Source organism: Kitasatospora sp. NPDC040550 (assembly GCF_055594965.1).
The window spans coordinates 1-110,442 of record NZ_JBVIWC010000003.1 but is presented as its reverse complement, the minus strand read 5'-3'; the positions used below and the strand labels follow the sequence as shown (position 1 = coordinate 110,442).

General features: G+C 73.9%; 105 protein-coding genes and 2 pseudogenes (1 of these 107 only partly in view). 45 read left to right on the top strand and 62 right to left on the bottom strand.

Features of this window, described 5'->3' with window-relative positions:
• Together ACZ58X_RS05760 and hemC are read left to right on the top strand one after the other, a co-directional pair.
• On the top strand, positions 1-549 hold the final stretch of the coding sequence (locus tag ACZ58X_RS05760) for a hypothetical protein (RefSeq protein WP_470332440.1). The gene continues 708 nt to the left of window position 1, outside the view; the window shows 549 of its 1,257 coding nt (coding positions 709-1,257); its start codon lies off the left edge, out of view; its stop codon occupies positions 547-549.
• Between the two features lie 25 nt (positions 550-574).
• Positions 575-1,510 (top strand): hydroxymethylbilane synthase, encoded by a 936-nt coding sequence (hemC, locus tag ACZ58X_RS05755; RefSeq protein ID WP_470332439.1) that lies wholly within the window; start codon positions 575-577, stop codon positions 1,508-1,510.
• A gap of 90 nt (positions 1,511-1,600) precedes the next feature.
• On the opposite strand, the gene ACZ58X_RS05750 is transcribed toward hemC, so the two are convergent.
• Positions 1,601-2,137: a hypothetical protein gene (locus ACZ58X_RS05750; protein WP_470332438.1), complete on the bottom strand. Its 537-nt coding sequence runs from the start codon at positions 2,135-2,137 to the stop codon at positions 1,601-1,603.
• A gap of 54 nt (positions 2,138-2,191) precedes the next feature.
• Positions 2,192-2,728, bottom strand: coding sequence for a winged helix-turn-helix domain-containing protein (locus ACZ58X_RS05745; RefSeq protein ID WP_470332437.1), 537 nt, complete (start codon positions 2,726-2,728; stop codon positions 2,192-2,194).
• A gap of 105 nt (positions 2,729-2,833) precedes the next feature.
• On the opposite strand from ACZ58X_RS05745, the gene def reads away from it, so the two are divergent.
• The 3 genes from def (at position 2,834) to ACZ58X_RS05730 (ending at position 4,668) form a co-directional block, all read left to right on the top strand.
• Positions 2,834-3,424 carry a peptide deformylase gene (gene def / locus ACZ58X_RS05740; protein WP_470332436.1) on the top strand — a complete coding sequence of 197 codons (591 nt, stop codon included), beginning with the start codon at positions 2,834-2,836 and terminating at the stop codon, positions 3,422-3,424.
• A gap of 9 nt (positions 3,425-3,433) precedes the next feature.
• The gene (locus tag ACZ58X_RS05735; protein WP_470332435.1) at positions 3,434-4,075 is read left to right on the top strand and encodes a class I SAM-dependent methyltransferase; all 642 of its coding nucleotides are present in this window, start codon (positions 3,434-3,436) and stop codon (positions 4,073-4,075) included.
• Positions 4,076-4,149: 74 nt separating this feature from the next.
• Entirely contained in the window at positions 4,150-4,668 is a 519-nt protein-coding gene (locus ACZ58X_RS05730; protein ID WP_470332434.1) for a hypothetical protein, read from the top strand.
• A 64-nt stretch (positions 4,669-4,732) separates the two neighbouring features.
• On the opposite strand, the gene ACZ58X_RS05725 is transcribed toward ACZ58X_RS05730, so the two are convergent.
• Positions 4,733-5,752 (bottom strand): hypothetical protein, encoded by a 1,020-nt coding sequence (locus tag ACZ58X_RS05725; RefSeq protein ID WP_470332433.1) that lies wholly within the window; start codon positions 5,750-5,752, stop codon positions 4,733-4,735.
• A 131-nt stretch (positions 5,753-5,883) separates the two neighbouring features.
• On the opposite strand from ACZ58X_RS05725, the gene ACZ58X_RS05720 reads away from it, so the two are divergent.
• Positions 5,884-6,474: a TetR/AcrR family transcriptional regulator gene (locus ACZ58X_RS05720; protein ID WP_470332432.1), complete on the top strand. Its 591-nt coding sequence runs from the start codon at positions 5,884-5,886 to the stop codon at positions 6,472-6,474.
• Here the strand turns inward: ACZ58X_RS05720 and ACZ58X_RS05715 are convergent.
• Entirely contained in the window at positions 6,471-7,070 is a 600-nt protein-coding gene (locus tag ACZ58X_RS05715) for a TetR/AcrR family transcriptional regulator (protein WP_470332431.1), read from the bottom strand. The genes ACZ58X_RS05720 and ACZ58X_RS05715 overlap by 4 nt on opposite strands.
• A 129-nt stretch (positions 7,071-7,199) precedes the next feature.
• Between ACZ58X_RS05715 and ACZ58X_RS05710 the strand changes: the two genes are divergently transcribed.
• Together ACZ58X_RS05710 and ACZ58X_RS05705 are read left to right on the top strand one after the other, a co-directional pair.
• Positions 7,200-7,943 carry an SDR family oxidoreductase gene (locus tag ACZ58X_RS05710; RefSeq protein ID WP_470332430.1) on the top strand — a complete coding sequence of 248 codons (744 nt, stop codon included), beginning with the start codon at positions 7,200-7,202 and terminating at the stop codon, positions 7,941-7,943.
• Positions 7,944-8,032: 89 nt separating this feature from the next.
• Complete coding sequence (locus ACZ58X_RS05705; RefSeq protein WP_470332429.1) at positions 8,033-8,458, top strand: hypothetical protein; 426 nt, start codon at positions 8,033-8,035, stop codon at positions 8,456-8,458.
• A gap of 28 nt (positions 8,459-8,486) precedes the next feature.
• On the opposite strand, the gene ACZ58X_RS05700 is transcribed toward ACZ58X_RS05705, so the two are convergent.
• Positions 8,487-9,890, bottom strand: a complete 1,404-nt coding sequence (locus tag ACZ58X_RS05700; protein ID WP_470332428.1) for an SDR family oxidoreductase — start codon at positions 9,888-9,890, stop codon at positions 8,487-8,489.
• Between the two features lie 249 nt (positions 9,891-10,139).
• Complete coding sequence (locus ACZ58X_RS05695) at positions 10,140-11,639, bottom strand: carbohydrate binding domain-containing protein (protein ID WP_470332427.1); 1,500 nt, start codon at positions 11,637-11,639, stop codon at positions 10,140-10,142.
• 408 nt (positions 11,640-12,047) lie between these two features.
• Between ACZ58X_RS05695 and ACZ58X_RS05690 the strand changes: the two genes are divergently transcribed.
• Positions 12,048-13,001: an aldo/keto reductase gene (locus tag ACZ58X_RS05690; RefSeq protein ID WP_470332426.1), complete on the top strand. Its 954-nt coding sequence runs from the start codon at positions 12,048-12,050 to the stop codon at positions 12,999-13,001.
• 32 nt (positions 13,002-13,033) lie between these two features.
• Here ACZ58X_RS05690 and ACZ58X_RS05685 read toward each other — a convergent pair whose 3' ends face one another.
• The 4 genes from ACZ58X_RS05685 to ACZ58X_RS05670 form a co-directional block, all read right to left on the bottom strand.
• Entirely contained in the window at positions 13,034-13,636 is a 603-nt protein-coding gene (locus tag ACZ58X_RS05685; protein ID WP_470332425.1) for a GNAT family N-acetyltransferase, read from the bottom strand.
• Positions 13,637-13,791: 155 nt separating this feature from the next.
• On the bottom strand, positions 13,792-14,466 hold the full coding sequence (locus ACZ58X_RS05680) for a nitroreductase family protein (protein ID WP_470332424.1): 675 nt from the start codon (positions 14,464-14,466) through the stop codon (positions 13,792-13,794).
• 82 nt (positions 14,467-14,548) lie between these two features.
• Positions 14,549-16,204 (bottom strand): ABC-F family ATP-binding cassette domain-containing protein, encoded by a 1,656-nt coding sequence (locus tag ACZ58X_RS05675; RefSeq protein WP_470332423.1) that lies wholly within the window; start codon positions 16,202-16,204, stop codon positions 14,549-14,551.
• Positions 16,205-16,317: 113 nt separating this feature from the next.
• Entirely contained in the window at positions 16,318-17,523 is a 1,206-nt protein-coding gene (locus ACZ58X_RS05670; protein ID WP_470332422.1) for a trypsin-like serine peptidase, read from the bottom strand.
• A 568-nt stretch (positions 17,524-18,091) separates the two neighbouring features.
• On the opposite strand from ACZ58X_RS05670, the gene ACZ58X_RS05665 reads away from it, so the two are divergent.
• Complete coding sequence (locus ACZ58X_RS05665; protein ID WP_470332421.1) at positions 18,092-19,699, top strand: ABC-F family ATP-binding cassette domain-containing protein; 1,608 nt, start codon at positions 18,092-18,094, stop codon at positions 19,697-19,699.
• Between the two features lie 3 nt (positions 19,700-19,702).
• Here ACZ58X_RS05665 and ACZ58X_RS05660 read toward each other — a convergent pair whose 3' ends face one another.
• The 8 genes from ACZ58X_RS05660 to ACZ58X_RS05625 form a co-directional block, all read right to left on the bottom strand.
• The gene (locus tag ACZ58X_RS05660) at positions 19,703-21,196 is read right to left on the bottom strand and encodes a S41 family peptidase (RefSeq protein WP_470332420.1); all 1,494 of its coding nucleotides are present in this window, start codon (positions 21,194-21,196) and stop codon (positions 19,703-19,705) included.
• Between the two features lie 319 nt (positions 21,197-21,515).
• Entirely contained in the window at positions 21,516-22,205 is a 690-nt protein-coding gene (locus ACZ58X_RS05655) for a response regulator (protein WP_470332419.1), read from the bottom strand.
• Positions 22,202-23,470, bottom strand: coding sequence for a sensor histidine kinase (locus tag ACZ58X_RS05650; RefSeq protein ID WP_470332418.1), 1,269 nt, complete (start codon positions 23,468-23,470; stop codon positions 22,202-22,204). The genes ACZ58X_RS05655 and ACZ58X_RS05650 overlap by 4 nt, the downstream gene beginning before the upstream one ends.
• The gene (locus ACZ58X_RS05645; protein WP_470332417.1) at positions 23,467-24,558 is read right to left on the bottom strand and encodes a hypothetical protein; all 1,092 of its coding nucleotides are present in this window, start codon (positions 24,556-24,558) and stop codon (positions 23,467-23,469) included. Before ACZ58X_RS05645 ends, ACZ58X_RS05650 begins: the two co-directional genes overlap by 4 nt.
• A gap of 88 nt (positions 24,559-24,646) precedes the next feature.
• Positions 24,647-25,186, bottom strand: coding sequence for a GNAT family N-acetyltransferase (locus ACZ58X_RS05640; protein ID WP_470332416.1), 540 nt, complete (start codon positions 25,184-25,186; stop codon positions 24,647-24,649).
• 74 nt (positions 25,187-25,260) lie between these two features.
• Complete coding sequence (locus ACZ58X_RS05635; RefSeq protein ID WP_470332415.1) at positions 25,261-26,100, bottom strand: hypothetical protein; 840 nt, start codon at positions 26,098-26,100, stop codon at positions 25,261-25,263.
• 211 nt (positions 26,101-26,311) lie between these two features.
• Positions 26,312-28,435, bottom strand: coding sequence for a WXG100 family type VII secretion target (locus tag ACZ58X_RS05630; RefSeq protein ID WP_470332414.1), 2,124 nt, complete (start codon positions 28,433-28,435; stop codon positions 26,312-26,314).
• 23 nt (positions 28,436-28,458) lie between these two features.
• Positions 28,459-28,929, bottom strand: a complete 471-nt coding sequence (locus ACZ58X_RS05625) for a hypothetical protein (protein ID WP_470332413.1) — start codon at positions 28,927-28,929, stop codon at positions 28,459-28,461.
• Positions 28,930-29,329: 400 nt separating this feature from the next.
• On the opposite strand from ACZ58X_RS05625, the gene ACZ58X_RS05620 reads away from it, so the two are divergent.
• The 4 genes from ACZ58X_RS05620 to ACZ58X_RS05605 are packed head-to-tail and all read left to right on the top strand — an operon-like array spanning position 29,330 to position 35,107.
• Complete coding sequence (locus ACZ58X_RS05620) at positions 29,330-30,472, top strand: CaiB/BaiF CoA transferase family protein (RefSeq protein ID WP_470332734.1); 1,143 nt, start codon at positions 29,330-29,332, stop codon at positions 30,470-30,472.
• Positions 30,473-30,474: 2 nt separating this feature from the next.
• The gene (locus ACZ58X_RS05615; RefSeq protein ID WP_470332412.1) at positions 30,475-31,617 is read left to right on the top strand and encodes an acyl-CoA dehydrogenase family protein; all 1,143 of its coding nucleotides are present in this window, start codon (positions 30,475-30,477) and stop codon (positions 31,615-31,617) included.
• A gap of 40 nt (positions 31,618-31,657) precedes the next feature.
• A complete protein-coding gene (locus ACZ58X_RS05610; protein WP_470332411.1) occupies positions 31,658-32,872 on the top strand; it encodes an acetyl-CoA C-acetyltransferase in 1,215 nt (404 codons plus the stop codon).
• 39 nt (positions 32,873-32,911) lie between these two features.
• Entirely contained in the window at positions 32,912-35,107 is a 2,196-nt protein-coding gene (locus ACZ58X_RS05605; RefSeq protein ID WP_470332410.1) for a 3-hydroxyacyl-CoA dehydrogenase NAD-binding domain-containing protein, read from the top strand.
• Positions 35,108-35,263: 156 nt separating this feature from the next.
• Here ACZ58X_RS05605 and ACZ58X_RS05600 read toward each other — a convergent pair whose 3' ends face one another.
• The 4 genes from ACZ58X_RS05600 to ACZ58X_RS05585 all read right to left on the bottom strand — a co-directional run bounded on the left by ACZ58X_RS05600 (position 35,264) and on the right by ACZ58X_RS05585 (position 39,851).
• Positions 35,264-36,070, bottom strand: a complete 807-nt coding sequence (locus tag ACZ58X_RS05600; RefSeq protein WP_470332409.1) for a MerR family transcriptional regulator — start codon at positions 36,068-36,070, stop codon at positions 35,264-35,266.
• A 252-nt stretch (positions 36,071-36,322) separates the two neighbouring features.
• Positions 36,323-37,369 (bottom strand): isopenicillin N synthase family dioxygenase, encoded by a 1,047-nt coding sequence (locus ACZ58X_RS05595; protein ID WP_470332408.1) that lies wholly within the window; start codon positions 37,367-37,369, stop codon positions 36,323-36,325.
• Between the two features lie 431 nt (positions 37,370-37,800).
• Positions 37,801-38,448 (bottom strand): response regulator, encoded by a 648-nt coding sequence (locus ACZ58X_RS05590; RefSeq protein ID WP_375891184.1) that lies wholly within the window; start codon positions 38,446-38,448, stop codon positions 37,801-37,803.
• Positions 38,400-39,851 carry a sensor histidine kinase gene (locus tag ACZ58X_RS05585; RefSeq protein WP_470332407.1) on the bottom strand — a complete coding sequence of 484 codons (1,452 nt, stop codon included), beginning with the start codon at positions 39,849-39,851 and terminating at the stop codon, positions 38,400-38,402. The genes ACZ58X_RS05590 and ACZ58X_RS05585 overlap by 49 nt, the downstream gene beginning before the upstream one ends.
• A 271-nt stretch (positions 39,852-40,122) precedes the next feature.
• Between ACZ58X_RS05585 and ACZ58X_RS05580 the strand changes: the two genes are divergently transcribed.
• Positions 40,123-40,848: an ABC transporter ATP-binding protein gene (locus ACZ58X_RS05580; protein ID WP_470332406.1), complete on the top strand. Its 726-nt coding sequence runs from the start codon at positions 40,123-40,125 to the stop codon at positions 40,846-40,848.
• Positions 40,845-43,235, top strand: coding sequence for an FtsX-like permease family protein (locus ACZ58X_RS05575; protein WP_470332405.1), 2,391 nt, complete (start codon positions 40,845-40,847; stop codon positions 43,233-43,235). The genes ACZ58X_RS05580 and ACZ58X_RS05575 overlap by 4 nt, the downstream gene beginning before the upstream one ends.
• On the opposite strand, the gene ACZ58X_RS05570 is transcribed toward ACZ58X_RS05575, so the two are convergent.
• Positions 43,213-44,094, bottom strand: coding sequence for a DUF2332 domain-containing protein (locus ACZ58X_RS05570; RefSeq protein WP_470332404.1), 882 nt, complete (start codon positions 44,092-44,094; stop codon positions 43,213-43,215). The genes ACZ58X_RS05575 and ACZ58X_RS05570 overlap by 23 nt on opposite strands.
• Positions 44,095-44,101: 7 nt before the next feature.
• The gene (locus ACZ58X_RS05565; RefSeq protein WP_470332733.1) at positions 44,102-45,019 is read right to left on the bottom strand and encodes a LysR family transcriptional regulator; all 918 of its coding nucleotides are present in this window, start codon (positions 45,017-45,019) and stop codon (positions 44,102-44,104) included.
• Positions 45,020-45,226: 207 nt separating this feature from the next.
• On the opposite strand from ACZ58X_RS05565, the gene ACZ58X_RS05560 reads away from it, so the two are divergent.
• Together ACZ58X_RS05560 and ACZ58X_RS05555 are read left to right on the top strand one after the other, a co-directional pair.
• Positions 45,227-46,270 carry a DMT family transporter gene (locus ACZ58X_RS05560; RefSeq protein ID WP_470332732.1) on the top strand — a complete coding sequence of 348 codons (1,044 nt, stop codon included), beginning with the start codon at positions 45,227-45,229 and terminating at the stop codon, positions 46,268-46,270.
• Positions 46,263-47,744 carry an MFS transporter gene (locus ACZ58X_RS05555; RefSeq protein WP_470332403.1) on the top strand — a complete coding sequence of 494 codons (1,482 nt, stop codon included), beginning with the start codon at positions 46,263-46,265 and terminating at the stop codon, positions 47,742-47,744. The genes ACZ58X_RS05560 and ACZ58X_RS05555 overlap by 8 nt, the downstream gene beginning before the upstream one ends.
• On the opposite strand, the gene ACZ58X_RS05550 is transcribed toward ACZ58X_RS05555, so the two are convergent.
• From ACZ58X_RS05550 to ACZ58X_RS05515, 8 genes are all read right to left on the bottom strand, one after another.
• Entirely contained in the window at positions 47,659-48,000 is a 342-nt protein-coding gene (locus ACZ58X_RS05550) for a hypothetical protein (RefSeq protein ID WP_470332402.1), read from the bottom strand. The two genes, ACZ58X_RS05555 and ACZ58X_RS05550, sit on opposite strands and share 86 nt — an antisense overlap.
• A gap of 93 nt (positions 48,001-48,093) precedes the next feature.
• Positions 48,094-49,245: an SUKH-4 family immunity protein gene (locus ACZ58X_RS05545; RefSeq protein ID WP_470332401.1), complete on the bottom strand. Its 1,152-nt coding sequence runs from the start codon at positions 49,243-49,245 to the stop codon at positions 48,094-48,096.
• Positions 49,246-49,375: 130 nt separating this feature from the next.
• Positions 49,376-50,233 carry a hypothetical protein gene (locus ACZ58X_RS05540; protein ID WP_470332400.1) on the bottom strand — a complete coding sequence of 286 codons (858 nt, stop codon included), beginning with the start codon at positions 50,231-50,233 and terminating at the stop codon, positions 49,376-49,378.
• A 143-nt stretch (positions 50,234-50,376) separates the two neighbouring features.
• Complete coding sequence (locus ACZ58X_RS05535) at positions 50,377-50,967, bottom strand: DinB family protein (RefSeq protein ID WP_470332399.1); 591 nt, start codon at positions 50,965-50,967, stop codon at positions 50,377-50,379.
• 54 nt (positions 50,968-51,021) lie between these two features.
• Positions 51,022-51,330, bottom strand: a complete 309-nt coding sequence (locus ACZ58X_RS05530; protein ID WP_470332398.1) for a DUF6191 domain-containing protein — start codon at positions 51,328-51,330, stop codon at positions 51,022-51,024.
• A gap of 83 nt (positions 51,331-51,413) precedes the next feature.
• Positions 51,414-51,986 carry a dihydrofolate reductase family protein gene (locus ACZ58X_RS05525; protein ID WP_470332397.1) on the bottom strand — a complete coding sequence of 191 codons (573 nt, stop codon included), beginning with the start codon at positions 51,984-51,986 and terminating at the stop codon, positions 51,414-51,416.
• 71 nt (positions 51,987-52,057) lie between these two features.
• A complete protein-coding gene (locus ACZ58X_RS05520) occupies positions 52,058-52,795 on the bottom strand; it encodes an SRPBCC family protein (protein WP_470332396.1) in 738 nt (245 codons plus the stop codon).
• The gene (locus ACZ58X_RS05515) at positions 52,792-53,427 is read right to left on the bottom strand and encodes an ArsR/SmtB family transcription factor (protein ID WP_470332395.1); all 636 of its coding nucleotides are present in this window, start codon (positions 53,425-53,427) and stop codon (positions 52,792-52,794) included. Before ACZ58X_RS05515 ends, ACZ58X_RS05520 begins: the two co-directional genes overlap by 4 nt.
• A gap of 168 nt (positions 53,428-53,595) precedes the next feature.
• Between ACZ58X_RS05515 and ACZ58X_RS05510 the strand changes: the two genes are divergently transcribed.
• Genes ACZ58X_RS05510 through ACZ58X_RS05500 form a run of 3 tightly spaced genes read left to right on the top strand, consistent with a single transcriptional unit; the run spans position 53,596 to position 59,539 of the window.
• Positions 53,596-54,426, top strand: a complete 831-nt coding sequence (locus tag ACZ58X_RS05510) for a hypothetical protein (protein WP_470332394.1) — start codon at positions 53,596-53,598, stop codon at positions 54,424-54,426.
• 1 nt (position 54,427) lies between these two features.
• Positions 54,428-56,194, top strand: a complete 1,767-nt coding sequence (locus tag ACZ58X_RS05505; RefSeq protein WP_470332393.1) for a DNA polymerase Y family protein — start codon at positions 54,428-54,430, stop codon at positions 56,192-56,194.
• Positions 56,195-56,254: 60 nt separating this feature from the next.
• The gene (locus ACZ58X_RS05500) at positions 56,255-59,539 is read left to right on the top strand and encodes an error-prone DNA polymerase (protein WP_470332392.1); all 3,285 of its coding nucleotides are present in this window, start codon (positions 56,255-56,257) and stop codon (positions 59,537-59,539) included.
• Between the two features lie 35 nt (positions 59,540-59,574).
• On the opposite strand, the gene ACZ58X_RS05495 is transcribed toward ACZ58X_RS05500, so the two are convergent.
• Positions 59,575-60,132 carry a Uma2 family endonuclease gene (locus ACZ58X_RS05495; protein WP_470332391.1) on the bottom strand — a complete coding sequence of 186 codons (558 nt, stop codon included), beginning with the start codon at positions 60,130-60,132 and terminating at the stop codon, positions 59,575-59,577.
• A 65-nt stretch (positions 60,133-60,197) separates the two neighbouring features.
• Entirely contained in the window at positions 60,198-61,028 is an 831-nt protein-coding gene (locus ACZ58X_RS05490) for a TIGR03084 family metal-binding protein (RefSeq protein ID WP_470332390.1), read from the bottom strand.
• Between the two features lie 160 nt (positions 61,029-61,188).
• Here ACZ58X_RS05490 and ACZ58X_RS05485 point away from each other — a divergent pair, with 160 nt between their 5' ends.
• Positions 61,189-62,001: a helix-turn-helix transcriptional regulator gene (locus ACZ58X_RS05485; protein ID WP_470332389.1), complete on the top strand. Its 813-nt coding sequence runs from the start codon at positions 61,189-61,191 to the stop codon at positions 61,999-62,001.
• Positions 62,002-62,061: 60 nt separating this feature from the next.
• Here ACZ58X_RS05485 and ACZ58X_RS05480 read toward each other — a convergent pair whose 3' ends face one another.
• The 3 genes from ACZ58X_RS05480 to ACZ58X_RS05470 are packed head-to-tail and all read right to left on the bottom strand — an operon-like array spanning position 62,062 to position 64,837.
• Positions 62,062-63,597 (bottom strand): AMP-binding protein, encoded by a 1,536-nt coding sequence (locus ACZ58X_RS05480; protein ID WP_470332388.1) that lies wholly within the window; start codon positions 63,595-63,597, stop codon positions 62,062-62,064.
• A gap of 51 nt (positions 63,598-63,648) precedes the next feature.
• Positions 63,649-64,014, bottom strand: coding sequence for a MerR family transcriptional regulator (locus tag ACZ58X_RS05475; RefSeq protein ID WP_470332387.1), 366 nt, complete (start codon positions 64,012-64,014; stop codon positions 63,649-63,651).
• Positions 64,015-64,066: 52 nt separating this feature from the next.
• Positions 64,067-64,837: an SDR family NAD(P)-dependent oxidoreductase gene (locus tag ACZ58X_RS05470; RefSeq protein WP_470332386.1), complete on the bottom strand. Its 771-nt coding sequence runs from the start codon at positions 64,835-64,837 to the stop codon at positions 64,067-64,069.
• Between the two features lie 116 nt (positions 64,838-64,953).
• Here ACZ58X_RS05470 and ACZ58X_RS05465 point away from each other — a divergent pair, with 116 nt between their 5' ends.
• From ACZ58X_RS05465 to ACZ58X_RS05455, 3 genes are all read left to right on the top strand, one after another.
• On the top strand, positions 64,954-65,535 hold the full coding sequence (locus ACZ58X_RS05465) for a GNAT family N-acetyltransferase (RefSeq protein ID WP_470332385.1): 582 nt from the start codon (positions 64,954-64,956) through the stop codon (positions 65,533-65,535).
• 4 nt (positions 65,536-65,539) lie between these two features.
• Entirely contained in the window at positions 65,540-65,926 is a 387-nt protein-coding gene (locus tag ACZ58X_RS05460) for a VOC family protein (RefSeq protein ID WP_470332384.1), read from the top strand.
• Between the two features lie 241 nt (positions 65,927-66,167).
• Positions 66,168-66,818, top strand: coding sequence for an NAD(P)-dependent oxidoreductase (locus tag ACZ58X_RS05455; protein ID WP_470332383.1), 651 nt, complete (start codon positions 66,168-66,170; stop codon positions 66,816-66,818).
• 18 nt (positions 66,819-66,836) lie between these two features.
• Here ACZ58X_RS05455 and ACZ58X_RS05450 read toward each other — a convergent pair whose 3' ends face one another.
• Positions 66,837-67,619: a dioxygenase family protein gene (locus ACZ58X_RS05450; protein WP_470332382.1), complete on the bottom strand. Its 783-nt coding sequence runs from the start codon at positions 67,617-67,619 to the stop codon at positions 66,837-66,839.
• A gap of 112 nt (positions 67,620-67,731) precedes the next feature.
• Here ACZ58X_RS05450 and ACZ58X_RS05445 point away from each other — a divergent pair, with 112 nt between their 5' ends.
• Positions 67,732-68,199 (top strand): MarR family winged helix-turn-helix transcriptional regulator, encoded by a 468-nt coding sequence (locus tag ACZ58X_RS05445; protein ID WP_470332731.1) that lies wholly within the window; start codon positions 67,732-67,734, stop codon positions 68,197-68,199.
• Here ACZ58X_RS05445 and ACZ58X_RS05440 read toward each other — a convergent pair.
• The 3 genes from ACZ58X_RS05440 to ACZ58X_RS05430 form a co-directional block, all read right to left on the bottom strand.
• Positions 68,196-69,440: an RNA polymerase sigma factor gene (locus ACZ58X_RS05440; protein WP_470332381.1), complete on the bottom strand. Its 1,245-nt coding sequence runs from the start codon at positions 69,438-69,440 to the stop codon at positions 68,196-68,198. The genes ACZ58X_RS05445 and ACZ58X_RS05440 overlap by 4 nt on opposite strands.
• 62 nt (positions 69,441-69,502) lie before the next feature.
• Positions 69,503-69,874 (bottom strand): YciI family protein, encoded by a 372-nt coding sequence (locus ACZ58X_RS05435; RefSeq protein WP_470332380.1) that lies wholly within the window; start codon positions 69,872-69,874, stop codon positions 69,503-69,505.
• Positions 69,875-70,011: 137 nt separating this feature from the next.
• On the bottom strand, positions 70,012-71,511 hold the full coding sequence (locus tag ACZ58X_RS05430) for a PucR family transcriptional regulator (protein WP_470332379.1): 1,500 nt from the start codon (positions 71,509-71,511) through the stop codon (positions 70,012-70,014).
• Positions 71,512-71,904: 393 nt separating this feature from the next.
• On the opposite strand from ACZ58X_RS05430, the gene ACZ58X_RS05425 reads away from it, so the two are divergent.
• The 3 genes from ACZ58X_RS05425 (at position 71,905) to ACZ58X_RS05415 (ending at position 74,346) form a co-directional block, all read left to right on the top strand.
• Entirely contained in the window at positions 71,905-72,390 is a 486-nt protein-coding gene (locus ACZ58X_RS05425) for a molybdopterin-dependent oxidoreductase (RefSeq protein WP_470332378.1), read from the top strand.
• 169 nt (positions 72,391-72,559) lie between these two features.
• Entirely contained in the window at positions 72,560-73,078 is a 519-nt protein-coding gene (locus ACZ58X_RS05420; protein ID WP_470332377.1) for a GNAT family N-acetyltransferase, read from the top strand.
• 230 nt (positions 73,079-73,308) lie between these two features.
• Complete coding sequence (locus ACZ58X_RS05415; RefSeq protein ID WP_470332376.1) at positions 73,309-74,346, top strand: sphingomyelin phosphodiesterase; 1,038 nt, start codon at positions 73,309-73,311, stop codon at positions 74,344-74,346.
• On the opposite strand, the gene ACZ58X_RS05410 is transcribed toward ACZ58X_RS05415, so the two are convergent.
• Complete coding sequence (locus tag ACZ58X_RS05410; protein ID WP_470332375.1) at positions 74,339-75,424, bottom strand: LacI family DNA-binding transcriptional regulator; 1,086 nt, start codon at positions 75,422-75,424, stop codon at positions 74,339-74,341. The genes ACZ58X_RS05415 and ACZ58X_RS05410 overlap by 8 nt on opposite strands.
• A 146-nt stretch (positions 75,425-75,570) precedes the next feature.
• Between ACZ58X_RS05410 and ACZ58X_RS05405 the strand changes: the two genes are divergently transcribed.
• A complete protein-coding gene (locus tag ACZ58X_RS05405; protein ID WP_470332374.1) occupies positions 75,571-76,524 on the top strand; it encodes a DUF4436 family protein in 954 nt (317 codons plus the stop codon).
• Between the two features lie 81 nt (positions 76,525-76,605).
• On the opposite strand, the gene ACZ58X_RS05400 is transcribed toward ACZ58X_RS05405, so the two are convergent.
• Entirely contained in the window at positions 76,606-77,478 is an 873-nt protein-coding gene (locus ACZ58X_RS05400; RefSeq protein ID WP_470332373.1) for a MurR/RpiR family transcriptional regulator, read from the bottom strand.
• Between the two features lie 74 nt (positions 77,479-77,552).
• Here ACZ58X_RS05400 and ACZ58X_RS05395 point away from each other — a divergent pair, with 74 nt between their 5' ends.
• The gene (locus ACZ58X_RS05395) at positions 77,553-78,410 is read left to right on the top strand and encodes an EamA family transporter (RefSeq protein WP_470332372.1); all 858 of its coding nucleotides are present in this window, start codon (positions 77,553-77,555) and stop codon (positions 78,408-78,410) included.
• Positions 78,411-78,474: 64 nt separating this feature from the next.
• Here the strand turns inward: ACZ58X_RS05395 and ACZ58X_RS05390 are convergent, their stop codons facing one another.
• The 5 genes from ACZ58X_RS05390 to ACZ58X_RS05370 all read right to left on the bottom strand — a co-directional run bounded on the left by ACZ58X_RS05390 (position 78,475) and on the right by ACZ58X_RS05370 (position 83,629).
• Positions 78,475-79,230 carry a GNAT family N-acetyltransferase gene (locus tag ACZ58X_RS05390; RefSeq protein WP_470332371.1) on the bottom strand — a complete coding sequence of 252 codons (756 nt, stop codon included), beginning with the start codon at positions 79,228-79,230 and terminating at the stop codon, positions 78,475-78,477.
• A 124-nt stretch (positions 79,231-79,354) separates the two neighbouring features.
• Positions 79,355-80,449 carry a WD40/YVTN/BNR-like repeat-containing protein gene (locus tag ACZ58X_RS05385; protein ID WP_470332370.1) on the bottom strand — a complete coding sequence of 365 codons (1,095 nt, stop codon included), beginning with the start codon at positions 80,447-80,449 and terminating at the stop codon, positions 79,355-79,357.
• 170 nt (positions 80,450-80,619) lie between these two features.
• Positions 80,620-82,065, bottom strand: a complete 1,446-nt coding sequence (locus ACZ58X_RS05380; RefSeq protein ID WP_470332369.1) for a dihydrolipoyl dehydrogenase family protein — start codon at positions 82,063-82,065, stop codon at positions 80,620-80,622.
• Positions 82,066-82,174: 109 nt separating this feature from the next.
• Entirely contained in the window at positions 82,175-82,909 is a 735-nt protein-coding gene (locus ACZ58X_RS05375; protein WP_470332368.1) for an alpha/beta fold hydrolase, read from the bottom strand.
• 276 nt (positions 82,910-83,185) lie between these two features.
• Positions 83,186-83,629: a thioredoxin family protein gene (locus ACZ58X_RS05370; RefSeq protein WP_470332367.1), complete on the bottom strand. Its 444-nt coding sequence runs from the start codon at positions 83,627-83,629 to the stop codon at positions 83,186-83,188.
• Between the two features lie 107 nt (positions 83,630-83,736).
• Here ACZ58X_RS05370 and ACZ58X_RS05365 point away from each other — a divergent pair, with 107 nt between their 5' ends.
• The 3 genes from ACZ58X_RS05365 to ACZ58X_RS05355 all read left to right on the top strand — a co-directional run bounded on the left by ACZ58X_RS05365 (position 83,737) and on the right by ACZ58X_RS05355 (position 85,713).
• Positions 83,737-84,324: a hypothetical protein gene (locus tag ACZ58X_RS05365; protein ID WP_470332366.1), complete on the top strand. Its 588-nt coding sequence runs from the start codon at positions 83,737-83,739 to the stop codon at positions 84,322-84,324.
• Between the two features lie 91 nt (positions 84,325-84,415).
• The gene (locus ACZ58X_RS05360; protein WP_470332365.1) at positions 84,416-84,976 is read left to right on the top strand and encodes a sigma-70 family RNA polymerase sigma factor; all 561 of its coding nucleotides are present in this window, start codon (positions 84,416-84,418) and stop codon (positions 84,974-84,976) included.
• Entirely contained in the window at positions 84,973-85,713 is a 741-nt protein-coding gene (locus ACZ58X_RS05355) for a zf-HC2 domain-containing protein (protein ID WP_470332364.1), read from the top strand. The genes ACZ58X_RS05360 and ACZ58X_RS05355 overlap by 4 nt, the downstream gene beginning before the upstream one ends.
• 112 nt (positions 85,714-85,825) lie before the next feature.
• Here the strand turns inward: ACZ58X_RS05355 and ACZ58X_RS05350 are convergent, their stop codons facing one another.
• The 3 genes from ACZ58X_RS05350 to ACZ58X_RS05340 all read right to left on the bottom strand — a co-directional run bounded on the left by ACZ58X_RS05350 (position 85,826) and on the right by ACZ58X_RS05340 (position 88,100).
• Positions 85,826-86,530, bottom strand: a complete 705-nt coding sequence (locus tag ACZ58X_RS05350; RefSeq protein WP_470332363.1) for a hypothetical protein — start codon at positions 86,528-86,530, stop codon at positions 85,826-85,828.
• Positions 86,531-86,670: 140 nt separating this feature from the next.
• Positions 86,671-87,261: a DUF1990 family protein gene (locus tag ACZ58X_RS05345; RefSeq protein WP_470332362.1), complete on the bottom strand. Its 591-nt coding sequence runs from the start codon at positions 87,259-87,261 to the stop codon at positions 86,671-86,673.
• Positions 87,258-88,100 carry a YndJ family protein gene (locus ACZ58X_RS05340; RefSeq protein ID WP_470332361.1) on the bottom strand — a complete coding sequence of 281 codons (843 nt, stop codon included), beginning with the start codon at positions 88,098-88,100 and terminating at the stop codon, positions 87,258-87,260. Before ACZ58X_RS05340 ends, ACZ58X_RS05345 begins: the two co-directional genes overlap by 4 nt.
• A gap of 157 nt (positions 88,101-88,257) precedes the next feature.
• Between ACZ58X_RS05340 and ACZ58X_RS05335 the strand changes: the two genes are divergently transcribed.
• Both ACZ58X_RS05335 and ACZ58X_RS05330 read left to right on the top strand, forming a co-directional pair.
• Complete coding sequence (locus tag ACZ58X_RS05335; protein ID WP_375891271.1) at positions 88,258-88,527, top strand: DUF1876 domain-containing protein; 270 nt, start codon at positions 88,258-88,260, stop codon at positions 88,525-88,527.
• Positions 88,524-88,733: a hypothetical protein gene (locus ACZ58X_RS05330; RefSeq protein WP_470332360.1), complete on the top strand. Its 210-nt coding sequence runs from the start codon at positions 88,524-88,526 to the stop codon at positions 88,731-88,733. The genes ACZ58X_RS05335 and ACZ58X_RS05330 overlap by 4 nt, the downstream gene beginning before the upstream one ends.
• A gap of 186 nt (positions 88,734-88,919) precedes the next feature.
• Here the strand turns inward: ACZ58X_RS05330 and ACZ58X_RS05325 are convergent, their stop codons facing one another.
• From ACZ58X_RS05325 to ACZ58X_RS05310, 4 genes are all read right to left on the bottom strand, one after another.
• A complete protein-coding gene (locus ACZ58X_RS05325) occupies positions 88,920-89,360 on the bottom strand; it encodes a PPOX class F420-dependent oxidoreductase (RefSeq protein ID WP_470332359.1) in 441 nt (146 codons plus the stop codon).
• Positions 89,361-89,389: 29 nt separating this feature from the next.
• A complete protein-coding gene (qcrB, locus tag ACZ58X_RS05320; protein WP_470332358.1) occupies positions 89,390-91,018 on the bottom strand; it encodes a cytochrome bc1 complex cytochrome b subunit in 1,629 nt (542 codons plus the stop codon).
• A 221-nt stretch (positions 91,019-91,239) separates the two neighbouring features.
• Positions 91,240-92,769 (bottom strand): MFS transporter, encoded by a 1,530-nt coding sequence (locus ACZ58X_RS05315; protein WP_470332357.1) that lies wholly within the window; start codon positions 92,767-92,769, stop codon positions 91,240-91,242.
• Positions 92,770-92,964: 195 nt separating this feature from the next.
• Positions 92,965-93,645 (bottom strand): TetR/AcrR family transcriptional regulator, encoded by a 681-nt coding sequence (locus ACZ58X_RS05310; RefSeq protein WP_470332356.1) that lies wholly within the window; start codon positions 93,643-93,645, stop codon positions 92,965-92,967.
• Positions 93,646-93,864: 219 nt separating this feature from the next.
• Here ACZ58X_RS05310 and ACZ58X_RS05305 point away from each other — a divergent pair, with 219 nt between their 5' ends.
• On the top strand, positions 93,865-94,299 hold the full coding sequence (locus tag ACZ58X_RS05305; protein WP_470332355.1) for a Uma2 family endonuclease: 435 nt from the start codon (positions 93,865-93,867) through the stop codon (positions 94,297-94,299).
• Between the two features lie 121 nt (positions 94,300-94,420).
• Complete coding sequence (locus ACZ58X_RS05300; protein WP_470332354.1) at positions 94,421-95,209, top strand: VOC family protein; 789 nt, start codon at positions 94,421-94,423, stop codon at positions 95,207-95,209.
• A gap of 6 nt (positions 95,210-95,215) precedes the next feature.
• Here the strand turns inward: ACZ58X_RS05300 and ACZ58X_RS05295 are convergent, their stop codons facing one another.
• Together ACZ58X_RS05295 and ACZ58X_RS05290 are read right to left on the bottom strand one after the other, a co-directional pair.
• Positions 95,216-95,794, bottom strand: a complete 579-nt coding sequence (locus ACZ58X_RS05295; RefSeq protein ID WP_470332353.1) for a hemerythrin domain-containing protein — start codon at positions 95,792-95,794, stop codon at positions 95,216-95,218.
• A gap of 124 nt (positions 95,795-95,918) precedes the next feature.
• The gene (locus ACZ58X_RS05290; RefSeq protein WP_470332352.1) at positions 95,919-96,515 is read right to left on the bottom strand and encodes a TIGR03086 family metal-binding protein; all 597 of its coding nucleotides are present in this window, start codon (positions 96,513-96,515) and stop codon (positions 95,919-95,921) included.
• A 188-nt stretch (positions 96,516-96,703) separates the two neighbouring features.
• Here ACZ58X_RS05290 and ACZ58X_RS05285 point away from each other — a divergent pair, with 188 nt between their 5' ends.
• A complete protein-coding gene (locus tag ACZ58X_RS05285) occupies positions 96,704-97,285 on the top strand; it encodes a DoxX family protein (protein WP_470332351.1) in 582 nt (193 codons plus the stop codon).
• Positions 97,286-97,404: 119 nt separating this feature from the next.
• Here the strand turns inward: ACZ58X_RS05285 and ACZ58X_RS05280 are convergent, their stop codons facing one another.
• Positions 97,405-98,286, bottom strand: coding sequence for a PP2C family protein-serine/threonine phosphatase (locus ACZ58X_RS05280; protein WP_470332350.1), 882 nt, complete (start codon positions 98,284-98,286; stop codon positions 97,405-97,407).
• Between the two features lie 147 nt (positions 98,287-98,433).
• Here ACZ58X_RS05280 and ACZ58X_RS05275 point away from each other — a divergent pair, with 147 nt between their 5' ends.
• From ACZ58X_RS05275 to ACZ58X_RS05260, 4 genes are all read left to right on the top strand, one after another.
• Positions 98,434-99,531 carry an LLM class flavin-dependent oxidoreductase gene (locus ACZ58X_RS05275; protein WP_470332349.1) on the top strand — a complete coding sequence of 366 codons (1,098 nt, stop codon included), beginning with the start codon at positions 98,434-98,436 and terminating at the stop codon, positions 99,529-99,531.
• Positions 99,528-100,157, top strand: coding sequence for an FMN reductase (locus ACZ58X_RS05270; protein ID WP_470332348.1), 630 nt, complete (start codon positions 99,528-99,530; stop codon positions 100,155-100,157). Before ACZ58X_RS05275 ends, ACZ58X_RS05270 begins: the two co-directional genes overlap by 4 nt.
• Before the next feature lie 257 nt (positions 100,158-100,414).
• Positions 100,415-101,422, top strand: coding sequence for a Dyp-type peroxidase (locus ACZ58X_RS05265; RefSeq protein WP_470332347.1), 1,008 nt, complete (start codon positions 100,415-100,417; stop codon positions 101,420-101,422).
• 62 nt (positions 101,423-101,484) lie between these two features.
• Entirely contained in the window at positions 101,485-102,282 is a 798-nt protein-coding gene (locus ACZ58X_RS05260) for a family 1 encapsulin nanocompartment shell protein (RefSeq protein WP_470332346.1), read from the top strand.
• Between the two features lie 422 nt (positions 102,283-102,704).
• Here ACZ58X_RS05260 and ACZ58X_RS05255 read toward each other — a convergent pair whose 3' ends face one another.
• Positions 102,705-105,530, bottom strand: coding sequence for an AfsR/SARP family transcriptional regulator (locus ACZ58X_RS05255; RefSeq protein ID WP_470332730.1), 2,826 nt, complete (start codon positions 105,528-105,530; stop codon positions 102,705-102,707).
• A gap of 45 nt (positions 105,531-105,575) precedes the next feature.
• A pseudogene (locus ACZ58X_RS05250) lies at positions 105,576-105,791 on the bottom strand (AfsR/SARP family transcriptional regulator); the annotation flags it as partial.
• 213 nt (positions 105,792-106,004) lie between these two features.
• Between ACZ58X_RS05250 and ACZ58X_RS05245 the strand changes: the two are divergent.
• The gene (locus ACZ58X_RS05245; RefSeq protein WP_470332345.1) at positions 106,005-108,170 is read left to right on the top strand and encodes a hypothetical protein; all 2,166 of its coding nucleotides are present in this window, start codon (positions 106,005-106,007) and stop codon (positions 108,168-108,170) included.
• Here the strand turns inward: ACZ58X_RS05245 and ACZ58X_RS05240 are convergent.
• Together ACZ58X_RS05240 and ACZ58X_RS05235 are read right to left on the bottom strand one after the other, a co-directional pair.
• The gene (locus tag ACZ58X_RS05240) at positions 108,127-108,693 is read right to left on the bottom strand and encodes a hypothetical protein (RefSeq protein ID WP_470332344.1); all 567 of its coding nucleotides are present in this window, start codon (positions 108,691-108,693) and stop codon (positions 108,127-108,129) included. The two genes, ACZ58X_RS05245 and ACZ58X_RS05240, sit on opposite strands and share 44 nt — an antisense overlap.
• A complete protein-coding gene (locus ACZ58X_RS05235; RefSeq protein WP_470332343.1) occupies positions 108,690-109,958 on the bottom strand; it encodes a hypothetical protein in 1,269 nt (422 codons plus the stop codon). The genes ACZ58X_RS05240 and ACZ58X_RS05235 overlap by 4 nt, the downstream gene beginning before the upstream one ends.
• A 371-nt stretch (positions 109,959-110,329) precedes the next feature.
• On the opposite strand from ACZ58X_RS05235, the pseudogene ACZ58X_RS05230 reads away from it, so the two are divergent.
• Positions 110,330-110,442: pseudogene (locus tag ACZ58X_RS05230) on the top strand (electron transfer flavoprotein subunit beta); the annotation flags it as partial.

The window sequence follows — 110,442 nt, the reverse complement described above, 5'->3', positions numbered from 1 at the left end:
ACGGGCGAGCGGCGCGTCCCGGTCCAGTACGCGCGGCGCATGATCGGGGCCCGGTCGGGCGGTGAGACCCGCTACCTGCCACTGGTGCTCAGCCACCGCGGCTTCGTCCCGGCGGTCACCGCGGCGCTGCTGCTGGCGCCCTTGCCGCTGCCCCGACTCCCGTACCTCGCACTGCTGTTCGTGCTCGCGGCGCTCGGTGCCGGGCTGGCCGTGCGAACCGACCGGTCGGCCCCGGCCGGCGCCGACGCGCTGCTGCGCACCGGGGGGTTCGTGCCCGGGATCCGGCCCGGCCGGCCGACCGTCGAGTTCCTGGCCCACCTGCGCCGACGGCTCGCCGTGGCCGAGGTGCTCGGCACCGGCCTGGTCGCCGTGCTGCCCACGCTCGCCCTGACCGCCGTCGACGCGGCCGACGGGTACGCGTTCGGCGGCGCGAGCCTGCTGGTGGCGGCGGGTGCCGCGGTCGGCGCCGTCGGGCCGGTGGTGCGGGACCTCCGAGGGACGGAGCTGCCGCGCCGTTACGCCGAGTACGTGAGGCAGTCCCAAGGGTGAGCGTCGGAGCGCCTATCATCGCGCCATGGCCACCGCTGAGCTGATCCGCATCGTGTCCCGCTCCTCGCCCATGGCACTCGCCCAGGTCGACCGGGTCCGCGCCGAACTCGCCGAACTGCACCCGGGGTTGCGCACCGAGGTGGTGCCGGTCACCACCTCCGGCGACCGCTGGACCGGGGACCTCGCCGCCCTCGGCGGCAAGGGCGCGTTCACCAAGGAGGTGGACGCCGCGCTGCTCGCCGGGGAGGCCGATGTCGCCGTGCACTGCCTGAAGGACGTGCCCGCCGACCGCCCGCTGCCCGCCGGCACCGTGTTCGCCGCCCACCTGCGCCGCGACGACATCCGTGACGCACTCGTCCACCCGGGCGGCCTGACCCTGGCCGAACTCCCGCCCGGCACCCGGATCGGCACCTCCTCCGTCCGCCGGATCGCCCAGCTCGCCGCCTCCCACCCGCACCTGGAGTGCGTGCCGATCCGCGGCAACGCCAACAGCCGGCTCGCCAAGCTGGCCGCCGGGGACGTCGACGCGCTGCTGCTCGCCGTCTCCGGACTGGAGCGGATCGGCGAGCGGGCCCGGATCACCGAGGTCCTCCCGGTCGAGGAGATGTGCCCGCCGATCGGCGCCGGGATCCTCGTGCTGCAGTGCCGCGAGGACGACTCCGCGACCATCGAGGCCGTCACCGGGCTCGGCCACCACGACACCTGGCGCGAGGCGGCGGCCGAGCGGATGTTCCTGCACGTGCTGCAGGGCCACTGCAACAGCCCGATCTCCGGCTTCGCCCGGGCCGAGGCGGACGGCCGGCTCTCGCTGCGCGGGCGGGTCTTCACCCCGGACGGCAAGCGGGTGCTGGACGCCCACGAGTGGGCCGGCGCGCTCACCCCGGAGGACCTCGGTACCTCCGTCGCCCTGGCGCTCAAGCGGCAGGGGGCGCACGAGCTGATCTCCTCGATCCCGCACTGAGGCCCGTGGAGGCCCGTGGAGGCCGGCAGTTCTTCGGAGTCGGGCGACCAACCCGGTCGAGGCCGCGCCCTCGGCCCCGATCCCGGCCGCTCAGCCCGTCGCCGCCCGGGCCCGGGCCACCCGCCGGACCACCGGTCCCAGCGCCAGCCTCACCGCTGCCCCCAGGACGACCCCCTGCACCCCGTCCCAGACGTCCTGCACGTCGCAGGCCCGCCCGATCGACGGCACCGCGTACTGCACCGCCGACACCGCGAACGGCAGCACCGCCGCGCCCAGCAGCGCCACCACCGCCCGCCGCCTCGTCCCGGCCAGGGCGGCGGCGAAGCCGACCGGGGCGTAGGTCGCCAGCTTGAGCTCGATGTGCCGCACGTGCAGCAGCTCGTACGGCGAACGCGGCCGCACCCCCTGGACGGTGCAGTGCCGCACGGCGTCCGCGGACAGCCGGAACGCCTCCGGCAGCAGCGTCGCCACGACGACTCCGCCGAGCCCGAGCAGCAGCAGGAAGCCCACCACCCAATGGGCCCGCAGCAACCGCCCCACCGGCTGGTTCAGCAGCGCCGCCGGCACCAGCGAGAGCAGCAGCCCGGGCCAGAACATCGGCATTCCGCCGAGCACCGCACTGATCACGCCTCAAACGGACGCACCGAACGTCCGTCCGGTTCTGCTGTCGGCCGGGCGGGCTCAGCGCCCTTCCAGCAGCGGGAACAGCCGGGTGACGGCGGCGACCGGGCGGGCCCCGGCGGGGCGGGCGGCCGGGTCGGCCTCGCGGTCGCGGTAGCGGGCGAGGATCCCGCGCACCTCGGCGCCGACGGCGGCCAGTTCGGCCGGGGTGAGGTGGACGACGGTGCTGAACGCCTCGTCCTGCCGCCACTCGGCGGGCGCCTCGGAGCGCCGGGCCAGCCAGCGCCGGTGGCTCTCGTCCTCCAGGCCGCGGGCGAGTTCGCCGAACTCCTGCTCGCTCGGTTCCGGGTCCTGCTCCGGCCGGACCGCCCGGGGGAGGCGCCAGGGGCGGGCCCGGCCGTCGAGGGCGGGGGCCTCCTCGATCAGCCCGTGGCGGGCGAGCTGCCGCAGGTGGAAGGAGCAGAGTCCGGAGCTCTGGCCCAGGTGTGCGGCGGCCTCGGTGGAGGTGAGGGTGCCGTGTTCGGTGAGGAGTGCCAACAGGGCGGTGCGCACCGCGTGTTCGGGGAGGGTCCCGGATCTGACGACGTCTTCGGTCACTTTGCAAAGTCTGCTACTTTGCAAAGCTGACAGCAAGTCCGACCGCACGTCCGACCGCACGTCCGGCATCACGTCCGACGGCAAGTCCATCGAAGGGGAGCACCCGTGTCCGAGCTGCGCGAGCATCCGACCGTCCTGCGGATCACCGAGGTGGGGGAGGAGATCCTCCGCCGCACCTGCCGCACGGCGACCGAGCAGGACTTCGGCAGCGAGCGACTGGCCCGGCTGGTCGAGGACATGTTCGCCACCATGTACGTCGCCGACGGCTGCGGCCTCGCCGCCAACCAGGTGGACGTGGACCTCAGGCTGTTCGTCTACGACTGCACCGACGAGGACGGCGTGCGGCACGTCGGCCACGTGCTCAATCCGGTGGTCGAGGCGCAGGAGCCCGGCCGCCGCCTGATCGAGGACGTCGAGGGCTGCCTGTCCGTGCCCGGTGCCAACACCCAACTCGCCCGCCCCGCCCACGCGGTGGTGCACGGCGTCGACCGGCACGGCGAGCCCGTGGTGATCGAGGGCACCGGATACTTCGCCCGCTGCCTCCAGCACGAGACCGACCACCTGAACGGCGGCCTCTACCTCGACCGGCTCTCCGCCCGCGACCGCAAGCGGATGATGAAGCAGACCGCCGACCGCCGCGAGAAGGTCTTCGCCGAGCGCGCCGCCCGGGCCGCGAAGGCCTCGGACACGCCCTAGTGTGGCGCGGTGACCGAGCCCGCACACCTCACCGCCGTCCGCGAGTCCTACGACACCGTGGCCGCCGACTACCTCCGCCGCGTCGTCCCGCCCGAGGGCATGGACCCGCTCTCGCGCGCGATGCTCGCCGCCTTCGCGGAGCTGGTCCGGGAGGCGGGCGGCGCCGAGGTCGCCGACCTCGGCTGCGGGCCGGGGCGGGTGACGGCGTACCTGGACGGGCTGGGGCTGCGCGCCCACGGCGTCGACGTCTCGGGCGGGATGATCGCCCTCGCCCGCCGCGCGTACCCCCGGCTGCGCTTCGCCGTCGGCTCGATGGCCGCCCTGGACGCCGCCGACGGCAGTCTCGGCGGCATCCTCGCCTGGTACTCCGTCCACCACACCCCGGAGGCCGAACTGCCCGCGCTGTTCGCGGAGTTCCACCGGGTGCTCGCCCCCGGCGGGCACCTGTTGCTGGGCGGGCACACCGGCGACGAGGAGTCCCGGCCGAGCTCGGCGTACGGGCACCCGGTGTCCTGGTCCTCCCACCTCGTCCCGGCCGGACGCCTGGTGGCGCTGCTGGCCGGGGCCGGGTTCACCGTCACCACCCGGCTGGAACAGACCCGGCCGGAGCGCCCGGACCGGGGGTACGTCAGCCTGCTGGCGCACACCTAGATCGCTCTGCCGGGGGAGGGGGTCGGGCCGCGAGGTCGAGGTGGGGCAGGGGTGGCGGCGGCGAGGGTGGACGCATGTGGAAGAACATCCCCGTCGGTGACACCGAACGCCCCGTCCCCCGTTGGGCCCTGCGCTCGGCCAAGGCCCTGCCGTTCGTCCTGCTGCCGCACTGCCTGTGGCGGCTTCCGTTCGCCTTCGACTACGTGATGGGCACGGTCGACCCGAACCGCCCGCCCTGGGTCTGGTGGGCCACGCCGTACGTGTTCGCCCTGAGCCTGACCACCGAGGGGCTGGCGCTGCTCACCCTGGGCCTGGTCAGCGGCTGGGGCGAGGTGTTCCCGCGCTGGGTGCCGTTCCTGCGGGGGCGCCGGGTGCCGCCGCTCGGGCCGCTGGTCGCGACGGTGCTGGGCGGGCTGGTGCTGTTCGGGCTCTTCGGCCTCCAGCCGCTCGCCTGGGCCGGCGTACTGGACGAGGTCGGGTTCGACAACGGCTGGTGGGAGGCGCTGTACCGGGTCTGCGTCACCCCGGCCGCGCTGTGGGGGCCGATCACCATCGCCCTCGGCGTCGCGTACTTCCGCCGCCGCACCGCCTGAGCGCCCGCGCCCGGTTGGGGCGGGACGTCGGACCGGCCGACCTCCCGCGCCGACCGGGTGTGCGTCAGTGCGTCCGGTAGTACTCGCCGACCGTGGTGAAGGCCTCCTTCGGGTCCCAGGGCAGGCCGGGGAAGGCGCTGCCCGGGCGGTCCTCGTAGACCTTGACGATGCCGTAGCTGGCCAGGTCGAGGTCCTCGCGCGGGTCGCCGTCCGGGCGGTGGACGAAGTCGTACAGCGCGAAGGTGAACACGAAGGCGGCGTCGATGCCGCCCTCGTCGAAGGCCGTCAGCAGCTCGCGGACGTAGGCGGCCTGGGCGGGTTCGTCCCGCTCGTACACGCCGTCGAGGCGCACCGGGCCGGCGGCGTCCGATTCGACGATCTCCAGGCCGAGCGCGCCCCGGTCGCCGGCGCCGCGGTAGGTGGCGGAGCCGAACTCGGTGACGGCGACCGGCTTGCCCTGGGTCGTGAGGTCCCGGACGCCGTCGGCGAAGCGGTCGGCGATCTCGGCGGAGCGGTACAGGTCGAGGGAGATCCGGTCGAAGGGCGTCCAGTCGACCCGCTCCAGCGGGACGGCGGCGTAGGTGAGGGGTCCGGCGAAGTGGGCGCGGACGGTGGCCACCGCCTCGCCGAGGAAGGCGTTGACCTTGGCGCTGACCGTGCCGAGGTGCTTGCGCACCTCCTCCGGCCGGGCGAGCAGCGCGACCCGCTCGTCCGTGGTGTCGCCCGGCAGGAAGCCGGGGTTCATCAGGCTCAGTTCGGCGCCGGCCACGAACACCACCTCGGCCCCGCCGCGCCGCAGCCGCTCCGCGCGCCCGGCGCAGTCGGCGAACAGCCGCAGTATTTCCTCGGTGCTCAGCTCCAGCGGGTACGGGGAGAACCAGACCTCCAGTCCGAGGCCGGCGGCCAACCCGGCGGCGAGCTCGATCCGGTCCGGATCGCCGCCCATGATCCGGACGGCGGTGCAGTGCAGTTCGTCGCGGATGATCCGGAGCTCGCGTTCGACGCTCTCCGAGTCGAACAGCTTTCGGGAGTACGACCCGTTCCTGACGAATCCGGTGTCGTAGCTGATTCCCTTGGCACGCATGCTCCCCTGCCTTCATGGAGGATCGGAAACGTACGAAACTTACGGTACGGCGAGTACCGTAGTTGCCGTCGGGGCAGGAGGGCAAGTAAGCATGGGGGCGGTACGGGCGACAGCGAGGGCGGAGCGGGAGCATGGCCGGGCAGACGCGGCGGCGCGGGGCGGCGCTGGAGGAGGCGATCCTGGCGGCCGCGGTCGCGGAGCTCGACGGGGCCGGGTACGCCGGGCTGACCATGGACAAGGTCGCCGCCCGCGCGGGCACCAACAAGAACGCCATCTACCGGCGCTGGCCGAACCGCCTGGCCCTCGGCATCGCCGCCTACAAGCAGCTCGCCAAGGCCGCCCCGCTCCCCGACACCGGTGAACTGCGCGGTGACGCACTGGAGTTGCTGCGCCAGGCGAACCGGCACTGGAGTTCCCCGCTCGGCGGCGTGCTGCGCGAACTGCTGGCCGCCGCGGGCGGCGCGAGCGAGTTCCTGGCGCAGCTGCAGGACCAGTCCGGCGACGCCGCGGCCGCCCCCTGGCTCACCGTGCTCGGCCGGGCCGTCGCCCGCGGCGAGGCGGAGCCCGAGGTGCTGCACCCACGGGTGGCGACGGTCGCGGTGGTGCTGCTGCGCAACGAGTTCGTGGTGCGGGGGGTGCCGAGCGCGCCCGACGACGTGCTGGTGGAGATCGTCGACGAGGTGTACCTGCCGCTGGTGCGGCGCCGGGGTGTGCCTGGTTAGTCGTTGCCGCTGACCAGGGTGTCGGCGAGCCGCTCGGCGACGGCCGGGTCCAGCGGGCCGTGGCCGAGCAGGAAGCGGTACCAGAACACCCCGTAGACCTGGTCCACGATCAGGTCGAGGTCGGCGTGGTCGGCCAGTTCGCCGCGCTCGCGCCCCCGGGCGAGCAGGTCGTGCAGCGCGTCGCGCCGGGTGGCGGTGAAGGTCTGCATGAGTTCGGCCAGGTGCGGGTCGCGGGCGGCCTCGCGGACCAGGGTGCGCAGCGCGGAGGCCGTGGTGCTCTGTCGGGCGGCGTCGAAGGTGGTCGTCAGGAAGGCCCGCAGGTCGGTGCGGAGTGCGCCGGTGTCGGGGTGGTCGGTGACGTCCTGGTCGGCGCGGTCGGTCAGGGCGTCCAACAGGACGGCGCCTTTGGAGGGCCACCAGCGGTAGACGGTCTGCTTGCCGACGCCGGCCGCGCGGGCGATGGCGTCGATGGTGACGGGCGTGCCGTCGGATTCCGCGAGCAGGTGCAGCGCCGCGTCCAGGATCGCCCGGTGGGCCGCCTCGTTGCGGCGGCGGCCGGTGTGCGGCCGGGTGGCCTGGGGGTCGGTCTCGCTCATGGCGGTGTCCCTCTCTTCCTGTCCCCGTGCTTCCTTTCCCCGCTTGACAAGACTAGCAGTCTCGGCAAACATTGTTACCGGAACCGCTGGTCTCGACAAGTTCCCGATCAAGCCGGAAGGGCCAGAACCATGAGCACTGCATCGAACCTCTTCGCCGGACAGCGCGTCGTCGTCATGGGCGGCAGCTCGGGCATCGGCGAGGCGACCGCGACCGCCTTCGCGGCCGACGGCGCCGAGGTCGTGATCACCGGCCGCGACCGCGCCAAGCTGGACGCCGCCGTCGCCCGGATCGGCGGCAAGACCGAGGGCGCGCAACTGGACGCGACCGACCCGGCCGCCCTCGCGGCCTTCTTCACCGGCGCCGGCACCGTCGACCACCTGGTCGTCGCGGTCAGCGGCGCGGCCGGCAGCGGCCCCTTCGCCCAGCTCGACCTCGCCGACCTCGCCCACGGCTTCGACGCCAAGTTCTGGCCGCAGGTGCGCGTCCTCCAGGCCGCGCTGCCGCACCTGCGCGAGGACGGCTCGGTCACCCTGATCACCGCCGCCTCGGCCCGCGCCGCCATCCCCGGCACCGCCGGACTGGCCGCCATCAACGGCGCCCTGGAGGCGATGGTCCCGCCGCTGGCCGTCGAACTCGCCCCGCTGCGGGTCAACGCCGTCTCGCCCGGCGTCATCGACACCCCGTGGTGGGACCGCGTCCCCGTCGAGCAGCGCACCGCGCTGTTCGACGGCCTGGCCGCCACCACCCCGGTCGGCCGGGTCGGGCGCCCCGAGGACGTCGCCCGGGCGATCCAGATGTTCGCCGCCAACACCTTCGTCACCGGCGTGGTGCTCGACTGCACCGGCGGGGCCAACCTGCCGACCGGCCGCTGAGCACTGGTCGCTGATCACCGAATGACGCGACGGCCCGCCCGGGGCACCCCGGGCGGGCCGTCCTCGCAGGTCGGGCCTAGGGTTCGAGCATGAACGTACCCGCACTGATCCCGATCCGGCGCGAGCCGGACCGGCGCACGGACACCATCGGCCGCTGGCAGGGCGGCCAGTTCTTCGCCTCGGCCGTGTGGGCCGACGGCCGGCCGTACGCGGTGCTGCACCGCTTCGACCGGGCCGGCCGGCACCTGGAGTCGAGCATCCGGGCCGTCGGCACGGCCGCGGAGGCGCGTCGGCTGCTGGAGGAGTGGCTGGACGCCCTGCCCGAGCGCGTGTACGGGGACATCGCGATCGCGCAGTTCTCCGTGGAGGTCGACGGCGTGCTCTTCGGCCTCCTCCTCGACGACGAGGAAGCCGACGAGGACGACGAGGACGGCGAGGAGGAAGGGCCCTGGGTCGAGCTCCACCCCGACGGCCTCGGCTTCCACGCGCCGTGGCACGGCTGCTACGACACCTGAGCCGTCACCACGTCACCACCTCGCCACGTCACCACTCCGCGACCCGGTAGTCCTTGAGGAACACCCCCGACACCGGGTGCCCGGCCTCGCCGCGCACGATCGGGTCGTACACCCGGGCCGCGCCGTCCACGATGTCCAGCGGGGTGCGGAAGCCCCGGGCGGCGATCCGGGTCTTCTTGGGCGCCGGGTTCTCGTCGGTGATCCAGCCGGTGTCGACGGCGCACATGTGCACGCCCTGCGGGGCGAGTTCGGCCGCGCTGGTGCGGGTGAGCATGTTGAGCGCGGCCTTGGCCATGTTGGTGTGCGGGTGGCGCGCGGTCTTGTTGCGGACGGCGAACCGGCCCTCCACCGCCGTGACGTTGACGATGTACCGGGCGGGGTGCGGGGAGGCGAGCAGCAGCGGCAGGAGCCGGTCGCAGAGCAGGGCCGGGGCCAGGGCGTTGACCAGCTGGGTCTCCAGCAGCTCCGCCGGGTCGAGCGAACCGAGCGTGGCGGACCAGGAGTTGGCGGGCGCCAGGTCGGGCAGCAGCCCGGCCTCGTCGGTGAAGTCCAGCAACGCGCCCGTGCCCGAGGGCAGTCGAGCGGCGTCGGCGAACGGCCGGAACCCGGGCGCGTGGGTGACGGCCCGGCGGTCGGCGCCCGGCAGGGCCGCGGACTCGCCGGCCGCCAGCAGGGCGTAGGACTCCGCCGGGCGGCGCAGCGTCTGCGCGGCATTGTTGACCAGGATGTCCAGCGGCCGTCCGTCGGCGCGCAACTGCTCCGTCAGGCCGAGGACTTGGCGCGGGTCCCGGAGATCGATGCCGACCACGGTCAGCCGCTCCCACCACTGCGCGCTGCCCTCGGCGGCCCGGAAGCGGCGGACGGTGTCCTGCGGGAAGCGGCTGGTGACGATCAGCTCGGCGCCGTCCCGCAGCAGCATCAGCGCGAGCTGGAAGCCGATCTTCACCCGTCCGCCGGTGAGCAGCGCCCGCCGGCCGCGCAGGTCGGTGGAGAGGCCGCGGCGGGCGGTGTTGTCGGCCGCGCAGTCGGGGCAGAGCATGTGGTAGAAGCCGTCGACCTGTTGGTACGGCTGCTTGCAGACGTAGCACCGGCGCGGGACGAGCAGTTCGCCCACCGGTCCTGCCGGGGCCGGGGCGAGCGGCGCGTCCTCGCGGCGCTGCCGGGCGCCGGTCGCGGTGGCGGCGAGCAGAGCGGCGTCGGCCTGCCGGACGACCTCCTTGGCCTCCTGGCGGCGGCGCTTGCGGCTCTCCATCACGAAGGAGCTGAGCTGGCGCTCGGCGACCAGTCGGGTGCGGTCGTGGGAGGGGAGGCCGCGCAGCCGACCCAGGGTGACGCTGAACGCGCTGAGTTCCTCGGGGGTGAGGCCCGCCGCACACGCGGCTTCGCTGGTCGTGGTGGTGATCAGCTGTTGGTGGTCGTCCCGGACCGTCATGCCCGCCCCCTCGATTCGTACAGGTGGGAGGGACAGTAGTGGACGATCCGGGACGATGAGATGCCAATTATTCCGGGGTATCAGCCGCAGCCGGAGGTGAGCGAGCCCACCCGCCGCCGGTCCGGCTCGTGCCTGCCGAAGTCGGGTGGGTCGTTCGGGCGGACGAGGCGACCGAGGCCGTCCGGGAGCGGGTTGACGGCGGGGTGCCGGCGGCCCCCTGGCCCGCCGGCACCCCGAAACGTCGTCGGGTCAGCCCGCGTACTTGCTGAAGATCTTCGCGAACTCGTACGGCTGCTGCGGGATGTTGGTGCACTTGGCCAGCGAGCCGCCGGTGCAGGCGTTGGCGTCCCGGGTGGCGTCCCAGAAGGCGAGCAGGCCGAGGTGGTTCTGCTGGGTGAAGGTCACCAACTGCTGGGCGGCGGCCTGGTTGTAGATCTGGTGGTCGTCGTTCTCGCCGATCATCGGGGTGACCCCGACCATGGCCCACAGCTGGGCGTCGGTCTTCGCCGGGTAGAGCGCCTTGAGCTGGCCGAAGGTCGCCTGCGCGGCCTGGACGGCGGCGTTGCCGTAGTCGCTGCCGGAGCGGTAGTAGTCCATCGCCATGATGTTGACCAGGTCCAGGTTGACCCCGGCGTCCCGGGCGGACTTGACGATGGCGACGCCCTCGCTGGTCAGGCCCTCGGGCAGGACGGGCAGGGTGAGCGAGACCTTGAGGCCGGGGTGGGCCTGCTGGAGCTTGGCGAGCGCGGCGGAGCGGCGGTCGTTGGAGGCGGTGTCGGCGATCGCCGCGCCCTCGATGTCGTAGTCGACGTAGCGCAGGTTGTAGGCGTTGACCACCGCGTCGTACTCGTTGAACAGCGAGTCCACCGAGGTGCAGGCGGCGGCGAGTTCGGTGCCGCTGGCGCCGCCGAAGGAGAGCTTGACGTCGCCGCCGGCCGCGCGGAGCGCGTCGACCTGGTCCTTGGCCCAACCGGTGCGCGGGTCGTAGGCGTTGAACCAGCTGGCCTTGCAGCCGACGCCGGTGACGAAGCCCATGGTGTAGCCCTTGACGCCGCCGGCCTTGGCCATGTCGGGCATGGACGGGGTGGGCCAGGCGCCCATGTCGATGTACGGGGCGACGGGGAGGGCGACGTTCGGCGGCGGGGTGGTCGGGCCGCCGGTGGGCGTGCTCGTGGGCGTCCCGGTCGGCGGGGTGGTCGGCCCGCCGCCGCCGGGGCCGGTGAGGGTGACGTCGTCGGCGAGGTAGGCGCCCTGCCCGTACCAGCCGTGCAGGTAGACGTTGACGCTGGTGGTGCTCGGTCCGGTGGTGAAACTGGCGGACAGCTGCTGCCAGTTGGTGCCGCCCGGGGTCCACACGGCGGGGTCGGTGACGCCGCTGCCGGTGGCGCCGAGGTAGACGTACTGGCCCTGCACCCAGGCGCTCAGGGTGTAGGTGGTGTTGGGCTGGACGCTCACGGTCTGGCCGCACTGCGCGGTGTCGCCGGCGCTGACCGCCCCCTTGAGGGCGTCGACTCCGCTGTGGGCACCGGAGTTGACGATGCTTCCGGTACCGGCGGAACAGCTCCACGGGGCGAGCGTGCCGCTCTCGAAGCCGCCGTTGGCGAGCAGGTTGGCGTCTGCGGCGCCGGCGTTCCCGGCGAGGGTGGCGAGGCCGCCGGCCGCGAGCACGGTGGCGGCGGTGAGGCTCAGCAGGGTGGTCCGGCCGGTGGTGCGGCGCCGGATGGGGGCGTGCTGGGGCGCGCTGGGCATGGGGGTGCCTCTCGGAGCGTGGGGCCGCCCGCGCCGCGAAGGGGGGAGACGCGGGGCGGGCGGCAGCATGGGGGCTGTTCCGGTGCGGGAGGAGCGCGGTGCTGAGGATCAAACTGGACTAGACCAGCTGTGCACGTCAAGCACTTCCGGGCGTTCGGGAGCCTTCCGGGAGCAGGTTTTAGGGAGGGTTTAAGGAGGCCGGCCGGTCAGCCGGTCAGCCGACGCGGCACGGCTCGCACTCCTTCACCGGGATGTCGTCGCTGAGCGCCCGCCTGGTCCGCCGCCCGGTCCGATGACCAGTCCGATGGCCGTACCGGGCCGGAGGCTTGACCTCGAGTGCACTCCAAGGGGGAAGCTGGCGGCGTTGATCCACTTCGGCTCAGCGGAACCACAGATCGGAGCACCGTCATGCGCAGCGCCTCGTTCGGCAGCGGCGGCCCGGAGGTCGGCGTGATCGGCCTCGGCTGCATGGGGATGACCCACGCCTACGACGTCCGGAGCCGGGACGACGAGAAGTCCGTCCGGGTCATCCACCAGGCGCTGGACCTCGGCGTCACCCTGATCGACACCGCTGACGTCTACGGCCCGTACAGCAACGAGGAGGTGGTCGGCGCCGCCCTGGCCGGCCCGCACCGCGAGCGCGCCTTCCTCGCCACCAAGGTGGGCATCGTCCCGGGCGGCGGCGGTCCGAACGTGCGCGACGGCCGGCCCGAGCACGTGCGCCGCTCGATCGACGACAGCCTGCGCCGGCTCGGCACCGACCACGTCGACCTCTACCAGCTGCACCGGGTCGACCCGGCCGTCCCGATCGAGGAGACCTGGGGCGCGCTCGCCGAGGCCGTCCGGGCCGGCAAGGCTCGTCGGATCGGGCTCTCCGAGGTCGGCGTCGAGGAGATCCGGCGCGCCCAGGCCGTGCACCCGGTGGCCTCCGTGCAGTCCGAACTGTCGCTGTGGACCAGGGACGTGCTGGCCGAGGTGCTGCCGTACACCGAGGAGCAGGGCATCGCCTTCCTCCCCTTCTCGCCGCTCGGCCGGGGCTTCCTGACCGGCAGCATCTCCTCCTTCGACGAGCTGCCCGAGGACGACCTCCGCCGCCGCCTGCCGCGCTTCCAGCAGGACGCGCTCAAGGCCAACCTGGCGCTGGTCGGCAGGGTCCGGGAGGTCGCCGAGCGGCTCGGCACCACCCCGGCGCGGGTCGCGCTCGCCTGGGTGCTGGCGCAGGGCCGGTACGTCCTCCCGATCCCGGGCACCAAGACGCCGCGCTACCTGGAGGACAACGTGGGCGCGGCCGAGGTCGAGCTCTCGGCGGCCGACCTGGCCGAGCTGGACGCGCTGCCTGCCCCGGAGGGCGGGCGCTACTGAGCGCCCCGGGTGCCGCTACCGCGCGCGGGGCGTCACCGCTCCATGACCCAGACCAGCTGCCGCCCGGTCTCGCCCGGGGCCCGGACGGCGGCCTCGGCGACCCGGTCCAGCCGGTAGCCGAGCTTGCGCGGGACGGCCGCGCTGGCGGCGTTCGCCCGGTCGCAGCGGATCTCCACCCGGACGATCCCGGGCAGCGCCAGCGCGGCCTCGGTCAGCGCCCCGGCCGCGGTGGTGGCGATGCCGCGGCCGACGTGCCGGGCCGCCACCCAGTAGCCGATCTCCAGGGCGCCCGGGCCGATCCGCGCGTGCAGCCCGAGGGCGGCGACCACCCGGCCGGGGGCCCCGTCCAGGTCGGCGAGGTACATGAAGTCCGTCCCGGCCTCCCAGGCGGCGGTGCCGGCCCTGGTCCGTTCGGCGGTCCGGGCCCGGGTGGGGACCTCGGCCGCCCAGTCCAGCCAGGGCCGCAGGTGCTCCAGGTTGGCCCGGACGGCCCGGTGCAGCGCCGGTGCGTGGGCGCTGCGGCGGCGGTGCAGGGAGAGGCCGCCGGGCAGCCGCAGCAGTTCGGGCGGCCGCCCGGTGGTCACCTCGGGTGCCACCCGGGCGGGCTCGCAGGACTGTGGCAGTGCGGGGCTCATGGCGGCGATTATGTCCTTGGCCCGGACCTGCCACATCCGGACGGGGGCGCATCCCGTCCCGCCGACCGGCGGGGGCGGGCGACGCGCTTCGCGGGGGCGCCCGCCGTGCGCTGCGGGGCGCGTCCCGCGGGCGCGGCGGCGCGCCGCCCGGCGCGTCAGAGCCGGATCATCACCTCGTCCAGCTCCTTGCGCCGCAGGTCCGGCACCCGCGCCCCCTCGGCCGGGTAGCCGACCGGGATCACGTACGCGGCCCGCTCCTCCGCTGGGCGCCCGCACACCTCGTTGAGGAACCGCATCGGGCTCGGCGTGTGGGTCAGCGTGGCCAGCCCGGCCTGGTGCAGCGAGGCCAGCAGCAGGCCGACCGCGATCCCCACCGACTCCTTGGTGTAGTACGGGCGCGGCGAGCTGGGGCCCTTGTGCACCTCGAAGACCACGATCACGGCCGGCGCGTCCTCCAGGAACGGCTTGTGCCAGTCGGTGCCGATCGGCGCCAGCGCGGCCAGCCACTCCTCGGACGCCCGGTGGCCGTAGAACTCGCGCTCCTCCGCCTCGGCCGCCTCGCGCAGCAGCCGCTTGCGCTCCGGGTCGGTGATCACCACGAAGCGCCAGGGCTGGACGTGGGCGCCGCTGGGCGCGGTGCTCGCGGTACGGACGGCCCACTCGACCACCCCGTCCGGGATCGGTTCGGTGGAGTAGTCGCGGACGGTCCGGCGCTGCGCCATCACGTCGTGGAAGGCCTTGCTGCGGGCCTCGGCCTGGTGGGCCGGCACCGTCATCGGGGTGAGCGGGACGGTCGGGTGGGGCGTCCCTGCCACTGCGCTGTCAACCATGGCCGACAGCACAGCACATGACGGCCGCTCCGGGAAGAGGTAGAGACCAATTCGCGGAGCGGCCGGCTGTGCCGCGAAGGACCTACAGCTCGTGCACCCGGCCGTCCCGGACCTCGATCCGACGGTTCACCGCCACCGTGTCCAGCATCCGCCGGTCGTGGGTGACCAGCAGCAGGGTGCCGGTGTACGAACCGAGCGCGGACTCCAGCTGCTCGATCGCGGGCAGGTCCAGGTGGTTGGTGGGCTCGTCCAGCACCAGCAGGTTGACCCCGCGGGCCTGCAGCAGCGCCAGCGCGGCCCGGGTGCGCTCGCCGGGGGAGAGGGTGCCCGCCGGGCGCAGCACGTGCACCGCCTTGAGGCCGAACTTGGCCAGCAGGGTGCGCACCTCCTCCTCGGTGAGCTCCGGCACGGCGGCCGCGAAGGCGTCCGCCAGCGGCTCCCCGCCCAGGCTGTGCTCGTTCTTGAAGATGTGCCCGCGCGCCTGGTCCACCTCGCCGACCACCACGCCGGAGCCCAGCACGGCACTGCCGGAGTCGAGTTCGAGCCGGCCGAGCAGGGCCGCCAGCAGGGTGGACTTGCCCGCGCCGTTGGCCCCGGTGATCGCGACCCGGTCGGCCCAGTCGATCTGCAGGTCCACCGGGCCGAAGGCGAAGTCGCCGCGCTTGGCGACGGCCGCCCGCAGGGTGGCCACCACCGAGCCGGAGCGCGGCGCGGTGGCGATCTCCATCCGCAGCTCCCACTCCTTGCGCGGCTCCTCGACCACGTCCAGCCGCTCGATCATCCGCTGGGTCTGCCGGGCCTTGGACGCCTGCTTCTCGGTGGACTCGGTGCGCTTCGCCTTGGCGTTCTTGTCGTTGTCGCCGCCCTTGCGGCGGGCGTTGCGGACGCCGTGCTCCATCCAGTTGCGCTGCATCTGCGCCCGGGCCTCCAGCGAGGACTTGGTGTCGGCGTAGTCCTCGTACTCCTCGCGGGCGTGCCGGCGGGCCACCGCCCGCTCCTCCAGGTACGCCTCGTAGCCGCCGCCGTACAGCTTGACCTGCTGCTGGTGCAGGTCCAGCTCCAGCACCTTGGTCACGGTGCGGGCCAGGAACTCGCGGTCGTGGCTGATCAGCACGGTGCCGACGCGCAGGCCCTTGACGAAGGCCTCCAGCCGCTCCAGGCCGTCCAGGTCGAGGTCGTTGGTCGGCTCGTCCAGCAGGAACACGTCGTAGCGGGAGAGCAGCAGCGAGGCCAGGCCCGCGCGGGCGGCCTGGCCGCCGGAGAGCGCCGTCATCGGCAGGTCGAGGGAGACCTTGAGGCCCAGCGAGTCGGCCACCTCCTCGGCCCGCTCGTCCAGGTCGGCGCCGCCGAGGTCCAGCCAGCGGTCCAGGCCGGCCGCGTACGCGTCGTCGGCGCCCGGGCGGCCCTCGACCAGGCCTTCGGTGGCCTCGTCCAGCTCGGCCTGGGCGGCCGCCACGCCGGTGCGCCGGGCGAGGAAGTCGCGCACCGACTCGCCCTCGCGCCGCTCCGGCTCCTGCGGCAGGTGGCCGATATGGGCGCTCGCCGGGCTGAGCCGCAGCGACCCACCCTCGGGGGTGTCCAGGCCGGCCAGCAGCCGCAGCAGGGTCGACTTGCCGGCGCCGTTCACGCCGACCAGGCCGATCACGTCGCCGGGGGCGACGACCAGGTCCAGGCCGGCGAAGAGGGTGCGTTCGCCGTGGCCGGCGGTGAGGTCCTTGACTACGAGTGTCGCGCTCATGATGGAGCCGATTGTAGGAGGACCGGGCCCCGAGCCGGAAAAGGCGGCGGGGCCGCGGCTGCCTTCCGGCAGTCGCGGCCCCGCACGGGACCAGGGCGGGTCTCAGCCCTCGGTCACTTGGCCTTCTTGGAGAAGTAGTCGAACATGTGCGCCGCGACGTCCTCCAGGTAGGGGCCCGCCTCGTAGGTGTTGGCGCCGTTGCCGACGGAGGTGTCGCTGACCAGGGCCGGCTTGCCGTCCTTGGTGGTGTACCACCCGCCGCCGCTGCTGCCGCCGGTCATGTTGCAGCCGATCATCAGCATCGCCGGGCGGCTCGGGTCACCGGGCTTCGCGGCCGGCTTGCCGCCGTCGCAGTGCTCCAGCTCGACACCGTCGAAGGGCTTGCCCTCCGGGAAGCCGTAGTTGGCGACGGAGGCGAGCTGGTCGCGCGGGGCGTTGAACCACAGCGGCACGGAGCCGCCGACGGTCTCCTCCAGCGACTTGCCGTTCGGGTCCGGGTTGGCGACCTTGATGATGCCGAAGTCGTACTGGCTCCACGGGCCGCCCTTCTCCGGGTCGGCCTCCTGGGTCCACTGCGGGGAGACCATGCCGGCGGTCGCGCCCCACTCGCCGTACGGCTCGGCGTCGTCCAGCTTGGACTTCTGCTTGTTGCCGTTGCTCAGCACGCCGTTGCTGTTGAAGGCCGGGGCGAAGGTGATGTCGGTGTAGTACTTGTTGCCCTTGCCGCCGTGCAGGCAGTGGCTCGCGGTCCACACCAGGTTGCTCTTGCCCGGGTTGGCCGGGTCGGAGACGACGGTGCCGGAGCAGACGTAGTCCTCGTTGCCGTCCTTGAAGAAGATCTTGCCGTTGACGTGCATGTTCTTCGGGAACGGGTGCGCCACGGGCTTGGCGGCGACGACCGAGGGCAGCTGGTCCGGGCCGGTCGGCGGCTGGGCGGCGGTGGGCTGGGCCGGGGCCGCGCCCGTCGGCTGGGCGGTCGGCTGACCGGTGGGCTGAGCCGGCGCCTGCGGCAGCGGCTTCGGCTTGGCGTTCAGCAGCTTCTGCAGGGTCCAGTAGCCCTTGACCGCCGGGGTGATCACGTTGGCCTGGGCCCACTTGTCCCAGTCCTCGAGCTTCCAGGTCTTCAGCTCCTCGACCGTCGGCAGCTTGATCGGAGCCGCACCCGGCTTCCCGGAGGCACTGGCCGCGACCGACGGCGCGGAGGTCTGGGCGCCGGCCGGGTCGCTGTTGTCCGGTCCGCAGCCGGTGGCGACCACCATGGTCAGCGCGGCGACGGTGGCGCCGAGGACGGCACGGCTCGGCCGGGATATCGGTGACATGAGTTCAAATCCCCCTGTTGACTACCGCCATACGGCCCGGTCCTCGGGTACGGCCGGCTGGGGCCGCAGGTATGGCAGGTGAGGAGTCTGCCATGCGGATAAGGAACTCCTTACACGCGCCCCCGGCCGGTACGAGGCTGTCACCGGATCGGCACCGGATCGGCACGGGGCCTTTGCCGTGGCCGAATTCGCCGTGCTGTCGCGGCGGTGTCGACCCGGCGCCGCGGTGCCGTCCCGACGTCGTCGCGGCTGCCGGAAAACCGGTTGCACGCGTCCGTCGGGGCTCCTAGCGTGGTTCGCGTCATCCGCCAGACAAGGAGAAGGCCGTTGCTCTACTGAGGTCCCGGGACACCGCCCCCGCCACGCAGGCTCTGCCGTCGCCGTTGCCGCTGTCGTTCTCGCGGCCGCAGCTGTAGCCCTTGCCGCGTGGTGTGCGAGTGTGCGACCTCAGTCACGGCCCCGTGGCGCGTCATCGCGCCGTCCTGTCCTCCGGCCGTCCCGGTTCCGCACCCGCGGTGTCTCCCCGTGTTGCTCGTCACCCCTTCAGCAACCACCCGGGAGGCCTTGCATGGCACAACCCACCACCGCCGTCCTCTGCACCGACCTCGCGTTCGAGTGGCCCGACGGCAAACCCGTCCTGGACGGCTTCCACCTCGCCGTCGGCCCCGGCCGCACCGGACTCATCGGCCTCAACGGGGCCGGCAAGTCCACCCTGCTGCGGCTGATCGCCGGCGAACTCACCCCCACCGGCGGTACCGTCCGGGTCGAGGGCGAACTCGGCCACCTGCCGCAGGGCCTCACCCTCGACACCGGCCTGCGGGTCGACGAGGCGCTCGGCATCCGGGCCGCCCGCGAGGCCCTGCACGCCATCGAGTCGGGCGACACCGACCAGCGGCACTTCGACGCCGTCGGCGACGACTGGGACGTCGAGGAGCGCGCCCGCGCCACCCTCGACAAGCTCGGCCTGCGCCGCCTCGGCCTCGACCGCACCACCGGCGAACTCTCCGGCGGCGAGGCGGTGTTGCTACGGCTGGCCGCCCTGCTGCTGCGCCGCCCCGACGTGCTGCTGCTGGACGAGCCCACCAACAACCTCGACCGGGCCGCCCGCGAGCGGCTCTACGAGACGGTGGCCGGCTGGCAGGGCGCCATGGTGATCGTCAGCCACGACCGCGAACTGCTCCGGCACGTCGACCAGATCGCCGACCTCCGGGACGGCGGGGTGACGTGGTACGGCGGCAACTACGACGACTACGAGCGCACCCTCACGGCCCAGCAGGAGACGGCCGAGCGGCTGCTGCGCAACGCCGAGGCCGACGTCCAGCGCCAGAAGCGGGACTTGGCGGAGGCCCGCACCAGGCTGGACCGCAGCGCCAGCTACGGCAAGAAGCGCTCGGTCACCCGCAACGACCCGCACATCTTCGCCGGGATGCTCAAACGCAAGGGCCAGGAGACGGCCGGCCGGCTCACCGGCATGCACGCCGAACGCCTGGAGGAGGCCAGGGCGCGGCTGACCGCCGCCGAGGAGGCGGTGCGCGACGACGCCGAGATCCGGATCGACCTGCCGCGCACCGAGGTGCCGGCCGGGCGCACCGTACTCACCCTGCAGAAGGTCCGGTTGCCCTTCGGCGCCACCGTCGACCTCGACCTGCGCGGCCCCGAGCGGATCGCCCTGGTCGGGCGCAACGGCTCCGGCAAGACCACGCTGCTGCGCACCATCGCGGGCGAACTCTCCCCGCTGGAGGGGCAGATCACCACCCCGGAGGGGCTGCGGCACCTGCCGCAGCGGCTCGACCTGCTGGACGACGCCCTCACCGTGGTGGAGAACGTCAAGCGGTTCGCCCCCGCCGCCGGGGACAACGCGATCCGGGCCCGGCTGGCCCGCTTCCTGTTCCGGGGCGCCCGGGCCGAGCAGCCGGTCGGCACGCTGTCCGGCGGCGAGCGCTTCCGGGCGACGCTGGCCGCCCTGCTGCTGGCCGACCCGCCGCCGCAGCTGCTGCTGCTCGACGAGCCGACCAACAACCTGGACCTCGCCAGCGTCCGCCAGCTCACCCAGGCGCTGGCCGCCTACCGGGGCGCGCTGATCGTGGTCAGCCACGACCTGCCCTTCCTGCGCGGCCTGGGCCTGACCAGGTGGCTGGAGCTGGACGGCGAACTGAGGGCGGTGGATCCGATGTAGCGGCTACTGCTGCGGCTGGAGCTGCCGCCGTGGGCCCTGGTCGCCCCGGGCGTCCTCGGCGAGCACCCGCCGGGCCGTGCTCAGGGCGGAGTCCTTGAGCGCGGCCAGCTCCTCGGGGCTGTACACCGGGGTCCGGAGGTCCGGCGCGATGCCCGGGCCGTCGAAGGTGCCGCCGTTGCGGGTGAGGTACTTCTCGTTCGGCAGGACGACCGCGAAGTCCGGTGAGAGCGGCTTGATCAGGACGTCCGAGAAGACGCCCTGGGTGTTCTCGCCGATCCGGGTCACGTGCGGGGAGCGGCCCATCAGCGCCTGGGCGAAGGTCTCCGCCGCGCTGGCCGAGATGGAGGAGGTGAGCAGGGCCACCGGACCGGTGAAGTGCTCGCTGTCCGAGGGCTCCACGGGGACGGGCACGGGCCGGGTGAACTTCGTCGGGTCGGCCGGGTCGTTCCGTGCCACCTTCCGGTAGGCCAGGTACGGGCGGTCGGTGAGCCGGGCGGCGATGTGCAGCCCGAGCGCGTCCGAGCCGCCGCCGTTCAGCCGGACGTCGAGCACCAGCCCGGTGAGCCCGTCCGGGTCGGCGAGCAGGGCGTCCAGCGCCTTGTCCAGCTCGGCGGCCTGGCTGAGGTAGTCTCCGTCGGTGTAGTCGTCGAAGCTGCCCACCCGCAGGTAGCCGACGCCGTCGGGAAGCCGGCCCACGCCGAGCTTCCCGCCGGCGAAGAGCCGCTCCGGGCCGGTGAGCTGGGCGGCGACGGCCTCCCCGGCCCGGGTGGTCAGCTCCTTGGTGCGCACCGTCGAGCCGGGCCGCCGGCCGCCGAACACCGGTGTCGGCTGCCCGTCGACGATCCGCGCCAGCCCGGTGTGGGCGTCGCCGAGCGGCCGCAGCATGTCGACGAACACCTCCTGCAACCGGTCGGCGGTCGTCGCGGGCGTGATCCGTCGCCGCTGCTCGTCCCGGACGGCCTGCCAGTCGATCCCCTTGGCCGCGAAGAAGGGGTAGTTCTCCGCGAAGTCCTCCCAGAACCGGTCGAAGACCGCGAGCGGGTCGTTCGGTGCCGGGGTGGTGCACAGCGCCGGCAGTGCGGGGATCCGGTACAGGTCCTTGGTGCCGACCCCGCCCTCCTCGCGGTCGACCAGCCGGTCGCGGCCCTTCGGGGTGAGGGTCACCGCGTTGGTGCCCGTGACGAAGCGGACGGTGCCGTCCGGTCCGGGCGGGCCGGCCTGCGCCGCGGTGATCCAGCCCGGCACGCAGCTGTGCGCGGTCACGTCGTAGGTGGTCAGCCGGCCCCCGTCGACGGCGACCACCGTGCCGTAGCCGTCCATCCGCCAGACGCCCGTCAGCGGACTCCCCGGCCGCCCCTCGGCGGCGGCCGCCGCCCCCGCCGCCGGCCCGATCGCCGTCGCGAGTGCCGCGAGTGCTGTGGCGAGCGCCGCCGTCGCCGTCGTCGCCCGGCCGACCGTCCCGTACTCCGTCTTCGGACCTCGCCGACTCTGCTTCATCTCCGGCCTCCGCCGAGTGCCCGGCCTCCCCCGCGGAACCCTTCCGCCACCGTGCCCACGACGCTACGGTCGCCCGCACCGCCCGGGCGTCATCCGACGCGCCGCGCCCGTCCCCTCCTCCGGGCGCACTCGCAGGCCCGGCTGGACCGTCTCGGGAGGGATGGACGGCAAACCCTTTTGACGGCGGGTGGGAAAGCCGTCGCGCACCCGCGTCCCCGGCTGTCCCGCGTCCCCGGCTGTCCCGCGTCCCCGGCTGTCGCCCGCCCCGGCCGAGCCCCTGCGGTTCCCCGCCCGGGCGGTTCCCCACCCGGGCGGTTCCTCAGCCCGGCAGGACGAAGCCCGACTCGTAGGCCGCGATCACGGCCTGGGTGCGGTCCCGGGCGCCCAGCTTGGCCAGCACACTGCCCACGTGGGTCTTCACCGTCTCCTGGCTCACCACCAACTGCCGGGCGATCTCGGCGTTGTTGAGCCCGGTGGCCATCAACCGCAGCACCTGGCCCTCCCGTTCGGTCAGCCGCCCGATCGGCCCCCGGTCCGCGGGGGCCTCCCGCCGGGCGTTCGCTCCGTGCCGCAGCGCGAGTTCGCGCACCGCCGCCGGGAACAGCAGCGAGTCCCCGCGCGCGACCAGCCGCACCGCCTGCACCATCTCCTCGGCCCGGGCCCGCTTCAACAGGAAGCCGGCCGCGCCCGCGCGCAGCGCGTCGTACACGTGGTCGTCGTGCTCGAAGGTGGTGACCACCAGGATCCGCGGCGGCTCGGCCATCCCGCCGACCAGCTGCTCGGTGGCCCGGATCCCGTCGATGTCGGGCATCCGGACGTCCATCAGCACCACGTCCGGTCGCAGTTCGCGCACCAGCGGCACGACCTCGGCGCCGTCGGCGGCCTCGCCGACCACGGAGAGGTCCGGTTCGGCGTCGATCACCACCCGCAGGCCCATCCGGACCAGGCGCTCGTCGTCCGCGATCACCACGCGGATGGGCCCGCCCCCCGCGCCGTTGCCGTCGTTCATCCCCCAGTCCCTCCCAGCGGCAGCCACACGGCCAACCGCCATGTCGTCCCGTCCTCGCTCGGCCCCACGGCGCTCCCGCCGCGCAGGGCCGTCGCCCGTTCCCCGATCCCGCGCAGCCCGCGCCCGCCGCCGGGGCGGCTGGGGCGGGCCGGGCCCAGCGGGTTGGTCAGTTCGATCTCCAGCCGGCCCGCGTCCAGCGCGACCCGCAGCCCCGCTGGGGCGGGCCCGGCGTGCCGGAGCACATTGGTCAGGCCCTCCTGGACGATCCGGTACGCCTCGCGGGAGACCTCGGCGGGCAGTACGCCCAGGCCGGGCGCCAGCTCGGCGTCCACCGTCACGCCGGTGCGGGCGAGTTGGCGCAGCAGGTCGTCCAGCCCGGCCAGCGTGGGCCCGGCCGGTCCGGCGCCGCCGTCCTCCTCCTCGCGCAACAGCCCCAGCACGGTGTCCAGTTCGGCGACGGCCCCGCGCGCGGTCTCCTCGATCGCGCGCAGCGCCTCCGCCGCGAAGTCCGGGTCGGTGCGCAGCACCCGGGCGGCCGCCGCCGCCTGGATGCCGACCGCGCTGAGCGCGTGCCCGACCGAGTCGTGCAGTTCCCTGGCCAGCCGGTTGCGCTGGGCGAGCACGGTGGCCCGCCGTTCGGCGGCGGCCAGCCGCTCCTCCGGGGTGGGGCCGAGCAGCCGGGGCGCCCAACGGGCCAGCAGCGCACCGCAGCCGGCGTTGCTGACGACGATCAGCAGCAGCACGGCCAGACCCAGCGCGGGGCCGGTGAGCATCCAGTCGGGGAAGCGGTCCGTCCAGTAGCCGGAGAGGTCCTCGGACCCGATCAGGCCGAACATCAGCACCACCGCGAAGGGCGTCCCGGCCAGCGTCATCCCGGCGACCACCCCGCCGGTGAACAGGTGCAGCACGAAGAACGCGGCGGTCCGCCACCGGGCGGCCCAGGACCGGGACGGCCCGGTGGCCAGTTCCTCCGGCCGGGCCACCGCGCACAGCGCCCGGGCGGCCGCGCCCTCCAGCCCCCGGACGGTCGGCACCAGCGCGGTGACCGCCGCCATCGGCAGCGAGGTGAACAACGACAGGATCTGCAACAGCAGTTGGCGGGCCTGCCCCTGGTTCGGGTTGAGCGCCCCGAGCCCCACCGTCGACAACAGGTAGTAGGGCATCAGCAGCGCGCCGCCCAGCACCAGGTGCACCCAGCGCAGTCGGGCCCGCCGCCCGAACAACACCCCGCCCGCCCGCCGGATCCGGCCGCCCCCCGTACTCACCCGGGCGACTTTACGTCAGCGCCGCCGGGGCCGTCAGCGCTGTCGTGGCCGTCAGTGCAACCGGGCCCGTCAGTACAGCCGGGCCCGTCAGTGCTGTCGGGCCCGGCCCCCCTCCTGGGCCCGGCCAACCTGCCGGCGGCGGCCCCCCGTTCGGTCAGGGCCACCGCGCCCGCCGCCAGCATCAGGGCCCCGGCCGTGAACTGCCCGGCCTCCACCAGGGCCAGGAACCCCGGCACGGCCCGCGGCAGGTCCGGCACCGTCGTCGAGGTCCCGAACGCCACCAGCAGGAAGCCGCCCCAGCCGAACAGCGAGCCCGCGCCGGTCCAGGCCACCAGCAGAGGCATCCGCAGCCGCCGTCGCGGCCCGAGCCGGAAGACCAGCACCAGCAGCGCCAGTGCCGCGGCGACGGCGGTCACGGCGGTGGCCGCGTCCATCGTCGCCATCGACCGGTCGTACTCCTCGGCCATCCGCAGCGGCAGCCCGACCGTCCCGCCCGCCGCCCAGTACGCCCGGGCCGTCGCGACCCCCAGCGCGACCAGCGCGGCCACCACGGCGAAGGCCCGCTGCACGTTGCGGGTGGGGGAGTCGGGCAGGTCGCCGATCCGGTCGTGGAGCAGGCCCGTCCAGCGTCGGCGGGCGTACAGCCCGAAGGCGGTGAACAGGGCGGCGCCCTGCACCCCGAAGCCCCCGTAGACCACGGCGTACACCCACCCCGCCAGGCCGTCGTCGGCCTGCTGCGCCGCCGTCCGGTGCTCCGCCCCGAACACCAGCGAGCCGAGCAGGTCCAGCGGAACGACCACCAGGATCGTCCCCAGCAGGCCGCTCGCCACCCACATCGGGAACGCCACCAGCGCGGCCGGGGCCCGCCGCCCCCACGGCCGGACGAAGGCGAGCGCGAGCAGCAGCGCGACCACGTCCATGCCGAAGGTGAGGAGGTTGAGCGTCCACAGGCTGTCCAACGCCTTCGCGTCGCGCGCGCCCACGTGGGCGCCGGCCAGCCACAACAGTTTCAGCGTCAGATAGGGCACCGTGGCGGCCATCGCGATCCCGGCCGCCGCCCCCCGCACCACGTCTTCCTTGCGCCTCATGCCCCCTACGCTGCCGCCGCCCCCCGGGCCCCGGCCTCGGCCCGGGGTGCGATCCCCCTCCCCCCGGCGGGGGATCCTCGCGTCCTCCCTACGCCATCCGGTGGATCAGCCGGTCCTCCTGGTCCACCCGCCCGTCCGGGTCCGGCACCAGCCCGAGCCGCCCGGCCAACCGGCGCGACGGCAGGTTGTCCGCCCTGATCAGCGCCGTCACCGGGATCCCGGGGAACCGCGGCAGCGCCTCCGCCATCGCCGCCCGGCACGCCTCCGCCGCGTACCCCTTGCCCCACGCCGACGGCCGGAACCGGTAGTACAGGTTGAACACCGGCTCCCCGTCCAGCGAGTGCAGGAACAGCCCGGCGACCCCGATCACCACCTCCGGCTCCTCCCGGGTCGCCACCATGCAGTACCCCACCCCGTCCCGCGGCCAGTCCGCCACGAACCCGGCCAACTGCTCCCGCGCCGCCGCGAGATCCCGCTGCGGCCCGTCCGGGTTGTACCGGTTGGTCTCCGGATCCCCGTGGATGGCGAACATCGCCTCCGCGTCCCCCTCCTGCGGCCGGCTCAACACCAGCCGCTCGGACACGGTGACGACCGTCCGGGCAGCGGCGGGCAGATCAGTGGTGGTCATGGCGGTTCCCCCTGTTGTTCGTAATGGTCCGACGGCACAATAGACCATTACGCCGACACCCGCCCGTCCATTTCCTACAGGATCGGCTCACACCCGATCGCCTTGCCCCCGGCGGCGAGGAACTGCTTCCAGGTCTCGTCGTCGTCGGGGATGAGCTTCTGGGCGCCGTCCCAGCTCAACCGGAAGACGGTGGGCTTGCCCTGGCAGGACGTCACCATCTCGTCCGACCCGACCCAGCGGGCCCGGCCGAGCCCCGGTTCGTCCTTCGGGGCGGCCGAGGTCAGGAGCCGCGGCTCGGTGCCGATGGTGAAGGAGACGGAGGGGCTGGGGTGCGCGTCGGTGTGGATGCGGCAGGCCCACAGGGGGTCGGTGGCGGTGGTCGCGGTTTCCCGGAGACCGCGATTCCCCGGCAGGTCGGGCAGGGTGAAGCCGGGCAGACCACAGATGGCGCTGCGGTTGAGGTCGCGCTCCGTTCCGGCCTCCGACAGGATGTGCGGCGCCGGCATCGGCGTCGATCCGCAGGTTCGCTGCCCCGCGATCCGGTTGGCCACCGTCACGGAGAGATCTGCGAGCTCTCGGGCCCCAGGTCCGTCGGCGTCACCCGAACTGACCGCGACCCGCAGCCCGTTGTCGCAGCCCTCGGGGAGCAGTGCCCACGCCCGGTGGTCGGCGGCCGCGCCGACCGCGCCTCCGTTGGCCGAAGCGGCGAACAACCGGGCTCCCGAGTCGTCCGCGAGGGCGGAGAGTCCGGTGTTCTCGCGCAGTTCCACCGTGACCGACCGGTCGTTCCCGAAGACTCCACGACTCACCGTTGCCACGCAGGACGCGGTACCGCTGCGCAGTTCCCCGTTGCCGTAGGTGTGCTCGCTGACCCTGCCCGATCCGAGTGCAGCGGTGAGCGCGTCGGCACTCACGGCGCCACCGCACACGCTGTCCGGCCCGAAGGCATTGCTCAGGTTGTTCGCGAGGAACGCTCCCGCACCGGCCACCACCGCTGTCACGGCGGCCACGGCCACGGCGGCCCGTACGCGCGGACGGCGGCTGCTGGACCCGCGTCGCTCGAGCGCCGCGTCGATACGCCCGGGGCTGCTGTCCGAAGGCTCGTGTCGTTGCTCCGTCACGCGATCACCCATTGCCGAACGCGGCCCTGTAGGCCTCGGTGATCGACGTGTAGTAGTGCATCTTCGCCGTGTCGGACAGTTGGACCAGTTGCGTGTCGCGGAGAGGGATGCCGGACTCGCCCGCCTTCGTTGTGAGCATGTCCGGCACCTGCATCTGTCCGGCGCTGTAGAGGCTGCTGATGTCGCCCTGGGCCTTGGAGTTGATGGCATCGGCCGTACTGTTCGCCCAGTTGCTGGTGGCGACGTCCACGTAGCGCTGGGCGATGTCGCCCACCGGCAGCCAAGCCGAACCGGGCAGCATGTTCGCGAACGTGCCGATGTAGTGGTACTTCATCTTGGCTTCCCAGTTGGCCTTGAACACGCCGTCGTCCCGATGGTTCGTGATGGTGTTCGCCTGGACCGCGTCGAGCGACCCGAGGGCCTTGCTGGCGTCGTTGACGAGCATCTCGAACTTAGGATCCGGGCGGCCGTTGACGTCCTTGAACGCCTCCGGGCCGTACTCGGCCATCCGTCGGGCCACCTCCTGGCTCTCGCTCAGGTGGATCAGCGCGTACGCCTCGGGGTCCTCGGCGGTTCCCCGGATCGCCCGGAGCAGTTGCTCGCGGGTGGTGTTCAGCCCGCCCGGTTCGGAGGGGCCGGCCATGTCACGGCTGAGGATGTCGTGGGTGTCGGCGACGTACTCGCTGATCAGCCCGGCCATCGGGCGGCGAAGCCCCGAGTAGTTCGGGGCCTGGTCGCCCGCCTTGTCCCCGCCCAGCGCCGAGAGCGCACCGTCCATGATCCGCGTCATCATCGCGTCGTGCGGTCGCACGGGCGGCAGGGTGCTGCCGGGTTCGCGGCCGGTCGCCGCGCCGTCCAGCATTTCGACGAACATCCGGTGGGATGTCTTGGGCAGCACGCCCGGGGGAAGCTTGCTCTCCTGGTCGTCGCTGAGCCAGCCGCGGTCCCTGAGCAGGTGGCTGAGGTTCTGGTTCTGGCTCGGGTCGAGGAAGGCCTGGGTCGTCGCCAGATCGCCCTTCATCATCCGCAGCAGCGGGGCCAGCGGGTCGCCCTTCTCGGGGTTGTTGAGCCAGTTCGGGCCCCACAGCTCCTCGCCCTTGACCTTGCTGGAGGCCTCGTAGTCGAGCAGGTTGGTGCCGACCCTGCGGACGAAGGCCGGATCGAAGTTCCCCTTCGCCTCCATGAGGGCGGTGAGTGCCGGATAGTTGTCGTTCCATCCCGCCGCCGAACCGCCCGGGCGGCGGGCGGCCGCGAAGAGTCCGGCTTCCCAGTCCTTGCCCATGCCGCCGTCGCGGGTGCCGTTGGCGAGGAGGACCGACAGGTTGCCGTACACGTCCTGGTAGCCCTTGGCGTTGTGGTTGCCGTGGGCGAGGTCACCGTAGGCCTTGCTGTACTCCAGGAAGGCTTCCGGGCCGGTCTTGCCACCGTAGTTGAGGCCGTTGAGCAGCGTGGTCGCGAAGTCCTTGTTCCCCGTGTTGGCGGCCAGCAGGGTCTGCAGTTCCTTGAGCTGGTCGTCGGTGAGGCTGCCGCCCTTGGACATCAGGTCGGTGGCGCGCTTGGCGTCGGTGACCGGGCCGGTGCGGCCGGGCGTGGGGTTGAAGACGGCGTTGCTGGTGCCGATGTCGCTCTGGAGGTGGAGTGTGGCCAGCTGATCGGCGGCGGTGGCCTTCTCGACGGCCTTGTTCAGCCGTTCCGACACGGCCTTGGCCTTGGCGTTCAGGTCTCGCGCCAGCTGTTCGCTGTCGGGGTCGTTCTTCGCCCCCTTCGGCAGACTCCAGCTGACCGTGCCGTCCGCCGAGACGCTCAGGTCCTGGGTCTGGGCGTCGTGGAGGGCCGTGTCGAGGTCGCGGCGGGCGGCGGTGAAGTCCTCGGCGGCGGTCTTCATGATCGCGGCGAGGGCGGTGGCGACGGCCGACCCCTTCTTGAAGTCGTCGTCGATGCCTTGCAGCGCCTTGGTGCCGCTGTCGGCGGCATCGCCCTTCCAGCCGGCCCGTTGCGCGGTGCTGGTGAGGTCCTTGGTGACCCGGCCGTCCAGGGCGGTGAGGGCCTTGGCGACCCCGGCCCACGCCTCGGCGGCGTCGGAGACCCCGGAGAAGTCGGCTTCGTGCAGTTCCTTGAAGGACACCATGTGTCCGTTCCCCCTTCTGACTTCTACCGGGCCGCGCGCAGGTCGGCGACGGTCGTGATCTCGTTGGAGTGGTAGTTCTGCCGGGTCTGGTCGAGGCCGGTTGCCGCGTTGTCGAGCTTGTCGTGCAGGGTCTTGCACTGCTGCAGCCAGCGCTCCGTGGCGCCGGTGAGGGCGCCGCCGAAGGAGAAGCCGCGGATCTTGGTCGACGCGGTGCTCGCGTACTCGGTGAGGCTGTGCGCGCCGGGCCCGGCCTTGCTGTTGGCGCCGTCGAGGTCGGTGGCGATCTGGCGGGCCATTCCGGCGGAGGCGGTGAGCTCGTACGGGGTGTCCAGCCGGCTGGTGGCCTTGCCGGGCGGGATGAAGGGGAGGGGCGGCACGGTGTTGCCGCCGTCGGCCGGCGCCGGCGGGGCGTACGGCGACTTCTTGGCCGTCGTGCTCGGCATCGGGTCCGTGGCCGGGGCGACCGGTCCGGTGGTGAAGTACGGGCTGCCCATGTCTGCGTGTTCCTCCCCTGGTCGGCGGGGGTTCGTGCACCCCCTTCGGCATGACGACCGTACAGGTCGGCTCCGTCAGTACACCGACGCACCCTCCGTGCCGCCGGTTGCACCGGGCGTGATCGGCTCCATCAAGGTTTCGTCAGGGGGGAATTGGCGGGGAAGCGGTGACACGGCCGCGGGGGCGAGGGCTTGTTACCGGCGGGTCGCTTCCCTATCATCGCGAGTGTTACAGCTTTACTGTCAAACCCCGGAGGGTCTGCGGCCAGTGCGTGACACGAGCAGTCCGGCGAGCGGTTCGGCGACCAGCCCGGCAACCGGTTCGGCCTCCGGTTCGGCCTCCGGTTCGGCATTCGGCCCGGTGGGCGGTCCGGCCGCCGCTGCGGGCCCGTTGGCGGGGGTGCGGGTGGTCGAGCTGGCCGGGATCGGGCCGGCGCCGTTCGCGGCCATGCTGTTGGGCGACCTCGGGGCGGACGTGGTGCGGGTGGACCGCCCGGAGCCCTCGCCGCTCGGGACGGACCCGGCGTACGACCTGACCAACCGGAACAAGCGGTCGGTGCTGGTGGACCTCAAGTCGCCGGAGGGGCCCGGCCTGGTGCTGGACCTGGTCGAGCGGGCCGACCTGCTGATCGAGGGCTACCGGCCGGGGGTGGCGGAGCGGCTCGGGGTCGGCCCCGAGGTGTGCCTGGCGCGCAACCCGGCCCTGGTGTACGGGCGGATGACCGGGTGGGGCCAGCAGGGGCCGCGGGCCGCCACCGCCGGGCACGACCTCGGGTACGCGGCGGTGGCCGGGGTGCTCGGGCTGGTCGCCGCGGAGGGCGGGGCCGACGCGCCGCCCGGGATCCCGGCGAACCTGCTCGGCGACTACGCGGGCGGCTCGCTCTACCTGGTGGTCGGCCTGCTCGCCGGGCTGCACCACGCCCGCGCCACCGGTGCCGGGCAGGTGGTGGACGCCGCGATCGTGGATGGCGCGGCGCACCTGGGCAGCATGCTCTGGGGCCTGCTCGCGGCCGGCCACTGGCAGGACCGCCGGGGCGTCAACCTGCTGGACGGCGGCGCCCCGTTCTACGCGGTCTACCGGGCCGCCGACGGCGGGCACCTCGCGGTGGGCGCCCTGGAGCCCCGGTTCTACGCGGAGTTCGCCCGCCTCCTGGAGCTCGGCCCGGACGCGCCCGGCCAGTACGACCTCGCCCGCTGGCACGAACTGCGGGCCCTGATCGCCGCCCGCTTCGCCACCCGGACCAGGGCCGCGTGGGAGGCCGTCTTCGCGGGCTCCGACGCCTGCGTGGAGCCGGTGTTGACGATGCGTCAGGCCGCCGCCGAGGAGCACCTGTCGGCGCGCGGCACGTACGTCGAGGCGGGTGGCGTCACCCAGCCCGCCCCCGCCCCGCGGTTCTCCGCCACCCCCGGGGCGCTGCGCCGCCCGCCGGCCCGGCCGGGCGCGGACACGGCGGAGGTGGCCCGGGACTGGGGCGTGCCGGCGCTCGACCCGCCGGACGGTGCCACCGAACCTCTCAACTCCGCGACCGAACAAGGGGAGTAGCGTTGCAGCGCGAGATCTTCACCGAGCAGCACGAGGACTTCCGGGCCACCGTGAAGGCCTTCCTCGCCAAGGAGGTGCTGCCGCACTACGACCGCTGGGAGAAGGCGGGCATCGTCGACCGCTCGGTCTGGTCGGCGGCGGGCCGGCAGGGCCTGCTGGGCATCGCGGTGCCCGAGGAGTTCGGCGGTGGCGGTTCGCCCGACTTCCGCTACGCCGCCGTGGTGGCCGAGGAGTTCGCCCGGGCCGGTGCGTCCGGGCTGGCGATCGGGTTGCACAACGACATCATCGGCCCGTACCTCACCTCGCTCGCCACCGAGGAGCAGAAGCGGCGCTGGCTGCCCGGCTTCTGCAGCGGTGAGCTGATCACCGCGATCGCGATGACCGAGCCCGGCACCGGTTCCGACCTCCAGGGCATCCGCACCCAGGCGGTGGACCGGGGCGACCACTTCGTGCTGAACGGCGCCAAGACCTTCATCTCCAACGGCATCCTGGCCGACCTGGTCGTCGTGGTCGCCCGGACCACGCCGGAGGGCGGTGCGCACGGGCTGAGCCTGCTGGTGGTCGAGCGCGGGACGCCCGGGTTCGAGCGCGGCCGCAACCTCGACAAGATCGGCCAGAAGGCCCAGGACACCGCGGAGTTGTTCTTCGAGGACGTCCGGGTGCCGAAGGAGAACCTGCTCGGCGAGCTCAACGGCGGCTTCGTCCACCTGATGCAGAACCTCGCCCAGGAGCGGCTCACCATCGCCGCCGCGGCGATCGCCGGTGCCGAGTACCTGGTCGAGATCACCACCGACTACGTCAAGCAGCGCGAGGCGTTCGGGCGGCCACTGGCCAAGCTCCAGCACGTGCGCTTCGAGATCGCCGAACTGGCCACCGAGTGCGCGATCACCCGGACCTTCGTCGACCGCTGCATCACCGAGCACAACCGCTACGCGCTCACCCCGGCGGACGCCTCGATGGCCAAGTGGTGGGCCACCGAACTGCAGAAGCGCACGGCCGATCGCTGCCTCCAACTCCACGGCGGCTACGGGTACATGAGCGAGTTCCCGGTCGCCCGGGCGTTCACCGACGGTCGCATCCAGACGATCTACGGCGGCACCACCGAGATCATGAAGGAGATCGTCGGCCGCTCCATCCTCGGCTGACCCCTCCGCCAACCCCCCTGCCCCGAAAGGCATCCCCATCGTGACCACCGAAGCGTACGTCTACGACGCGATCCGCACCCCGCGCGGCCGCGGCAAGGCCACCGGCTCGCTGCACGGCACCAAGCCGATCGACCTGGTCGTCGGCCTGATCCACGAGATCCGCCGCCGCTACCCCGAGTTGGACCCGGCGGCGATCGACGACATCGTGCTCGGCGTGGTCAGCCCGATCGGCGACCAGGGCTCCGACATCGCCCGGATCGCCGCCATCGCGGCCGGCCTGCCCGACACGGTGGCCGGCGTCCAGGAGAACCGCTTCTGTGCCTCGGGCCTGGAGGCCGTCAACCTGGCCGCCGCCAAGGTCCGTTCGGGCTGGGAGGACCTGATCCTGGCCGGCGGCGTGGAATCGATGTCCCGGGTCAAGATGGCCTCGGACGGTGGCGCCTGGTTCGCCGACCCGATGACCTCGTACGAGACCAACTTCGCCCCGCAGGGCATCGGCGCCGACCTCATCGCCACCATCGGGGGCTTCTCCCGCACCGACGTGGACGCGTTCGCCGCCGAGTCCCAGGCACGCGCCGCCAAGGCGCAGGCGGACGGCCTGTTCGACCGCTCGGTCGTCCCGGTGCGCGACCGCAACGGCCTGGTCGTGCTGGAGCGCGACGAGTTCATCCGCCCCGGCACCACCGTCGAGACCCTGGCCGGCCTCAAGCCCTCCTTCGCGGCGATCGGCGAGGCCGGCGGCTTCGACGCCGTGGCCCTGCAGAAGTACCACTGGGTGGAGGCCATCGACCACGTCCACCACGCGGGCAACTCCTCCGGCATCGTGGACGGCGCCGCCCTCGTCGCGATCGGCAACCGCGAGGTCGGCGAGCGGTACGGGCTGCGCCCGCGCGCCCGGATCGTCTCCGCGGCCGTGTCCGGCTCCGAGCCGACCATCATGCTGACCGGCCCCGCCCCGGCCACCCGCAAGGCCCTCGCCAAGGCCGGGCTCACCGCCGCCGACATCGACCTGGTCGAGATCAACGAGGCCTTCGCGGCGGTCGCCCTGCGCTTCATCGGCGAACTCGGCTTCCGGCCCGACCAGGTGAACGTCAACGGCGGCGCGATCGCGCTCGGCCACCCGCTCGGCGCGACCGGCGCGATGCTGCTCGGCACCGTCGTCGACGAGCTGGAGCGGCGCGACCTGCGCTACGGCCTGGTCACCCTGTGCGTGGGCGGCGGCATGGGCGTCGCCACCATCGTCGAGCGCGTCTGATCCCCCTCTCCCCCCGGTAGACCTGGAGACCTTGAACCCATGAGCGACACCACCACCATCCGCTGGGAGCAGGACCGGGACGGCGTGGTCACCCTCGTCCTCGACGACCCCACCCAGTCCGTCAACACCATGAACGAGGCCTTCACGGCCGACTTCGAGGCCACCGTCGAGCGGCTGGCCGGCCTCGGCGACGCGCTGCGCGGCGTGGTGGTCACCTCCGGCAAGAAGACCTTCTTCGCCGGGGGAGACCTGCGGATGCTGTCCGCCGCCCGCCCCGAGGACGCCGGGGCCGTCTTCGAGAAGTCCATGCGGATCAAGCGCTCGCTGCGCAAGCTGGAGACCCTCGGCAAGCCGGTCGTCGCCGCCGTCAACGGCAGCGCGCTCGGCGGCGGTCTGGAGATCGCCCTCGCCTGCCACCACCGGATCGCGCTGAACACCCCCGCCAGCCGGATCGGCCTGCCCGAGGTCACCCTCGGCCTGCTGCCGGGCGGTGGCGGTGTGGTCCGCACCGTGCGGCTGTTCGGCATCACCGACGCCCTGCTGAAATTCCTGCTGCAGGGCCGCCAGTACCGCCCGGCGCAGGCGCTGGAGCACGGACTGGTGCACGAACTGGTCGACACCCCCGAGGAGTTGACGGCCCGGGCGAAGGCCTGGATCGAGGCCAACCCGACCGCCGTCCAGCCCTGGGACGTCAAGGGCTACAAGATCCCCGGCGGCACCCCCGCCACCCCCGCCTTCGCCGCCAACCTGCCCGCCTTCCCGGCCAACCTGCGCAAGCAGCTCAACGGCGCGCCCTACCCGGCCCCGCGCAACGTGCTGGCCACCGCGGTGGAGAGCAGCCAGGTCGACGTCGACACCGCGATGGTGATCGAGGCCCGCTACTTCACCGAGCTGGCCTGCGGGCAGACCAGCAAGAACATGATCCAGGCGCTGTTCTTCGACATGCAGGCGGTCAACTCCGGCGCCGGACGACCCAAGGACGTCGAGAAGCGGCTGGTCCGCAAGGTCGCCGTGCTCGGCGCCGGGATGATGGGCGCCGGCATCGCCTACACCTGTGCCAAGGCCGGCATCGAGGTCGTGCTCAAGGACGTCAGCACCGAGGCCGCCGAGCGCGGAAAGGCCTACTCCGAGGGCCTGCTGAACAAGGCGATCGCTCGCGGCCGCTCCACCGAGGCGAAGCGCGACGAACTGCTGGCCCGGATCACCCCCACCGGCGACGCCGCCGACCTGGCCGGCTGCGACGCGGTGATCGAGGCCGTCTTCGAGAACACCGAGCTCAAGCACAAGGTGTTCCAGGAGATCGAGGGCGTGGTCGCCCCCGACGCGCTGCTCTGCTCCAACACCTCCACCCTGCCGATCGGCGTGCTCGCCGAAGGCGTCCGACGCACCGGCGACTTCATCGGCCTGCACTTCTTCTCGCCGGTCGACAAGATGCGCCTGGTCGAGATCATCCGGGGCCCGCAGACCGGCGACGAGGCGCTCGCCCGCGCCTTCGACCTCGTCCGGCAGATCGACCGGACCCCGATCGTCGTCAACGACTCCCGCGGCTTCTTCACCTCGCGAGTGATCGGCCAGTTCCTCAACGAGGGCGTCGCCATGGTCGGCGAGGGCATCCACCCGGCCTCCGTCGAGCAGGCCGCCGCCCAGGCCGGCTACCCCGCCAAGGTGCTCTCCCTGATGGACGAGCTCACCCTCACCCTGCCGCGCAAGATCCGCGACGAGTACCGGCGCGCGGTCGAGGCCGCCGGCGGCACCTGGACCCCGCACCCGGCGGACACGGTGGTGGACCGGATGGTCGACGAGTTCGGCCGCCCCGGGCGCAGCGGCGGCGCGGGCTTCTACGAGTACGGCGAGGACGGCCGGCGCGGCCGGCTCTGGCCGGGGCTGCTGGGGCACTTTGCCGGTGGCGCCGACGGCGCCGAACCGGCCGAGCCCTCGGAGGTCCCGTTCGAGGACCTCAAGGAGCGGATGCTGTTCAGCGAGGCGATCGACTCGGTGCGCTGCCTGGAGGAGGGCGTGCTCACCTCGGTCGCCGACGCCAACGTGGGCTCCATCCTGGGCATCGGCTTCCCGGCCTGGACGGGCGGCGTCTTCCAGTACATCAACGGCTACCCGGGCGGCCCGGCCGGCTTCGCGGCCCGCGCCCGCGAGCTCGCCGCCGCCTACGGCGAGCGGTTCGCGCCGCCGGCCCTGCTGGAGCGGATCGCGGCGGAGGGGCGGACCTTCACCGACTGACCGGAGCGCGCGGGCGGAGCGTGCTGGGCGGGCCGAGCGGGTGCGCGGAGCGTGCTGGGCGGGCCGAGCGGGTGCGCGGAGCGGGCGCGCCGAGCGGGTGGGCGGAGCGGGTGGGGTCGTGCGCGGGAGGGCGCGGCCCCGCCCGCCCGGCTCCTGCTAGTTGCCGGGTTCCGGGCCCGAGTCCGGGCCCGAGTCCGGGCCCGAGTCCGGGCCCGACTCCGCGCCCGACGCCTCGCCCAGCTCGTCGCCCAACTCCTCGCGCAGGAAGCGTTGGAACGCGGTGACCAGCGCCTGCGCCACCATCGGCTGGATGTGGTCGGTCAGCTCCTTCATCCGGGCCAGCTCCGCCGGATCCGGCTCGCTCTCCCGGTACGGCTTCCAGACCGTCTCCCGGAACAGCCGCTGCAGCTCCCGCGCGGTCGCCCGGCTGTGCTCCACCACCACCGCCCGGGCGGCCAGCAGCGTCTCCAGCGGGATCGGCACGTCCAGGATCCGTACGCCCAGCGGCAGCAGGCCCGGATCCGTCCGGAACACCTCCGGGTCGGCGGTGCGCTCCAGCGCCCCCATCGCGACCAGGCGTTCCACCTGCTCCTCCGACAACCCCCGACCGGCCCGCCGCTCCAACTGGGCCCGGCCCACCTCCTCGGCCGTCTCCGGCGTCCAGGACGCCACCAGCGCCCGGTGGATGGCCAGGCCCAGCGGGGTGCTGTCCTCCGGCAGCCGGGCCAGGTAGCGCTCGATCGCGGCCAGGGTCAGCCCCTGCCGCTGCAACTCCTCGATCAGCCCCAGCCGGTCCAGGTGCGCGGCCCCGTACAGCCCCACCCGCCGCGGACCCAGTTCCGGCGGCGGGAGCAGCCCCTTCGTCCCGTAGAACCGCACCGTCCGCACCGTCACCCCGGCCCGCGCCGCCAACTCGTCCACCGTCAGCCGCACCTCGCCCACCCCGGCGCCGTGCTCCCCCATCTGCTGCCTCCCGCGCTGGCACACTCCTGCTGTGACAGTTGCAGTGTGACAGTGCGGTGCGATCAGGTCCATCGGACGGGGTGGACGGCCCGGAGGCCGGTGAACCTGGGTCGGCGGCCCGGGGCCGGCGAACCTGGGCCGGTGGTCCGGGGATGGTGAGCACGAGGGACCGGAGACGGCGAACCGGCGCCCGCCCCGGTGTCGGGGCGGGCGCCGGTCGGGGCACCTGCGGGGCCTCTCGCGGGCGGCGGGTCAGGCGAGGGCGGCGTGGTGGCGGCGGGTGACCTCGGGGTGGGCCCGGGTGTAGCCCTTCCACTCGTTGAAGCCGAAGTCGGCGAAGAGGGGGTTGGCCGGGTCCTCGGTGGCGCCGGGGGCGTGGTGGGCGAGGGGGAAGTCGAGCGGCTCGACGTGGGCGTCGAGACGGGGGTTGTAGAAGAACGGGACGGAGTAGCGCTCGCGGGCTCCGGCCGGGCTGACCACGCGGTGGCTGGTCGCCTTGAGGTAGCCGTCGGTGGCCACCTCCAGCAGTTCGCCGAGGTTGACCACGAAGGCGCCGTCGAGCGGCGGGACGTCCAGGAAGGTGCCGTCCGGGCGCTCCACCTGGAGCCCGCCGACGGTGTCCTGGAGGAGCAGGGTGATGAACCCGTAGTCCTTGTGGGCACCGACGCCCTGGCCGGCGCCGTCCGGCGCGGTGCCCGGGTAGCGGACCAGCTTGAGCCGCAGGTGGGGGTGGCCCGCGAAGGCGTCGTCGTAGAAGTCGGGGCGGGCGCCGATCGAGGTGAGGAGCTCGTGCAGCAGGCGGCGGGCGACCGCGCCGAGGTGGTCGATCCAGCCGAGCGCGGCGGTGCGCAGCTCGGGGAGCGCGGCCGGCCACTGGTTGGGGCCCTCCAGCCACCAGTACGGGGGCTCGCCGCTGCCGGGGGTGTGCGGGGGCAGCTCGGCGCCGATGTCCAGCTGGTCGCGCCAGTCCTGGCTGCCGCCGGTGCGCTCGTCGCCGGTGCGGGTGTAGCCGCGGTAGTGGGGGGAGTTGAGGTTGCTCACGGAGAGCCGGTCGGCCTCGGGGAGGGCGAAGAAGGCGCGCATGGCTCCGGTGAGAGCGGCCGTCTCCTCCGGGGTGACGCCGTGGCCGACGAGCTGGAAGAAGCCGACGCCGGTGGCGGCGGCACGGAGCTCGTCGTGCAGGCGGCGGCGGTCCTCGGGGCTGCCGTCGGCGAGCGAGAGGTCGATCACCGGGAGGGCCTCGGGGTGCGCCTCCGGGGTGGAGCCGGTTCCGGATATGGGCGTGTGCTGCTGCGTCATGTGTGACATCCGCTGGTCTCGTCCCGGCTGGTCCCGGTGGTCGACCAGGGAAGGCCGGAGCCGCGCCTGGTGGGGCGGGTGCTCCGGTAGCCGGGAGGTGGTGGCGGCCGCGTCGGGGCTGCCGTGAGGGTGGGTGGCGCGAGGTTCAGCCGGAGCGTCGACAGGACATGGTCGTCACGCGGAGCAGGTCCACGTGGCGGCGGCGAACAAGGATGAGCACCTCACCAGGGTAGATGACCCGTTCGGAGGAGGGCGAGCCCCCTGGCGCGGAGGGGCACCCCTTACTTGTCCGCGTTCAATCAATCATGCCTGCTTTCCTTCCTTTCTGCCCACTCTCCCCGCCTCCCGCCCTCGTCCTTCTCCCGGTACTGTCCCGCCCTCGTTCTCCTGTCTTCCCGTTGTCGTCGAGGTCGTCGGGGTCGTCGGGGCCGTCAGGAGTTGTTGAGGTAGGCCAGGACGGCCAGGACCCGGCGGTTGTCGTCGTCGGAAGGCTGGAGGTCGAGGCGGACGAAGATCGACGCGGTGTGCTTGGCGACCGCCCGCTCAGTGATCACCAGCTGCTGGGCGATCGCCGCGTTCGAGCGGCCCTCGGCCATCAGCGCCAGCACCTGCCGCTCGCGCGGGGAGAGGGTGGAGACCGGGCCGGCCGAGGAGTTGTGGGTGAGCAGCCGGGTGATCACCTCCGGATCCATGGCCGTACCGCCCTGGGAGACCCGGCGGACGGCGTCGAGGAACTGGGCACCGTCCAGCACGCGGTCCTTGAGCAGGTAGCCGATCCCGCCGGAGCTGCCGGCCAGCAGCTCGCGGGCGTAGAGCTGTTCCACGAACTGTGAGAGCACCAGTACGGGGAGTCCCGGGTGGGCCTGCCGGGCGGCGAGTGCCGCGCGCAGCCCCTCGTCCGTGAAGCTCGGCGGCAGTCGCACGTCGACCACGGCGATGTCGGGTCGGTCGGCGGCGATCGCGGCGAGCAGCTGCTCGCCGTTCTCGACCGCCGCGGTGACCTTCATGCCGTTGGCCTCCAGCAACCGCGTCAGCCCGTCCCGGAGGAGGAAGAGGTCTTCGGCGATGACAACGCGCACGGGATCTCCAGGTTCACGATGGTCGGTCCGCCGGACGGACTGCTGATCGCGAGTACCCCGTCGAAGGCGGCCAGTCGGCGTTCGGTTCCGCTGAGGCCGGTGCCCCGGGACGGGTCCGCGCCTCCGCGCCCGTCGTCGGTGACCGATATCCGCAGCAGCCCGTCACTGTGCCCTATCTCGATCCACATGTGCGAGGCTCCAGCGTGTTTCACCGCGTTGGCCAGCAGTTCGCTCACCGCGAAGTAGGCGGCCGACTCCACCGGGGCCGGGGCCCGGCCGGGCAGGCCGCCGGTGAAGGTGACCGGAAGGGGCAGGTCCAGCGCGGTCGCCTCCACCGCGTCGGCCAGGCCGCGGTCGGCCAGCACCGGGGGGTGGATGCCCCGGACCAAGTCCCGTAGCTCGCTGAGCGCCTTCACCGAGGACGTCCGGGCCTCGGCGAGCAGCGGCCCGAGGGCGTCCGGGTCGTGCTTCACCTGCTCCGCGACGGTCAGCAGCATGCCCAGCGCCACCAGCCGGGCCTGCGCCCCGTCGTGGAGGTCCCGCTCGATCCGGCGCAGCTCGGCCGCCCCGGCGTCGATGGTGTCCGCCCTGGTGCGTGCCAGATGGCTGACCTGGCGGGCGAGTTCGGTCTGCCGGGAGGGCCCGAGCAGGGACCTGGCCGCCTTCTCGTGCACCCGCAGGACGGGCGGTGCCGCCCACAGGAGCGCGAACGGGGCCACCCAGAAACCCATGCCGTAGACGATCGTCAGTGGGAACAGCAGTCCGTTCCGGCCGAAGATCTCCATGGCGATCGGCGTCAGCACCACGATCGCGGCCGTGAACAGCACGGCGAATCCGGTGAGGAGAGCCCAGGCGAGGTCCCGCCAGGTCGCCGGGTCGGCCAGCCAGCCGCCGGCCGACAGCCGCTGCCAGGCGCTGTTCCCCTCGGCCGGGCGGCGGTACGGCACCGGGATCGGCCGCCCGCTCCACTGCTCGACGACCCGCCGGCTCTCGGTGGCGATCCAGCGTGCGCCGAACAGCCCGAGCACCAGCAGCGACGGCGCCACCCAGAGCGAGACGGACCGGCCGCCGGGCGCGGCGCCGCCGTACAGGTGGGTCGCCGTCACCGCGAGCGCGCCCGGGGCGAACAGCACGGCCCCCACCGCCCGGCCGGAGCCGCCGGTGGCCCAGCAGAGCGCCCAGAGGGCGACCGGCCCCATCGGCACCGTCAGGATCAGCGGCCCGCCCGGCCCGAAGTGCCCGGACTCGTCCGGGCCGAACAGCGCGGCACCCAGCACGATCGGCCCGGCCAGCAGCGAGATCAGCCCCGTCACGGCCATCGTCGCCACGTACCAGGCGCGCACGCCGTCCGCGCAGGCCCGGCCCAGCCGTCGAGCCACCCCGGTGATCGCTCCCGTCCTCATGTCGCCCCCTTCCGTCCCGGGCCCCTGCGGGGACCCGAAGCCTGTGGGCCGGAGCCCTCCGTGGGCGTCCGTCCCGATCTTCCGCGGAGTCAGTCTGCCCGCCGTGATCGTCCGGCGCTCTAGGCCTGAACACCCAGTTCGGGGTGTATCTGGATACACCCCGAGGAGGCCGCTCAGACGGCTGTCCGGTCCGGACCGCGGATTCGTAGCGTGATGTTCCGTCAGCCGGTACCGGGTCCCCCGGAGCCGGACCCCGAACCCTGGAGGGCCCGTGAACGCGCCGATCATCAGGATCCGCGGCGTCAGCAAGACGTACGACCGATCCGACGCCGCCCGTCCCGCCCTGGCCGGGCTCGACCTCGACGTGCGGGCCGGCGAGGCGGTGGCGGTGCTCGGCCGCTCGGGCAGCGGCAAGTCCACCCTGCTGAACCTGGTCGCCGGCCTCGACCGCCCGAGCGAGGGCGGCGTCGAGGTGGACGGCGTGGCCGTCCACGAACTCGGCGAGGCCGCGCTCGCCGAGTACCGGCGGACCAGGATCGGCATGGTGTTCCAGTTCTTCAACCTGCTGGACGACCTGAACGTCGAGGACAACGTGCTGCTCCCGGCCCAACTCGCCGGGATGCGGCGGGAGCAGGCCCGGGCCCGGGCAGGGGAGCTGCTGGAGCGGCTCGGGGTGGCCCGGCACGCGAAGGCCTTCCCCGGTCGGCTCTCCGGCGGCGAGCGCCAGCGCGTCGCGGTGGCCCGGGCGCTGATGAACCGTCCGCCGCTGCTGCTGGCCGACGAACCGACGGGGGCACTGGACACCGCCTCCGCCGCCGACGTGCGCGACCTGCTCCGCGGGCTCAACGCCGAGGGCCAGACGATCCTGCTGGTCACCCATGACACCGCGCTCGCCGAGGCCTGTGCCGACCGGACGATCGAGCTGCTCGACGGCCGCCTGGTCCGGGACACGGCGGCGGTGCCGGCCTCCGGCGGCCGGAGCGGGGTGGGCGCATGAACGCGATGGGCAAGGTGGTCCGCGCCGGGGTGGGCCGCAGGCGGGTGCAGACCCTGGTCATGGTGCTCACCACGATGATGTCCGTGACGGCGTGCGTCCTCGCCCTCGGGCTGGTGGTCGCCGCCCAGGGCCCGTACGAGCGCGCCTTCACCGACCAGCGCGGCGCGCACCTCAACGTGCTGTACGACGGGACGAAGGCGAGCCCCGCCCAGCTGGCCGCGGCCGCGCACGTGCCCGGGGTGACGGCCTCGGCCGGCCCCTACCCAGCGGTGACCCTCCAACCGCGGGCCGGTCAGGACACCAGGATCCCGCCGGCGGGCAGCCTGCTGCCGCCGATGACGCTGGTCGGCCGGGCCCAGGACGGCCCGATGGACGACCTGCGGATCACCATGGGCCGCTGGATCGCGGGCCCCGGCGAGGTGGTGTTCCTGAACGGGCACTCCCCGCTGGCGGTCGGGGACACCGCACAGTTCCCGGAGCTGCCGGGGCACCCGACGCTCAAGGTCGTCGGCCTGGCCGACTCGGTCTCCTGGAGCGCGGACGGCTGGGTCGCCCCCGAGCAGGTGGCCGGGCTGACGGCGCCGGGTACGACACCCGCCGCCCAGTACCTCTACCGTTTCGCCCACGCGGGCAGCGACGCCGAGGTGGACGCCGACCACGCGGCGATCGCCGCCGCGGTGCCGAGCGGTGCGCTCATCAAGGCCACCTCCTACCGGCCCGCCCGGGAGGAGGCCAACCGGACGGCCTCGACCTTCGTCCCCTTCGTCACGGCCTTCGGGGTGCTCGGCCTGGCCATGTCGGTGCTGATCATCGGTGTCGTGGTCAGCGGCGCGGTGAGCGCCGCCACCCGGCGGATCGGCATCCTCAAGTCCCTGGGCTTCACTCCGGCCCAGGTGGCGCGGGCCTACGTCGGCCAGGCGCTGATCCCCGCCGGGATCGGCACCGCGCTCGGCGTGCTGGGCGGCAACCTGCTGTCCGTGCCGGTGCTGGGACTGGCCCACAAGGCCCTGCGCGGCGGCCTGCTCGGCATCCCGCCCTGGGTGGACGCGGTGGTCGCGGTCGCGGCCCTGGGCGCGGTGGTCGGCACCGCACTGGTGCCGGCCCTGCGGGCCGGGCGGCTGCGCACCGTGGAGGCGCTCGCGGTCGGCCGGACGGCGCCGGGCGCCAAGCGGGCGGCCGCCGGCGGGGCGGCGGGCCGGGCCGGAATGACGGGCCTGCTGTCCGGGGTGCGGGACGCGATCGGCCGGCTGCCGGTGCCGAGGGCCCTCAGCCTCGGGCTGGCGTCCCCGCTGAACCGGCCGGGCCGCTCGGCGACCGTCGCCGCCGCGGTGGTGCTCGGCACGGCCGGGGTCACCCTCTGCGTCGGGCTGACGCTCTCCCTGAGCTCGATCCAGGACGGCCTGGCGGCCGATCGCGCCGGCAAGGTCCTGGTCCAGGTCCCGTTCGACGGCTCCGCGCCGGTCGACCACGTGGACGAGGCGGCCGTGGCGAAGGCGATCGAATCCCGCCCCGGGACACGGGCCTGGTACAGCAGCGTGCCCGCCTCGGCGACGGTCGCCGGGAGCACCGACCGGGCCGAACTCGTGGCCTTCACCGGCGACGCCTCCTGGAGCGGCTTCCAGATGGTCACGGGCCGCTGGTTCCACGGCGCCGGCGAGACGGTGGTCAGCGCCGCCTTCCTGCGGGCCAACCAGTTGAAGGTGGGGGACACCGTCACCCTCGCCGACCACGGGCGCACCACCCCGGCGAGGATCACCGGGGAGGTCATGACCACCCAGGACGTGGTGTTCCTGGACCGCGCCGCGCTGGAGCCGCTCGGCAGCGTGGTCCACGTCGAGGCGTTCTCCTTCCACATCGACCTCACCGCGGGCACCGACGCGGCGTCCTTCGCCGACGGCCTGGACGCGGTGGTGAAGCCGATGGGGCTGAGCGCCGACCCCGGAGAGGCGCACATCAACATCGTGGTGCTGGCGGTGAACACCCTGGCGGGCACGCTCACCCTGCTGCTCTCGGTTGTGGCGGGGCTCGGGGTGCTCAACACCGTGCTGCTGGACACCCGGGACCGGGTGCACGACCTGGGGGTGCTCAAGGCCCTCGGGATGTCACCCCGGCAGACCGTCGGCATGGTGCTCACCTCGGTCTGCGGCAGCGGCCTGCTGGCAGGCCTGATCGGGGTCCCGATCGGGGTCGGGGCGCACCACCTGGTGATGCCGGCGATGGCCCGCGCCGCCGGTATCGGGGTGCCGGACGCGGACCTCACGGTGTTCGCCCCGTCGGTGGTGGGGCCGCTGATATTCGGCGGGGTGGCGCTGGCGCTGCTCGGAGCCCTCCTGCCCGCGACCTGGGCCGCCCGCACCCGGACGGTCACGGCCCTACGGACGGAGTGACGACGGTGCGCCCCGGAGGGTGACGGGCCCGCTCCGGTAGGGGCCGTCCCCTCCGGGAGTGGGCCGTCCCCTCCGTGACGGTCGGCAGAACGGAGACCGCCTCGTTGGAGATCCAGTGGGCGGGCAGCTCGCGCATGGTCGCCGCGAACTCCTCCCGCGCCTCCGGCGACAAGTAGGCGAGCACCGCGCTGTGGAACACCACCGGCGTCGAACCCGCCGGGGCCTGCGCCACCAACTCCCTTACGGTGGCGTTCAGATCACCGCGCACCAGCAGCGGCGGTTCGGCCCGGGCGACCTGGACGGCGCCGCGCAGCCGCTCCAGCCGGTGGGTCTGTTCCGGCCGCACCAGGGACTCCAGCCAGCGCATGTCCTCCTCGGACCGGACGTCCAGCGGATCGAGGTCGACCCCGGTCCGCCACACCACCTCGGGCAGCCGCTCCCGCAGGGCGTCCAGTGGGGGCACCGGCCCGCTCACCGCGCAGTCCAGCGTCACCGGGCTGCCGGCCGCGCCGAATTCCGCAGCCGAACCGGCCGAACCGGCCGAACCGGCCGAACTGGCTGAACCGGCCGCGCCGTTGGCATCGACCGCACCACCGCTACCGGCAATACCGGTACCAGCCACGTACCGGTACCGATACCGATCGGGGTACAGGCAGAGCCCGGCCGAGGCGCCCACCTCGATCAGCGCCAGCGGCTGCGGTAGCGAGGCCAGCATTGGCAGCAGGGTGGCGCAGCGGCCAGCCTCGTTGGTCTGGGTCCGCCGCTCCAGCATCGCCGCCGAGACCTCGGCCCACCGCTCCACCGTCCAGGCGCGGAAGGCCGGCCAGCCCTCCGTCACCGGTCCGTCGAGGTGCCGCACCGCGCCGCTACACCCCCCGTACTGCCTGCGCCGCCGACGCCGGAGCTGCTGCCGACGCCGGAGCTGCCACCGATCGGAGTGCGGCCACCAGCGCCCCGAGTACCGGCTGCCCCCAGGCGCCCTCCCGTACGACGGCGTGCAGGGTCCGTACCGGCTCCGGGCCGCGCACCCGGCAGACCGTGACCCCCGGATGGCGCTGTGTCAGGCCCAGTTCCGGAAGCAGTGACACCCCCAGTCCCGCCGCGACGAAGCCCTGCGCGGTGACGTAGTCCGCGCCGTCCACCGCGAGCGTCGGGCGGAACCCGGCCGCGTCGCAGGCGTCCTCCACCAGGCTCCGACAGGGGCCGGGCGGCTCGGCGCCGACCCAGGGCTCGTCCGCCAGCTCGGACAGGTCCAGCACGCGCCGCCCGGCCAGCCGGTGCCCCCGGGGCAGCACGGCGCGGTACGGATCGTCCTGCAGGTGCACCAACCGCAGGCCGGTCGGGGCCTCCTCGGACCGGAACACCACCGCGAGGTCGGCCCGGCCGTCCCGTACCTCGATGAGCGGGTCGGTGGGGTCGGTCAGGCCCAGGTCGAGCCGCACGCCCGGGTACTCGCGGCGGAAGACGGCCAACGCGGGTGCCACCAGGGCGGAGCCGGCCGTGGTGAAGTACCGGACGGTCAGGCAGCCGGTGCGTCCGGCCCGCAGGTCGGCCAGTGCCGCACCCGCCTCGGCGACCTGCCGGTCGATGGCTGCCGCGTGTCCGGCGAGCAGCAGCCCGGCGGCGGTCGGCCGCACGCCCCGCCCGATCCGTTCCAGCAGTGCCGTCCCGGTCTCCCGTTCCAGCGTCGTCACCTGCTGGCTGACGGCGGACGGGGTGTAGCCGAGAGCGGCGGCGGCCGCGCTCACCGAGCCGTGGTCGACCACGGCTCGCAGCACCTGCATCCGGCGGACGTCGAGTGAGGCATTCATACAGCGCAGCTTAAAGGTGGTTCAGAACTTTTCGCTTGTGCTAAGTGATCACCGCGCGCGACCGTCATCGGGCACCCCGACACCCGGCCGACAGCCCACACCCGGCCGATACCCCACACCCGGCCGACACCCGGAACCCGACCGACACCACCACCGACAAGGAGCTGGACCGTGCTGCGGATGGCCGTCCTCGCACTGCTCTGGGGCTCAGGCTTCCTCTGGATCAGGCTCGCACTGCAACACGGGCTCACCCCGGTGCAGATCACCGTGCTGCGCGCCGCCCTCGGTGCCGCCGTCCTGCTGCTGCTCGCCCGCTCCGCAGGGCAACGCCTGCCACGCGGCGGCGCGCTCTGGCGGCGGCTCGCCGTGGCCGCGTTCTTCTGCAACGCCCTGCCGTTCCTGCTGACCGCCTACGGCGAACGCAGCGTCGGCTCCGGCCTGGCCGGGGTGCTGCACGCGACCACCCCGCTCTGGTCGCTGCTGATCGGCCTCGCCCTCGGGACCGAGCGCGCCCGGGGCCCACTGTGCCTCGCCGGTCTGCTGCTCGGCTTCGCCGGTGTGCTGCTGATCCTCGCCCCGTGGCGCGACGGCAGCGGCATCGGTGACGGCATCGGTGACGGAAGCGGCGGTGCCGGCGGAGGCCTCAGCATCCCCGGGGCGCTCACCCTGCTGGGCGCGGCGGCGAGTTACGCCATCGCCTTCGCCTACATGGCCCGAGCATTCGCCGGGACGGCCACCGCCCCGCTCGCCCTCTCCGCCGCCCAGCTCTCCGCCGCCGCCGGGCTGAGCACGATCGCCCTGCCCACGGTCGGCCCGCTGAACCCGCTCGCCGGCGCCGATCCGCTCGGCCTGGCCGCCGTCACCGTCCTCGGCATCGCCTGCACCGGGCTGACCTTCCACCTCAACTACCGCCTGATCGCCACCGAGGGCCCGACCGGCGCCGCCACCGTCGGCTACCTGCTGCCGGTCGTGTCCACCGTGCTGGGCGCCCTGGTCCTCGGCGAGCAGCTGACCGTGCGGGCGGTGGCCGGGATGGCCGTCGTCCTCGCCGGGGTGTTCCTCGTGAAGCGCCGGCCGAAGCCCGCCCTCGCCCCCGCCCTCGCCCTCGCCCCTGCCCCAGCCGCAGCCCCCGTACCGGCGGACCCCGCCCCCGTACCGACGAGCCCCGCTTCCGCCCCCGCCCCCGCCCCCGCCCCCGTCCTCCCGGACCTCGCACATGACTGAACGGACCATGCACCCCGACTCCCTCTGGCGGATCCCCGACTTCCGCACCCTTTTCACCGCCACCGCTCTCACCCAACTCGGCACCAACGTCGGCTACGTCGCCGTCCCCCTGGTCGCCGTCGAGGCCCTCGATGCGGGCCCCGGCCAGGCCGGTCTGCTCGCCACCCTGAGCACCCTGGCCTTCCTGCTCATCGGCCTGCCCGCCGGCGCCTGGGTCGACCGGATGCACCACCGTCGCGTCCTGATCGTGGCCGACCTGGTGAAGGCCGCGCTCTACGCCTCCGTCCCGCTGGCCTGGTGGCTCGGCGGGCTCACCCTCGGGCAGCTGTACGCGGTCGCGCTGCTCACCGGCGCTGCCACGGTCTTCTTCGACATCGGCTCGCAGAGCGTGCTGCCCGGGCTGGTCGGCCGGGAGCACCTGGTGGACGCGAACTCCGCCGTGGTCGGGTTGATGGCGGTCGGCAATGTCGCCGGGCGTGGCGCGGGCGGGATGCTGGTCCAACTGCTCACCGCGCCAGTGGCGATCGCGGTGACCGCGCTCAGCCACCTCGGCTCCGCCCTGCGGCTGACCGCGCTGCGCCGCACCCCCGCCGATGACGTCCCCACCGCCACCTACCCCGACGTCGCCACCCGCCCCGACACCGCCACTGACCCCGACGCCCCCACCCCCGGCCTCGGCGCGCAGATCGCCGAGGGCCTGAGGCACGTCCTCGGTAACCCGGAGTTGCGGGCCCTGGCCGCCACCGCCTCCCTCAACAACCTCGGCTCGCAACTGGTCAACACCCTGCTCCCGGTGCTGTTCGTACGTGAACTCGATCTCCCCGCCTGGGCGTTGGGCCTGTTCTGGGCGGTCGGCGGGGTCGGCATCCTGCTCGGTTCGCGCTGCGCCCGCCCGGTCTCCGCCCGGCTCGGCGACGGTCGCACCCTCGCCCTGGCGGGCCTGTGCCTGGCGCCCGCCGGACTGCTGGTGCCGGTGATCGGCGGCGGGCCGTGGCTGCTCCTGGCCGGGGCGGGCTGGCTGCTGGTCTCGCTCAAGACCGGCATGGACAACGTGCTCGGGGTGAGCCTGCGTCAGCGGATGACCTCGGACCACCTGCTCGGCCGGATGAACGCCACCTTCCGCTTCCTGCTCTTCGGTGCGCTCGCGATCGGCTCCGCGCTCTCCGGGCTGCTCGGTGAACTCCTCGGCCTGCGCACCACGCTCTGGCTCGGCGGGGCCGTCCTCGCGACGGCCTTCCTGCCGGTCTACCTGTCCCCGCTGCGCACCCGCCGCCGACCACCGTCCGCAGCACCGGTGAGCACGGCCACCAACACCCCCACCGATACGGTCCCGACCCGCACCGCCGTCACCAACACCCCCACCGATACGGTCCCCACCGGTTCGGCGCTTACCACCCCGGCCCGGTACCGTGCCGCGGCTGCCAGTCCAGCCCCGGGTCCGGACGCGGACGGACGGTGTACACCAGCGCGATGACCGACCAGACCACCACGGTCAGCAGCGCGTAGAACAGCAGCAGCGCCCAGAACGGCGTGGTGGACAGGCTCCGGTCCTCGAACCGGCACCAGGCGTCCGGCGGGAGCCAGGACGCGCCCGTCTCCAGCAGCCGGCCGCCGCCCGACACCAGGCCGCGTTCGCAGCGCTCCCCGTAGTCCAGCGACCGCACGTACAGCAGGGCGTACAGCGCGCCCGCCGAGGCGAGGGAGAGGACGGCGCCGATGCCGAGGAGCACCACCCGTCTTCGCCCGGCCGCCGTACGGATGTTCGTCACCGGGGCAGCGTACCGGCGCGGCGGCACCGGCCGAGGGAGGAGCGCCCCCGTCGTTCAGCCGAGCAGCCCGCCCAGGTGTCCGTCCTCCGCGAGCAGGCGCCAGGACCGCCCGGGCGAGGCGAAGGCCTCCGGATCGACGCCCTCGACCAGCCGGTCCACCACGGTGCTCAGCAGCGACTGCGGATCGAACACCGCCCAGATGTCCCGGCTCCGGCCGTGCTCCCAGCGCTCCCACTCGGCACGCAGCCGCTCGTACGTCCACAGGGCGTAGAGCAGGGCGGTCAGGTCGCGGTTGAGGTAGGCCTCGGGCTGCCCGTCGTCGTACCAGTCAGGCAGTTCGAGCCGTCCGGTGGCGCCGTCCAGGGCGATGGTGAGGTCGGACGGCCAGTCCCCGAGAGCGAGGTAGTCCCGCTGGTACGGGCGTTCCTCCTCGCCGTCGAAGTACTCGGGGTACGCCTCCGCCATGGTGACCAGCGGCTCCTCGCACACCCCGAACATCGCGCCGCCGAGCGGAAGTCCGACCTCGGTCAGCAGTCGGCGGGTCGGCTCGTGGGTGAGGGCGGCGGGCAGTGCCTCCGGCCGGAACCGGTGCACCCGGCCCGCTCCGCCGTCCTCGTCGGTCAGCGCCGCGAGCTCGGTGACCAGTTCGGTGCCGACCCGGTACGCGGGGCCGCCCGGGCCGCCGGGCAGCGCACCCCAGCCCAGGGCGCGGACCAGCAGGGCCGTGCCCCAGTGCGCGGGCGTGGCGTCGTGCCCGAACAGCCCGGGGTCGATCTCCCGCATCCGCCGCTCGGCGCCGGCCGTCACCTCGGCCACCACCGCGGGCCCGCGCCGGCCGTCCAGCGCCTCCGGGCGCCGGGCCGCCTCGCCCACGGCCTCCACCTCCCGCACCAGCGCGGCCAGCGCGGGCAGGTCGGAGGCCAGCTGGTCCCGCCGGGGGCCGCCGTTGCCGAGGAACACCTCGCCGGTGGCCCCGTCCAGCAGCACCAGGTCGCCGACGGGGGCGAAGGGGGTGCAGTAGTCCGTCTCCCCGAGGACGAAGAGCCGCTCGGCGCCGGCGGTCGGGAGGGCTTTCAGCGAGCCGCCGCCGAGCACCCGGAAGTCCAGGAACGCCCCGGTCGCCGGCAGCCCCTCCCGCACCAGGAACTCCCGGCTCCCCCCGTGCACCACGCCACCCGGCACCCCGGCCACCCGCACACACTCCACGTGCCCCCGCCCTTCCCCGTTCCGCCCCCTGTCCCACCCGACCCTAGCGGGCCGACCCGACAGCGCAGCCGCCCCTCCGGACCTGCCGGTCCGCACCTGCCCTTCCACGCCCGCCCCTCCGCACCAGTGCCTACGGGAGCACCACCTCGTCCACGTTCCACCGCTCCGGCAGGTCCGCGTCGCAGAAGACGCAGACGTGGTGCCCCTCCCGGACGATGCCGCACTGCCCGCACCCGGGGCAGCGCCGGAAGACCACGGCGTGCGTGAAGCCGCCCGGGTGCGGCAGCCCCAGCCGGTCGAGGGCGGCGGCCACGGCGGGCCAGGAGGCGAGGTCGGGACAGTAGCCGGTGGAGAGGTTGCTGACCGTCCCGACCTCCCAGCCCCCGCCGTCCGCGCGCCGGAACCCGATCTCCCCGGCGCCCAGCACCGGCTCCCCGCCCGCGCAGGCCACGTGCTCGCTGCGGCGCGGGGCGAGCCGCAGCGCGCCGCCCAGGTCGACGACGTAGGTGAAGGGCTCCGCCAACTCGGCCGCCGCCCGCCCATCCGCCCAGGCGACGAAGTCGCCCTCGGTGCGCACGGGCCTGTCGCCCGGACCGCCGGCGGCCCACGGCCGCAACTCCGCCGGCCGCAACTCCGGCGGCCCCACATAGCGGTACGCCCGCCCGAAGCCCTCCTCGACCTCCGCCGCAACACCCCGCCCGGCCAGTCGCACCCGCCACCACGCCATCTCGACGGCCGTCCCGTTCAGCCCGAACTCCCTTAGTTCGTCGAGCAGTTCGCGAGCCTCCAGGAGTGTGCCCCCGGCCTCGTCCCGCAACACCCGCAGGGCCGCCACCGGATCGCCGAGCGGCCCGGCGAGCCGCAGCCGGGCCGGACCGTGGGCGGCCAGCAGCGCCGCCCGGACGTCCGCCGGCATCGCCTCCGGGCCGGAGTGCTCGCACATGTACAGGTCGCAGGACGGGCAGTGCAGCTCGGAGTCCCACCACAACTCCCGCCCGCGGTGCAGGAACTGTCCGATGCTCCGGACGGCGGCGCCCCCGCACTGTCCGCACGGTACGGTCGCCCTGACCCCTCGGTCCGTGCCCGCCACCCCACGGATCTCCGGGAGGTGAGCCGGTTCCGCCCCCGGGCTCAAGCGAGTCCGCCGGCCCGTCGGGCCGCCTGCTCCACCCGGTCGTGGTGGGCCCGCCACCACGATGCGTCGCCGGGGGCCGTGTTGGCGCCGTCGGAGCGCTGGCCGGTGGCGCCGTCGATGAGTTCGCGGACCAGGTCGGCGTGGCCGGCGTGCCGGTGGGTCTCGGCGATCAGGTGGACGAGCACCCGGTGCAGGGTCTGCTGCGGGCGATCGCCGAACGGGAGCCGGCCGACGGCGTCCAGCGGCAGCGCCTCGATGGTGGCGTCCGAGTGCGCCCAGACCCGGCGGTAGCGCCCGAGGATCTCCTCGGTGCTCTCCTCGGCCCGGGCCCACAGGTCGCCGTTCGGCTCGTCGGTGCCGACGATCCACAGCGGGGTCGGTTCGGGGAAGGGGCGCCCGAAGGTCTCGCCGAGGTACAGGGCCTCGGCCCCGGTGACGTGCTTGACCAGCCCCAGCAGGTTGGTGCCGGTGGGCGTGAGCGGTCGCCGGAGGTCGTACTCGGAGAGGCCGTCCAGCTTCCACAACAGGGCGTCGCGGGCGTCCTGGACGTAGATCCGCAGGTCGTTCTTGTCGTCGTTGGCCGTCATGGGATTCAGTCTGTTGACCGCCGGGAAGCTGTCCACCGGTTTAAGCCCGGCCGGTCAGCCCCGCCGGATCACCGCGGTGCCCCGGTCCAGGTCCACTCCGGTGGGGTTGCGCGGTGCGCCGTTCTCGTCGTCGTCGCGCTGCATCAGTGAGGACTGCCGCTCCTTGAGCTCGTGCTGCTTGCCCGCCGAGAAGGTGGCGTGCAGCTGCTCGAAGCCGGTGGCGGAGATCTGGCCCTGCCGCGCCGGGGTCCGCCAGGGCAGCAGCCCGGCCCGTCCGGCGCGCAGCAGCAACTGGTCGACCAGGGCCAGCGCGGTGAGCAGGACCACCAGCCCGGGCAGGGTGACGAAGACGAGGAGTCCCATGGGGCGAGTATCCGTGTCCCCGGCGGTCCGCAACAGGCCCGGGCGCCGGGGCGAGGGGTGGGAACGCGGGGTGGGAACGCCGGTCAGCGCACGACGTCGAAGATCTGCTTCTGCAGGCCGTTGCCGTAGACCTGGTGCTCGACCAGCTCCAGCTTCTGGGCGTCCTTGTCCGTGGCGCTGAACAGGCGCTTGCCCGCGCCGAGCAGCAGCGGGTAGACGAGCAGGTGGTAGCGGTCGATCAGGCCGGCGTCCGAGAGGCTGTGGTTCAGGGCGGCGCTGCCGTGCAGGATGATCGGCCCGCCCTCGGTCTCCTTGAGGGCGGCGACCTGGTCGACCGAGCGCAGGATGGTGGTCTCGCCCCAGTTCGACACCAGGTCGTCCTCGGTGAGGGTGGTGGAGACGACGTACTTCGGCAGCGTCTTGTAGCGGGCGAACTCCGGCATGTCCGGCCAGACCGGGCTGAACGCCTGGTAGCTGACCCGGCCCAGCAGCATCGCGGTGGCCTCCTCCTGCTCCCGCCCCTTGATCTCGTAGGCCTCGGGGACGAACTCGACGTCCTTGAAGGTCCATCCGGAGTTCCGGTAGCCGGGTTCGCCGCCGGGGGCCTCGACGACGCCGTCGAGCGAGACGAAGGCGGTGCTGATCAGGGTGCGCATGGGTGGTTCCTCGGTTCTCGTGGCTGGGGTTCTCGTGGCTCTGCGGTTACGGGGCGGTGCGTGCGCGTCGGTCAGGCGAGGAGCCCGGCCAGCCACCGCTGCCAGGCGGCTTCGGCCCCGTCCGTCGCGGGCCCGAAGAGGTGGTGGAACATCAGCACCGTCCCCGCGCCGTGGTGGAAGGTGTAGAGCCCGTCGGCGGTGCGGAGTTCGAAGCGTTCGTCGTCCGCCCAGACCACCTCCCCGTCCAGTGCGGGCAGTCCGGCCGGTTCGGCGTGGGTGCGGGCACCCACGGTGACCGGGAGCGGCAGTGACAGTGCGTCGGCGAGGAGGCTGCGGACCTCCGGGTCGCGGCGCCCGCCGCCGGGCGCCGCGGCGAAGACCGGGGTGCCGGTGCGGCCGGGGAAGTGGGTGAGGTACTCGCGGAGCGTGTGCAGGTGGAACGGCCAGCCGCGGCGCAGCGCGTCGTACTCGTCCTGCCAGTCGTCGCCGAGCAGGCCGCTGTGGACGACGCGGAGCACGGTGCTGCCGCCGTCCCGGCCCTCGATCAGATACTCGAAGGCCATGAACCGGCCGTCCTCGGCGGTGGCCGTGCGGGTGGCCAGGTGCTTGCCGGGCTCGTGGGCGGTGACCACCGCCTCCGTGCGGTGGCCGCCGATCTCCATGCCGGCGGTTCCGCCCGCGCGCGGGTCGAGTTCGTTGCGGCCCATGAACCAGGAGTCGAGGCCCGGTCCGGTGGCGATGGCCTCCCAGACCTGTTCCGGGCTCGCCGGGAGGGTCGTCTCCAGTTCGATCTCGAAGGGGTGGGTCACGTCCGGTTCTCCTGGTCGTCTTCGGGCTGCGGTCGGTCGCCTTCGGGCTTGGGCGCCGAGGGGATCTGGTGGAGTCCGACGACCACCCGGTGGCTGCGGCCCCCGGGGGCGGACTCGTCGTGGTAGCGGCTGACCAGGGTGGCCACGGCCAGGGACAGTTCCTCGGCGAAGGCCGTCCGGTCGGCGGCTGAGGCGAACCGCACCTGGGCGTCGATGCCGAAGGTGGCGACCCGCCGCCCGGCCCGGGAGGCGCCGGTGAGCAGGGCCCCGACCTCCTGCACCAGCCGGGAGCCCAGGGCGAGCAGCCAGCGGGCGGAGAGCTGGTCGGGGGAGCGGGCGGGGTCGGGGCTCACGGCGGCCAGGACGCTGGGGGAGATCACGTAGGAGGCGGCGGTGGCGCGGTACACCCGTTCGGTGACGTTGCCCTTGCGTCGTTCCTCGGCGAGTTCGACGAGTCCGTGCCGTTCGAGTTCTTTCAGGTGGTAGTTGACCTTCTGTCGGGGCAGCTCCAGCCGGGTGGCCAGCATGGCGGCCGAGCCGGGCTCGGCGAGGGCGGCGAGGATCCGGGACCGGATCGGATCCAGGGAGGCCTCGGCTGCGGCGGGTTCTTCGATCACGGCGACGTCCAGCACCCCTCCAGCATCCGACCGACAAAAAAATTTGTCAAGGAAAAAAGGGTTGTCGGTCACCTGGAAGAGCCAAGGGGGATCCGGCATTCGGCGCATCCGACACGGAGCGTGACGAATGGGGGTGGTGAGGTGGACTTGAATCTTTGCGAACGGATGTTCGATCCTGGGGCTGTGCCCGTTTTCGAACCTGCTTTCGAATCCACCGCCGAGCAGCCCGAACGCCCCGTGCTGCGGCCGGTGGCGTTCCCGGCTGCCGTGCCCGCGTCCGAGGTCGGGCGGGTGGACGGGCGAACGGCTGGACGGGTGGACGGGCAGGCGGAGGGGCCGGCAGCCGGGCGCGGACTGGTACCGGTGGTGCCCGCCCTGCGCGAGGTGCTGCCCGACGGCGGACTGCGGCGCGGGACGGCGGTGTCGGTGGCGGGTGGGGACGCCGGACTGCTGCTCGCCCTGGCCGCCGGGGTCCGGGAGACCGGGGGCGGCTGGGCGGCCGCGATCGGGCTGCCGGACCTGGGCCTCGCCGCCGCCGAGGCGTACGGGCTGGACCTGCGCCGCCTGCTGGTCGCCGACGACCCGGGGCAGCACTGGCCCGAGGTGGTGTCCGTGCTGGCCGGCGCGGTCGAACTGATCATGCTGCGCCCGGACGGGCCGGTGCCCCCGAAGCTGGCCGCCCGCCTGGCCGCCGTGCTGCGGCGCACCGGCTGCGTGCTGCTGGTGGCCGGCCCGTGGCCGGGGGCGGTACTGCGACTGGGGGTGCGGTCCGGGCGCTGGTTCGGGCTGGGGGACGGCTACGGGCAGCTCGCCGGGCGTCAGGTGGAGGTGGTGGCCGAGGGGCGCGGCTCGGCGGTGCGCGGCCGGACGGCCCGGCTCTGGCTGCCGGACGAGCACGGCGCGGTCCGCCCGGTCCGGGAGCAGCCGCAGCCCCTCGCCGTTCCACCGGGCCCCGCTGTACCCGCCGTATCCGCCGTCCCCGAGGCGGTCCCGCTCGTGGCGGCGGTGGTGTGACGTGCCGACGACGCCCGATGGTGACCGGACCCCCAGGGTGCTGGTGGTCTGGTGCCCGGACTGGCCGGTGGTGGCCGTCACCGGTGACGACCCGGTGGCCGTGACCGAGGCCGGCCGGATCCTCGCCTGCTCGGCGGGTGCCAGGGCCGCCGGGGTGCGGCAGGGGCAGCGGCTCAAGCTGGCCCAGCGGCTCTGCCCGGAACTGGAGCTGCGCGACCGCGACCCGGAGGCGGAGACCCGCCGCTTCGAGCCGGTGGTCGCGGCGGTGGAGGCGTTCACGCCCCGGGTGGAGGTGATCCGCCCGGGCCTGTGCGCCATCCCGGTGAAGGGTCCGGGCCGCTACTTCGGCGGCGAGGAGGCGCTCGCGACCCTGGTCGGCGCGGCGGTGGCGGACGCCCTCGGGCGACCGCCCGTCCCGGACGCCGTCCCCGGCGCGGTGACAGTGCCCGCCGAGCCCGGCCCGCCCGCCGGACCCACCAGACCCACCGAACCCACCACCGAACCCACCGGACCCACCACCGAACCCGCCGAACCCACCAGACCTGCCGAACCCACCACCGAACCCACCACCGAACCCGCCGCCGAACCGATCGGGCCCACCACCCCGACCGCCCCCCACGCCCGGATCGGCGTCGCCGACGGCCTGTTCGCCGCCGTGCTCGCCGCCCGCGCCGGGGTGCTGGTGCCCGCCGGCCGGACGGCGGAGTTCCTCGCCCCCTACCCGGTGGCCACGCTGGGCGACGAGGCGCTGGCCGAGCTGCTGGGGCGGCTCGGCCTGCCCACCGTCGGGGCCTTCGCCGGGCTGCCGCCCGAGGCGGTCGCGGACCGCTTCGGCCCGGCCGGGACGGTCGCGCACCGGCTGGCCCGCGGTCTGCAGCCGCGCCCGCTGGTGCCGCGCGACGAGGCGCCGGACCTCGCCGTCGAGCAGCGCTTCGACCCGCCGGAGCCGTCGGCCGAGCCACTGGTGTTCGTCGCCCGCACGCTGGCCGAGCAGCTGCACCGGCGGCTGGCCGGGGCCGGGCTGACCTGCCGTCGCGTGGCGGTCGAGGTGGCCTGCGCGGACGGCCGGACGGTCTCCCGGCTGTGGCGGCACGAGGGCCGGCTGTCCGCGACGGCCCTGGCCGAGCGGGTCCGCTGGCAGCTCCAGGCCTGGCAGGGCATGGGCACCTTCGCCGGCGGTCACAGCGATCGAGAGGGTTTCGCCCTGCTCCGCCTCGCCCCCGACGGCCTCTCCCCGGACCAGGGCCGCCAGCTCGCCCTGTGGGGCCAGGCCGTCGCGGACGACCGGGTGGAGCGCGCGGTGGCCCGGGTGCAGGCGGTGCTCGGGCACGCCGGGCTGCGCCGGATCGAGCCGGCCGGCGGGCGCGGTCCGGGTGAGCAGCAGGTCCGGGTGCCGTGGGGCGAGCCGTACGAGGCGGCGGCCGCGGCGGACGCGCCCTGGCCGGGGCGGCTGGCGGAACGGTCGGCGGACCTCTGGCCGGCCGTGGTGCTGCGCGAGCCGGCACCGGTACGGGTGCTGGACGAGGCCGGCCGGCCGGTCACGGTGGACGGCCGGGCGGGGGTGTCGGGCCGGCCCGCCCTGGTCGTGGCCCGGGGCCGCGAGGAGCGGGTGGCGGCCTGGACCGGGCCCTGGCCGGCGGTCGAGTACTGGTGGGACCAGTCGCTCGCCCGCCGCCGGGCGCGGTTCCAGGTGGTGGTGGACGGCGGCCGGGCGCTGCTGCTCACCGTGGAGGGGGGTGCGTGGTACCTGGAGGCCGGCTACGACTAGCGGGCCGAAGGCCCGCAGCAGGGGGCAGGACCAGTACGAGAACGACGAAGGCAACCCCCGATGGGCTTCACCAGCCACCCCACCGTCCCCTGGAGTGAACTGCACCGCCGGCTGACCGGCGCCGCGCCGGACCGCACGGTCGTCCCGCTGCGCCGCCCTGCCGAGGAAGCCCCCACCGAGGAGGCCCCCACCGAGGAGGCCCCCATCGGGGAAGCCCCCACCAAGGAAGTCCCCACCGCGGAGGCCCCCACCGGGGGAGCCCCCGTCGAACCCTGGGCCGAACTGCACGTCCACTCCGCGTTCAGCTTCCTGGACGGCGCCAGCGACCCGGAGGACCTGGTCGCCGAGGCGGTCCGGCTGGGCGTGGAGACCCTGGCGATCACCGACCACGACGGCCTGTACGGAGCGGTCCGGCTCGCCGAGGCGGCCCGGGGGACGGGCGTGGCCACCGCTTTCGGCGCCGAACTGACGATCCGTCACCAAGGCGGGGACGTCGAGCACCTGCTCGTCCTGGCCCGCGACCCGGCCGGCTACCGCCGCCTCTCCGCCGCGATCGCCGCCGCCCAACTGGCCGGTGGCGCCAAGGGCCGCCCGGCGTACGACTTCGCCGCGCTCGCCGGGGCGCACGACGGCCACTGGGCGGTGCTCACCGGCTGCCGCCTCGGCCGGGTCCCGGCGGCCCTCGCGACCGGCGGGGCGGAGCAGCGGCTGCGCACCCTCACCGAGGCGTTCGGCCGGGAGAACGTGTACGTCGAGCTGATCGACCAGTGGCTGCCCGGCGACGACCGGCGCAACGACGCCCTCGCCGCGCTCGCCGGAGAACTGCGACTGCCCGTCGTCGCCTCCACCAACGCCCACCACGCCGGCCCCGCCCAGGGCCGGCTCGCGCAGAGCCTGGCCGCCCTGCACGAGCGCCGCACGCTCCAGGAGGCAGCCGGCTGGACCAGGGCCTCCGGCACCGCGCACCTGCGTTCGGGCCGGGAGATGGCCGCCCGGCTGGCCCGCTTCCCCGGCGTGCGGCGGGCCACCGCCGAACTCGGCCGGGCCTGCGCCTTCGACTTCGCCAAGCTGGACCCGGAACTGCCCGGCTACCCCGTCCCCGAGGGGGAGACCGAGATCGGCCACCTGCGCGCCCTGGTCGCGGCCGGCGGCCCGGCCCGCTTCGGCTCCGGCAACGCCGCCGCCCGCCGCCAGCTCGCCAAGGAGCTGGACGTGATCGAGGACCTCGACCTGGCCGGCTACTTCCTGATCGTCCACGACATCGTGGACTTCTGCCGGAGCCAGGACATCTGGTGCCAGGGCCGCGGCTCGGCCGCCAACTCGGCGGTCTGCTACGCCCTCGGGATCACCGCCGTCGACCCGATCCACTACAAGCTGCTGTTCGAGCGCTTCCTGTCCACCGCCCGGGACGGCCCGCCCGACATCGACCTGGACATCGAGAACCGCCGCCGCGAGGAGGTCATCCAGTACGTCTACCGCCGCTACGGGCGCGAGCACGCCGCCCAGGTCGCCAACGTGATCACCTACCGGCCCCGGCTGGCGATCCGCGACGCCGCCCGGGTGCTCGGCTACCCGCAGGGGCAGGTGGACGCGTTCAGCCGGCAGACCGATTTCCGCTCCGCCCCCGGCGCGGACGCCGTCATCCCCGCCGACGTGCTCTCGCTCGCCGCCCAACTCCACGGCCTGCCGCGCCACCTGGGCATCCACTCGGGCGGCATGGTGCTCACCAAGGAGCCGATCGGGGAGATCTGCCCGACCGAGTGGGCGCGGATGCCCGGGCGCTCCGTCCTCCAGTGGGACAAGGAGTCCACCGCGGGCGCCGGGCTGGTGAAGATCGACCTGCTCGGCCTCGGGATGCTCGCCGCGCTGCACGACGCCTGCGACCTGGTCGAGCAGCACCACGGGCTGCGCTACGACCTGGCGACCATCCCGGGCGACGACCCGGGCGTGTACGCGATGCTGCGCCGCGCCGACACCGTGGGCGTCTTCCAGGTCGAGTCCCGGGCGCAGATGGCCACCCTGCCCCGGCTCAAGCCGGACCACTTCTACGACCTGGTGGTCGAGGTCGCGCTGATCCGCCCCGGCCCGATCCAGGGCGGCTCCGTCCACCCGTACCTGCGCCGCCGCGCCGGGGTGGAGCCGCCCGGCTGCCCGCACCCGCTGATGGAGAACGCCCTCGGCAAGACCCTCGGGGTGCCGCTGTTCCAGGAGCAGATGATGCAACTCGCCATCGACTGCGCCGGGTTCACGCCTGCCGAGGCCGACCGGCTGCGCCAGGCGATGGGCGCCAAGCGCTCGCACGAGCGGGTGGCCCGGCTGCGCGACCGGCTGCTCACCGGGATGGCCGAGCGCGGCATCCCGCCCGAGGTCGCCGAGGACGTCTACGGCAAGATCGAGGCCTTCTCCAACTACGGCTTCCCGGAGTCGCACGCGATCAGCTTCGCCTACCTGGTGTACGCCAGCGCCTGGCTCAAGCACCACTTCCCGGCGGCCTTCACCTGCGCCCTGCTGGCCAACCAGCCGATGGGCTTCTACGCGCCGCTCAGCCTGGTCGCGGACGTCCGCCGGCACGGCGTCCGGGTGCGCGGGGTGGACGTCAACGCCAGCGGGCCGCGCCCCACCCTGGAGCCGTACCGGGGCCCGACCCCCGCGCCGCCGCTGACCGCCGGCCGCCCCCAACCGGCCATCCGGCTCGGCCTGGAGACGGTGCGCGGCATCGGCGCCCCGCAGGCCGAGCTGATCGCGGCCGGGCAGCCGTACGCCGACCTGGAGGACTTCGCCCGCCGCACCGGCCTGCCCGCGCCCGCCCTGGAGGCGCTGGCGACGGCCGGGGCCTTCGACTGCTTCGGGCTGACGAGACGTCAGGCACTGTGGGCGGCGGGCGCGTTCGCCGGGATCTCGGCCGAACTGCTCCCCGGCACCACGCCCGGCACCGAGGCGCCGGAGCTGCCCGGGATGAGTCCGGTCGAGGAGACCATCGCCGACCTGTGGGCCACCGGCACCTCCGCCACCAGCCACCCGCTCCAGCACCTGCGCGCCCACCTGGACCGCGGCGGGGCGCTCAGCGCCGCCCAACTCCCGGACGTACCACCGGGAACGGCCGTGGTGGTCGGCGGCCTGGTGACCCACCGCCAGCGCCCGCCGACGGCCGGCGGGGTGCTCTTCCTCAGCCTGGAGGACGAGACCGGCCTGATCAACGTGATCTGCAACCGCCCGGTCTGGGAGTCCCAGCGCCGCACCGCCCTGGACCGGGCCGGCCTGCTGGTGCACGGCCACATCGAACGCGACCGCGGCGCCACCAACCTGATCGCCACCCGCCTCACCCCGCTGCGGATCGGCCTGTGAGGCCTCGGACACGCCCCAGGTCCGCCCGGTCGTGCTCAGTCCGGGTAGCGCACCAGCCCGCTCAGGTCCAGGTCGAAGTCGAACGGCTCGGGAATGCGGATGCTGTCCCCGAACTTCCGGTCGTGCCGCGCGTGGTAGCGGTCGTGGTTCGGTTCGGAGAACAGTGTGACCGTGCCCTCCCGCGGATCGATGATCAGGTAGAGCGGGACGCGCATCACCGCGTAGTCGCGGAGCTTGTCCACCCAGTCGTTCCCCGCGTTGGAGGGCGAGACCACCTCGACCGCGACAAGGGCCTCCTCCGCGGCAGCGGTATCGCCCTCGCGGGCCAGCGAGGCGATCGGAAGATAGGTCAGATCGGGGGTGCGCTCCTTCGACACGTCGGGGGTGGTCAGTGCGCTGTTGCCACTGAACATGTAGCCGTCCGGAGCACGGCGTTCGAACTGCCGCTGGACGAGTCCGAGGTTCAACTGGTGGATGCTGGACGGGGCCGCCTGCATGATCAGCGTGTCGCCGGACCATTCGACCCGGACGCCTTCGGGGGCCGTGCGCAGCACCTCCTCGACGAAGTCGCGGTGCCGCTCGTAGAAGCTCACGGTGCCTCCTCCGGTAGGTGCGTTCGGCCGCCTCGCAGTCTATGCGCGAAACCACCCCGGGCCGTTCAGGCGCCGGGGGCCGGCTGCCGCCCCTTGCCGGGAGGGCCGGCGAAGGCCTGGGCGATCGGCAGCCAGATGGTGGCGATCGGGCCGGTGGCGGTCAGGGCGAGGTCGTCGCGGTGGCGGCGCTGGGTGACCAGGAGGCAGAAGTCCAGGGCGGGACCGGTCACCACGTCCATCGCGTCCATGGGGCCGAAGGCCCACGAACCCCCGTCGGGCGCGGTCAGTTCGAGCCGCACCGGGCGCTCCGGGGCGGGCAGGCCGTGCGCCGCGAAGGCGAAGCCGAGGGTGCGCAGGCCCAGGTGGGCGATGTGCCGCAGCCGGTCGGTGGGTTCCCGGGTCGCGCCCAGCGCGTCCGCGACGTCCTGGCCGTGCGCCCAGGTCTCCATCAGCCGGGCGGTGGCCATCGAGGCGGGCTTCATCGGCGGGCCGAACCAGGGCAGCCGGACACCGGCGGGGGCGGCGGCCAGGGCGGCCTGCACCTCCGCCCGGCCGGCCCGCCAGCGGGCGAGCAGGGCGGCGGGTTCGGCGGCCGCACCCTCCCTGGCACCCTCCTCGACCGGGTCGGCGCCGGCGGCCAGCAACTGGGTGAAGCGGCCGCCGAGCGAGGCGGTGAAGCCCGCCGGGTCGCGGGTGGCCAGTGCCGTCCAGTCGTCGGTCCAGGCCAGGTGGGCGATCTGGTGCGCGACCGTCCAGCCCTCGGCCGGGGTGGGTGCGGCCCAGTCCGCGGCCGACAGTCCGGCCACCAGCCCGTCCAGCACGGCGCTCTCGGCCCGCAGGTCGGCCAGCAGGCCGTGCAGGACGCCCGGGGCGCCCGGGGTGTTCGGGTCGGTCATCGGCTCTTCCCTCCGGTCAAGGCGGTTGCTACTCGTCTACTACTCGTCGGTAGCCCCGCGGCGGCACCCTACGCCCCGACCGGCGCCGGCGCCCGCCACTCCACGGAACACGCACGTCAGGGCTCTCGCCTCCGGTCGCACCGCGTGTGACAATTCCGCGATGACCAGGGCTGCGGACCCCCTCGCCGCCGTGCCGGACGGCGCCCCCGACCACCCCGACCACCCCGAGTGCCCCGGCCGGCCGGAGCACCCCGACGACCCCGAACTCGCCGCCCGCGCGGCCGAGCTGGTGCGCCGCGCGGTGCTCGGCGACCTCGCCCGCCGGGTGGTGGCCGAATGCGGCGCGGACGTCGGCCTGGTCGGCGTGCCCGAGCCGCTGCCCGGCAGCCGCCCCGGGAGCGAGGGCATGGTGCTGCGCCACTGGGCCGGCACCCGGGCGGACCTGCTGCACGACGTGCCGGTCCCGGCCGGCCTCGGCCTCGGCGGCCGGGCGCTCGCCGAGCGCGCGCCCACCTGGGTGCCCGACTACCGTGCGGCCACCACCATTTCGCACCAGTACGACGCGGCCGTGGCCGCCGACGACCTGTACGCGATGCTCACCGTCCCGCTGCTGGACGGCGACACCGTGCACGGCGTGGTGTACGCCTCGCTGCGCACCGTCGTCCCCTTCGGTGACGTCCGGATCTCCGCCGTCGGCCGGCTGGCGGCGACGGCCGCCAGGGCACTCGCCGGAGCGGCGGCCTGGAGCCGTACGAAGCCCGAACCGGTGCCCCCCGCAAGGCCGTTGACCCGGCGCGAGCACGAGGTGCTGCGCTGGGCGGCGACCGGCCGGACCAATCCGGAGATCGCCGCCCACCTGGGCCTGACCTGCAACACCGTCACCGGCTACCTCAAGTCCGCGATGCACAAGCTCGGCGTCCGCAACCGGACCGAACTCGCCCTCGCGGCCCGCGCCTCGGGGCTCGTCGACTGAGGCTGGAAGTCGACCGAGAGCGGGGACCGGCCGAGGGCAGGAGCCGGTTGAGCGCGGAGGTCAGTTGACCTGCCGCTCCCGCCCGCTCCAGTACGGCTCGCGCAGCCGGAACTTCTGCAGCTTCCCGGTGGCCGTGCGCGGCAGCTCGGCCCGGAACTCCACCGAGGTGGGCGACTTGTAGCCGGCCAGCCGCTGCTTGCAGTGCGCGATCAGCTCCGCCTCGGTGACGGCCGCCCGGTCCTCCCGGAGCACCACCAGGGCCTTGACCGTCTCGCCCCACTTCTCGTGCGGCACCCCGATCACCGCGACCTCGGCCACCGCCGGGTGGCCGTACAGGCAGTCCTCCACCTCGATCGAGGAGACGTTCTCCCCGCCGCTGATGATGACGTCCTTCTTCCGGTCCGAGATGGACAGTTGGCCGTCGGTGAGGGTGCCGCCGTCGCCGGTGTGGAACCACTCGTCCCGCAGCGCCTCGGCGGTCGCCTCCGGCTGCTGCCAGTACCCGTCCAGCACGGTGTTGGAGCGCACCAGCACCTCGCCCTGGGCATCGACCCGCAGCTGGGTGCCGAGCGCGGGGGCGCCGGCCTGCACCAGCTTCTCGGCCCGTTCGGCGGCCGGCAGGGTGTCCCACTCGGCGCGCGAGCGGTTGACCGTGACGATCGGCGCGGTCTCGGTCAGGCCGTAGAGCTGCATGAACTCCCAGCCCAGCTGCTCCTCGACCTGCTGCACCACGGAGGTCGGCGGCGGGGCGCCGGCCACGATCATCCGCACCCTGTCCCGGCCGGGCACCGGGCCGTCCCAGTCGGCGGCCGCGTCCAGCACCATCTGCACCACGGCGGGCGCGCCGGACAGGAAGGTCACCCCGTGCCGCTCGACCCGGCGCAGGATCTCGGCGCCGTCCACCTTGCGCAGCACGATGTGCCGGGCGCCGAGTCCGGTGAGCGAGAACGGCAGGCCCCAGCCGTTGGCGTGGAACATCGGCAGGGTGTGCAGGTACACGTCCCGGTCGTTCGCGCCGTAGTGCAGGCCCATCAGCGTCGCGTTCAGCCACACGTTGCGGTGGGTGAGCTGAACGCCCTTGGGGCGGGCGGTGGTTCCGCTGGTGTAGTTGATGGTCGCGGTGTCGTTCTCGGAAATGGCGTACCGGCGGGGCGCGTGGTCGAAGTCGTACAGCAGCGCGTCACTGTCCGCGCCGAGCACGAACTTGTGCTTGGCCACCACCCCGTGCAGGGCGTCGGCGAGTTCGGGGTCGACCAGCAGCACGGAGGCGCCGCTCTGCTCGACGATGTACGCGACCTCCTCGGCCCGCAGCCGGAAGTTGACCGGCACCAGTACCCGGCCGTACCCGCTCACCCCGAAGAAGGAGGTGAGCAGCCGGGCCGAGTTGTGCGAGACGATCGCGACCCGCTCGCCTGGACCGACGCCGAGCCGGTCCAGCCCGGCGGCCTGGGCCCGGGCGAGTTCGGCGACCCGCCGGTAGCTCAGCTCGCCCCAGGATTCGGCCGGTTGCGCCGGCTCGTCGACGATGCCGACCCGGTCGCCGTAGACCAGCTCGGCGCGGTCGAGGAAGTCCATCGCGGAGAGTGGAATCTGCATGCGCCCACTGTGCTATCCCGCGCGCCCGCTGCACACCCCCGATCGGGGGTGTCACCCGTTGGAACGCAGCCGCTCGGCCGTCGTCAGCGCCGCGAGCAGCCGGTCCCGGGCCTCGGTCTGGGCGGCGATCCGGTGCTCCAGCGCGGCCAGCCGCTCCCGGACGATCTCCAGCACCTGCTCGGACGGCGGCCGGGACAGCACGTCCCCGTCCAGGCAGCCGAGCAGGGGCCGGAGGTCCTCCATGGTGAGCCCGGCGGCGACCAGGGCGCGGATGTTGCGGACCCGTGAGACCGCCGAATCCCGGTACTCCCGGTAGCCGTTGGCCGCCCGCTCGGAGTCGATCAGCCCGGCCTGCTCGTAGTGCCGCAGCGCCCGGGCCGTACTGCCCGTCCGCCGCGCCAGTTCACCGATCCGCACCGCCGCCCCGCCCCGTCCCCTGCTCCGCCGCGTCCGTCCCTGGTCCGTCCGGTCAGGCCACCAGCGCGCCCCCGTCCACGGGCAACACTACGCCGGTCACGAACGAGGCCTGCGGCGAGGCGAGTCGGGTGATCGCCCAGGCCACCTCGGCCGGTCGGCCGATCCGGCGCAGCGGGGTGATCCCCAGCTGCCACTCGCGGATCGCCGCCGACTGCTCGGGGCTGAATCCGGAGTGCTCGCCGATCGGGGTGTCGATCGCCCCGGGCGCCACCGCGACCACCCGGATGCCGCGCGGAGCCAGTTCCACCGCCCAGCTGCGGGTGATCGTCTCCAGCGCCGCCTTGCCCGCCGCGTACACCGAGTTGGTCGGCCAGCCGCGCTGCCCGACGGCCGTGCTGACATTGACCACCACGCCCCGGGTGGCGGCCAGGGCGGGCACCGCGGCCTGCCCGAGCAGTACCGGGGCGACCAGATTGGTGGCCAGCAGCGCCTCGATGCCGGGCCGGTCGAAGTCGCCGAGGGCCTGCCCGCTCCGCACGATGCCGGCGTTGTTCACCAGCACGTCGAGCCGCCCGTACCGCTCCAGGGCCGTTCCGACGATGGTCTCCGGGGCGTCCGGTCCGGTGACGTCCGCGACCAGCGGCTCGATCAGGCCCGGGTGTGCCGCCGCCGTCTCCGCCAGCGGCCCGGGGCGCCGCCCGACCGCCACCACCCGGGCGCCCTCGGCCGCGAAGGCCCGCGCGGTCTCCCGCCCGATCCCCGTCCCGGCCCCGGTGACCACCACGACCCGATCCGCTCCGGCTGCTTCGTTCGCTTCGCTCATGGGGGAAGTCTCCGACCCTGCCGCCAGCGTCAGGGTCAAGCCGCAACCGCCGAGCACCGGCTGTTCGTCCGTCAGGAAGATCGCGACGCGGTTCCGAACCCACGGGGAGAGCACCCATGAGCCACCACCGACCCGACCGGGCGCTGACCACCTTCCCGACGGCGGACGGCCTGCTGCTGCGCCCCTTCGAGGACGCCGACGCACCGGCCCTGATCGAGGCCTACCGGGACGGGACGCTGCGCCGGTTCAGCCGGACCTGGCCGGACGACCCGGAGCGGGCCGCGCACTGGCTGGCCGTGCAGCGCGAGGGCCGGGCGAACGGCACCCGGTACGCCTTCGCCGTGGTCGAGGACGGCGGGCTGGTCGGCAACGTAGTGCTCAAGCGCGGTGCCCCGGGCGGGGAGCGGGCCGAGGTCGGCTACTGGACGGTGGCCGCGGCGCGCGGCCGGGGCGTCGCCCCGCGCGCGGTGGAGGCGCTCACCCTCTGGGCCTTCGAGGCCTTCGAGGCCTTCGCCGGGGACGGCCTGCTCCGGATCGACCTGCTGCACGAGGGGGACAACGACGCCTCCTGCCGGGTCGCGGAGAAGAGCGGCTACGCGTTCACGGAGATCGTCCCGGCCTTCCCGCCGTATCCGTTGGACGGTCACCGGCACTCCCGGAAAAGGCTGGACACGACCGAACGGCACCGGTCAGAGTGAGCGCATGGCTTCTCTGGTACGTCATGTGACGATCGACTGCGCGGACCCGTTCGCCCTCGCGGACTTCTGGGCGAAGGTGCTGGACGGCACCGTCGCCGAGGACGACAACCCGGGTGACCCGGAGGCGGTGGTGAACTCCGCCGGTGCCTCGCTGCTGTTCATCCAGGTGCCCGAGGGCAAGACGGTGAAGAACCGGGTCCACCTGGACCTCCAGCCGCAGGACCGCAGCCGTGACGAGGAGGTCGAGCGCCTGCTCGCCCTGGGCGCCACGGTGGTGTCGGACCAGCGCCGCCCGGACGGCACCGGCTGGGTCACCATGGCGGACCCGGAGGGCAACGAGCTGTGCGTCGAGCGCAGCCAGGCCGAGCGCATCGCCACCGGCGCGTCCTGAACCCACCGGGGCCGCTGAACCCACCGGGGCCCCTGAGTCCCACCGGCGCGTCCTGAACCCACCGGGGCCGCTGAACCCACCCGGGCCCTGAGTCCCACCGCGCGCCCCGCAGCACGGCCGCCCGCCGAGGTCCGTTCCCCCGGGACCTGCGCGGGCGGCCGTTCGCAGTTCCGTCCGATAATCGACCTGTCTGAGGCCAGTGACAAGCGAGGCCACCCTCCGAGCACCGGGCAGGTACCCCATGGCCAGAATCGCCGTGATCGGCGCCAACGGCAGCATCGGCAGCGCCGTCGTCGCGGAGGCGGCGGCCCGCGGGCACGAGGTCACCGCCGTGGTCCGCGACCCGGACCGCTACCGGGGCGCGGCCGCCCTGGTGGAGCGCGGCGACGTGCTGGACCCGGCCGACGTGGCCCGGGTGGCGGCCGGCCGCGACGTCCTGGTGAGCGCCGTCGGCGGCGGCGACGGCCCGGGCCACCTGGCGTTGATCGAGCCCGCCGCCCGTTCCCTGGTCGAGGGCCTGCGGGCGCTCGCCGACGGCGCCGCGACCCGGCTGATCGCGGTGGGCGGTGCGGGCAGCCTGGAGACCGCCCCGGGCGTGCGGGTCTGGGACACCCCGGGGCTGCCGGAGCCGATCCTGCAGATCATGCACGCCCACGGCGAGGCGCTGGACTACTACCGGACCGTCTCCGACGTCCGCTGGACGGTGCTCAGCCCGGCCGCCGAGATCGGGCCGGGGGAGCGGAGCGGCCGCTACCGGACGGGCCTGGAGCAGCTGCTCACCGACACCGAGGGGCACAGCCGGATCTCGGTGCCGGACTACGCGGTCGCCCTGGTGGACGAGATCGAGCAGCCCGAGCACATCGGCGAGCGCTTCACCTGCTGCTCGCTGTAGCGGGCCGGGCTCACCCGTTCAGCCCAGCTGGATCGACCGCTTGGCCAGCCCCATCCAGAACCCGTCGATCACGCTGCGCTGGCTGCCGAGGTCGGCCTCGCCGGCGCCGAGGGTCACGAACAGCGGCGCGAAGTGCTCGGTGCGGGGGTGGGCGAGTCGCCCGGCCGGGGCCTTGTGCGCGAAGTCGAGCAGTGCGTCCAGGTCCTGGGCGTCCAGGGCGCGCCTGCCCCAGTCGTCGAACTCGGCCATCACCGAGCTGATCCGGCCGTCGCTGCTGAGCGCCCGCAGGTTGTGGGTGAAGAAGCCGCTGCCGATGATCAGTACGCCCTCGTCGCGCAGCGGGGCGAGCCGGCGGCCGATCTCCAGCAGCCGCTGCGGGTCCAGGGTGGGCAGGGAGATCTGCAGCACCGGGACGTCGGCCTCCGGGAACATCTCCACCAGCGGCACGTACGCACCGTGGTCGAGCCCGCGGTCGGGGATGTCCTGGACGGGCGTGCCGGGGGCGCGCAGCAGCTTGCGCACGCGCTCGGCCAGCTCGGGCGCGCCGGGGGCGGCGTACCGGACGGCGTAGTAGTGCTCGGGGAAGCCCCAGAAGTCGTAGACCAGCGGGACGGTGGTGACGGCGCCGACGGCCAGCGGGGCCTCCTCCCAGTGGGCGGAGACCATCAGGACGGCCTTGGGCCGGGGCAGGTCGGCGGACCAGGCGGCCAGCTGGCCCGGCCAGATCGGGTCGTCGGCGAGCGGCGGCGCGCCGTGCGAGAGGTACAGGGCGGGCATGCGCTCGGGGGCCGCGGTGCTCAAGGCGTCCTCCTCAAGGGGACGAGTGGGTAGTTCAAATTTGAACCTCTACTCCGGGACGGTACACCTTCGTTCGAATTTGAACAACAGGAGTAGGCTTCAGCCCATGTCCTCACTGAACGAACCCCGCTGGCTCGACCAGGACGAGATGGCCGCCTGGCGGGGCTTCGTCGTCGCGAGCAACCTGCTCAACCGGCGGCTGGAGCGCCAGCTCAAGGACGACTCCGGCCTCTCACACCAGCAGTACGAGATCCTGGTGCACCTGTCCGCCGCCCCCGGCGACGCGCTGCGGATGACCGAACTCGCCGACAAGCTGGTCACCTCCAAGAGCGGCCTGACCTACCAGGTCACCCAGCTGGAGCGGATGGGCCTGGTCGGCCGCCGCTCCTGCCCCAGCGACGTGCGCGGCGTCATCGCCGAACTCACCGACCAGGGGCGGGAGACGCTCCGCCAGGCCGCCCCCGGCCACGTCGCCCTGGTGCGCGAGCTGCTGATCGACGTGCTCACCCGCGAGCAGCTCGCCGTCCTCGCCGAGGGCCTGGGCGCGGTCAGTGCCCGCCTGCGCCAGGACGACACCCCCTAGCCACCCCCGAGTGCGGCCGCCCGCTCCCGCAGCAGCTCCCGCTCCCGCTCGTTGCGGGCCAGCCCCGCCGCCCGCCCGAACTCCGCCCGGGCCTCGGCCTTCCGCCCCAGCCGGGCCAGCAGGTCGCCCCGCACGCTCGGCAGCAGGTGGTAGTCGCGCAGTGCCGGCTCCGCCGCCAGCGCGTCCACCAACTCCAGGGCGGCGGCCGGGCCCCGGGCCATCGAGACGGCCACCGCCCGGTTCAGCGCCACCACCGGCGAGGGCGTCAGCACCAGCAGCCGCTCGTACAGCGCGGCGATCGTCGCCCAGTCGGTGTCCTCGTACCGCCGCGCCCTGGCGTGGCAGGCGGCGATCGCGGCCTGCACCGAGTACGGCCCGCCGCCCGCCCGCCCGAACGCCTCGAAGCCGCGCCGGATCAGCAGCCCGTCCCAGCGCGCCCGGTTCTGCTCGGCCAGCAGCACCGGCCGCCCGTCCGGCCCGGTGCGGGCGGCCGTCCGGGAGGCCTGGAACTCCAGCAGCGCGGCCAGCCCGTGCGCCTCCGGCTCCCCGGGCACCAGCGCGGCCAGCACCCGGGCCAGCCGCAGGGCGTCCTCGCACAGCTGCGGGCGCAGCAGGTCGTCCCCGGCGGTGGCCGAGTAGCCCTCGTTGAAGATCAGGTAGACGACCTCCAGCACCGAGGACAGCCGCTGCGCCCGGTCCTCGCCGTACGGCACCTCGAACGGCACGCCCGCCTTCGCCAGCGTCCGCTTCGCCCGGACGATCCGCTGGGCCACCGTCGCCTCCGGCACCAGGAAGGCGCGGGCGATCTCCGGGGTGGTCAGCCCGCCCAGCAGCCGCAGGGTGAGCGCGATCCGCGCCTGCGCCGACAGCACCGGGTGGCAGGCGGTGAAGATCAGCCGCAGCAGGTCGTCGTCGATGTCGTCCGGGCCGGACGGCTCCACCGGCTCCGACACGTCCTCCGACGACCGCCCCACCTCGGCGAGCTTGCGGGCGTAGACCTCCCGGCGGCGCACCAGGTCGACCGCCCGCCGCTTGGCGGTGGCCGTCAGCCAGGCGCCCGGGTTGTCCGGCACGCCGTCGCGCGGCCACTGCTCCAGCGCGGCCACCAGCGCGTCCTGCGCCAACTCCTCGGCCAGGCCGACATCCCGGACGATCCGCGCGGCCGCGGCGATGATCCGCGCGGACTCGATCCGGAACGCCGCCTCGACGACCGCCGTCGCCTCCCTCTCCGTCACGGCCACCCATCAGAGCAGCCGACGCGGCGGGAGGCAACGAACGCCACGATCCTCACCCGCCGAGGCCCTTACCGCGGGGGCTGCGGCATCTCCTCGATCTGCCGGACCTCCGCCTCGACCTGCCAGTGCGCCGGGTGGGTCTGCAGGAAGCGGCGGGTCCACTCCAGCGCCTCCGCCTTGTCCTTGCACTGCAGGATCGCGTAGCCGCCGACGACCTCCTTGGTCTCGGTGAACGGCCCGTCGGTGTAGCCGATCCTCCCGTCGGTCCAGCTCACCCGGGTGCCCTGGTCGGTCGGGGTCAGCCCGGCGGTCTCCAGCATCACCCCGGCCCTGGTGATCTCCTCGAACAGCGCCCCCATCCGCTGCTCGAACCCCGGGTCGGGGTCCCAGCCGCCCCGGGCGTTCTCGTCGATCCGGACCAGCGTCAGGTAGCGCGGCATGGTGACTCCTCGGTCGTGCGGGCGGGGCCGTTCCCCGCCGCTCACCCCTGCGTCGATCGGGCCGGCGCCGGATCGACATCCGTCGGGAAGAACTTCGAAGAGTTTTCCGCCGGTTCCCCGGGTGCGGTCCGCCGGTCTCAGTGCCCCGCCGCCCCCGGTGCGCACAGCAGTGCCGCCCGCAGGTCGGTCCGGTCGCGGAGCCGGGCGAGGTTGCGGCCGGTCAGCTCCTCGATCCGGCGGATCCGGTAGTGGACGGTGTTGACGTGGATGTGGAGCTGCTCGGCCGTCCGCGCCCAGGAGCCGTCGTGGTCCAGGAACACCGCCAGGGTGCCGAGCAGCGAGACGCCGTTCTCGGCGTCGTGGGCGGTCAGCGGGGCCAGCAGCCGGGCGTGGAAGGCGGTCGTCACCTCGGGCGGGATGCCCCGCAACAGCCCGTCCAGGGAGTCCAGTTCGGCGGTGCTGCCGATCGGGCCGGCGGCGCCCGCCAGGACGTACCGGGCCTGCACCAGGGCCGCCCGCAGCGCCTGGGGGGTGGCCGGGGCGGCCGGGCCGACGCCGATCCGCAGGGTGCGCCGGCCGGTCAGCCGGGCCTGGAGGGCGGGCCGGGCCCGGCGCAGCCGTTCGGCGACCCGCTCGGCGGGTGCGGCCACCAGCGCCGAGGTGAGCCCGGTGCGGTCGGTGCCCGCCGCGTACGGGGCGTCCAGCGGGTGCAGCGCCTCGGCCAGCGCGTGCGCCGCCCAGTCGGCCGGGGCCTCGTCGCCGGCCCGGCCGGGCTCGATCCGCGCGCTGACCGCCACCAGCGGGCCGCTCTCGGCCAGCCCGCAGGCGGCGAGCGGTTCGGCGAGGCCGGCGTCGTCGGCCAGCGCCTCCAGCAGCCGTCCGGCGGCCCGCCGCCGGGTGCCCGCCGCGGCCCGGGCGCGGGCGGCGAGCGGGGCGAGCAGTTCGGCGAGGCCCTGGAGCGCCGGTTCCACGGCGGGGGTGTGCGGGTGGGCGCGCAGCCGCCAGCCGTCGAAGGGGGAGCCGTCCTGCGGGCCGACCGGCAGCCCGGGCCCGCCGCGACCGGTGGCCGGTGCGGGCTGGGGCGGCCCGGCCACCGGGCGGCCGCCGGCGGTGGTGATCGAGCACTCGGGCAGCCCGAGCCGGCCGACCGCGTGGGCCAGCACCTGCCCGGGCGCGGCCTCGGTGCGGACCAGGTCGAGCAGTTCGCTCCGGACGGTCTCCGGGATCGCCGCGGTGTCCTGCGCCCCGGCCCGCAGGTCGCCCCAGAGCCGCAGGTAGACCCGGTCGGTGACGGCCCGGAAGCTCACGCCGGCGGGCACCGCGAGCAGCGGGATGGCATGGGTGCGGCAGGCCTCGGCCAGGCCGTCCGGGATGCTGCCGTGGGTGCCCTCGCCGGCCAGCAGGGCGGCCACGCCGGCGCTGCGCAGCGCGGTGGCGAAGCGCAGCGCGCCGGAGGCGTCGGCGGGCTGCCACCAGACCAGGCCGGTGAGCACGAGTTCGCCGGGCTGGAGGTAGCGGGCCGGGTCCTGGAGGTCGGTGGAGCTGACGCCGGTGACCGGGCGGTCGAGCAGGTCGGGGGTGCCCCAGGCCAGTCGGATGGACAGGTCGTAGAGGTGCAGCAGGTCGCCGACGATCATCTTTCGCTCGCTCTCGCCCGGGTGTCGCTCTGGTGCGCCGCGTCGCTTCCTCTCGCAGATGAGAGGGCTGTCGACGCATGGGCATCGTAAATGCCAGCAGAACCACCGTGAATCTTCTTGTCGGATCATCCAGTGGAGGCCCCCGTGACCGGTGTGCGGAACCAGTGGTCCGCCCGATTGCCGGGTTGCTTCAATCGGTGTGCGGGGCGCACCGGGCCTTCTCCTCCGGCGTGCACCGCGACCGGTCTCGCACCTGCGAGCTGAACCGCCGCCAAGTCATCTCAGCTGCCGCTGAATGAGGGCATTCAGCACCGCAATCGCGAATGTCGGAGCTGCCCCTCGGGTAGTCCTCCTCCCGGGCCGCAGTGGCGCGGCCCGGGAGGAAGGAGCGCCATGACCCAGGCCGGCCCCGGCGTGACCCCGGCACCACCCACCGTCCGGCTGCACGGCCACCTCGACGAGCCGGTCGAGCTGACCGTCGAGCAACTGCGCACCCTCCCCGCGCACCGGGTCGAGGTCAGCTTCGACTGCCTGGCCGAGGGCGAGCAGCGGCACGGCTACGAGGGCCCGGCCCTGCTGGACGTCCTGCTCGCCGCCCGGCCCCGGATCGACTTCTCCGGCCGCAAGCAGCGGCTGCGCTTCCTGCTCAACGTGGTCGGCGCGGACGGCCACCGGGCGGTGGTCTCCTGGGCCGAGATCGACCCGGACTTCGGCGGCCGCCGGATCCTGCTCGCCACCAGCATGGACGGCGCCCCGCTGGACGCGGACGGCCCGCAGCTGGTCGTCCCGGACGACCACTGCGGGGCCCGCTACGTCAGCGCCGTCACCGCCGTCTGGCTGGGCCCGCTCGGCGACCAGGAGCGGCCCGCCGCGGACTGACCGCCCCGGCCTGCCGCCGTCGCAACCCGCCCGCGGACCGGCCCGCGGACCGGCCCGCAGCCCGGCCCGCGGACCGGCCCACAGCCCGGCCCGGCCCCGGTCGAGGTGCCGGGCGAGGCCCCTGGAAAACCGCTGGCCAGGGGCGGCTTTCCGTGCCAACATGCCCCATATGGGGACGATTCTGCACGGCACCCTGGTCACCCTCCGCCCGGCCACCGCCGACGACATCCCGGCGCTGGTGGCGATCCGCAGCACGCCCGAGGTGTTCGCCCGCTGGCGGGGCGGTGACGACCTGGTCGACGAGGTCGCACGGGACTTGGAGGCGCCCGAGACCGAGACCTTCGCGATCGACGTGGGCGGCCGGGTGGTGGGCGCCGTGCAGTGGTACGCCGAGAACGACGACGAGTACCGGCACGCCGGGATGGACATCTTCCTCGACCCCTCGGTGCACGGCCTGGGCCTGGGGACGGACGCCGTGCGCACCATGGCCCGGCACCTGGTGCAGGACCACCACTACCACCGGCTGGTGATCGACCCGGCCGCAGACAACCTGGCCGCCATCCGCTGCTACGCCAAGGTCGGCTTCCGCCCGGTCGGCACCATGCGCCAGTACGAGCGCGGCTCGGACGGCACCTGGCACGACAACCTGCTGATGGACCTGCTCGCGGACGAACTGTCGGACGGCTGACGGCCGTTCACCGGCCGCCCGGCGGCGGATGCCAGGGTGTACAGACATCTTGTCAGCCGACCGCCCTGAGCTGTACAGACACCTCGCCGCCACAGGAGCGATCGCAACTGATCGCCTGGCGTTCTTCCCGACGTACCGATCAGTAGCTAGCGTTCCCCCGCCAATCACCGGCGGCCGGTCACCCCGGCCCGTCCGGACCCCACCGGTTGACGGACCCCAGGAGAACGCCCATGCTCTCGCGTCGCACGGCCACCGCCCTCACCTCGGCGGCCGCCGCCGCACTGCTGCTCGGCGGCACCGCCCCGAGCGCCTCCGCGACCACCGCGGCGAGCCCCACCACGCTGTCCGTCCTCGCCTTCAACGTCGACCTCGGCACCGCGATCGTCGACAGCACCCAGAACGAGCAGGCCGCCCGCCGCACCCCGGTGATCGAGCAGATCGTCCGGCAGCACAACGCCGACGTGGTCGTCCTGGACGAGCAGTTCAACAACAGCTCGACCGCCGACATCAACGCCAAGCTCGCCGACCTCTACCCGTACCGCACCCCGGTGGTCGGCGGGACCTGCTCCGGCGGCGGCTGGACGGGCGTCAGCGGCAACTGCTCCAGCTCGTGGTTCGTCATCAACGGCGGCACGATGATCCTCTCCAAGTACCCGATCACCGCCCAGTACGCCCACGTGTTCGGCAACTCCACCTACGGCACCTGGGACTACCACGCCAACAAGGGCGCGGCGCTGGTGCAGGTGAAGAAGAACGGCAGCACCGCGTGGGTGGTCGGCACCCACCTCCAGGCGGACGAGGCCGACACCTCCACCGACACCACCCAGTCCACCCGGCTCGGCCAGCTCGCCGAGATCCGCGCCTGGGTCGACGGCATCGTGGGCAGCGGCGCGCCGGTGCTGATCGGCGGCGACCTCAACGTCGAGTACTTCCACGGCCAGGCCCGCGGCGACTACGCCAACGCCCAGAACGCGGTGAACGGCGTGCTCGGCACCCCGGCCACCGACCCGAACCAGGCCCGCACCACCATGGACTGCCCGGTCTCCGCCTGGTGCCAGTACATGGCGGGCGTGGAGACCTTCCCGACCGACTACCGGGACGACCTGGACTACATCGGCTACCTCAACGCCCCGGGCCGCCCGGTGCCGAGCTCGATGTCCGACGTGAAGGTCGACTTCGACCCGCAGGCCGGCTGGGTGCCGGGGCAGCCGGACACCGACGCGCCCAGCGACCACTACCCGGTCGAGGCCACCTTCCAGCTCAACTGACCCACTGCCCAGGGCCGTTGCCAGGGGTGTCGGCCGGGCCGGCGGTCGGTGTCCCGGTCGGGGAGCCGGCCGGGCAGCCGCAGGAGCGCCGCACCACCAGCCGGGCCGGGAAGGTCCGGGCCCCGGCGGCGCGGCGCTCCGCCCCGCCGAGCACCAGGTCCACCGCGGCCCGGGCCATCTCGTCCTGCGCGGTGGTGACGGTGGTCAGCGCCGGTCCGGCGATCACCGCCTCGGCGATGTCGTCGAACCCGGCCACCGCGAGCTCCTCGGGCACCCGGATGCCCAGGTCGTCGGCGGCCCGCAGCAGACCGATCGCCTGGTCGTCCGTCGCGCAGAACACGGCGGACGGCCGGTCGGGCCGGCTCAGCAGGGTGAGCGCCTCGGCGTGCGCCCGGACCCGGTCGAAGGGCGCCGGGGTGAGCCGGCCGTCGGTGGACAGCCCGGCCTCGGCCAGGGCCTCGGCCCAGCCGGCCGTCCGCCCGGTGACCGGGTCGAGCGGGCTGAGCGCCAGGGTGCCGCCGAAGCAGTGCACCTCGCGGTGGCCGTGGCCGAGCAGGTGGCGGACCACCTCGCGGGCGCCGCCCTCGTCGTCCGCCACCACGGCCACGCCGTCGACGCTCTCGGTGCGGTGGTGCAGCAGCACTACCGGGGTGCCGTCGGCCGAGTCGAAGCCGGTCAGCCCGGGGGCGGCCGGGTCCTGGGTGACCAGGATCAGCCCGTCCACCTGCATCCCCAGGAAGGCCCGGATGTAGTGCGCCTCGCGCTCGTCGGCGTAGTCGGAGTTGCCGATCAGCAGCAGTCGGCCGTGTTCGGTGGCGGCCTGCTCCACGGCGTGGGCGAGCCCGGCGAAGAAGGGCTGGCGGGCGTCCGGCACGACCATCCCGAGCAGGTCGGTCCGGCGCCGGGCCATCGCCTGGGCGACCCGGTTGGGCCGGTAGCCGAGCTCCTCCACCGCCGCGAGCACCCGGGCCCGGGTGGCCGGCGCCACCGGCCTCGGCCCGTCGTTGATCACATAACTCACGACCGCTGTGGACGTCCCCGCCACCCGCGCCACATCGTCCCGTGTCACCCTCGCCATGACCGATGAGCCTACACAGCGCCTCCGACCAGCGTGTTTTCCGCGTCCGGGGGAAGCCCCGATCGGCCCGCCCCGGTGGTAGCGTGCCGACGCTGGCGGGACGGGCGGCAGCAGGTGCCGCCGCCGCCGACCGTGGGAGCAGGTCGATGAGCACGCCGCCGCACCGCCGGGCCGTCCGGCCCCTGCGTCCGACCGCCCGGCCCAAGGTGCGCATCGACGCCCGGGTGCGCGCCACGAGCGCCACCCGTCCGAAGGTCCGACCCTGGCGGGCGTACGCCGTGCTGGTGACGATCGTGCTGTTCGTGGCCGCCGGCCTGCTGCTCTACTCCGACGAGCGCTCCACCCGGGGTCGGGCCCAGGAGGTGGGCGTCGACCACCCGGCGGACTTCCTGGAGGTCGATGTGGTGCTCCAGCGGGTCGACGCGGCCGCCCAGACGGTCGCCGCCAAGATCCTGGTGGTGCCGCACGGCGCCCTGGGGACGTCCGGTATCCAGCAGATCCCGGCGCAGGACGTGACGCTGGAGACCACCTCGCTGGAGCAGACCGTGCTCAGGTACCCGGCCGGCCAGCCGATCCCCTCCAACCCGGTGTCGTTCGGCCTGTTGGAGGGACGGGTCACCGACTACCCCTTCGACGGCTACCGCGCGCAGGTCGGCTTTCGGGCCACCGTCGGAGGGCGGCCCGTCCCGGTGACGATCGGGATCCAGGAGGCCGACCCGTTCTTCGCCTTCACCCAGGGGGAGCGGGACACCGACGGCCTCGGCATCGCCGTCACCGAGCGGATCAGCCGCTCGCGCAGCACCTACATCCTGGCCTGGTTCATGATGGCGGCGATGTGGGCGCTGGCACTGTCCGTCCTGGTGGCGGCCTGGCTGATCGTCCGGCAGCGGCGCGGGATCGTCTGGCCGGCCCTGAGCTGGATGGCGGCCACCCTGTTCGCCCTGGTCGGCATGCGCAACGCCGCGCCCGGCAGCCCGCCGATCGGCTCGCTGCTGGACTACGCGGCGTTCTTCTGGGCGGAGCTGCTGGTGGCGGTGGGCCTGACCATGGTCGTGGTGCGCGGCGCCCGGATCGAGGGCGCCCACCGGCCGGTCACGTAGCGCCCTCCGGGGCACGCGGGGCCCGCCGGGTCACGTAGCGCCCCGCCGGGTCGTGCAGGGCCCGGCGAGCAGGGGCCCGGCTCAGTACACGTAGTCCGCGCAGACGTCGGCGGCGAGCCGCAGGGTCTGCTCCGCGCGCGGCCCGCGCAGCGCCAGCAGGGTCTGGGCGAGCGCGTCCACGGCGGCCAGGTGGGCCAGTCGGCTGGCCGTGGTCTCCAGGCCGAAGACCAGGTCCTGTCCGCCCGCGACCAGGACGCGGGTCGCCGTCTCGGTGAGCGGCGAGCGGGCGTAGCTGGTGAGCGCCAGTACCTCGGCCCCGGACGCCCGGGCGGCCCGGGCGGCGGCCACCACGCTGTGGGTGGCGCCGGTGTGGCTGACGGCCAGGCAGACGGCGCCCGGTGGCAGTCCGGCGGCGACCAGCTGGGCGGTCATCGAGTCGGCCGGGGCGTCCACCACCAGGCCGAGCGCCCGCAGCCGGTAGGCGATGTCCAGGGCCACGGCGCCGGACAGCCCGGTGCCGATCACCAGCACCCGGGGGGCGTCGTCCAGCAGGTCGGCGGCGGCCCGCAGGTCATCCGGGCCGAGCGTGGCGGTGACGCCTTCCAGGGCCGCCCGGGCGGCGCGCAGGGTGTCGGCGAGGGCCCGGGCGGCGGGGTCGGCGGTGTCCGCGGCCGGTTCCGCGGCGGGGGCGGTCGGGGCGTGCAGGGCGGCGGCGATCTTCAACTCCTGGAAGCCGCGGAAGCCGAGCCGCTGGCAGGCCCGGACCACCGAGGAGGGCGCCGTCCCGGCCAGCGCCGCCACGTCGCTGACGCTCAGGTGCACCAGCTCGGCGCCCCGGTCCAGCACCACCTGGGCCACCCTCGCCTCGGTGCCGCGCAGCTCGCCCAGCCTGGCCCGGATCTGCGCGGCCAGCTGGGATTCCAGGGGCGTGAAAAATTCGGAACGTTCTTCCATGCTTCTAGGGTAGCGTGGAATTCAGTTCCAGGCCCGTCGGAAATCCGGCAGGCTGACGGGAGGGGAGCTTCGCCATGTCGGAATTCGGATCGGCCGTGCCGCTGACCGTGCTCACGGCCGCCGTGCTGCACGCCGTGTGGAACGGGCTGGCGCACCGGATCCCGGACAAGATGGCCGGCTTCGCGCTGATCAACCTGACGTACACCGCCTGCGCGGTGGTGCTGGTCGCGGTCAGCCCGCTGCCGGCGGCCGCCGCCTGGCCGTACCTGCTGGCCTCCACGGTGGTCCAGACGGTCTCGACGGTCCTGCTGCTGCGGGCCTACCAGTTGGGCGACTTCGGGCAGATGTACCCGATCGCCCGCGGTTCGGCGCCGCTGCTGGTCGCCCTGCTGTCGGTCACGGTGCTCGGCCAGCACCTGGGGGTGGGCGAGCTGGCGGGAGTGGCGGTGATCTCCTGCGGGCTGATCGGGCTGGCCTTCGCCCAGGGCATACCCGGGCGGGCGCAGCTGCCCGCTCTCGCGGCCGCCGCCGGCACCGGGGCGATGATCGCCGGGTACACGGTGCTGGACGGCAGCGGCGTCCGGCACGCGGGGACCGTCGGCGGGTATGTGGCCTGGCTGTTCCTGCTCCAGGGGCCGGCGCTCGTCGCGGTGGCCTGGGCCCGGCGCGGCAGCACCCTGTTCACCGGGATGCGCGGGGTGCTGCCGGTCGGGGTCCTCGGCGGGGTGCTCTCGCTGACGGCGTACGGCCTGGTGGTCTGGGCGCAGTCCCGGGGCAACCTGGCGACGATCGCGGCGCTGCGCGAGACCAGCATTGTGATCGCCGCGCTGATCGCCACCGTGGTGTTCCGCGAGCGCCTCGGACGGCTGCGGCTGACCGCCGCGTTCACCGTCCTCGGCGGGATCGCCGTCCTGGAGCTCGCCCGGCCCTGAGCACCGGCGCCCGGGGCCCCTGAGGTCCTGAGGTCCGGAGCCGCTGAGCCCCGGGGCGGAGGACTCAGGCGGCGTCCGGCACGATCACGGTCAGCGAGGTCTCCCGCAGCTCGAAGCCCAGGGCCTCGTAGACCCGGCGGGCCGGGTTGCCCTCGGAGACCACCAGGTGCACGTCGGCCAGCCCGCGCCCGGCGGCGTCCGCGACCGCCCGGCGGAGCAGGTCGGCGCCGAGGCCGCGGTAGCCGCGCCGCGGGTGGCGGAAGACCTCCGCGACCCAGGGCAGGCCGTCACGGTCGGTCAGCACGGCGGCGCCGACCACCCGGTCCTCGGCGTCCACGGCGAGCAGGCTGGACGGCAGCACCGGGCCGATGGCCTTCCCGGCCAGCAGCGGGCCGATCCGCTCGGCCAGGGCCCGGGCGTCGTCCCCGGGGAAGTGGTCCACGTGCGCCGGGTCGAAGGCGGCCCGCCACGGCTCCAGCAGCTCCTCGGGCGCGCGGTCGCAGGGCACCGCCCGCAGCCCCTCGCGCAGCGGCGCCCCGGCCCAGTCGGCGGGCGGGGGATCGGCGCGCAGGTCCCGTCGGAGGGTGTGGGCGTGGCGCAGGGCCGTCGCCCCCTGCGCGAGCAGCCGCTGCCCGAGCTCGGGGCTGCCGGAGACGACCCAGCCCGCCAGTTCGGCGCGGATGTACGCCACGGCGTCCGCCGAGTCGTCCAGCACCTCCAGCAGGTCGGCCCAGGGGCGTCCCTCCCGTTCGCCCTGCTGGTACCGCAGCACCGGCGTTCCGGCGCCGTCGTGCCTGATCACCCAGTCCGCATCGGGCATGGCCCCACCCCATTCACGAGAGTCACGAGCGTCACGAGATCGTTCGTCGGCGGCCCATGCTCACCAGAACCGGGGCGTCCCGGCAACCGGTTTTCGACCGGCGGATCCCGCCGCCAGGCGGGGCTCAGCCCACCGCCGCCGCCCGGACGCAGAGCACGTCCGGCAGGTGGGAGACCAGCAGCGACCAGGTCTCGCCCTCGTCGCGGCTGCCGTACACGTCGCCGGTCCGGTTGCCGAAGTAGATCCCGGCCGGGTCGGCGTCGTCGGTGCGCAGGGCGTCGCGCAGCACGATGCCGTAGTGGTCCTCGCCGGGGAGGCCGGCGGCCAACTGCTGCCAGCTGGTGCCGCCGTCGGTGGTGCGGAAGACCCGGCAGCGGCGGCCCGGCGGGATCCGGTCGTCCGAGCCGCCGAGCGGGAAGAGGTAGGCGGTGTCGCCGCGGCGCGGGTGGGCGGCGACCGCGAAGCCGAACTCGGCGGGCAGGCCGTCCGCGATGGAGCGCCAGCTCCCGCCCCAGTCGTCGCTGCGGTAGACCCCGCCGTGGTTCTGCAGGTAGAGCCGGTCGGGGTGGACCGGGTCGGCGGCGATCTTGTGCACGCACTGGCCGAACTCGGGGTACTGGCGCTCCTCCGGGAAGAACTCGGCGCGCAGGCCGGTGTTGGAGGGCTCCCAGCTGTCGCCGCCGTCCTTGCTGCGGTAGACGCCGCCGCTGGAGACCGCGACCAGCAGCCGCTGCGGGTCGCGCGGGTCGGTGAGGACGGTGTGCAGGCCCTGGCCGCCGTAGCCGGCGCCCCACTCGGACCGCTGGGGGTGGTTCCAGAGCGGTTCGACCAGGGTGAAGCTCTCGCCCCCGTCGGTGGAGCGGAACAGTGCGGCGGGTTCGGTGCCCGCGTACACCACCCCGGGGGCCTCCGCTCCGGCGGGCTGGAGCTGCCAGACCCGGGTGAGCGAGGCGCCGGTGGACCCGGGGAAGCGGATCGCCGGCCGGCTCGGCTCGTGCCAGTGGGCGCCGAGGTCGTCGGAGCGCCACACCGAGGGCCCCCAGTGGCTGCTGTCGGCGCCGACCAGCAGTCTGGTGCGGCCCCCGCGGCGGTCGATCGAGACGGAGTAGATCGCGTTCATCGGGAAGTGCGGCCCGCTGAACTCCCAGTCCAGCCGGTCGCGGCTGCGGCCGAGAAAGAGGCCCTTCTCGGTTCCGACGGCCAACAGCACCTCGGTCATGCCTCACACCACCTGATTCGCGAGCGGCCCCCCCGGAACGGCCCCCGGGGCGCGGCGGACGCGGCCCCACCGCCCAGTGTCCCGCCGTCCACCGGCGGTCACATCTCGCCGCGCCGCGCCCCCGGAGCCCCCGGAGCCCCCGGAGCGGGAGGGGTACCCGGGGGAGGGGGTCACCCCCGGCAGCCCTCCAGCAGCCGCAGCCACACCTCGCTGATCGTCGGGTAGGCGGGGACGGCGTGCCAGAGCCGGTCGACCGGCACCTCGCCGACCACCGCGACGGTCGCCGAGTGCAGCAGTTCGGCGACGGCCGGGCCGACCAGGCAGGCGCCGATGATCACCTGCCGGTCCAGGTCGAAGACCACCCGGGCACGGCCGCGGTAGTCGTCGGCGTAGAGCGAGGCCCCGGCGACGTTGCCGATCTCGTGGTCGACGGCCTTGACCCGCAGTCCGAGCCGCTCGGCCTCGGCCAGGGTCAGGCCGACGGCCGCGACCTCGGGTCGGGTGAACACCACCTGCGGTGCTCCGGCGAGGTCGGCGGACGCGGAGTGCGCGCCCCAGCGCGAGGTGTCCAGTGCGCGCCCCTCGGCCCGGGCGGCGATCGCCGCACCGGTGATCCGGGCCTGGTACTTGCCCTGGTGGGTGAGCAGCGCCCGGTGGTTGACGTCCCCGGCGGCGTACAGCCACTCGCCGTCCACGCCCAGCACCGTGCAGCTGTCGTCCACGTCCAGCCAGGTGCCCGGCCGCAGCCCGACCTGCTCCAGCCCGATGTCGGCGGTGCGCGGGGCCCGGCCGGTGGCGTACAGCACCTCGTCGACGGTCAGCCGCTCGCCGCCGGAGAGCGTCAGCACCGCCGGCCCGGTGGCGTCGGCCCGCTCCAGCGCCGTCACCTCGGTGCCGAAGCGGAGGTCCACGCCGGCCTCCCGCAGCCCCTCGGCCACCAGCTCGCCCGCGAAGGGCTCCATCCGCGGCAGCAGCGCGTCGCCACGCACCAGCAGCACCACCTCGGAGCCGAGCGCCCGCCAGGCGGTGGCCATCTCCACGCCGACCACCCCGCCGCCGACCACCGCGAGCCGCCCGGGGACGGTCGGCGAGCCGGTCGCCTCCCGGTTGGTCCACGGGTGCGCCTCGGCCAGCCCGGGCACGGCGGCGGGCAGCACCGGGCGGCTGCCGGTGCAGACGGCGACGGCGTGCCGGGCGGTGAGCACCCGTTCGGTGCCGTCCTCCGCCTCCACCGTGACCGTCCGCACGCCCGCCAGCCGGCCGTGGCCGCGGACCAGCTCGATGCCGGTGTCCCGCAGCCACTGCACCTGGCCGTCGTCCTTCCAGTGCGAGGTGAAGGAGTCCCGCCGGGCCAGCACCGCGGCCGCGTCCAGCCGACCGTCGCCGACCGCCTCCCGGGCGCCGCCCACCGCGCGGGCGTCGTCCAGCGCGGCGGCCGGGCGCAGCAGCGCCTTGCTCGGCATGCAGGCCCAGTACGAGCACTCGCCGCCGACCAGTTCGGCCTCCACGATCACGGTGCTCAGGCCCGCGGCGACGGTCCGGTCGGCCACGTTCTCGCCGGTCGGCCCGGCGCCCAGGACGATGACGTCGTACTCCCCGGTGGTGCTGCTGGTCATGTCCCGTCCTCCGTGGTCTCGTGGGTCGCCCGGCCCCTGGCCGGGTGCGGCGTGCGCCCCATCCTGCGACGCGGACCGGCCGGAGCGCGGGCGAACACGCCAACCGTGATCAGATCGCTGCGAGTTCCGCGAGCAGCGCGGCGGTGTCGGCCGGGCGGGAGAACATCGGCCAGTGCCCGGTGGGAAGTTCGCGCAGTTCCCAGTTCGGCCCGTCCATCCCGACGAACCACGGGTGGCCGGAGGCGATCATCTCCCGCACCCGGTCGAGCGGGAAGGAGCAGGTGACCAGGGCCTGCGGCAGGGCGGCCCCGGCGCCGGTCAGCCGGAGCCGGTCCCGGTACGCCCCGACCGGGTGCGGGGTGAGCCGGGCGCGGATCCGTTCCAGTGCGGCCCCGTCCAGGCCCTCGGTGCTGGAGCCGTGGGCGGCCATGTACTCCCAGGCGGGCATCGGCAGCCGGCCGTCGACCGCGGTGGCGTCGGCCTCGGCCCGGAAGTCGGGCTGCCACAGGTCGTCCACCGAACCGCCGTCCGCCATCGGCCCGCTGTCCAGGTAGACCACCCGCCGGATCCGCTCCGGCATCCGGTCCGCGACCCCGCCGACCGGGGCGCAGGCGCCGCTGTGCGCGACCAGCACCACGTCCCACAGGTCCTCGCGCACCAGCAGGTCGGCCAGGTCCGCGATGTGCTCCTCCAGTCCGAAGTCGCCCTGCTCACCGGCCCGTTCGGCGAGCCCGGGCAGGCTCACCGGGTGGACCCGGTGCCCGGCCGCGCGCAGCGGCGCGGCCACCTCGTCCCAGGCCCAGGCGCCGAGCCAGAATCCGGGAACCAGTACGAACGTACTCATGGTGGACCGTCCTTCCGCGGTGGGGACCCCCGTCACCGGCGACTCTAGGAGCGGACCGGGACGGAGCACGCCAGGATCACCCGGCCCGGGAGGAGCGTCCCCGGCGGAACACCCGGTCAGCCGCGTGCTCGACCTGCGGGGACTGCGTCGGGAGCCGCGCCGGGAACCGCTCCCCGAACTGCCGGCACGCATGAGGCCCGGGGAGCTGTGGCTCCCCGGGCCTCATGCGTGCCGGCCCCGTACGGATCCGGGAGGGCTCCCGGCGCGGTTCGGGGCTCAGGCCCGGCCCTCGGCCGCCTGCTCCTCCGCCACCTTGCGCTTGACCTCGGTCATGTCCAGCTCGCGGGCCTGGCCGATCAGGTCCTCGAACACCGTCTCCGGCAGCGCCCCGGCCTGGGAGAAGATCAGCACGCCCTCGCGGATGATGGCCAGAGTGGGGATCGACTGGATGCCGAACGCGGCGGCCAGTTCCTGCTGGGCCTCGGTGTCGACCTTGGTGAAGACGAGGTCCGGGTGGCGTTCCGCGGCCTTCTCGTACACCGGGGCGAACTGCCGGCACGGCCCGCACCACCCGGCCCAGAAGTCGATCAGGACGAAGTCCTGGCCCTCCGGGCCGGGGACGATGTCGTCGAAGTTCTCCTTGGTCAGCTCGACCGTGTTGCTCATCTCGCGGATCCTTCCCTTCCGAAGGTGCCGGTACGGATCATGCGCCCGGGACAACGGTGATGCCCGCCGGGGTATTCCGGGCCCGGCCGGGATTGAGCACCGGGCGGCCACCGTCCGTACTGAGGGGTGTCCAGTCCGTTCACCGACGCGGGAGGCTCCCCATGCGCAGCACCACACCCCGCACCCGCCGGGCCGCCGTGCTCGCCGCCTCCGGCCTCGCCGCGGCGGCCCTGGTCGCCGGCTGCGGGTCGTCCGGATCGAGCAAGTCGAGCGCACCGAGCGCACCGAGCCCGTCGAGCAGCTCCAGTGCCCCCGCCGCCGCGACCCTCCGGACCGCCGACGACCCCAAGCTCGGCACCATCGTCACCGACAGTGCGGGCTTCACGCTCTACCGCTTCGACCAGGACCAGAGCAACCCCTCGGACTCGTACTGCAACGGTAACTGCGCCACCCTCTGGCCGCCCGAGCACGTCAACGGCGACGTCACGGTCAAGGGCATCGACAGCAAGCTGGTCGGCAGCTTCACCCGCGACGACGGCACCAAGCAGGTCACCGTCAACGGCTGGCCGGTCTACCGCTACTCGCCGGACGCCAAGCCCGGCGACACCAAGGGCGAGGGCGTGGCCGGCCAGTGGTTCGCGGTGACCCCGACCGGCGGCAAGGCGATGCCGGGCGGCACCCCGGCACCCGCCACCCCGGCACCGAGCACCCCCACACCGACGCCCACCCCGCCGTCGTCGGGCTACTGACCGACGACCGCCCGACCACCACTGACCGTCACGGCCCACTACTGACCACCACCGACCGCCACTGACCACCGCCCTCGACCGGGAGGCCCGGGTGCGCAACCATGAAGTGGTGACCGAGGAGCACCCCGCCGGACACGGGTCGGGGGCCGCGGACGAGGAGTTGATGCGGGCCCTGTACCGCGAGCATGCCGGTCCGTTGTTCGGCTTCGTGCTCCACCTGGTCGCCGGGGACCGGCAGCGCGCCGAGGACGTCGTCCAGGAGACCCTGGTCCGGGCCTGGCGCAACATCCACCGGCTCGACCCGAAGGCCGGCTCGCTGCGCCCCTGGCTGGTCACCGTCGCCCGCCGGATCGTGATCGACGGCCACCGCAGCGCCGGCGCCCGCCCGCGCGAGGTGGACGCGGCGGCCCTGGAACAGCTGCCCGCCGAGGACGAGATCGACCGGGCGCTGCGGATGATGACTGTCGCCGACGCGCTCGCCGACCTCTCGCCCGCCCACCGGGAGATCATCGTCGAGACCTACCTCAAGGGCCGCACCGCGAAGGAGGCGGCCACCGTCCTCGGCATCCCGGCCGGGACCGTCCGGTCGAGGGTGTTCTACGCACTGCGCTCGCTTAGGCTCGCGCTGGAGGAACGGGGAGTGACATCGTGACCGAGCGGCCCGCCCCCGGCCCCGGCCCGTCCGGTGGCCCCGAGCACCTGGACGTCGCGTCGTACGTCCTCGGCCTGCTGGAGCCCGCCGAGCGCGTGGCCTTCGAGCGGCATCTGGCGGACTGCCCGCAGTGCACCGGACAGGTCGGCGAACTGGGCTTCGTGGAACCGATGTTGGGCGAGTACGTGGCGTCGGCGCGGGCCGCCGGACTGGACCCGGCCGACTTCGCGCCGGCGCCGGACGGGCGGCTCCTGGACCGGCTGGTCGCCGAGGTCACGGCCGGCCGGCGGCGCGGCCGGGTACGGCGGCTGGTGCTCGCCCTGGCCGCGACCGCGATGGTCGCGGCCGGCCCGGCCGTCACGGCCGCGGTGCTCACCGCGGAGACCACGCCCGCCGTGGTCGCCGTCGCCGAGCAGTTCAGCGCCAGTGACCCGGCCACCGGGGCCAAGGCCACCGTCGGTGTCGACGGCACCACCTGGGGCAGCCGGGTCAGCCTGCAACTCTCCGGCGTGCAGGGCCCGTTGACCTGCCGCCTGGTCGCCGTCTCGCATGGCGGCGAGCACCAGACGGTCACCACCTGGTACGTCCCGGCGGACGGCTACGGCGAACCCGACGCCCCGGGTGTGCTGCGCACCACCGGCGGCGCGGCCATGCAGCCGGGCGCCATCGACCACTTCGAGGTGCGGGTCCAGAACTCCGACGCCCTGCTGGTCTCTGTCCCCGCACACCGGGGGTGACGCCGCACCGGGCGTGACCGGGAGGAGCCGGTCGTGACCGGGCGTGAGCGGGCGCGAGCGGGAGGAGCCGGGTGTGACCGGGTGTGACCGGGAGGGGCCGGTCAGGGCCGGTTCAGCCCGGAAGGTGCAGCACGACGTACCCCGTCAGCCGCCGCACCCGGGCCGCGCCCAGGTGGGCGGGCCAGTGCGGGTTGGGCTCGCCGCCGTCGGTCATGTGCTCCCGCCGCCAGGTCCGGCTCCAGCCGACCCGCAGCTCCTGCTGGAAGCTGTGCCACCGGCCGCACGGGCACGGCACCAGCACCCGGGCGCAGGTGCGGCACAGTTCGGCCCGGTCGTGGCCGGTCGACACCTCGACCGCGGGCCCCTCCTCCCCGCAGGCCGGGCAGCCGGGCAGTTCGGCCCCGTCCAGTAGCGCGTTCTGCCGTCGGACGTAGTCGGGCAGGCCCAACGCCGGGTGCAGGAAGGGGTCGTGGCGCCAGGCGTCGTCCGGCGAGGTCCACCAGGGCCGGTTCCACCACACCGGCGTCGCCGCCCGGCGGCCGTCCCGCTTCTCGGCCCGCCGCTGCGCCGCGTACCGCTCCGCGCGGGCCAGCCACAGCTGCCGCGCCCCGTGCAGTTCCTCCACCGCCCGCACCAGGGACTGCGGGTCGGCCTCCAGGCGCCGGGGCATCCGGGCGCTGAGGGTCAGGTGGTGGTAGGTCGCCCGCAGGCCGTACGGGGCGAAGCCGGTCAGGCAGGTGCGCAGGGCGCTGTGGCGTCGCTGGACGGGCAGCGCGGTGTCGAGCACCAGGGCCCGGTGGGTGTGGAAGCTGGTCACGGCCTCGGCTCCTCGCCGTCCTCGGTGGCGTCCGTCCCCGGGGGCCGGAAACCGCCACCGTGGGCGGCGGTGTCATCCGGCGATCATGCCGCAGGTCCGGGCCGGGCGGCCAGCGGATTCAGGCCGCCGCCGGGCGGGGGTCAGCGCGGTCCGCCCTGCGCCGCGTCCGCCGCGACCGCCGCCAGCACCCGCCCGCAGCGCCGGGCGAAGGCGTGCTGGAGAAGCGGGAACAGCGGGCCGACCAGCCGGGCCCACCAGGCGACCGGCCGGCTGAACGCGGTGACGCCGAACCAGACCGTCCCGTCGGGCGCCAGCTCGACCAGGAAGGTCTCCTCGCCCCGGCCGAGGTGCCCGTGCCTGGTCCCGTAGGTGAAGCCGTACCGGTCCGGGCCGTCGACGACGGCTAGCACCCGGTTGGGCGCGCCCGCCCGCAGCGGGCCGACGCCGATCGCGCAGCGGACGGCGACGCCCGGGGCCGCCCGGTCGGCCTCCGCGTCGATCCGGACGCCGGCCAGCCGGTGCATCCGCCAGCCGAGCAGCGCGGCCCCGGCGACCTCCAGGGCGGCGCGGCCGTGGCCGATCGGCGTCCGGTGCCGCAGGTGGTTGTAGCCGGCGGGGAGTTCGCCGGTGCGGCTGGCGCCCTGCTCGGGGTAGCTGTAGTCGGTCCCGACGTGGCTGTGGCCGGTCCCAGGACGGCCGTGGTCGGCCCGGGGGTGGCTGTGGTGGTTCATCGGGCGTCCTTCGCGGTGGTGATCCGGCGCCAGGCGAGGAGCGCGCAGAGCGCGAAGCCGAGCGCGTTGCCGAGGCCGTGGGTGGCGGCCATCCACGCCAGGGTGGGGTGGGGGAGTCCGGCGGCCCGGCCGAACGCCCACCACAGGGCGAGCAGCATGGTGAGCGCCAGCACGCCCGAGGAGACGGTGAGCAGCCCGGCGGTGACCGGGTCGGCCGCGCGGGGGCGCAGCTCGCGCCAGCTGACCAGGCCGACCAGCCACATCCCGGTGCTGAGGACGACCGCTCCGGCGAACTGCCACCAGTTGCCGAGGAAGTACCCGGCGAGCACCAGCAGGGTGCCGGCCGGGACGCTGAGCGCCGCGCAGCGGGCCGCCGCGGAGCCGGGCACCGAGGCGCGGCAGACCAGTCCGGCGACCAGTGCGGCGGTGAATCCGGCGTAGTGGAAGTGCGGGACGGTCAGGGCCAGGATGTGCGGTTCGAAGCCGAACAGCGGGTAGCCGGAGCGTTCGGCGACGAGTGCGACCCCGGCGACCGAGGGTGCGGCGAGCGCGGTGAGCACGGCGATCTCGGCGGGGGCGAGCGAGCGGGTGCGGGCCAGGCGCCGGGGCGCGTGCAGGGCGACGGCGAGGGTGCCGAGGGCGTAGAGGACGGCGGTGGCGGTGGCGAGGCCGCCGCGCGGCAGCCAGAGCGAGAGCGCCCCGGGGACGGCGGCGAGCGGCCAGAGCCGGCGGATCCGGGCCAGCCCGGGTTCGTCGATGAGGGCCAGGCCGAGCGGCAGGACGGCGCCCATGCCGAGCAGGACCAGCAGGTCGACCAGTTCGGTCGTGCCCTTGTCCATGGCGGGCACACCCCCTCTTGAACGCGTTCAAATGCCCTTCGTCCGCGACTCTACGTCGCCGAGTTGAACATGTTCAAGCTGGCCCCGGTCCGGCTGGCCTGGTGTTCACGCTGGGTGCGGCGCACTCTGGAGGAGTAACCGATGGAGGTGATCCGCCATGCAGACTCTGGTCGGTTGGCACATCGAGATGGAGTTCCGCGAGGAGGGCGCGCGGACGACCGCCGCCGCCCTGCTGAGACTCGGCGACGGCACGGAGGTGCGGGCCCACGGCTACAGCAGCCGCCACCCCTCCGACCCGGAACAGCTACGGGTGGGCGAGGAGATCGCGGGCGCCCGCGCACTCAACGACCTCGCCTCCCAGCTGCTCACCAAGGCCCACGGCGAGATCCAGGACGTCAGCCCGGTCCCGACCCACCCGCTCTCGTGACCGCCCCGCACCCGGACGGCGGCCAGGGCCACACCGGACGGGACCCGAACCGGCCGCGCATCCCGCTGATCTGCCCGCGCTGCGGCCACGAACAGCGGGTCGTCCCCGGCGGCCCCGAGCGGGCGGTCAGGGTCGTCCACCTGGGAACCGGCCGGGAGGCCTGCGAACCGGGGGACCTGGCCCGGGCACCGGACGACGGGGCCTGATCCCGCGACGCTCCCCGAACCCGAGAGCGGGGAGACAGGAGCGCCCGGAAGTGCCGAGCGCCCGGAAGCGCCCAGCGCCTGGACGTCCGGACGTCCGGACGTCCGGACACGCCGAGCGCCGGGCCCCGTCCCCACGGATCCCGGCACTCGACGGGCTCTACGGCGCCCGAAGCCCTTCCGTACCGCTCAGTTGACGCAGTACGTCCCCGGCGGCCGCCACTCCGGCCCGACCAGCCGCTGCTCCAGCTCGTTCGGGGTGATCCGGATCCCGACCGTCCCGGACAACCCGACCCGGAACCGGCTGCGGGCCAGCGCGATCAGCGCCGTCAGGCCGTACTTGTTGATCAATGAGGTGCGGTAGCGCGCGGTCGCGTCGGCGTCGCAGAGCCGTGCGCGGGCCGGGAGCCGGCGGCCGGTGGGGCGCCCGTGGGCGTCGCAGGGGCCGATCAGCACCCGGGGGTGGCGGCGGATCCGTTCGGCCTCGCCCGAGTGGGCCGGGGTCCAGACGCCGAGCGCCCGGCCGTCCGCGACCACCCACAGCTGGGAGTCCTGTCGACTGCCGTCCTCGCCGAAGGTGGTCAGCAGGAGGTACCTGCTGTCGGCGAGCCGGTCGGTGGGGTCGTGCATGATCTCCTCCCTCGTACAGGGGGGGCGGGTCAGTGGTGACCGTGGGCCGCACCCTCGGTGACCTCACGGGGCTCGCGGTGCTCCTCGGCGGTGGGCTGCTCGATCCGGGCGTGCTCGCCGTGGAACCCGCGGGACAGCCGCACCCGGGTGCGGGTGAGCGCGCCTGTCGGCCGGGCCACTCCATTCTCGTCGACCGCGGGCGGCAGTTCGAGGGGGCGGGGCTGCTCGTGCGAGGTGAGCCGGTGCAGTTCGGCGGGCGCGAGCCCGGCGTGCACCTCGGTGAACTCGCCGTGCGGCAGCCGCTTGATGACGCCGGTCTCCCGGCCGTGCAGCACCTTGTCGCGGTCCCGTCGTTGCAGGCCCAGGCACCAGCGCTTGGTGACGACGAAGACGGCGACCGGGACGACGAAGAAGCCGATCCGCACCCCGTAGGTGATGGCGTTGAGCGACAGGTGCAGATGGGTGGCGATGAGGTCGTTGCCACCGCCCGCGAGCATCACCAGGTAGACGCTGATCCAGGCCGCGCCGAGGGCGGTGCGGACCGGCGCGTTGCGCGGCCGGTCGAGCAGGTGGTGCTCCCGGGCGTCGTTCGTCACCCAGCTCTCGATGAACGGGTAGACCGCGATCGCGCCGAGGATCACCGGGAACAGCGTGAACGGGATCAGCACCCCGAGGTTGAGGGTGTGCCCCCACAGGCCGATCTCCCAGCCGGGCATCACCCGGATCAGGCCCTCGGCGAAGCCCATGTACCAGTCGGGCTGGGCGTCGGTGGAGACCTGGTCGGGCCGGTACGGGCCGTAGGCCCAGATCGGGTTGATCGTGGCGATCGCGGACATCAGCGCGACGATCCCGAAGACCAGGAAGAAGAAGCCGCCGGCCTTGGCCATGTAGACCGGCATCAGCGGCATGCCGACGACGTTCTTCTCGGTCCTGCCGGGGCCCGCCCACTGGGTGTGCTTGTGGTAGAAGACCAGGATCAGGTGCGCCACCAGCAGCCCGAGCATGATGCCGGGGACGAGCAGCACGTGGATGGTGAAGAACCTCGGGATGATGTCGTGCCCGGGGAACTCCCCGCCGAACAGGAACATCTGGACGTAGGTGCCGACCAGGGGCACGGCCAGCACCACGCCCTCGATGAACCGGATCCCGGTGCCGGACAGCAGGTCGTCCGGGAGCGAGTAGCCGAAGAAGCCGTCCAGCATGCCGAGGAACAGCAGCAGGAAGCCGAAGACCCAGTTGATCTCGCGCGGCTTGCGGAACGCGCCGGTGAAGAACACCCGCATCATGTGCACGAACATGGCCGCGACGAAGACGATCGCCGCCCAGTGGTGGATCTGCCGGATCAGCAGCCCGCCGCGGACCTCGAAGCTGATGTCCACGGTGGAGGCGTAGGCCTCGGACATCGGGACGCCCTTGAGCGGGACGTACGAGCCGCTGTAGACCACCTCGCCCATGCTCGGCTTGAAGAACAGGGTCAGCCAGACACCGGTCAGGATGATGATCAGGAAGGTGTAGAGGCAGATCTCGCCCAGCATGAAGGACCAGTGGTCCGGGAAGATCTTGCGCAGGTTGGCCCTGGCGAGGGAGTAGATCCCCAGCCGGCCGTCCGCCCAGTCGGCGGCCCGCTGCCCCCGCCCTGGGTTCTGATTCCGGGTCATGTGCACGCACCTCGGTCCGAAGGAAACGGGGATCAGTCCCCGATTCGCACTGGGGCCACCATAATCGGGGACTGATCCCCACTTCTACCCGGGGTCCTTTCCGTCGCGGCTCCCCGGATGCGACGGCCGGTCCGGAAACGGCGAGCGGCCCGCCCGGTGCCGTGGAAGACACCGGACGGGCCGCATGCGCACCCGAGTTCACCCCGTGGGGTCCCGCGAGGTCAGTGCACCAGCACCGGCACCTCGTCGTTCTTCGCCGCACCCGAGTCCGCACCCGCGGCACCGGGGTGGCCGGCGTTGATGAAGGTGAAGGCGACGGCGGCGGCCGCCACCAGGATCCCGAAGGACACCCAGATCGCGGTGGAGAAGCCGTGCACCATGCCCTGGAACTGCAGGGCCTTGGCGGCCTCCGGCGAGGCGGCGGTGGCCAGCGAGGCGGCGTGCGAGGTCAGCCAGCTGGTGGTGGCGCTGGCCGCGATGGTGTTCAGCAGCGCGGTGCCGATGGCGCCGCCGACCTGCTGCGAGGTGTTGACCATGGCCGAGGCCACGCCCGCGTCACGCGGCTGGACGCCGTGGGTCGCGAGGCTCATGGCCGGCATGAAGGCGGTGCCCATGCCGAGGCCCATCAGGACCAGGCCGGGCAGGATCAGCGCCGGGTACGAGGTGTCCAGGCCGATGTGGGTCAGCAGGAACATGCCGACCGAGGCGGTCAGGAAGCCCGGCGCCATCAGGTAGCGGGCCGGGACGCGGGTCATCAGCCGGGCGCCGATCTGGGTCGAGCCGGTGATCATGCCCGCCACCATCGGCAGGAAGGCGACGCCGGTCAGCACCGGGCTGTAGCCGCGCACGACCTGGAGGTAGTAGGTCAGGAAGAGGAACAGGCCGAACATGCCGATCACGGCCATGCCCAGGGACAGGTACACCCCACCGCGGTTGCGGTTCAGCACCACACGCAGCGGCAGCAGCGGGGCGGCCACGGCGCGCTCCACGAGCACGAAGGCGCCCAGCAGCACGACGGCCGCGGCGAACAGCGCCAGGGTGCTGCCGGCCGTCCAGCCGCTGGACTCGGCGCGGGTGAAGCCGTACACCAGCGCGACCAGGCCGGTGGTCACCAGCACCACGCCGGGGATGTCCAGCTTGTTGCGGTTGCGGCCCCCGACGGGCTCGCTGATCACCAGGACGGCGCCGGCGATGGCCGCGATGGCGAAGGGGATGTTGACGTAGAAGGTCCAGCGCCAGTTCAGGTACTCGGTCAGCGCGCCGCCGAGGATCAGACCGATGGCGCCACCGCCACCGGCGATAGCCCCGTAGATGCCGAAGGCCTTGGCGCGCTCCTTGGCCTCGGTGAAGGTCACGGCGAGCAGCGACAGCGCGGCCGGCGCGAGCAGGGCGCCGAACACGCCCTGGAGGGCGCGGGCACCGAGCAGCATCGCGGTGTTGACCGCGGCGCCGCCGAGTGCGGAGGCGAGGGCGAAGCCGGTCAGGCCGACGATGAACGTCCGCTTGCGGCCCCAGAGGTCCGCGATCCGGCCGCCGAACAGCAGCAGGCCGCCGAAGGCCAGCGCGTAGGCGGTGATCACCCACTGGCGGTTGCCGTCGGATATGCCCAGGTCGGTCTGGGCGGACGGCAGGGCGATGTTCACGATGGTGGCGTCGAGGACGACCATCAGCTGGGCGAGGCCGATGAAGATCAGCGCCTTCCAGCGCCTGGGATCGGGGATCGTCGCCTGCGCGGCGTCGGTCTGAGACATGGGGGTACCCATTTCACGGTGCGTGGTGTGCGAGAACGGTCAACTGCCGTACGGGAACGGCAGGTTGCCGTACGGGTGCGAGGGCGCGCGGACGCGCCCGGAGGCGACTCCGGTCAGTCGCGCGGAAGGTGGGGTGCGAGCGGGTCGGATCGGACTCGGATCAGGATCGGATCAGTGGTGGGTCCAGGTGGTCAGTCAGTGCCGAGGGCGGAAGTCCTCGAAGGTCGCGGCCCGGCCGGGCAGCGTCGAGCGGGCCGGAGCGCGCAGGCCGTCCAGGAACAGCTGCAGGTGGCGGTGGACGAACTCGTCGAGCAGTTGGCAGGAGGTGCCCGGCAGCGGCCGGGTCAGCTGACTCATCGCGACGAACAGGTCCCCGTGGTCGACGTCTGGCCGGAGTTCGCCGGTGGCCCGGGCGCGCTCCATCAGTCCGCTCACGGCGGACCGCAGGCGCTCCCGCGTCTCGGTCAACTCCGGGTCGTCCGGATCGACGGTGCTGGTAAAGACGGCGCAGAGCCCGCCGACCTTCTCCGCCACGGTCGCGTGCACGAACCGCTGCAGAGCGTCGAACGGACCGCCGCCCATTCCCGCGTCCGCCTCGGCCGTCGCCGTCTCGGCGAGGGCCAGGATGCGGTTCTTGACGAGCAGCGCCACTTCCTGGATCAGCGCCGCGCGGTCCGGGAAGTTCCGGTACAGCGTGGCATTGCCGACCCCCGCCCGCTTCGCGATCTCGTCCAGCGGCACCTCGGCACCGTGCTCGACGAACGCGTCCCGGGCCGCCAGCACGATCCGCTCCCGGTTCCGGCTCGCGTCCGCACGCAACTTCGGCGTGCGCACACTCCCCGTGGAACGGGCCGGCTCTGCGGCGACGGTGGTCATGGCGACTGCTCCTCCAGGATACCGGGGAAGTTCTCCCCGCTTTCTCCAACGTACTCGCAAACGGGGAATCTGTCCCCGCAATTTCCTTCCATGCTATGACCCGCGTCACACTCACATGAGGAGGGATGCGGTCGGCTGTCGTCAGAACCGGACGCCCCCGTAGCCACTCACCGGCGCGCTCGTGGCCCCGGCGGGTGCCCGGGCGAAGGAGCAGAGCCCATGACCGCGATCTCCGACCGCCCGCAGATGCTGCCCGAGGAATTCGAGGAATTCGCTCGCCGTCTGGCCGCGACCGCCGAAGGCATCCGGCCGGAGTTCATCAACGGGAAGGTGGGCGTCAAGCCCGTGCCGGACGGAGACCACGGCCTGGTCATCGAGTGGCTGATGCGGATCTGCATCCAGTCGCGTCCCGAGCTGTGGCCGAATGACCAAGGGTTGAAGGTCGAGACCCTACCGCAGCGGCCACGCGCGCCCCGACGGCACGCCGTCCACCTGCTGATCGACCGCGACTCCGCCGAAGTCATCGTCCACAGCCAGCCCGACGGCGTCCGCTACGAGACCGTTCAGACCCTCCCCTTCGGCAGGAGCGTCCGCCGGCCCGACCCGGTCGGCATCGCCCTGGACACCGAGCCGCTCAAGAACTGGGTGCGCTGAGCCCGGCCGTGCCTTCCCGGACGGGCTACCCCGGCCGCCCTAGGCTGTGGGCGTCCCGGGCGGCCGGTGGGCCGCGGGAGCCGGGAGGGGCCCGGCGGCCGGGTCGGCGAGGAGGTCCGCGATGGGCAGCGAGGAGACGACCGCGAAGGTGCGCTGCGTGGCGGCCGTTCCGTGCTGGGTGAGCCTGATGGCCCGGGACCTGGAGAGTGCCACGGGCTTCTACGGTCCGCTGCTGGGTTGGGAGTTCGAGCCCGGGCCGGAGCGCTTCGGCCCGTACGTGCACGCGGTGACCGGCGGGGAGGCGGTGGCCGGGCTGGGGGTGGCGGGCCTCGGGGCGGTGCCGGTCGCCTGGACCAGCTACTTCGGGACGGAGAGCGCCGACGCCGCCGCCGACGCGGTGCGCGAGCGCGGCGCGACCCTGGCGGTCGGCCCGCTGGCCTTCGACGCCGGGCGGGTGGCCTTCGCGGCGGACCCGGCCGGGGCGGTGTTCGGCATCTGGGAGGGCCCGCTGGGCCGGGCCCGGCGGCTGGACCTGCCGGGTGCGCCGGTCTGGATCGAGCTGCGCACCCCGGACCCGTTCGCGGCGGCGCTGTTCTACGGCGAGGTGTTCCGCTGGGACGGCCGGGACCCGGAGCGCTTCGAGGTCCGCTGGGAGCACGACCGGGTGGTGCTGCGCGCGGAGGGGCACAGCGTCGCGGCGTTGGCCAAGGAGCAGGCGGCCGGCCCGGCCGGCCCGCCGCCGCACTGGGAGGTCTCCTTCGCCGTCCCGGACGCCGACCGGGCGGTGGCGCAGGCCGTGGAGCTGGGCGGGGCGGGGATCGGCCCGGTCTTCGACTCCCCGTACGGCCGGGTGGCCCGGCTGCGGGACCGTGAGGGCGCCCGCTTCGCGGTGATCAGCCCGAAGAGCTGAGCGGCCTCAGTCCGGGGGGCCGGTGCCCGAGGGGCCGGTGCCCGGCGGTTCGCTGCTCGCCGGCTCGGCGCCTGCCGCTTCGGTGCCGGACGGCTCGGTGCCCGCCGGTTCGGTGCCCGACGGCTCGATGTCCGCCGGTTCGATGTCCGCCCGCTGTGCCCGGAGCCGTTCGCCGAGCGCCGCGCGGGTCGCTGCGGGCAGGGCCTTGCGGGCGGCCGGGAAGACCGTCTTCTCCTCGCCGGTGAGGTGCCGCCGGAGGGTGTCGCCGAGGCCGCGCAGCAGGGTGTCGAAGGCCGGGTCGGCCGGGCCGACTCCTTGCAGGTCGGCGAGGTACTGCCCGATCGCGAGGTGGTCGTGGATGCTGCTGAACACCAGGGCCCCGCCCTCGGGCACGTCGTGCTGGACGAGCGGGAAGAGGTGCTCCTCCTCGGCGGCGCAGTGGCTGAACAGCAGGTCGGTCAGTCTGGTGACCAGCTCGCCGCGCTCGGCCGAGCCGGCCGGCGCCGCCTCGGCGCGGTCGAGCAGGTCGGTGGCCGCCTTGTGGTCGGCGGTGAACTCGCCGAGGATGTCCGGCCTGCGGCTCATGGCGTGTCCGCCTCTCGTCCGGGATCAGGACTCGCCCCCCGTACTGTCCAGTATCCGGCGCCGCCGCGCGGAACTCCTCGTCCGGGCGGCCGCCGGGCGGGGGTTCCGCAGCCGGATTCCCTGCTCAGCCGCCGTCCCGCCGCCCGGTGAGGGCCAGCAGCCGGGTCTGCGGGGCGGCGTCCGCGGGCACCGGCAGGGGCGGGTCGAACAGTCCGCTGCCGGAGAGGTCGCCGTAGCCGCCGATCTCGCCGAGCGCGAAGTCCACCAGGCCGGCCGGGAGCCGGGTGCGGGTGCCGATGCCCTCGGCGAGGTCCCAGGCGTGGACGACCAGGTCGGTGGTGAGCTGGTCCAGGTAGTACTGCCCGGAGACGTCCGCGAAGGAGAGGTGGACGGTGAGTTCGGTGGCGCCGGGCACCTCCCAGGCCTGCCGGGCGGCTTCGGCGGCGGAACTCCAGGCGGCGACCGGATCGTCGCCGAGCACGTCGCCGTCGTAGCGGCCGCCGACCTCGGCGATGGTGGCGCCCATCAGCAGGTCGGGGACCCAGAGCTGTTCGCCGGTGAGGTGGTTGACCAGGTCCCGCACCGTCCAGTCGGCACACGGAGTGGGGGAGTCCCACTGGCCGGGGGCGATCAGTCGGACCCGCTCGTCGAAGGCGGCGAGTGCCTCGGGGTAGGGCGTGCCGGGCCGGGCGGCCGGCTGGTGTTGCCTGCGGTGAGCCATGCCTCCACCCTGCCCCGGCCCCGGTGGGGTTCGCGACTCGTCCATGCACCGTCAGTTGTTCACATTCGAACTCCACGGTACGGTCGAGGAGCGGCCGGTTCAAATTTGAACAACAGGCGTGGCGTGTCCCACCCCGCCCGGCCGCATCACCACACACCTACGACCGACCCCGATCGATGGAGACGCGCATGCCGAGCAGCAGCCCGAGCACGACCGCCGCCACCAGTCCCACCAGCCCCGCCGCCCGTTCCGCACGGGACGGCTCCGGGCCCGCGACGACCTCCCCGCACGCCTACGACGCCGGACTCCTGCTCCTGCGCCTGGTGCTCGGCCTGACCATGGCCGCGCACGGCAGTCAGAAGCTGTTCGGCTGGTTCGGGGGCGGCGGGATCGACGGCACCGGTCAGTTCTTCACCATGAGCGGCTACCCGGCCGGCAACGCCATGGCCGTGGTGGCCGGCCTGACCGAGGTCCTGGGCGGACTCGGCCTCGCCGTCGGCCTGTTGACCCCGCTGGCGGGCGCCGCGATCGTCGGCACGATGGTCAACGCGATCGCCGTCACCTGGGGCGGCGGCTTCTTCGCCCCGAAGGGCAGCGAGTACGAGCTGCTGCTGACGGCGGGCGCCGCCGCCCTGGCGCTGACCGGCCCGGGCCGCTACGCGGTGGACCGCTTCCTGCCGGTGTTGAAGGCGCACCGCCTGGCGTACGGCGCGGCCGCCGTGCTGGTCGGCCTGGCGACGGCCGGGGTGATCCTGCTGCTGCGCAAGTAGCAGCCCGGTGCCGCCCGTCGGCGTCTCAACTCGCTTTCCTGGACGCTGTGCTGATGGCTAGTCGGCACGGCGTTCCGGTGTTCCCGGGTGCTGCCGCGCGTTTCCGGAGCGCCGCGCGGCTACTCGCCTATCCGCACCAGCGCGAGGGTGATGTTGTCCGGGCCGCCCGCCTCGACGGCCGCCTTCCACAGCTCGAAGGCGGCCCTGCCGTCGGCCCGGTCGGAGGGCCCGTCCGCGCGGGCGAGCAGTCCGGCGAGCTCCTCCTCGGGGACCGGGTCGGTCAGACCGTCGCTGCACACCAGGTAGCGGTCGCCGGCGGCGAGCGGCGAGACCCGTACGTGCGGTTCGACGAAGGTGAGGCCGAGCGAACCGCCCAGGGTCTGGGTGACCAGCGCGGTGGTGCGCCGGCCCGGAGGCAGGGGCGGGCTGTCGTCCACGCTCACCCGCTCCAGGTTCACCCGCTCCGGGCTCATTCGTGCCGGGCTGCCGTGCGCCGGGGTCCCCCGCGCCGGGTCCGGCCGTTCCGGCGTCGACCGCCCCCGCGTCGACCGCTCGGCGGGCGACGACTCCGGGCCGTCACCGCTGATCCGGTAGACCCGGCTGTCGCCGACGTTGAAGACCACGGCCCGGTCGGGCAGCAGCACCAGCCCGGCGACCGTGGTCCCCATCGCGGCCAGCTCCGGCTCCCCGGCGGCGGCCGCGTAGACCGCCCGGTTGCACTCCTGGAGCTCCTCCCGGACGGCCTCCTCGCCGTCCAGTCGGCCTCCGGCGGCGGCGAGTCGGCGGGCGACCAGGGCGCTGGCCACCTCGCCGCCGGGGTGGCCGCCGAGGCCGTCGGTCACGGCGACCACGCAGGGCGGGCCGAGCGGGAAGAGCAGGGTCTGCGGATTGGTGGTCACGGTGGCGCAGAGCGTCCACGGGCCGACCGTGAGGCTGTCCTCGTTGTGCTCCCGCACCAGGCCCTCGTGGCTCAGTGCGCTCACCGCGATGTACGGCGCCATCGGTTCGCCGCCCTTCCGCGGGCTCCGGCCGTTGCCGGGGCCCGCCTTCCATTGTCGGCGGGAACCGCGGGAATAACGATCCGCACTCGCGTGCTAGGGTGGTTGAAAGTTGAACGATCTGGCCCCTCCTGGAGTGTGGTGAGCAGCATGCAGTTCGGAATCTTCACCGTCGGCGACGTCACCCCCGACCCGACCACCGGCCGCACCCCCAGCGAGCACGAGCGGATCAAGGCGATGGTGGCCATCGCGCGCAAGGCGGAGGAGGTCGGCCTGGACGTCTTCGCGACCGGCGAGCACCACAACCCGCCGTTCGTCCCGTCCTCGCCGACGACCATGCTCGGCTACATCGCCGCGCAGACGGACCGCATCATCCTCTCGACCTCGACCACGCTGATCACCACCAACGACCCGGTGAAGATCGCCGAGGACTTCGCGATGCTCCAGCACCTCGCCGACGGCCGGGTGGACCTCATGATGGGCCGCGGCAACACCGGCCCGGTCTACCCGTGGTTCGGCAAGGACATCCGCCAGGGCATCCCGCTCGCGATCGAGAACTACGCGCTGCTGCACCAGCTGTGGCGCGAGGAGGTCGTCGACTGGCAGGGCCGCTTCCGCACCCCGCTGCAGTCCTTCACCTCCACCCCGCGCCCGCTGGACGACGTCCCGCCGTTCGTCTGGCACGGCTCGATCCGCAGTCCGGAGATCGCCGAGCAGGCCGCCTACTACGGCGACGGCTTCTTCGCGAACAACATCTTCTGGCCCAAGGAGCACTTCCAGAAGCTGATCGAGCTCTACCGCGAGCGCTACGCCCACTACGGGCACGGCACCCCCGAGCAGGCGGTGGTCGGCCTCGGCGGCCAGGTGTTCATGCGGAAGAACTCCCAGGACGCGGTGCGCGAGTTCCGCCCGTACTTCGACAACGCGCCGGTGTACGGACACGGGCCCTCGCTGGAGGAGTTCACCGAGCAGACCCCGCTGACCGTCGGCAGCCCGCAGGAGGTCATCGAGAAGACGCTGACCTTCCGCGAGACCTTCGGCGACTACCAGCGCCAGCTGTTCCTGATGGACCACGCCGGCCTGCCGCTCAAGACCGTGCTGGAGCAGCTGGACCTGCTGGGCGAGGAGGTCGTGCCGGTGCTGCGCGAGGAGTTCGCCAAGGGCCGCCCGGCCGGCGTCCCGGACGGACCGACCCACGCCGCGCTGGTCGCGGCCCGCGACGAGGAGACCGTGGAGGTGGCCAAGTGACCGCACTCGAGCTGGCCGTGGTGAGCGCCGGCCTCAGCAAGCCGTCCTCGACGCGGCTGCTGGCCGACCGGCTCGCCGAGTCGACCGTGCGCCGGCTCGGGCTGGAGGGGCGGCAGGTCGAGGTCACCGTGGTCGAGCTGCGGGACCTCGCCGTGGACATCGCCAACAACTTCGTCACCGGCTTCCCGGCCGCCGCGCTGCGCGGGGCGATCGAGACGGTGACGGGGGCGGACGCGGTGATCGCGGTGACGCCGATCTTCACCGCCTCCTACAGCGGCCTGTTCAAGTCCTTCTTCGACCTGATCGACCACGACGCGCTCACCGGCAAGCCGGTGCTGATCGCCGCCACCGGCGGCACGCCGCGGCACTCGCTCGCCCTGGAGCACGCCGTCCGGCCGCTGTTCAGCTACCTGCGCGCGGTGGTGCTGCCGACCGCCGTGTACGCGGCCACCGACGACTGGGGCACGGCGGGCGACGCGCTCACCGACGGCCTGCCGGGCCGGATCGACCGCGCGGCGGGCGAGCTGGCGGCCCTGCTCGCCGGGCGGGCCCCGGCGGCGGGGGAGGCGGCGGTGCCGGAGCAGGTGGTCCCGTTCGCCGAGCAGTTGGCGGCACTGCGGGTCTGAGGGCCGCGGGCAGGCGGAGGGGCGGGTGCGCGACCGAGCGCCCCGCCCTTCCGCCTGCCCGCGCCCGGCTGCGTGCCGTCCGCGGTGCGGGGCCGTCCGCCGGCTGCGCGCCGTCCGCCGGGTGGGGCCGTCCGCCGTGCGAGGTCGCCGCCGGGATGATCAGATTGGTACCGATCTGTCACGACCCGTCCATCCCCCGGCCCCGCGAGAGAGCCCGCCGCGAGCCTCCTGCGAACCTCCCGAGGAGGAACCCCGCCGTGCAGCCCGAACCCCAAGCCGTGCTCTCCCCGCTGACCAGTGCGGCGGTGTTCCTGGTCCTCACCGTGGAACCCGGCGGCGAGCCCACCGTCCGCGACCTGCTGCCCGACCTCGCCGGACTGCGCCGGGCCGTCGGCTTCCGGGCCCCCGAGGGCGGCCTCACCTGCGTCACCGGCATCGGCTCCGACCTCTGGGACCGGCTCTTCACCGGCCCCCGTCCCGCCGGACTCCACCCCTTCCAGGAGGTGGCCGGCCCCCGCCACCGCGCCCCGGCCACCCCGGGCGACCTGCTGCTGCACCTGCGGGCCGAACGGATGGACCTCTGCTTCGAACTCGCGAGCCGCCTGGTCGACCGGCTCACCGGGGCGGCCACCGTGGTCGACTCCGTCCAGGGCTTCAAGTACTTCGGCGAGCGCGACCTGCTCGGCTTCGTCGACGGCACGGAGAACCCCGAGGGCCGCGCGGCCGAGACCGCCGTCGTGGTGGGGGAGGAGGACCCGGGCTTCGCCGGCGGCAGCTACGTCATCGTCCAGAAGTACCTGCACGACCTCGACAAGTGGAACGCACTCGCGGTCGAGCAGCAGGAGGGCGCCGTCGGCCGCACCAAGCTCACCGACATCGAACTGGACGACGACGTCAAACCCGCCGACTCGCACGTCGCCCTGACCGTGATCACCGGCCCGGACGGCGCCGAGCGGAAGATCCTCCGGTTCAACATGCCCTTCGGTTCCTTCGGCCGCAGCGGCGAGTTCGGCACCTACTTCATCGGCTACGCGCGCGACCCCGGGGTCACCGAGGAGATGCTGCGCAACATGTTCCTCGGCCGCCCGCCCGGCACCACCGACCGGCTGCTCGACTTCTCCACCGCCGTCACCGGTTCGCTGTTCTTCGTCCCGACCGCCGACCTCCTGGACTCCCCACCCCCCGCCGCGCCGCCCCCGGCCGAGGCTGCCCCGGCCAGCCCGGACGGCTCCCTCGGCATCGGCAGCCTCAAGCCGACCTCCTGAACACCCGGCGCCCGAACCAGCCGACCTCCTGAACAGCCGACCTCCTGAACAGGACCCGCACCATGAGCAACCTGCACCGAGAACTCGCCCCCGTCTCCGCCGCCGCCTGGGAGGAGATCGAGGAGGAGGCCCGGCAGACCTTCAAACTGCACATCGCCGGCCGCCGCGTGGTCGACCTCAACGGCCCCGACGGCCCCACCCTCGCCGCCGTCGGCACCGGCCACCTCACCACCATCGACCCACCCCTCGACGGCGTCCAGGCCCACGCCCGCACCAGCCGCCCGGTGGTCGAACTCCGCGTCCCCTTCACCGTCAGCCGAGCCGCCGTCGACGACGTCGAACGCGGCTCCCGCGACTCCGACTGGCAACCCGTCAAGGACGCCGCCCGCACCCTGGCCCGCGCCGAGGACCGCACCGTCTTCGACGGCTACCCCGCCGCCCACATCGAGGGCATCCGCGCCGACTCCACCAACCCGCCGGTCCAACTCCCCGCCGACGTCCGCGCATACCCCGAAGCGGTCAGCCAGGCCCTCACCGCCCTCCGCCTCGCCGGCGTCGGCGGTCCCTACGCCCTTCTCCTCGGCGCCGACGCCTACACCGCCGTCAACGAGACCTCCGACCACGGCTACCCCGTCGCCAGCCACATCGCCCGCCTCCTCGACGGCGAACTCATCTGGGCCCCCGCCATCGAGGGCGCCCTCCTGCTCTCCACCCGCGGCGGCGACTTCGAACTCCACCTCGGACAGGACGTCTCCGTCGGCTACCTCTCCCACGACGCTGACTCGGTACGGCTCTATCTGCAGGAGTCGTTGACTTTCAGCGTCTACACGGGAGAGGCAGCCGTCGCCCTGGTCCGCTGAGAACGTTCCGTCCGGCGCTCTCCTCCTCGGCGAGCGCTCGGCCGTCATCCTTTGAAACTGCCCGGATCGCCTCGCAGCTGCTCCGGCGGGTGCTGCGAGGAGCCTTCGCTCGGGTCAGTGACCGGGCAGTGTGCGAACGGCGTGCCGTCCGCGCTCGCCCATCAGGCACCAGATGGGCAGGAGGTCTCCGCACGACGTGGAGTCTTCCCGATTGTGCTCGAATGGACCGCCCGTGACGGCGGTCGACGGTGCACTGAGGGCTTTCTTGTGCAGCACGTGCTGATTCTCCTAGCCTGCGATCGGCGCAATGTTCATTGCTTGAACGCAAGTTCACCAGGAGTGGCTGTCGAGCTTCAAGTTACTTGTGAGGTAATTATAGTTGACTGATAATCAGGGTATCCTGGAGGGTCGGCGGCCCGCCATCAGGACGGGCAGTGCTCCTGGCGGCGCTTGATCTCCGCCAGGGCGTCCCGTGCGCGGGCCGCCTCCTCCACCGCCCGGATCCGGTCCGCCAGGTGGGCGGCTGCCGTGAGGTGCTCGGTGGCCTGCGTGGTCAGTCCCAGGGCGTCCGCGCTGAGTCCCAGGCCGCGCAGGGTGATGGCTTCCTCGCGGATGGTGCCGATGGAGCGGGCCAGTTCGAGGGCGACGGTGTACTGGGCGCGTGCATCGGTGTGGCGACCGGCCGCGCGGAGGGTGTCGCCCAGGTTGTTCAGTGCGTTCACCTCGGTGCGGATGCTCCCGGTCTCGCGGAAGGTGGCGAGGGCCGACCGGTAGAGCTCCAGGGCCCGGTCGAGTTCCCCGGGAATGCTGAGCGAGGCCGCCAGATTGATCCGCACGATGGCGAGATCGAACTGCGGCATGTGGTCCTCCCCGATGCTCAGCACCAGTTCGAACGCGGACCGGGCTGCGGGCAGGTTCCGGGCGCCCAGGTGGAGGTCGCCGATGTTGTTGAGGATCCGCAGCTCGAAGGTCTTGTCGCCGAAGTCGCGTGCCAGGGGGAGGGCGCTGCTGTAGGCGGACAGGGATTCCTCGGCGTTCCCCAGAGAGCTGTGCACGATGCCGATGTTGGCGAGGCAGCGTGCGGCGTTCCAGTGGTCCCCGTTCTCTCTTCGGATCCGCAACGCCTCCTGTTGGTGTTCCAGGGCCTCGGTCAGGGTGCCCTGATGCCAGAGCGCCCGGCCGAGGATGCCGAGCCCGTCGGCCGTGGCGTCCTGGTCGCCCTCCGCACGTGCCAACGTGATGCCCCTGGTCAGCGCCTCGATGGCGGCCGGGTACCGGGAGGCGTTGGCGAGCGTGGCGCCGAGGCCGATCAGGGCTCGCGCCTCGCACCGGTCGTCGGCGACGGACCTCCAGTAGGCGGCGGCGGCCTGGTGGAGGTCCCGGGCCTCGCTCCAGTAGGCCTCGGCTTCGAGGTAGCCGGCCAGGACGTGGGAGAGCCATGCGCCGGTCGCGGGGTTCCCGAGGTCTCCCGCGCTCGACACCATGGCGATCAGGGCCGCCCGTTCCGTCGCGAACCAGGACTTCGCGGCCTCGGCGGAGCCCAGTGAGAGATCGTGCAGGATGCCCATGAGGCCGGGGTCGTCGAGGCGGCCCGGAACGGGCAGTCGTGAGCGCCGCGGATAGAGCAGGCGATCGGCTTCGTCGGCGGCGTGGAGCGAGTAGTGAAGCAAGCGGTCGAAGCCGGCTTCGCGCTGCCCCTTCCCCAGTTCGAGCGCCACCGCGAACTCTCGCAGCAGGTCGTGGAGCTGGTACCGCTCGGGAGCGATCTCCTGGATCAGGTGGCAGTTCAGCAAGGCCTCCAGCACCTGGTCGGTTTCGTCCACCGTGCGCCCGAGGAGTGCCGCCGCCGCGTGCACGCCGAAATCCGGTCCCGGATACAGGCCGAGCAACCGGAAGGCCGATCGCTGGCTCGGCGGAAGGTACTGGTAGGAGACCTCGAAGGCGCGCGCGATGCTGTCCGAGCCGCTGCGGATCTCGGCGAGGCGGCCCCTGCGGGCGAGGCGGCGGGCGAGGTGGTCGAGGGTCCAGGACGGGCGGGCCCTGAGGCGGCTGGCGGCGAGTTCGACGGCGAGCGGGAGGAGGCCGCAGCGGTTGACGATCTCGACGACGCGGTCGCGGTCCGTCGAGCGCTCGGGGCCGACCAGGTCGGTGAACAGGGCGACGGCGTCGTCGACCGGCAGGACGTCCAGGAAGACCGGCCGGGAGCCGGGGAGTTCGGCGAGCCGTTGGCGGCTGGTGACGATGACCAGGGCGGCCGGCGCGGGTGGCAGCAGCGGGCGGATCTGGGAGGCGTTCGCGGCGTCGTCCAGGACGAGGACGGCCCGGCGGGTGGAGAGGGTCTCGGCGCAGAGGGCGAAGACCTCGTCGGCGTCGAGCGGGATGGTGGTGGCGGGCACGCCGAGGCGTCTGAGCAGCAGGGCGCCGGTGGCCTCCGGGGAGAGTGGCGGCTGGTTGCCGACGTGGGCGCGCAGGTTGAGGTGGACGTACCCCTCGGGGAAGTGCTCGCGCATCAGGTCGGCGGCGTGCAGGGCGAGAGTGGTCTTGCCGACGCCGGGCATGCCGAGGATCGCGGAGACGGTGACGACCCCTCCCCGAGCGTCGGCGGCGCCGGGCAGGACACGGCGCAGGTCGTCCCGCCTGCCGATCATCCGGTGCCGTCCCGGGGCGCCGGGGGCTGACGCGGCGACCTCGGCAGGGGAGTCGGCGGCCGGGACGAGTTCCGCCCGTCCTGGTGCGCCCGGCAGGGGTTCGCCGTTGAGCATGAGCCGGTGCAGTCGGGTGAGTTCCTCGCCGGGGCCGGTGCCGAGGCGGGCGCGCAGCAGTCGGACGACGGCGGGGTAGACGGCCAGGGCGTCCGCCTGGCGACCGGCCGCGTGGAGTGCGGTCATCAGGTGACGGGCCAGGCGTTCGTCGGTGGGGCGGTCCTCGCGCAGGGCGGTGAGTTCGGGGATCAGTTCGTGGTGGCGGCCGATCCGCAGGTCGAGCTCGATCCGTTGCAGGGCGGTGGCGAAGCGCTGGTCGGCCATGGTGGCGCGGGTGGTGCGGGCCCAGTTCCCGGGTAGACCGGCGAGGGGCTCGCCGCCCCAGAGTTCCTCGGCGCGGCTGAGGACGGTTCTGGCCTGGTGCTCCTGTCCGTTACCGGCGAGCAGTCCGGCTCGTTGGGACAGGTCCAGATATCGGTGCCAGTCGATGAGTTGGGGGTCCGCCCGCAGGGTGTACGTGTGCGATCGGGTGTCGATCGTGGGCACTTCCCCGGGTCTTTCCGTCCCGGCGGCGCGGGCGGCGCGTCTCAGGAGCGCGCGGAGGTGCGAAACGTGGCTGTACAGGCTGGTCAGTGCGCTGGGCGGTGGTTCTTCGTCCCACAGTCGGTGTGCGAGCGACGTATGGGAGAGCGGCCTCCCGAGTTCCATGGCGAGTGCGGCCAGCAACTGCCTCCGTTTGTCGGAGTGGAGTGCCAATGGCTCTCCGTTCACCGACAGTTCAACTGAACCCAGGAGATGGATCCGCATGCGACGCCCCCCGCCGGTTGGCTACCAGCTTGCCGTGTCGCGGGTGAGCATGGCACGCGTCCGGGGCGATCGGCTATACCACGATGGGGTTCGGGAGATGGTCCTTTGGGAATGTTCTCGACTTGACGACAGGTCATCTGCTAGTGCGAAAGGGTCAATTCGTCGAAGGCAGGGGGAGCCAGTGACAATTCCGGCCGCAGTGGGGTGCTGCCCGTGACGGGCGCCGACCTGCCCTCGGGGGTCGTGCGCAACTCGCTGACCGGCGGAGGGGTCGGCGGTTCGGTGGTGCAGGCGGGCACGATCAACGGCGGGGTGCATCTGGTCGCCCGGCCGCTGTTGCCGACGCCCCGCCAACTGCCCCCAGGTCCAAGGAGGTTGGTCGGCCGGTGCGGCGATCTGGCGGCGCTGGACCGGGTGTTGAGCGAGGGCGGCGGCGCGGCGGACGCCACCGTCGTGGTGACCGGACCAGCTGGGGTCGGCAAGACGGCCCTCGCGGCCCAGTGGTTGCGCGGTCTGGCCGGGCGCTTCCCGGACGGCCAGCTGTACGCCGATCTGCGCGGGTACGCGCCGGGTGGGCCCGCCGACCCGGCCGAGGCGCTCGGCGCGTTCCTGCGGGCGTTCGGGATCTCACCGGCGCCCCGCAGCCTGGAGGAGGGCGCGGCCCTGTGGCGCTCGGTGGCTGCGGAGCGGCGGATCGCCGTGCTGCTGGACGATGCCTCGACCGCCGCACAGGTCCGGCCGCTGCTGCCGGGCTCGGACGGCACCGTGGTCGTGGTGACGAGTCGGCGCCGGCTCACCGGGCTGGGGATAGACGGCGCGGTGTTCCGGGGGTTGGAGCCGCTCGCGCCGGAGGCGTCGAAGGAGATCCTCGCCGAGCGGGTCGGTGAGCGCCGGGTGGCGGACGAGAGCGATGCCGCGGCCGAGGTGGTGGATGCCTGTGCCGGGCTGCCGTTGGCGATCTGCCTGGCGGCGGCACGGATCGCGGCGCGGCCGGCCCAGCCGCTGGCGGCGACCGCCGAGAAGCTGGGCCGTGGCGCGGACCGGCTGGCGGTGCTGAACGTGGAGGGCGAGACGGTGCGGGAGCTGCTGGACGCCTCCTACGGAGTGCTGGAGCCGGAGAGTGCCCGGCTGTACGGACTGCTGGGCCTGCTGCCCTTCGCCGAGTTCACGCTGGAGAACGCCGCCGTCCTTGCGGACCTGGACCTGCCCGGGGCGGACCGGCTGCTGGACGGTCTGATCGACGTGCACCTGCTGGAGGAGAGGGCACCGGAGCGGTTCCGCTTCCACGACCTGGTCCGGCTGCACGCCCGGGCGCGCGGGGCGGAGGACCGGGGCACTGCGGCCACGGGGGCCGCCTTCGACCGGCTCGTCGACTGGTACCTCGCCTCGACCACGGCCGCCGAGGCCGTCGTCTCACCGAGTCACCGCACGCTCGCCCGTGACTACCTCACCCGACCCGTGCACCCGGCCCGCGAGTTCGTGGACATCACCCGGGCCGTGGAATGGCTGGACGAGGAGCGCGACCGGCTGGCCGACCTCCTGCGCTGGTCCGAGGAGCTGGGCCGGCCCGCGGCCGCCTGGCAACTCGCGGACGCCATGTGGCCGTTGTTCCTGCGGTTGCGTCCGGCCCGGCTGTGGGTGGAGGCCCACCGGATCGGTCTGCGGGGTGCCCGGGCCGTCGGTGACCGCAGCGGCGAGCTGCGGATGCTGACCTCGGGCGGTAACGGCCTGCGGAACGCGGGCGACGGGGAGGAGGCGGCCGGCTGGTTCGCTGCGGCCCTCTCCCTGGCCCGGGAGCGGGATCAGCCGCTGGTCCAGGCGAACGCGCTGTACGGGCTGAGTCAGACCCATCGGATGGCGGGTCGGCTGGAGGAGGCGGCCGAGTGCCTGCACCGGGTGGTGGAGCTCAGGGAGGCCCAGGGCCAGCTCCGCGGTTCGGCGCTGGCCCGGTTGGCTCACGGCGAGGTGCTGCTGCTGGGCGGCCGGGCGGCCGAGGCGGTGGAGCTCCTGGAGCGGGCGGGCCGTGAGCTGTCCTCGATCGGGGACGACTACGAGGTGGCCCGGGCGAGGGCCTTCCTGGGATTGGCACACGGCCTGCTCGGTGCGTACGACCGCGCCGAGGCCTGCCTGGAATCGGCCCTCACGGGCTTCCGGACCGGACTGTCGGTGCACTGGGAGGCACGGACGCTGGAGTTCGCCGGCCAGGTCGAGGAACGGCGCGGCCGCCCGGAGGCGGCGCGCGCCCGGTTCGAGCAGTCGCGGGCCCGCTACCAGGACGTGGGCGCCGCGGCCGAGGCGGCCCGACTGGCGGACCGCCTCGCCGCGTACGGGCTCGCTACCCCCGTTTCCGAGGGGCGTCCCGGCGGCCCGTCCGTCTGAACCGGTCGCACGGGCCGAACCGGTCGAGCTCGGTCAGCGCCCGACCGGCCGCCAGCCAGGCGTGCGCCAGCGACCCGAGGGCCAGCGGCAGCGTCGGCGCACCGTCGGTGCGGTGCGCCCCGGGGGCGGAGCGCAGGAAGAGCCGTGCCCCGGTCCGGGTGAGCAGCAGCACCCCTCCGCCACGACGTTCGGCGGTGGCGACGGCGCAGCCGGGGTGGGCGGATAGCACCCCGGTGAGCCGCGCGCCGATGTCGGCGGCCGGGAGGAGCCCGAGGTGGAGTACGTCGGCCTGCCGTCGCCAGCGCAGGGCGGTCGGTTCGGTGAGGTCGAGCACCAGGTGCTCGTCCTCGAAGCCGGGCCGGGGCCGGCCGTCGTGCGGTGCGGCGGGTGGGGCCGCGGCCAGCAGGACGTGGCGGGCGCCGGCGGGGGAGCCGACCCGGGCGTCGAACAGGCTCGCCGGGGGCCCGTAGGACGGCGGGGCGGCGAGTGGCGCAAGCCGCACGGTGTGCAGGGTGGCGGTCATCCGGCCCGCCGGGAGTCCGGCGCGAACGGGGTGTCCAGCGGAGCCGGCAACGGCAGCTTTTCCGGCGCCGGGTCGTGCGCAGGCTGGCCGAGCCCGAGCACCCGGTACAGCAGCCGACGGGCGTTGCGGTCGAAGCGGCCGGGTTCGGAGCTGATCCGGTCGGCGATCGCGGCGTAGTCCTCCGGGCGGTACTGCTCCGCGGCGTAGGTGAGCTGGTCGGTGAGCGGGTGTCCGGGGGCGAGCGCGGGCGCGGTCCGGGCGAGCTGGGCGGAGGGCGAGCGCGGGTTGACGTTCCGGTGCGGGTACTCGGCCAGCAGGACGGGAGCGCCGGTCATCGTGCTGTACAGGGTGACCGAACCGTGGTCGCCGATGACGTAGTCGGCGGCCACCAGCAGCGGCCGCCAGTCCGCTTCCGGCGGGACGACCGCGACTGCTCCGCCCGCGGTGGCCGTCGCCCAGGACCGCACCTGCCAGGGGCTGTGCGCCGCGGAGATGTTCGGATGGGTCAGCAGCGCGGTGCGGTAGCCCGACCGGGGCAGCTCGGAGGTCAGCCGGGGCAGGACGGCGTCGAGCCGGGTGAACAGCGAGCCGGCCCCCCAGGTGGAGGAGACCAGGACGAACTTCTCCTCCGGTCGCAGTCCCAGGGCCGCCCGGTAGTGCTCCCGGTGCGGCAGCGCGGCGGCGATCCGGTCGTAGCAGGGGTCGCCGACCACTTCGGCGATCGGTACGGCCTCCGGGCAGCTGCGGCCGAGTTCGTCCAGCTGTTCCCGGTGGGCCAGCGCGAACGAGCTGGGGACGACCCTGCCCTCCCAGCACAGGTGGTCCGGGCCGAGTCCGATGGCGGCCCGCTCGCCGTCCGGTCCGCTGTGCCGGGACAGCTTGATGTTGCCCGCGCCGTGCGGGAGTCGGACGACCGGCCCGTTCAGCTGTTCCATCCCCTGCGAGCCGGCCGCCAGGACGAGGTCGAACTCGCGTCGGACGGCCTGTTCCCAGGGCAGCACGGTGGCGCCCAGGGCGAGCAGGCCCTCGGCCGCACCCCGGTTGAACACGTGCGGTGCCACCGTGAACTGCACGTGGATCCGCAGGTCGGAGGCGAGCAGGGAGTAGAAGTCGTGCAGTCGCTGGGCGTAGACCACGGTCTGGGCGACGACCAGCACCCGCTTGCGGTCCGGCATGGTCTCCCACGGCCCGTTGCTACCCCAGGTCGGGCTGTCGTGCGTCCCGTGAGCGGTCGTGATGTCCTGTTCCCCGTGCACCAAGGTCATTCCGTTCCCCCTCCTTGATCGCAGGTCGGGGCCGTCGACGAGCCCCGCCGCCGATGCTCCCCCGGTCGGTTGGTGGATTCATTGACGAGACCTGGCGGGGCCTTGCGGAAACCTTGTGTCCGCTTGTCGCCCCGGCGGGAGAGCCCGGACACCGGGTAGGGTACTGAGTGCCTTTACCAGGGGTACTGAGTGCCGTATTCTCTCGGTGGAGCCTCTGATGCCAGTCGCAGACAGCCGACCCGGCATGCCGGTCCAGGTGGCGCTTGCGGCACGTGGGCCGCGGCCGGGCCGGGTTGGCACTCAGTACCCTCGGCCTGACCTGAGGCCATGGATCCAGTGCATCCGTGCACCCGTGACAGGAGAAACCGCTCATGAGCTTGAGGATCGTCGTCTGTGTGAAGTACGTGCCGGATGCGACGGGTGACCGTCGTTTCGCGGACGACCACACCACGGACCGGGAGGGTGTGGACGGCCTCCTGTCGGA

What these genes read in the sequence shown, in the direction of transcription:
- hemC (WP_470332439.1), top strand. Translation starts at nt 575, where the DNA reads ATGGCCACCGCTGAGCTGATCCGCATCGTGTCCCGCTCCTCGCCCATG.
- ACZ58X_RS05730 (WP_470332434.1), top strand. Translation starts at nt 4,150, where the DNA reads ATGTGGAAGAACATCCCCGTCGGTGACACCGAACGCCCCGTCCCCCGT.
- ACZ58X_RS05725 (WP_470332433.1), bottom strand. Translation starts at nt 5,752, where the DNA reads ATGCGTGCCAAGGGAATCAGCTACGACACCGGATTCGTCAGGAACGGG.
- ACZ58X_RS05720 (WP_470332432.1), top strand. Translation starts at nt 5,884, where the DNA reads ATGGCCGGGCAGACGCGGCGGCGCGGGGCGGCGCTGGAGGAGGCGATC.
- ACZ58X_RS05715 (WP_470332431.1), bottom strand. Translation starts at nt 7,070, where the DNA reads ATGAGCGAGACCGACCCCCAGGCCACCCGGCCGCACACCGGCCGCCGC.
- ACZ58X_RS05710 (WP_470332430.1), top strand. Translation starts at nt 7,200, where the DNA reads ATGAGCACTGCATCGAACCTCTTCGCCGGACAGCGCGTCGTCGTCATG.
- ACZ58X_RS05705 (WP_470332429.1), top strand. Translation starts at nt 8,033, where the DNA reads ATGAACGTACCCGCACTGATCCCGATCCGGCGCGAGCCGGACCGGCGC.
- ACZ58X_RS05700 (WP_470332428.1), bottom strand. Translation starts at nt 9,890, where the DNA reads ATGACGGTCCGGGACGACCACCAACAGCTGATCACCACCACGACCAGC.
- ACZ58X_RS05695 (WP_470332427.1), bottom strand. Translation starts at nt 11,639, where the DNA reads ATGCCCAGCGCGCCCCAGCACGCCCCCATCCGGCGCCGCACCACCGGC.
- ACZ58X_RS05690 (WP_470332426.1), top strand. Translation starts at nt 12,048, where the DNA reads ATGCGCAGCGCCTCGTTCGGCAGCGGCGGCCCGGAGGTCGGCGTGATC.
- ACZ58X_RS05685 (WP_470332425.1), bottom strand. Translation starts at nt 13,636, where the DNA reads ATGAGCCCCGCACTGCCACAGTCCTGCGAGCCCGCCCGGGTGGCACCC.
- ACZ58X_RS05680 (WP_470332424.1), bottom strand. Translation starts at nt 14,466, where the DNA reads ATGGTTGACAGCGCAGTGGCAGGGACGCCCCACCCGACCGTCCCGCTC.
- ACZ58X_RS05675 (WP_470332423.1), bottom strand. Translation starts at nt 16,204, where the DNA reads ATGAGCGCGACACTCGTAGTCAAGGACCTCACCGCCGGCCACGGCGAA.
- ACZ58X_RS05670 (WP_470332422.1), bottom strand. Translation starts at nt 17,523, where the DNA reads ATGTCACCGATATCCCGGCCGAGCCGTGCCGTCCTCGGCGCCACCGTC.
- ACZ58X_RS05665 (WP_470332421.1), top strand. Translation starts at nt 18,092, where the DNA reads ATGGCACAACCCACCACCGCCGTCCTCTGCACCGACCTCGCGTTCGAG.
- ACZ58X_RS05660 (WP_470332420.1), bottom strand. Translation starts at nt 21,196, where the DNA reads ATGAAGCAGAGTCGGCGAGGTCCGAAGACGGAGTACGGGACGGTCGGC.
- ACZ58X_RS05655 (WP_470332419.1), bottom strand. Translation starts at nt 22,205, where the DNA reads ATGAACGACGGCAACGGCGCGGGGGGCGGGCCCATCCGCGTGGTGATC.
- ACZ58X_RS05645 (WP_470332417.1), bottom strand. Translation starts at nt 24,558, where the DNA reads ATGAGGCGCAAGGAAGACGTGGTGCGGGGGGCGGCGGCCGGGATCGCG.
- ACZ58X_RS05640 (WP_470332416.1), bottom strand. Translation starts at nt 25,186, where the DNA reads ATGACCACCACTGATCTGCCCGCCGCTGCCCGGACGGTCGTCACCGTG.
- ACZ58X_RS05630 (WP_470332414.1), bottom strand. Translation starts at nt 28,435, where the DNA reads ATGGTGTCCTTCAAGGAACTGCACGAAGCCGACTTCTCCGGGGTCTCC.
- ACZ58X_RS05625 (WP_470332413.1), bottom strand. Translation starts at nt 28,929, where the DNA reads ATGGGCAGCCCGTACTTCACCACCGGACCGGTCGCCCCGGCCACGGAC.
- ACZ58X_RS05605 (WP_470332410.1), top strand. Translation starts at nt 32,912, where the DNA reads ATGAGCGACACCACCACCATCCGCTGGGAGCAGGACCGGGACGGCGTG.
- ACZ58X_RS05600 (WP_470332409.1), bottom strand. Translation starts at nt 36,070, where the DNA reads ATGGGGGAGCACGGCGCCGGGGTGGGCGAGGTGCGGCTGACGGTGGAC.
- ACZ58X_RS05595 (WP_470332408.1), bottom strand. Translation starts at nt 37,369, where the DNA reads ATGACGCAGCAGCACACGCCCATATCCGGAACCGGCTCCACCCCGGAG.
- ACZ58X_RS05585 (WP_470332407.1), bottom strand. Translation starts at nt 39,851, where the DNA reads ATGAGGACGGGAGCGATCACCGGGGTGGCTCGACGGCTGGGCCGGGCC.
- ACZ58X_RS05575 (WP_470332405.1), top strand. Translation starts at nt 40,845, where the DNA reads ATGAACGCGATGGGCAAGGTGGTCCGCGCCGGGGTGGGCCGCAGGCGG.
- ACZ58X_RS05565 (WP_470332733.1), bottom strand. Translation starts at nt 45,019, where the DNA reads ATGCAGGTGCTGCGAGCCGTGGTCGACCACGGCTCGGTGAGCGCGGCC.
- ACZ58X_RS05560 (WP_470332732.1), top strand. Translation starts at nt 45,227, where the DNA reads ATGGCCGTCCTCGCACTGCTCTGGGGCTCAGGCTTCCTCTGGATCAGG.
- ACZ58X_RS05555 (WP_470332403.1), top strand. Translation starts at nt 46,263, where the DNA reads ATGACTGAACGGACCATGCACCCCGACTCCCTCTGGCGGATCCCCGAC.
- ACZ58X_RS05535 (WP_470332399.1), bottom strand. Translation starts at nt 50,967, where the DNA reads ATGACGGCCAACGACGACAAGAACGACCTGCGGATCTACGTCCAGGAC.
- ACZ58X_RS05530 (WP_470332398.1), bottom strand. Translation starts at nt 51,330, where the DNA reads ATGGGACTCCTCGTCTTCGTCACCCTGCCCGGGCTGGTGGTCCTGCTC.
- ACZ58X_RS05525 (WP_470332397.1), bottom strand. Translation starts at nt 51,986, where the DNA reads ATGCGCACCCTGATCAGCACCGCCTTCGTCTCGCTCGACGGCGTCGTC.
- ACZ58X_RS05500 (WP_470332392.1), top strand. Translation starts at nt 56,255, where the DNA reads ATGGGCTTCACCAGCCACCCCACCGTCCCCTGGAGTGAACTGCACCGC.
- ACZ58X_RS05490 (WP_470332390.1), bottom strand. Translation starts at nt 61,028, where the DNA reads ATGACCGACCCGAACACCCCGGGCGCCCCGGGCGTCCTGCACGGCCTG.
- ACZ58X_RS05485 (WP_470332389.1), top strand. Translation starts at nt 61,189, where the DNA reads ATGACCAGGGCTGCGGACCCCCTCGCCGCCGTGCCGGACGGCGCCCCC.
- ACZ58X_RS05480 (WP_470332388.1), bottom strand. Translation starts at nt 63,597, where the DNA reads ATGCAGATTCCACTCTCCGCGATGGACTTCCTCGACCGCGCCGAGCTG.
- ACZ58X_RS05470 (WP_470332386.1), bottom strand. Translation starts at nt 64,837, where the DNA reads ATGAGCGAAGCGAACGAAGCAGCCGGAGCGGATCGGGTCGTGGTGGTC.
- ACZ58X_RS05465 (WP_470332385.1), top strand. Translation starts at nt 64,954, where the DNA reads ATGAGCCACCACCGACCCGACCGGGCGCTGACCACCTTCCCGACGGCG.
- ACZ58X_RS05460 (WP_470332384.1), top strand. Translation starts at nt 65,540, where the DNA reads ATGGCTTCTCTGGTACGTCATGTGACGATCGACTGCGCGGACCCGTTC.
- ACZ58X_RS05455 (WP_470332383.1), top strand. Translation starts at nt 66,168, where the DNA reads ATGGCCAGAATCGCCGTGATCGGCGCCAACGGCAGCATCGGCAGCGCC.
- ACZ58X_RS05435 (WP_470332380.1), bottom strand. Translation starts at nt 69,874, where the DNA reads ATGCCGCGCTACCTGACGCTGGTCCGGATCGACGAGAACGCCCGGGGC.
- ACZ58X_RS05430 (WP_470332379.1), bottom strand. Translation starts at nt 71,511, where the DNA reads ATGATCGTCGGCGACCTGCTGCACCTCTACGACCTGTCCATCCGACTG.
- ACZ58X_RS05425 (WP_470332378.1), top strand. Translation starts at nt 71,905, where the DNA reads ATGACCCAGGCCGGCCCCGGCGTGACCCCGGCACCACCCACCGTCCGG.
- ACZ58X_RS05420 (WP_470332377.1), top strand. Translation starts at nt 72,560, where the DNA reads ATGGGGACGATTCTGCACGGCACCCTGGTCACCCTCCGCCCGGCCACC.
- ACZ58X_RS05415 (WP_470332376.1), top strand. Translation starts at nt 73,309, where the DNA reads ATGCTCTCGCGTCGCACGGCCACCGCCCTCACCTCGGCGGCCGCCGCC.
- ACZ58X_RS05410 (WP_470332375.1), bottom strand. Translation starts at nt 75,424, where the DNA reads ATGGCGAGGGTGACACGGGACGATGTGGCGCGGGTGGCGGGGACGTCC.
- ACZ58X_RS05405 (WP_470332374.1), top strand. Translation starts at nt 75,571, where the DNA reads ATGAGCACGCCGCCGCACCGCCGGGCCGTCCGGCCCCTGCGTCCGACC.
- ACZ58X_RS05400 (WP_470332373.1), bottom strand. Translation starts at nt 77,478, where the DNA reads ATGGAAGAACGTTCCGAATTTTTCACGCCCCTGGAATCCCAGCTGGCC.
- ACZ58X_RS05395 (WP_470332372.1), top strand. Translation starts at nt 77,553, where the DNA reads ATGTCGGAATTCGGATCGGCCGTGCCGCTGACCGTGCTCACGGCCGCC.
- ACZ58X_RS05390 (WP_470332371.1), bottom strand. Translation starts at nt 79,230, where the DNA reads ATGCCCGATGCGGACTGGGTGATCAGGCACGACGGCGCCGGAACGCCG.
- ACZ58X_RS05385 (WP_470332370.1), bottom strand. Translation starts at nt 80,449, where the DNA reads ATGACCGAGGTGCTGTTGGCCGTCGGAACCGAGAAGGGCCTCTTTCTC.
- ACZ58X_RS05380 (WP_470332369.1), bottom strand. Translation starts at nt 82,065, where the DNA reads ATGACCAGCAGCACCACCGGGGAGTACGACGTCATCGTCCTGGGCGCC.
- ACZ58X_RS05375 (WP_470332368.1), bottom strand. Translation starts at nt 82,909, where the DNA reads ATGAGTACGTTCGTACTGGTTCCCGGATTCTGGCTCGGCGCCTGGGCC.
- ACZ58X_RS05365 (WP_470332366.1), top strand. Translation starts at nt 83,737, where the DNA reads ATGCGCAGCACCACACCCCGCACCCGCCGGGCCGCCGTGCTCGCCGCC.
- ACZ58X_RS05345 (WP_470332362.1), bottom strand. Translation starts at nt 87,261, where the DNA reads ATGAACCACCACAGCCACCCCCGGGCCGACCACGGCCGTCCTGGGACC.
- ACZ58X_RS05340 (WP_470332361.1), bottom strand. Translation starts at nt 88,100, where the DNA reads ATGGACAAGGGCACGACCGAACTGGTCGACCTGCTGGTCCTGCTCGGC.
- ACZ58X_RS05335 (WP_375891271.1), top strand. Translation starts at nt 88,258, where the DNA reads ATGCAGACTCTGGTCGGTTGGCACATCGAGATGGAGTTCCGCGAGGAG.
- ACZ58X_RS05325 (WP_470332359.1), bottom strand. Translation starts at nt 89,360, where the DNA reads ATGCACGACCCCACCGACCGGCTCGCCGACAGCAGGTACCTCCTGCTG.
- qcrB (WP_470332358.1), bottom strand. Translation starts at nt 91,018, where the DNA reads ATGACCCGGAATCAGAACCCAGGGCGGGGGCAGCGGGCCGCCGACTGG.
- ACZ58X_RS05315 (WP_470332357.1), bottom strand. Translation starts at nt 92,769, where the DNA reads ATGTCTCAGACCGACGCCGCGCAGGCGACGATCCCCGATCCCAGGCGC.
- ACZ58X_RS05310 (WP_470332356.1), bottom strand. Translation starts at nt 93,645, where the DNA reads ATGACCACCGTCGCCGCAGAGCCGGCCCGTTCCACGGGGAGTGTGCGC.
- ACZ58X_RS05305 (WP_470332355.1), top strand. Translation starts at nt 93,865, where the DNA reads ATGACCGCGATCTCCGACCGCCCGCAGATGCTGCCCGAGGAATTCGAG.
- ACZ58X_RS05300 (WP_470332354.1), top strand. Translation starts at nt 94,421, where the DNA reads ATGGGCAGCGAGGAGACGACCGCGAAGGTGCGCTGCGTGGCGGCCGTT.
- ACZ58X_RS05295 (WP_470332353.1), bottom strand. Translation starts at nt 95,794, where the DNA reads ATGAGCCGCAGGCCGGACATCCTCGGCGAGTTCACCGCCGACCACAAG.
- ACZ58X_RS05290 (WP_470332352.1), bottom strand. Translation starts at nt 96,515, where the DNA reads ATGGCTCACCGCAGGCAACACCAGCCGGCCGCCCGGCCCGGCACGCCC.
- ACZ58X_RS05285 (WP_470332351.1), top strand. Translation starts at nt 96,704, where the DNA reads ATGCCGAGCAGCAGCCCGAGCACGACCGCCGCCACCAGTCCCACCAGC.
- ACZ58X_RS05280 (WP_470332350.1), bottom strand. Translation starts at nt 98,286, where the DNA reads ATGGCGCCGTACATCGCGGTGAGCGCACTGAGCCACGAGGGCCTGGTG.
- ACZ58X_RS05275 (WP_470332349.1), top strand. Translation starts at nt 98,434, where the DNA reads ATGCAGTTCGGAATCTTCACCGTCGGCGACGTCACCCCCGACCCGACC.
- ACZ58X_RS05260 (WP_470332346.1), top strand. Translation starts at nt 101,485, where the DNA reads ATGAGCAACCTGCACCGAGAACTCGCCCCCGTCTCCGCCGCCGCCTGG.
- ACZ58X_RS05240 (WP_470332344.1), bottom strand. Translation starts at nt 108,693, where the DNA reads ATGACCGCCACCCTGCACACCGTGCGGCTTGCGCCACTCGCCGCCCCG.
- ACZ58X_RS05235 (WP_470332343.1), bottom strand. Translation starts at nt 109,958, where the DNA reads ATGACCTTGGTGCACGGGGAACAGGACATCACGACCGCTCACGGGACG.